This is a genomic window from Pseudoalteromonas sp. SR41-4 (assembly GCF_014163985.1).
In the GTDB taxonomy this organism is placed as follows: Bacteria; Pseudomonadota; Gammaproteobacteria; order Enterobacterales; family Alteromonadaceae; genus Pseudoalteromonas; species Pseudoalteromonas rhizosphaerae.
On sequence record NZ_JACJEI010000012.1, the window covers coordinates 1 to 115,343 of the forward strand.

Annotated in this window: 99 protein-coding genes (1 of these 99 running past the window's edge); 51 read left to right on the forward strand and 48 right to left on the reverse strand. The window is 39.8% G+C overall.

The genetic code is table 11. From position 1 onward, the window contains the following. Nucleotides 1–502: 502 nt before the first annotated feature. The 3 genes from H5180_RS11200 to H5180_RS11210 all read right to left on the reverse strand — a co-directional run bounded on the left by H5180_RS11200 (nt 503) and on the right by H5180_RS11210 (nt 2,523). Nucleotides 503–874, reverse strand: coding sequence for a hypothetical protein (locus tag H5180_RS11200; RefSeq protein WP_182758248.1), 372 nt, complete (start codon nt 872–874; stop codon nt 503–505). Between the two features lie 108 nt (nt 875–982). Further along, the gene (locus H5180_RS11205) at nt 983–1,282 is read right to left on the reverse strand and encodes a hypothetical protein (protein WP_182758249.1); all 300 of its coding nucleotides are present in this window, start codon (nt 1,280–1,282) and stop codon (nt 983–985) included. Between the two features lie 71 nt (nt 1,283–1,353). Continuing rightward, a complete protein-coding gene (locus H5180_RS11210; protein ID WP_182758250.1) occupies nt 1,354–2,523 on the reverse strand; it encodes an acyltransferase family protein in 1,170 nt (389 codons plus the stop codon). Nucleotides 2,524–2,673: 150 nt separating this feature from the next. On the opposite strand from H5180_RS11210, the gene H5180_RS11215 reads away from it, so the two are divergent. Next, the gene (locus H5180_RS11215; protein ID WP_182758251.1) at nt 2,674–3,819 is read left to right on the forward strand and encodes a sensor histidine kinase; all 1,146 of its coding nucleotides are present in this window, start codon (nt 2,674–2,676) and stop codon (nt 3,817–3,819) included. Beyond that, nucleotides 3,797–4,411: a response regulator transcription factor gene (locus H5180_RS11220; protein ID WP_004589566.1), complete on the forward strand. Its 615-nt coding sequence runs from the start codon at nt 3,797–3,799 to the stop codon at nt 4,409–4,411. Before H5180_RS11215 ends, H5180_RS11220 begins: the two co-directional genes overlap by 23 nt. Before the next feature lie 21 nt (nt 4,412–4,432). Here the strand turns inward: H5180_RS11220 and H5180_RS11225 are convergent, their stop codons facing one another. Both H5180_RS11225 and H5180_RS11230 read right to left on the reverse strand, forming a co-directional pair. Beyond that, entirely contained in the window at nt 4,433–4,597 is a 165-nt protein-coding gene (locus H5180_RS11225; RefSeq protein WP_182758289.1) for a hypothetical protein, read from the reverse strand. A 233-nt stretch (nt 4,598–4,830) separates the two neighbouring features. Further along, nucleotides 4,831–5,484, reverse strand: coding sequence for a DUF6058 family natural product biosynthesis protein (locus tag H5180_RS11230; protein ID WP_145236013.1), 654 nt, complete (start codon nt 5,482–5,484; stop codon nt 4,831–4,833). Nucleotides 5,485–5,654: 170 nt separating this feature from the next. Here H5180_RS11230 and dapA point away from each other — a divergent pair, with 170 nt between their 5' ends. Both dapA and H5180_RS11240 read left to right on the forward strand, forming a co-directional pair. Further along, nucleotides 5,655–6,575: a 4-hydroxy-tetrahydrodipicolinate synthase gene (gene dapA, locus H5180_RS11235; RefSeq protein ID WP_182719557.1), complete on the forward strand. Its 921-nt coding sequence runs from the start codon at nt 5,655–5,657 to the stop codon at nt 6,573–6,575. Between the two features lie 197 nt (nt 6,576–6,772). Beyond that, a complete protein-coding gene (locus tag H5180_RS11240) occupies nt 6,773–8,074 on the forward strand; it encodes a DEAD/DEAH box helicase (RefSeq protein ID WP_182758252.1) in 1,302 nt (433 codons plus the stop codon). Nucleotides 8,075–8,146: 72 nt separating this feature from the next. Here the strand turns inward: H5180_RS11240 and H5180_RS11245 are convergent, their stop codons facing one another. Continuing rightward, the gene (locus H5180_RS11245; protein ID WP_182758253.1) at nt 8,147–9,757 is read right to left on the reverse strand and encodes an NAD(P)/FAD-dependent oxidoreductase; all 1,611 of its coding nucleotides are present in this window, start codon (nt 9,755–9,757) and stop codon (nt 8,147–8,149) included. Nucleotides 9,758–9,922: 165 nt separating this feature from the next. On the opposite strand from H5180_RS11245, the gene fdxA reads away from it, so the two are divergent. Both fdxA and H5180_RS11255 read left to right on the forward strand, forming a co-directional pair. After that, the gene (gene fdxA, locus H5180_RS11250; RefSeq protein ID WP_145235999.1) at nt 9,923–10,246 is read left to right on the forward strand and encodes a ferredoxin FdxA; all 324 of its coding nucleotides are present in this window, start codon (nt 9,923–9,925) and stop codon (nt 10,244–10,246) included. Between the two features lie 134 nt (nt 10,247–10,380). Then, nucleotides 10,381–12,612, forward strand: coding sequence for a carbohydrate binding family 9 domain-containing protein (locus H5180_RS11255; RefSeq protein ID WP_182758254.1), 2,232 nt, complete (start codon nt 10,381–10,383; stop codon nt 12,610–12,612). Between the two features lie 50 nt (nt 12,613–12,662). Here H5180_RS11255 and H5180_RS11260 read toward each other — a convergent pair whose 3' ends face one another. From H5180_RS11260 to H5180_RS11280, 5 genes are all read right to left on the reverse strand, one after another. Then, complete coding sequence (locus tag H5180_RS11260; RefSeq protein ID WP_145235993.1) at nt 12,663–13,451, reverse strand: hypothetical protein; 789 nt, start codon at nt 13,449–13,451, stop codon at nt 12,663–12,665. A gap of 62 nt (nt 13,452–13,513) precedes the next feature. Next, entirely contained in the window at nt 13,514–14,050 is a 537-nt protein-coding gene (locus H5180_RS11265; protein WP_145235990.1) for a fused DSP-PTPase phosphatase/NAD kinase-like protein, read from the reverse strand. A 142-nt stretch (nt 14,051–14,192) separates the two neighbouring features. Then, nucleotides 14,193–15,791 (reverse strand): AbgT family transporter, encoded by a 1,599-nt coding sequence (locus H5180_RS11270; RefSeq protein ID WP_182731581.1) that lies wholly within the window; start codon nt 15,789–15,791, stop codon nt 14,193–14,195. 106 nt (nt 15,792–15,897) lie between these two features. Further along, complete coding sequence (locus tag H5180_RS11275; RefSeq protein WP_182758255.1) at nt 15,898–16,200, reverse strand: hypothetical protein; 303 nt, start codon at nt 16,198–16,200, stop codon at nt 15,898–15,900. Between the two features lie 2 nt (nt 16,201–16,202). Continuing rightward, a complete protein-coding gene (locus tag H5180_RS11280) occupies nt 16,203–16,460 on the reverse strand; it encodes a DUF3081 family protein (RefSeq protein WP_149980149.1) in 258 nt (85 codons plus the stop codon). Nucleotides 16,461–16,622: 162 nt separating this feature from the next. Between H5180_RS11280 and H5180_RS11285 the strand changes: the two genes are divergently transcribed. Both H5180_RS11285 and H5180_RS11290 read left to right on the forward strand, forming a co-directional pair. Next, complete coding sequence (locus H5180_RS11285) at nt 16,623–17,522, forward strand: redoxin family protein (protein WP_182758256.1); 900 nt, start codon at nt 16,623–16,625, stop codon at nt 17,520–17,522. 66 nt (nt 17,523–17,588) lie between these two features. Further along, nucleotides 17,589–18,869 (forward strand): flavohemoglobin expression-modulating QEGLA motif protein, encoded by a 1,281-nt coding sequence (locus tag H5180_RS11290; RefSeq protein ID WP_145235968.1) that lies wholly within the window; start codon nt 17,589–17,591, stop codon nt 18,867–18,869. A gap of 147 nt (nt 18,870–19,016) precedes the next feature. Here the strand turns inward: H5180_RS11290 and H5180_RS11295 are convergent, their stop codons facing one another. From H5180_RS11295 to H5180_RS11310, 4 genes are read right to left on the reverse strand one after another with little or no spacing between them, the layout of a single operon-like run. Continuing rightward, nucleotides 19,017–19,820 (reverse strand): DUF1338 domain-containing protein, encoded by an 804-nt coding sequence (locus tag H5180_RS11295; RefSeq protein WP_182758257.1) that lies wholly within the window; start codon nt 19,818–19,820, stop codon nt 19,017–19,019. A gap of 47 nt (nt 19,821–19,867) precedes the next feature. After that, complete coding sequence (astD, locus tag H5180_RS11300; RefSeq protein ID WP_145235960.1) at nt 19,868–21,349, reverse strand: succinylglutamate-semialdehyde dehydrogenase; 1,482 nt, start codon at nt 21,347–21,349, stop codon at nt 19,868–19,870. Between the two features lie 18 nt (nt 21,350–21,367). After that, nucleotides 21,368–22,402, reverse strand: a complete 1,035-nt coding sequence (gene astA, locus H5180_RS11305; RefSeq protein ID WP_182758258.1) for an arginine N-succinyltransferase — start codon at nt 22,400–22,402, stop codon at nt 21,368–21,370. 44 nt (nt 22,403–22,446) lie between these two features. Continuing rightward, nucleotides 22,447–23,652, reverse strand: coding sequence for an aspartate aminotransferase family protein (locus H5180_RS11310; RefSeq protein WP_145235948.1), 1,206 nt, complete (start codon nt 23,650–23,652; stop codon nt 22,447–22,449). Between the two features lie 205 nt (nt 23,653–23,857). Here H5180_RS11310 and H5180_RS11315 point away from each other — a divergent pair, with 205 nt between their 5' ends. Together H5180_RS11315 and H5180_RS11320 are read left to right on the forward strand one after the other, a co-directional pair. Then, nucleotides 23,858–24,286: an Lrp/AsnC family transcriptional regulator gene (locus H5180_RS11315; RefSeq protein WP_145235943.1), complete on the forward strand. Its 429-nt coding sequence runs from the start codon at nt 23,858–23,860 to the stop codon at nt 24,284–24,286. Between the two features lie 211 nt (nt 24,287–24,497). Continuing rightward, complete coding sequence (locus tag H5180_RS11320; RefSeq protein WP_182758259.1) at nt 24,498–25,523, forward strand: GGDEF domain-containing protein; 1,026 nt, start codon at nt 24,498–24,500, stop codon at nt 25,521–25,523. Here H5180_RS11320 and H5180_RS11325 read toward each other — a convergent pair. Both H5180_RS11325 and H5180_RS11330 read right to left on the reverse strand, forming a co-directional pair. Continuing rightward, entirely contained in the window at nt 25,520–26,443 is a 924-nt protein-coding gene (locus H5180_RS11325) for a hypothetical protein (protein ID WP_145235936.1), read from the reverse strand. The genes H5180_RS11320 and H5180_RS11325 overlap by 4 nt on opposite strands. Before the next feature lie 90 nt (nt 26,444–26,533). Next, complete coding sequence (locus tag H5180_RS11330) at nt 26,534–28,447, reverse strand: bifunctional diguanylate cyclase/phosphodiesterase (RefSeq protein ID WP_145235932.1); 1,914 nt, start codon at nt 28,445–28,447, stop codon at nt 26,534–26,536. Nucleotides 28,448–29,092: 645 nt separating this feature from the next. Between H5180_RS11330 and H5180_RS11335 the strand changes: the two genes are divergently transcribed. From H5180_RS11335 to rluF, 10 genes are all read left to right on the forward strand, one after another. Next, nucleotides 29,093–29,392 (forward strand): isoamylase early set domain-containing protein, encoded by a 300-nt coding sequence (locus H5180_RS11335; RefSeq protein ID WP_145235928.1) that lies wholly within the window; start codon nt 29,093–29,095, stop codon nt 29,390–29,392. Nucleotides 29,393–29,402: 10 nt separating this feature from the next. Beyond that, nucleotides 29,403–31,400: a 4-alpha-glucanotransferase gene (gene malQ / locus H5180_RS11340; protein ID WP_182758260.1), complete on the forward strand. Its 1,998-nt coding sequence runs from the start codon at nt 29,403–29,405 to the stop codon at nt 31,398–31,400. Then, complete coding sequence (gene glgB, locus H5180_RS11345; protein WP_182758261.1) at nt 31,401–33,629, forward strand: 1,4-alpha-glucan branching protein GlgB; 2,229 nt, start codon at nt 31,401–31,403, stop codon at nt 33,627–33,629. Beyond that, nucleotides 33,613–35,673: a glycogen debranching protein GlgX gene (gene glgX, locus H5180_RS11350; protein ID WP_145235917.1), complete on the forward strand. Its 2,061-nt coding sequence runs from the start codon at nt 33,613–33,615 to the stop codon at nt 35,671–35,673. Before glgB ends, glgX begins: the two co-directional genes overlap by 17 nt. Continuing rightward, a complete protein-coding gene (locus tag H5180_RS11355; RefSeq protein ID WP_182758262.1) occupies nt 35,663–38,188 on the forward strand; it encodes a glycogen/starch/alpha-glucan phosphorylase in 2,526 nt (841 codons plus the stop codon). Before glgX ends, H5180_RS11355 begins: the two co-directional genes overlap by 11 nt. A gap of 14 nt (nt 38,189–38,202) precedes the next feature. Further along, nucleotides 38,203–39,504, forward strand: coding sequence for a glucose-1-phosphate adenylyltransferase (gene glgC, locus H5180_RS11360; RefSeq protein WP_145235911.1), 1,302 nt, complete (start codon nt 38,203–38,205; stop codon nt 39,502–39,504). Nucleotides 39,505–39,535: 31 nt separating this feature from the next. Next, the gene (locus H5180_RS11365) at nt 39,536–41,083 is read left to right on the forward strand and encodes a glycogen synthase (protein WP_182758263.1); all 1,548 of its coding nucleotides are present in this window, start codon (nt 39,536–39,538) and stop codon (nt 41,081–41,083) included. Nucleotides 41,084–41,201: 118 nt separating this feature from the next. Beyond that, on the forward strand, nt 41,202–42,413 hold the full coding sequence (locus tag H5180_RS11370) for an EAL and HDOD domain-containing protein (protein ID WP_182731590.1): 1,212 nt from the start codon (nt 41,202–41,204) through the stop codon (nt 42,411–42,413). Between the two features lie 16 nt (nt 42,414–42,429). Next, nucleotides 42,430–43,515, forward strand: a complete 1,086-nt coding sequence (locus tag H5180_RS11375; RefSeq protein WP_145235902.1) for a DUF418 domain-containing protein — start codon at nt 42,430–42,432, stop codon at nt 43,513–43,515. A 304-nt stretch (nt 43,516–43,819) separates the two neighbouring features. After that, a complete protein-coding gene (gene rluF / locus H5180_RS11380) occupies nt 43,820–44,743 on the forward strand; it encodes a 23S rRNA pseudouridine(2604) synthase RluF (protein ID WP_145235899.1) in 924 nt (307 codons plus the stop codon). 60 nt (nt 44,744–44,803) lie between these two features. On the opposite strand, the gene H5180_RS11385 is transcribed toward rluF, so the two are convergent. Next, complete coding sequence (locus H5180_RS11385) at nt 44,804–47,866, reverse strand: efflux RND transporter permease subunit (protein ID WP_182758264.1); 3,063 nt, start codon at nt 47,864–47,866, stop codon at nt 44,804–44,806. A 1-nt stretch (nt 47,867) separates the two neighbouring features. Beyond that, nucleotides 47,868–48,950, reverse strand: coding sequence for an efflux RND transporter periplasmic adaptor subunit (locus tag H5180_RS11390; protein WP_145235892.1), 1,083 nt, complete (start codon nt 48,948–48,950; stop codon nt 47,868–47,870). Between the two features lie 122 nt (nt 48,951–49,072). On the opposite strand from H5180_RS11390, the gene H5180_RS11395 reads away from it, so the two are divergent. Beyond that, nucleotides 49,073–49,966, forward strand: coding sequence for a LysR family transcriptional regulator (locus H5180_RS11395; RefSeq protein WP_145235888.1), 894 nt, complete (start codon nt 49,073–49,075; stop codon nt 49,964–49,966). Continuing rightward, the gene (locus H5180_RS11400; RefSeq protein WP_145235885.1) at nt 49,967–50,272 is read left to right on the forward strand and encodes an MGMT family protein; all 306 of its coding nucleotides are present in this window, start codon (nt 49,967–49,969) and stop codon (nt 50,270–50,272) included. A gap of 9 nt (nt 50,273–50,281) precedes the next feature. On the opposite strand, the gene H5180_RS11405 is transcribed toward H5180_RS11400, so the two are convergent. Further along, nucleotides 50,282–50,920, reverse strand: a complete 639-nt coding sequence (locus H5180_RS11405) for a hemolysin III family protein (protein WP_145235882.1) — start codon at nt 50,918–50,920, stop codon at nt 50,282–50,284. Nucleotides 50,921–51,175: 255 nt separating this feature from the next. Here H5180_RS11405 and H5180_RS11410 point away from each other — a divergent pair, with 255 nt between their 5' ends. The 15 genes from H5180_RS11410 (at nt 51,176) to H5180_RS11480 (ending at nt 62,419) form a co-directional block, all read left to right on the forward strand. Then, entirely contained in the window at nt 51,176–51,472 is a 297-nt protein-coding gene (locus tag H5180_RS11410) for a hypothetical protein (RefSeq protein ID WP_182758265.1), read from the forward strand. A 213-nt stretch (nt 51,473–51,685) separates the two neighbouring features. Beyond that, entirely contained in the window at nt 51,686–52,264 is a 579-nt protein-coding gene (locus H5180_RS11415; protein ID WP_145235874.1) for an LON peptidase substrate-binding domain-containing protein, read from the forward strand. A gap of 66 nt (nt 52,265–52,330) precedes the next feature. Next, nucleotides 52,331–52,954: a sigma-70 family RNA polymerase sigma factor gene (locus H5180_RS11420; RefSeq protein WP_145236307.1), complete on the forward strand. Its 624-nt coding sequence runs from the start codon at nt 52,331–52,333 to the stop codon at nt 52,952–52,954. Further along, nucleotides 52,947–53,609: a ChrR family anti-sigma-E factor gene (locus H5180_RS11425; RefSeq protein ID WP_145235871.1), complete on the forward strand. Its 663-nt coding sequence runs from the start codon at nt 52,947–52,949 to the stop codon at nt 53,607–53,609. The genes H5180_RS11420 and H5180_RS11425 overlap by 8 nt, the downstream gene beginning before the upstream one ends. An 8-nt stretch (nt 53,610–53,617) precedes the next feature. Continuing rightward, nucleotides 53,618–54,571: a DUF523 and DUF1722 domain-containing protein gene (locus H5180_RS11430; RefSeq protein ID WP_182758266.1), complete on the forward strand. Its 954-nt coding sequence runs from the start codon at nt 53,618–53,620 to the stop codon at nt 54,569–54,571. Further along, nucleotides 54,571–55,965 carry a deoxyribodipyrimidine photo-lyase gene (phrB, locus tag H5180_RS11435; RefSeq protein WP_182758267.1) on the forward strand — a complete coding sequence of 465 codons (1,395 nt, stop codon included), beginning with the start codon at nt 54,571–54,573 and terminating at the stop codon, nt 55,963–55,965. Before H5180_RS11430 ends, phrB begins: the two co-directional genes overlap by 1 nt. Nucleotide 55,966: 1 nt before the next feature. Further along, nucleotides 55,967–56,395 (forward strand): nuclear transport factor 2 family protein, encoded by a 429-nt coding sequence (locus H5180_RS11440; RefSeq protein ID WP_182734157.1) that lies wholly within the window; start codon nt 55,967–55,969, stop codon nt 56,393–56,395. Then, the gene (locus H5180_RS11445; RefSeq protein WP_169018644.1) at nt 56,395–57,105 is read left to right on the forward strand and encodes an SDR family NAD(P)-dependent oxidoreductase; all 711 of its coding nucleotides are present in this window, start codon (nt 56,395–56,397) and stop codon (nt 57,103–57,105) included. Before H5180_RS11440 ends, H5180_RS11445 begins: the two co-directional genes overlap by 1 nt. Continuing rightward, nucleotides 57,102–58,358, forward strand: a complete 1,257-nt coding sequence (locus tag H5180_RS11450; protein ID WP_182734158.1) for an NAD(P)/FAD-dependent oxidoreductase — start codon at nt 57,102–57,104, stop codon at nt 58,356–58,358. Before H5180_RS11445 ends, H5180_RS11450 begins: the two co-directional genes overlap by 4 nt. After that, on the forward strand, nt 58,351–59,085 hold the full coding sequence (locus H5180_RS11455; RefSeq protein ID WP_145235849.1) for a DUF1365 domain-containing protein: 735 nt from the start codon (nt 58,351–58,353) through the stop codon (nt 59,083–59,085). Before H5180_RS11450 ends, H5180_RS11455 begins: the two co-directional genes overlap by 8 nt. A gap of 26 nt (nt 59,086–59,111) precedes the next feature. Beyond that, nucleotides 59,112–60,374: a cyclopropane-fatty-acyl-phospholipid synthase family protein gene (locus tag H5180_RS11460; RefSeq protein WP_145235846.1), complete on the forward strand. Its 1,263-nt coding sequence runs from the start codon at nt 59,112–59,114 to the stop codon at nt 60,372–60,374. Nucleotides 60,375–60,393: 19 nt separating this feature from the next. Beyond that, on the forward strand, nt 60,394–60,864 hold the full coding sequence (locus H5180_RS11465) for a DUF2878 domain-containing protein (RefSeq protein WP_310736498.1): 471 nt from the start codon (nt 60,394–60,396) through the stop codon (nt 60,862–60,864). A 44-nt stretch (nt 60,865–60,908) separates the two neighbouring features. Next, entirely contained in the window at nt 60,909–61,400 is a 492-nt protein-coding gene (locus tag H5180_RS11470; protein WP_145235840.1) for a chalcone isomerase family protein, read from the forward strand. Between the two features lies 1 nt (nt 61,401). Further along, on the forward strand, nt 61,402–61,935 hold the full coding sequence (locus H5180_RS11475) for a DUF3833 domain-containing protein (RefSeq protein ID WP_182758268.1): 534 nt from the start codon (nt 61,402–61,404) through the stop codon (nt 61,933–61,935). A gap of 208 nt (nt 61,936–62,143) precedes the next feature. Continuing rightward, entirely contained in the window at nt 62,144–62,419 is a 276-nt protein-coding gene (locus H5180_RS11480) for an HU family DNA-binding protein (RefSeq protein WP_145235830.1), read from the forward strand. Between the two features lie 69 nt (nt 62,420–62,488). On the opposite strand, the gene ilvN is transcribed toward H5180_RS11480, so the two are convergent. Both ilvN and H5180_RS11490 read right to left on the reverse strand, forming a co-directional pair. Next, nucleotides 62,489–62,986: an acetolactate synthase small subunit gene (gene ilvN / locus H5180_RS11485; protein ID WP_149980181.1), complete on the reverse strand. Its 498-nt coding sequence runs from the start codon at nt 62,984–62,986 to the stop codon at nt 62,489–62,491. Next, complete coding sequence (locus H5180_RS11490; RefSeq protein ID WP_182758269.1) at nt 62,986–64,710, reverse strand: acetolactate synthase 3 large subunit; 1,725 nt, start codon at nt 64,708–64,710, stop codon at nt 62,986–62,988. Before H5180_RS11490 ends, ilvN begins: the two co-directional genes overlap by 1 nt. Before the next feature lie 541 nt (nt 64,711–65,251). Between H5180_RS11490 and H5180_RS11495 the strand changes: the two genes are divergently transcribed. Further along, nucleotides 65,252–68,284 carry an immune inhibitor A domain-containing protein gene (locus tag H5180_RS11495; protein ID WP_182758270.1) on the forward strand — a complete coding sequence of 1,011 codons (3,033 nt, stop codon included), beginning with the start codon at nt 65,252–65,254 and terminating at the stop codon, nt 68,282–68,284. A gap of 64 nt (nt 68,285–68,348) precedes the next feature. Here H5180_RS11495 and H5180_RS11500 read toward each other — a convergent pair whose 3' ends face one another. From H5180_RS11500 to H5180_RS11525, 6 genes are all read right to left on the reverse strand, one after another. Further along, a complete protein-coding gene (locus tag H5180_RS11500) occupies nt 68,349–69,356 on the reverse strand; it encodes an isocitrate dehydrogenase (protein WP_182718661.1) in 1,008 nt (335 codons plus the stop codon). A 345-nt stretch (nt 69,357–69,701) separates the two neighbouring features. Then, nucleotides 69,702–71,390, reverse strand: a complete 1,689-nt coding sequence (locus H5180_RS11505) for a hypothetical protein (RefSeq protein WP_182758271.1) — start codon at nt 71,388–71,390, stop codon at nt 69,702–69,704. Nucleotides 71,391–71,400: 10 nt separating this feature from the next. Then, nucleotides 71,401–71,784 (reverse strand): DUF3192 domain-containing protein, encoded by a 384-nt coding sequence (locus H5180_RS11510; RefSeq protein WP_145235813.1) that lies wholly within the window; start codon nt 71,782–71,784, stop codon nt 71,401–71,403. Between the two features lie 69 nt (nt 71,785–71,853). Next, a complete protein-coding gene (gene xni, locus H5180_RS11515) occupies nt 71,854–72,627 on the reverse strand; it encodes a flap endonuclease Xni (protein WP_145235810.1) in 774 nt (257 codons plus the stop codon). A 14-nt stretch (nt 72,628–72,641) separates the two neighbouring features. Then, the gene (gene ppnN / locus H5180_RS11520) at nt 72,642–73,985 is read right to left on the reverse strand and encodes a nucleotide 5'-monophosphate nucleosidase PpnN (protein WP_145235807.1); all 1,344 of its coding nucleotides are present in this window, start codon (nt 73,983–73,985) and stop codon (nt 72,642–72,644) included. 41 nt (nt 73,986–74,026) lie between these two features. Further along, nucleotides 74,027–75,562, reverse strand: a complete 1,536-nt coding sequence (locus tag H5180_RS11525) for a diguanylate cyclase (RefSeq protein WP_337119163.1) — start codon at nt 75,560–75,562, stop codon at nt 74,027–74,029. Nucleotides 75,563–75,779: 217 nt separating this feature from the next. On the opposite strand from H5180_RS11525, the gene H5180_RS11530 reads away from it, so the two are divergent. Then, the gene (locus H5180_RS11530; RefSeq protein ID WP_182758272.1) at nt 75,780–77,564 is read left to right on the forward strand and encodes a M61 family metallopeptidase; all 1,785 of its coding nucleotides are present in this window, start codon (nt 75,780–75,782) and stop codon (nt 77,562–77,564) included. A gap of 21 nt (nt 77,565–77,585) precedes the next feature. Here the strand turns inward: H5180_RS11530 and H5180_RS11535 are convergent, their stop codons facing one another. Then, on the reverse strand, nt 77,586–78,386 hold the full coding sequence (locus H5180_RS11535; protein WP_182734168.1) for a glycosyltransferase family 25 protein: 801 nt from the start codon (nt 78,384–78,386) through the stop codon (nt 77,586–77,588). A gap of 217 nt (nt 78,387–78,603) precedes the next feature. Between H5180_RS11535 and H5180_RS11540 the strand changes: the two genes are divergently transcribed. Continuing rightward, entirely contained in the window at nt 78,604–80,763 is a 2,160-nt protein-coding gene (locus tag H5180_RS11540; protein ID WP_182758273.1) for a S46 family peptidase, read from the forward strand. Between the two features lie 150 nt (nt 80,764–80,913). Here H5180_RS11540 and H5180_RS11545 read toward each other — a convergent pair whose 3' ends face one another. After that, entirely contained in the window at nt 80,914–83,331 is a 2,418-nt protein-coding gene (locus H5180_RS11545; RefSeq protein ID WP_182758274.1) for a PAS domain S-box protein, read from the reverse strand. A gap of 495 nt (nt 83,332–83,826) precedes the next feature. Between H5180_RS11545 and H5180_RS11550 the strand changes: the two genes are divergently transcribed. Continuing rightward, nucleotides 83,827–85,098, forward strand: coding sequence for an O-acetylhomoserine aminocarboxypropyltransferase/cysteine synthase family protein (locus H5180_RS11550; RefSeq protein WP_182758275.1), 1,272 nt, complete (start codon nt 83,827–83,829; stop codon nt 85,096–85,098). Nucleotides 85,099–85,249: 151 nt separating this feature from the next. Next, nucleotides 85,250–85,909 (forward strand): NADPH-dependent FMN reductase, encoded by a 660-nt coding sequence (locus H5180_RS11555; protein WP_149980197.1) that lies wholly within the window; start codon nt 85,250–85,252, stop codon nt 85,907–85,909. Between the two features lie 7 nt (nt 85,910–85,916). Here the strand turns inward: H5180_RS11555 and H5180_RS11560 are convergent, their stop codons facing one another. From H5180_RS11560 to hisG, 12 genes are all read right to left on the reverse strand, one after another. Continuing rightward, entirely contained in the window at nt 85,917–86,105 is a 189-nt protein-coding gene (locus H5180_RS11560) for a DUF1289 domain-containing protein (protein WP_149980198.1), read from the reverse strand. A gap of 53 nt (nt 86,106–86,158) precedes the next feature. Further along, nucleotides 86,159–86,671 (reverse strand): hypothetical protein, encoded by a 513-nt coding sequence (locus tag H5180_RS11565; protein ID WP_145235753.1) that lies wholly within the window; start codon nt 86,669–86,671, stop codon nt 86,159–86,161. 185 nt (nt 86,672–86,856) lie between these two features. After that, complete coding sequence (locus tag H5180_RS11570) at nt 86,857–87,594, reverse strand: hypothetical protein (protein WP_182758276.1); 738 nt, start codon at nt 87,592–87,594, stop codon at nt 86,857–86,859. A gap of 170 nt (nt 87,595–87,764) precedes the next feature. Further along, nucleotides 87,765–89,012, reverse strand: coding sequence for an alpha/beta hydrolase-fold protein (locus tag H5180_RS11575; protein WP_145235747.1), 1,248 nt, complete (start codon nt 89,010–89,012; stop codon nt 87,765–87,767). Between the two features lie 272 nt (nt 89,013–89,284). After that, nucleotides 89,285–89,899 carry a bifunctional phosphoribosyl-AMP cyclohydrolase/phosphoribosyl-ATP diphosphatase HisIE gene (gene hisIE, locus H5180_RS11580; RefSeq protein WP_182758277.1) on the reverse strand — a complete coding sequence of 205 codons (615 nt, stop codon included), beginning with the start codon at nt 89,897–89,899 and terminating at the stop codon, nt 89,285–89,287. Then, nucleotides 89,890–90,669, reverse strand: a complete 780-nt coding sequence (hisF, locus tag H5180_RS11585) for an imidazole glycerol phosphate synthase subunit HisF (RefSeq protein ID WP_145235741.1) — start codon at nt 90,667–90,669, stop codon at nt 89,890–89,892. The genes hisIE and hisF overlap by 10 nt, the downstream gene beginning before the upstream one ends. Then, on the reverse strand, nt 90,651–91,385 hold the full coding sequence (locus tag H5180_RS11590; RefSeq protein WP_145235738.1) for a 1-(5-phosphoribosyl)-5-[(5-phosphoribosylamino)methylideneamino] imidazole-4-carboxamide isomerase: 735 nt from the start codon (nt 91,383–91,385) through the stop codon (nt 90,651–90,653). Before H5180_RS11590 ends, hisF begins: the two co-directional genes overlap by 19 nt. A gap of 38 nt (nt 91,386–91,423) precedes the next feature. Then, nucleotides 91,424–92,014 carry an imidazole glycerol phosphate synthase subunit HisH gene (gene hisH / locus H5180_RS11595; protein WP_149980203.1) on the reverse strand — a complete coding sequence of 197 codons (591 nt, stop codon included), beginning with the start codon at nt 92,012–92,014 and terminating at the stop codon, nt 91,424–91,426. After that, nucleotides 92,011–93,072: a bifunctional histidinol-phosphatase/imidazoleglycerol-phosphate dehydratase HisB gene (gene hisB, locus H5180_RS11600; RefSeq protein WP_145235732.1), complete on the reverse strand. Its 1,062-nt coding sequence runs from the start codon at nt 93,070–93,072 to the stop codon at nt 92,011–92,013. The genes hisH and hisB overlap by 4 nt, the downstream gene beginning before the upstream one ends. Further along, entirely contained in the window at nt 93,069–94,154 is a 1,086-nt protein-coding gene (hisC, locus tag H5180_RS11605; RefSeq protein WP_145235729.1) for a histidinol-phosphate transaminase, read from the reverse strand. Before hisC ends, hisB begins: the two co-directional genes overlap by 4 nt. After that, nucleotides 94,144–95,445 carry a histidinol dehydrogenase gene (gene hisD, locus H5180_RS11610; RefSeq protein ID WP_145235726.1) on the reverse strand — a complete coding sequence of 434 codons (1,302 nt, stop codon included), beginning with the start codon at nt 95,443–95,445 and terminating at the stop codon, nt 94,144–94,146. The genes hisC and hisD overlap by 11 nt, the downstream gene beginning before the upstream one ends. Nucleotides 95,446–95,449: 4 nt before the next feature. Then, nucleotides 95,450–96,349 (reverse strand): ATP phosphoribosyltransferase, encoded by a 900-nt coding sequence (hisG, locus tag H5180_RS11615; RefSeq protein ID WP_145235723.1) that lies wholly within the window; start codon nt 96,347–96,349, stop codon nt 95,450–95,452. A gap of 361 nt (nt 96,350–96,710) precedes the next feature. Between hisG and H5180_RS11620 the strand changes: the two genes are divergently transcribed. After that, on the forward strand, nt 96,711–96,944 hold the full coding sequence (locus tag H5180_RS11620; RefSeq protein WP_145235720.1) for a hypothetical protein: 234 nt from the start codon (nt 96,711–96,713) through the stop codon (nt 96,942–96,944). An 87-nt stretch (nt 96,945–97,031) separates the two neighbouring features. On the opposite strand, the gene H5180_RS11625 is transcribed toward H5180_RS11620, so the two are convergent. Then, a complete protein-coding gene (locus tag H5180_RS11625; protein ID WP_145235717.1) occupies nt 97,032–98,312 on the reverse strand; it encodes a sodium:proton antiporter in 1,281 nt (426 codons plus the stop codon). A gap of 585 nt (nt 98,313–98,897) precedes the next feature. Between H5180_RS11625 and H5180_RS11630 the strand changes: the two genes are divergently transcribed. The 5 genes from H5180_RS11630 (at nt 98,898) to H5180_RS11650 (ending at nt 106,187) form a co-directional block, all read left to right on the forward strand. Continuing rightward, on the forward strand, nt 98,898–101,084 hold the full coding sequence (locus H5180_RS11630; RefSeq protein ID WP_182758278.1) for a pre-peptidase C-terminal domain-containing protein: 2,187 nt from the start codon (nt 98,898–98,900) through the stop codon (nt 101,082–101,084). Between the two features lie 90 nt (nt 101,085–101,174). Continuing rightward, entirely contained in the window at nt 101,175–103,043 is a 1,869-nt protein-coding gene (locus H5180_RS11635; protein WP_182758279.1) for a M28 family metallopeptidase, read from the forward strand. A 188-nt stretch (nt 103,044–103,231) separates the two neighbouring features. Beyond that, entirely contained in the window at nt 103,232–105,058 is a 1,827-nt protein-coding gene (locus H5180_RS11640) for an ATP-dependent DNA helicase (protein ID WP_220491309.1), read from the forward strand. 13 nt (nt 105,059–105,071) lie between these two features. Beyond that, nucleotides 105,072–105,782: a tRNA (adenosine(37)-N6)-threonylcarbamoyltransferase complex dimerization subunit type 1 TsaB gene (gene tsaB / locus H5180_RS11645; RefSeq protein ID WP_182732282.1), complete on the forward strand. Its 711-nt coding sequence runs from the start codon at nt 105,072–105,074 to the stop codon at nt 105,780–105,782. 75 nt (nt 105,783–105,857) lie between these two features. Next, the gene (locus H5180_RS11650) at nt 105,858–106,187 is read left to right on the forward strand and encodes a hypothetical protein (RefSeq protein ID WP_149980212.1); all 330 of its coding nucleotides are present in this window, start codon (nt 105,858–105,860) and stop codon (nt 106,185–106,187) included. A gap of 168 nt (nt 106,188–106,355) precedes the next feature. On the opposite strand, the gene H5180_RS11655 is transcribed toward H5180_RS11650, so the two are convergent. Then, a complete protein-coding gene (locus H5180_RS11655; RefSeq protein WP_182758280.1) occupies nt 106,356–107,645 on the reverse strand; it encodes an alkaline phosphatase in 1,290 nt (429 codons plus the stop codon). 100 nt (nt 107,646–107,745) lie between these two features. On the opposite strand from H5180_RS11655, the gene H5180_RS11660 reads away from it, so the two are divergent. The 3 genes from H5180_RS11660 (at nt 107,746) to rnd (ending at nt 111,550) form a co-directional block, all read left to right on the forward strand. Continuing rightward, nucleotides 107,746–108,597 carry an alpha/beta fold hydrolase gene (locus H5180_RS11660; protein WP_145236301.1) on the forward strand — a complete coding sequence of 284 codons (852 nt, stop codon included), beginning with the start codon at nt 107,746–107,748 and terminating at the stop codon, nt 108,595–108,597. Nucleotides 108,598–108,717: 120 nt separating this feature from the next. Then, nucleotides 108,718–110,370 (forward strand): long-chain-fatty-acid--CoA ligase FadD, encoded by a 1,653-nt coding sequence (gene fadD, locus H5180_RS11665; protein ID WP_145235691.1) that lies wholly within the window; start codon nt 108,718–108,720, stop codon nt 110,368–110,370. Between the two features lie 49 nt (nt 110,371–110,419). Next, complete coding sequence (gene rnd, locus H5180_RS11670; RefSeq protein ID WP_182758281.1) at nt 110,420–111,550, forward strand: ribonuclease D; 1,131 nt, start codon at nt 110,420–110,422, stop codon at nt 111,548–111,550. Nucleotides 111,551–111,819: 269 nt separating this feature from the next. Here the strand turns inward: rnd and H5180_RS11675 are convergent, their stop codons facing one another. The 4 genes from H5180_RS11675 to H5180_RS11690 form a co-directional block, all read right to left on the reverse strand. Further along, the gene (locus H5180_RS11675; protein ID WP_145235683.1) at nt 111,820–112,692 is read right to left on the reverse strand and encodes a sugar phosphate isomerase/epimerase; all 873 of its coding nucleotides are present in this window, start codon (nt 112,690–112,692) and stop codon (nt 111,820–111,822) included. A 73-nt stretch (nt 112,693–112,765) separates the two neighbouring features. Further along, on the reverse strand, nt 112,766–113,527 hold the full coding sequence (locus tag H5180_RS11680; protein WP_182758282.1) for a gluconate 2-dehydrogenase subunit 3 family protein: 762 nt from the start codon (nt 113,525–113,527) through the stop codon (nt 112,766–112,768). 1 nt (nt 113,528) lies between these two features. Next, nucleotides 113,529–115,208: a GMC family oxidoreductase gene (locus H5180_RS11685; protein WP_182758283.1), complete on the reverse strand. Its 1,680-nt coding sequence runs from the start codon at nt 115,206–115,208 to the stop codon at nt 113,529–113,531. Nucleotides 115,209–115,210: 2 nt separating this feature from the next. Further along, nucleotides 115,211–115,343, reverse strand: partial view of a DUF1080 domain-containing protein gene (locus tag H5180_RS11690; RefSeq protein ID WP_145235673.1) — the final stretch only. The gene runs 560 nt beyond the window's last position; the window shows 133 of its 693 coding nt (coding positions 561–693); the start codon falls outside the window, past its right edge; the stop codon is at nt 115,211–115,213.

Genomic DNA, 115,343 nt, shown 5'->3' on the forward strand with positions numbered 1-115,343 from the left:
AAATAAAGCGCTAACTGCGTTATAATTTTTTCAAGTAGAACAACTACATGTCAAAATTTACGCCTTGTTATCACTGTATTTATCTGTCGCTATAAATGGTCAGTAACTTAACACGATTGGTATAAAGTTAAGATAGCTTGAGCTTATTTTAATGCACCTTCGCAGCAGAGCGCGACAAAGAACAAAACCAGTACGGTATCACATAGACCATTGCGACAGCGTAGCCCCTTGGACAATAAGCGTGATCTAATGATGGATAATGCGTAAACAATTACAAGCAGCAACAAGTTTTAACGAAAAGAGCAAGGAGTTGTTTGGTGGTTATCTGAGCCATCGAATAAAAACCAGTGAAAATGACGAATAGCTCTATTTTTGATAGGTAGAAAAGTGCCAAAAACGTACCTTCAAGCGTAAATCGTTTCTGCCCCTTTATGAGTTAACGTAAATACTCTATAGGTCGACTTAGAGCGAAGCAGTCAATCAAAAGTTTTGATGTCTGAAGTCAAGATTTGATCCTCGTTGGCTTAGATTTGCCCTCGTTGGCTTTTTCAAAACGAATGGGCACGAGCTTTTGTAATAGTGGCAAAACAAGCAAAGGCTCAGAGCGATTATCAACACAAACAACGGCATTTGCACTACTCAGCGCTCTCACCAATGCATCAACAGGGGTTATATCATCTACAGATTCAATAAAACAATTGTCTTTCTCAAACTCACTGATATCGTCGAAATATGCTTCAGGCGAAAACCAATATAACTCAAGCGACTTAACTACCACGTTATTGTTGTTTGATAGTTTTTTCCCTAAAACGATGAGGGGTTCGGCTTTTTTACCTAAACGGAGCTTAAGCAAAAGCGTTTTTATCAAATCCATGTGCTTACTCTATGCCCAATAAAATAGTGGCATATTTTATCGTGCATTATTAGATACATTAATAAAACAATAGTTACTTTTATGGACTACCAGCGTTTGTGCTTTAAACTATTGGTTAATTAATTTAATCCACTCTATTGGATTCGACACAATGAATTGATATTTATTACCATCTTTTAAAACGATTTCAATTGCATCACGTGTATAAGACAAAATACCCGCAACTTTACCAGTACACTTACTCACTTTTACAATTTCACGCCGTGTAAACATATAAGGTCCTAACCCAAATTGCGCATTAAACGGTGCAAAATGAATATCGGTGTTGGTTAGCCAAAATCTGCCGTCGGCTTTGATTGCCCCTTGTTGAATCGTTGCGATTGTCGACTTGATTGTTTTTGAATGCATAATAGTATCCCTTTATGTAGCTCTTAATGTTTCAGTTTTGCTGCTTTTAAGTCATTACCAAGTGACGACATTTAAGCTGACTGTATTATCTTTCTCTTGGTTTGCCTACCGTTAAGTAGTGCGCCCAACCACGTATTTTTAACTAATAATAAATAACTTATTTGACCTATAAGTAATGTAACAACCACGCTAATTACAAACTTTACTAAAACTGGCAAATTAGTATTAATCAATGGCATCTGAATATAAATCAGCACTGGCGCATGTATTAAATAAATCCAATATGATGCATTTGATATGCTGCGACTGAGCTTACTTTTGTGATTTAAAAAGCGATGCCCAAGTAAAAACGTTATGGCGGTTAACAAAATAATACTCAGTCCTTGTGATAAAACATGCAATACATATAGCTCTCTCGCTGCGGCAAAATAACCCGAAGTTGCGGCAGCAATCACTTCATCTAAGCTTGGTGCGGCTGGTAATAGAGAAAAATAACCAGTCAGTGATATTGCAACACCTAAAATAAGAGGCCATAAGTACTTATGATATGACGAAATGAGCTGTTGTTTTTTATTAAGCCCCACTCCTAAGCAATAAAAACTGCCGTAAAAACCATACGACCACAACTGTGGCGTGAGTTTATCGGGAGCAGGAAATGGAATAGATTGCCCCATCAAAGAAAGCGTTAACACGATGGGAAGTACAACCCACATAAATAAAGGGTGAGCGCTAAGCCCATCGAATTTATTACCTAATAAGTTAGTTGTTTTCAACAACCAATGAATTAAGCAAAACTGATATAAATTCCACAAAAACCATAAGTGCATAGTGCTAACAACAGGCTCTTTAATGACTTGAAACACAGCAAAAATTGGCGGTATTGGATTAGCTATATCGGCCCCAAAACTCAAGGCATGGTAGTAAATAACAAAGCTTAACGGTAAAAATACAATAAAAGGCAGTAATATATGTTGACTGCGATGGCGTAAAAATCGCGCGTTGCTCGATTGACCTATTAATAACGCACTGCAAAACCCTGCAATAATAAAAAATAACGGCATCCGAAATAAGTGCAGCGTATGCGTAATATAATCAAATAGACCATGTTTGCTTGGGTCTGCTGTAAACCAAATATTACCAAAAAACGGACTGTAGGCTAAAGCGGCATGAAATACAATGCCGAGCAATAGCGCGAGGCTGCGTAAATTATCAATGTAATGTAATCGACTGTCTTTATTCATTAATATGCCCAACTAACTTTTATTAATAAAGCATAAATGAATGAAGTTTAATGGCACTAGTCACAAAGCTCATAGCCCGATCTATGACAGATGTCACTGTTTTTACAACGCGAATTCTGCAATAATAGCCAAAAAAATATGGCCGCAGTAATGGAATCAACTATACGACATACAACCGATTGGCATTTTTCAACATTGGCATCGTGGCTTGGGGTGACATCAGCGTGTGCCTATTATGCAAACTCAGAATTAGCACTATATTTGCAAATCATAGTAAGTGGTTCCATTTTAGCCATTTTGCTGTATGTGTTAAAACAGCCCAACAAATTTGTTCACGGCGCAGCGCTTGGCTATTTCTTGCTTATTTTGGCCATGATACAACTGAGTTCAACGTCCTTAGTTTTTATCCACCTAGTGATGTTCACAGCGGTTTTTAGTCCTCATTTTTCGCTTCCAAAAATACTGGCTTGTGTTGTGGCCGCCATGCTGGTGTATGGTTTAACGCATTATTCGCGCTGGGAAAATGGCATTCCTTGGATCACGTTTACAGTTTGGTTCTTCTTTTGTTTGATGAATTGGTTTGTTAGCCGGCGTATTGTCGAAAGTTTAAATACACATTACCAATCCCGCCAAAACTACAAAGAGTTAAAAGCCACCCAACACATGATGGGGGCGATGCATGCAGCGCAAGAACGACAAAATATATCACGCGAGCTCCATGACTCACTCGGCCATAAGCTTACCGCTCTAAGCATTAATTTAGATTTTGCTAAAAGAGCAGCAAATGAAGCCACCGTTGAAACCCTGTCTCTTTGCCACCAACTTAGCCAAGAAGTATTGGCAGAAGTACGCGAAATCGTTTCCACTCAACGCAATGACAAAACGATACTTAAGCAAGCTATTGAGGCCATTTGCGAACTAACACCTAATTTACACTGTGATCTCCAACTAAGTAAGGAGACAGAGCAGCTCCCTCAAGACTACGCCCTGTGTGTATTGCGCTTTACCCAAGAGATGATCAGCAACACCCTTAAACATACCCAAGCAAACCATTTTACTTTGCATGTGAATGTCTCTCACGTTGGCCAACACCCGCTGTTAATTGCAAAAGCGTATCACAATCAACCAGAGACCCATTTACCAAAACAAGGGAACGGATTAGCAGGATTAAATGAACGAATGGCACAATTTGGCGGTGAATTTTCACAACATCTTGAGCAAGAAACACTGATCAATACCATGACATTACCACTAAATTTAGAAGAAAAAAGCCATGATAAAGTGCCTACTAGTTGAAGATCAGACCTTGGTTCGTTTAGGCCTCGCTAATTTACTTAACCTCGATAGCGCCATTGATATAGAAGCCCAAGCTGAAGATGGCTTGCAAGCGGTTGCACTATTAGCTGAGCATAGTTTTGACATTGCTTTACTCGATATGAGAATGCCGAATTTAGATGGGCTCGGCGTGCTGCAAAAAATGCGCGAGAAGGGTGATAAAACCCCCGTGCTGATCATTACCACATTTGAAGATTGTGATGTATTAGTCAAAGCCCTTAATCTAGGTGCTCGTGGGTATGTGCTTAAAAACATTGAACTTGAAGAACTCATTAGTGCTATAAAGCAGGTCGTTGCAGGAGAGCGAGTATTGCAAAGTGCGGTGACTGACTTTTTACTCAAAAAGCAACTAAGCCCTCAGCTCTGCTTAACGGACAAAGAACAAACCGTATTGCAGTGTTTGTCTTTAGGTATGCCAAACAAAGTGATTGCCAAAAAATTAGATAACTCTGAGGGGACTATTCGTAATCATGTGTCACAAATTCTTGCCAAATTAGACGTAAAAGACCGCACTCAGGCCGTTATAAAAGCCATTAATCAAAACCTAATTTAACACGCGAACAACACCAAATTACTATTTTTGATTAGGCTTAAGTGGTGCAATCAACATAAATAAGAGTAAACAAAACCAACTAATAAACAAACAGACGACTATCCATGCGAGCTTTTCTTGGCGTTCCACTTTTTGTGACCTAGCAATGAGTATGATTGGCATCACCCAAATCTTGATTTCAGACATTAAAGATCTTCAGTGTCTGCTCATGGCACCGAACCGCCCGTCGACTCTAACTCATAACTGTCCAAAAACGCGCTAGAGTGGCCATCTGCCTCGCGCTCAAAGTACTCATTCAGTAAGTTTGGTTACAGTACTCTTAAAAATCATCATATTGCGATTACATTTATGCAAAACTGTGATACGGCACTATTGTTTTTCCTAAAACCTAAAACCTTTCCCCTCGCACCTTTTCTTCTTTACTTAACCGACAAATCATATTTAAGCACCAGTGCATCAATATAACGGGCACGAAGGGTATGTTGTTTTTCGTGTTCGGCACCATGACTAAGCGCGCGATTTAATAGTTTTAAAGCAGGGTGTAATTTGCTTCGCTCTGCTTGTGTGAGGTTTGGCTTTGTGCGTAATTCGGTTATATCATCTACAACTAAGCGACCAATATCAACGGCGGCGATTTCTTCAATTAAGCCATTTTGAGTTAGCACACCGTATTTACTGCATAAAAATTGTTGCCATACTTGTTGCAGGTGCTCTTCTAATTCACAACCAAATAGCTCTTCGTTAAATTCAAATCCTTGTTGAGCTAACTTCGTTAAACTTGCACTGTATTGCTGTGCAAAGTAGTTGAAGGCTTGACTGGATGAATCAATTTTTTGCTTGGCTAAGCCTTGTCCCCAGTTAACGCATCCTCGTGGATAGAAGTCGTCGTATTCTTCGCATTCATATAAACCAGAGTAAGAGCTACAACTAAGCTGATTTTTAATACAGTAACTGGGTTTTGGAAATAACCCGTTTTGTTGCCAAATTGCAAGAGTATCTTCATCGATTGCTAAGGCATGACAAAGCTCTTCGCTGTGATAAAAATGGGTTGCTAAAAATCGTGATAAACGCATAAAAGTGCACTCAAGGTTAGAAAATAAATATACTGTTTATTTATACAGCTGTTTATTTTGGACTAAGCACCTCTACAACACAAGTAATTTAATTAATTAGTTATGCAACACTCGGAAAACGCCTGCTTTTATGTTACAACTACGGCAAGTTTTTTTAAGATTAATTTTTTATGCGCACCCTAGAACAAATTAAACAAGCAAGCCTCATCACAGCAATTAAAACGCCTTATTTAGCCAGTGGTGAAATTGACTTAGCCACCTATGATTATTTAGTTGAACAGCAGATCGCCGCCGGTGTTGATGGTATTGTGGTCGGTGGAACCACAGGTGAAGGCCAGTTAATGAACTGGGAAGAGCATTTAATGCTGATTGCGCACAGCGTTAATAAGTATGCAGATAAGTTGGTGATTGTTGGGAACACTGGCAGTAACAATACCCGCGAAGCCGTTAAAGCGACTGAGTATGGCTTTGCCAGCGGTATGGACGCAGCGCTACAAATTAACCCTTATTATGGCCGCACATCGATTGCCGGTGTGATTGAACACTTCAAACGAGTGCTGGCAATTGGTCCTGCGTTTATCTATAACGTAGCAGGGCGTACAGGACAAGATTTAACCCCTGATATAATTGAACCGTTAGCACAACACGAAAATTTTATAGGTGTTAAAGAGTGCGGTGGTAATGAGCGCATTAATCACTATGAGCAACAAGGCATTGCTTGTTGGTCTGGTAATGACGATGAAGCACATGATGCTCGCCATACTTATAAAGCGCATGGCGTGATCTCGGTAACCTCTAATTTAATTCCTGGTTTGTATCGTCAATTAATGGACAGCAAAAGCGACGCGCTGAACGCGTCATTACAACCTTTGATCAGTTGGTTGTTCTGTGAGCCAAATCCAATTGCAATTAATACTGCATTGATGATGACAGGTGCAGTCAAGCCTGTATTTAGATTACCTTATGTGCCATTAAATGAGCAGCAGCAAGTGCAAGGGGTTACGTTGATCAATCAACTTGATGATGTTGCTGTTGTAGGTGGCTCTAAAGCCACACCATTAAATTTAGAAAATACAATTATTCTGCCATAATTTAGTTTGGGCTTTAAAAGATCGCCAACCATTGTTGTTATTGCTTAGCAAAGTATGCTTTGAAAAGGTCAAACACAAAAATGGCTGTAGAAGAGAAAAGGTAATTCTAGTTGGTTTATATATTTAAAAACTAACTGTTTGCCTTAAATTGCTGTATAATTTGCGACCCTTGATAATGTGGCCGCAGGTTATACAGCATGAATTTTAAATCTTTTAGTTTTGCCCCTGAACTTCTTCAGGCGTTAGATGAACTTAACTATCACACCCTTACGCCCATTCAACGTAATGCTATTCCAGCAGTACGTAAAGGCAAAGATGTTTTAGCCAGTGCCCAAACAGGCACCGGTAAGACAGCTGCTTTTGCTTTACCAATTATTCAAAAATTATCTGAAGTTGAATACACAAAAACTAATGCGCCACGTGCCTTAGTGCTAGCACCAACCCGTGAGCTTGCAGAGCAAATTGCCAATAATTTTACTGATTTTGCAAAGTACACCAAGCTTAAAACTGTGAGTTTATTTGGCGGTGTTAGTACGGTAGGTCAAGTTAATGGCTTAAAAGCGGGTGTCGATATCGTAGTCGCAACACCGGGTCGTTTACTGGATCATATTCGTTTAGGTAATCTAAGCCTTGCTGACGTACAACATCTTGTGCTCGATGAAGCTGACCGTATGCTTGATATGGGCTTTATTGGTGATATGCAAACAGTGATCAATGGCTGTGCTGAAGATCGCCAAATTTTGTTGTTCTCTGCAACATTCCCAGCGGCAATTAAACAGTTTGCTAGCAAAGTACTCAAGCAAGCTGAAATTGTCCGTGTTGATCAAACCAACAGCACTGCTGCAACCGTTCATCACGTGGTTTATCCAGTTGAAGAGCGCCGTAAACAAGAGCTGCTTTCTGAATTGATCGGTAAGAAAAACTGGCAGCAAGTGTTAGTGTTCGTCAACATGAAAGAAACGGCTGATGAGCTAGTTAAAGAATTAAACTTAGATGGTATCCCGGCTGCTGTGTGCCATGGTGATAAAACCCAGGGTAACCGTCGTCGTGCATTAAGTGATTTCAAAGCGGGTAAAGTACGTGTGCTTGTGGCTACAGAAGTTGCCGCTCGCGGGATTGATATTGATGACCTACCACGTGTAATTAATATTGACTTACCATGGCTTGCTGAAGATTACGTACACCGTATTGGTCGTACAGGTCGTGCCGGTAAACAAGGTCAAGCAATCTCATTTGTTAGCCGCGAAGAAGAAAACATGTTGTTTGAAATTGAAACCTTAATCGGTCAAAAAATTCAGCGTGAATACTTGCCGGGTTATGAAGTAAGTAACCGTGAAGTACTGATTGATAAAATTGGCAAAAAACCATCGCATTTGCGTCGTAGCCATTCAAATAAACCATCAGGTCAAGCAACTGGTGAAGCGCGAGCTAAAAACCGTTCACGTATCTCAAACGTACGTAAAACCCTCAAAGGTGCCAAACTTTCGTTAAAGAAATAATGGTATAAGTTAAGTCATTAACACCAAAAAGCCTCAATAAATGAGGCTTTTTTGTGAACAGTGAAAAACTACTTAGCTATTTTTCTCAAGCATAGATAACGCTAATGCTTCAGCGGCCTTTATACCGTCAATGCCTGCGGAAAGAATACCACCTGCATAACCCGCACCTTCACCGGCAGGGTATAGGCCTTGGGTATTGATACTTTGCATGCTTTTATCTCGTTTAATGCAAATTGGTGATGAAGTACGGGTTTCAACGCCCGTTAATAAGCCATCGTTTGATGAAAAACCACGAATTTGCTTATTAAATGCAGGAATTGCTTCACGAATGGCATCAATTGCATATTTAGGTAACACATTTGCTAGATCAGTGAGTTTGATACCTGGTGTGTATGAAGGCTTTACATCGCCTAAGTCACTTGAATCTTTACCTTTCAAGAAGTCGCCAATTAACTGTGCCGGTGCATCGTAATTACTACCACCTAGTTCAAAGGCTTGCTCTTCTAGTTTTCGCTGCAGATCAATACCGGCTAATGGATGACCTGGGAAATCTTCTTCAGGAGAAATCCCCACAACAATGGCACTGTTAGCGTTGCGTTCGCTGCGAGAATACTGACTCATGCCATTCGTTACCACGCGACCTTCTTCAGAGGTTGCTGCAACCACAGTACCGCCTGGGCACATACAAAAACTGTAAACAGTACGGCCGCTTTGACAATGGTGAACCAGTTTGTAATCTGCAGAGCCAAGGATCGGGTTACCAGCATTATCACCAAAACGGCATTCATCGATCATAGATTGTTTGTGCTCAATTCTAAAACCAACTGAAAACGGTTTTGCTTCAACGTAAATCCCTTTATCGTATACCATTTTAAATGTATCACGTGCGCTGTGACCTACCGCAAGCACAACATGACGGGTATCAAGTTGTTCACCGGAGGATAATTTCAGTCCTGTTACTTGGCCATCATCAAGTAGGATGTCATCAACGCGGGTGCTAAAACGAATTTCACCGCCGAGCGCTTCAATACTTGCACGCATTTTTTCAATCATCGTAACCAGCTTAAAAGTACCAATATGCGGTTTGCTGACATACATAATTTCTTCTGGTGCGCCCGCAGCTACAAATTCAGTGATCACTTTACGACCATAATGCTTTGGATCTTTAACTTGGCTGTAAAGTTTTCCGTCAGAGAATGTTCCTGCGCCGCCTTCACCAAATTGCACGTTTGACTCGGTATTTAGAGTACGTTTTCGCCAAAAACCGAAAGTGTCTTTGGTACGTTCACGTACTTCTTTACCACGTTCTAAAATAATGGGTTTAAACCCCATTTGCGCCAGTATTAAACCAGCAAACAGTCCACAAGGGCCAAAGCCTATCACCACAGGACGTTCTTGAATTGTTGCTGGTGCTTGAGCAACAAATTTATAGCTGGTGTCAGGGGCTGGTTTTACATGTTGGTCTTTAGCAAACTGAATTAATAATTGCGCTTCATTATCAACCTCAATGTCGAGGGTATAAATAAGTAAAATGGCGGTTTTTTTGCGGGCATCGTAACCACGTTTAAAGACATTAAAGCTATGGAGTTGGCTGTTATCAATGCCAAGTTTAGTTATAATTGCTTGCTTTATGGCATCTTCGCCATGATCAAGTGGCAGCTTAATTTCTGTTAAACGTATCATATTTAGTCTCTGTTAGGTGTCTTAGCAGTCGCTGACGCGAGTTGCTCACAATAGCGGACTATTTTACGTTAATTTAAGCCTCGATGGCAGCGATTATTTATTGTATTTTGGCTGTGGTTGGGTATGATCTCCAGCTGTATTAAGATATGTTAGGCAAACGTTAAAATGGCATTTGTAGTCACTGAAAACTGTATAAAGTGTAAATACACTGACTGTGTAGCAGTGTGTCCAGCAGATGCGTTTTATGAAGGCCCTAATTTCTTGGCGATCAGTCCGATTGATTGTATTGATTGTGGTTTATGTGTTCCAGAATGCCCCGCTGAAGCAATTTATCAAGAAGATGAATTACCTGATTCGCAACAAGAATTCACCGAACTGAATGCCGAACTTGCTCTTATTTGGCCGCGTATCACTGATGTAAAACCAGCCCCTGAAGATGCCGATACCTGGAATGGTGTGGCCGATAAATTAAAGTTAATTGAGACCTAAAATCTCAGCTTTTTGTCTTGATTAGTTAATTAAAATAACATTTTTACAATCAAACTATTAACAAATGTACCTGCGTGAATTACAATTGCTACTTAACTTACTCATCCGAGTAACTGAGTATTAAATGGATGTTTATGCAGTATATAAAATTAATAACGTTACCTGTCTGGGTTTTAGCTTTCGCTTTATGTAGTACGTTTGCACACGCTGAGCAACAACAATTTAGTTTAGCGCACATTGATCAAGGTATTGATCTTGATGGTGAGTTGAGCGAACCGCACTGGCAACAAGCCACTTTAATCCCTTTACGCTATCAAAATGAACCCAACGAAAAAGGCATACCACCTGTAAAAACAGACGCTTATATCTATGAAGATGGCAACTATTTATATCTTGGTTTTGTTGCTTATGATAATGATCCCAGTCAAATACGTGCAGCACTTCGAGATCGCGATACATTATGGTCGGATGATAATGTCGCATTGATGATTGATACTTTTAACGATGAGCGAACAGGTTATGAGTTTTACGTAAATCCACTCGGTGCACAAGGTGATATGCGCATGACCGATACCGATGGCTGGACTGAAGACCCATCGTGGGATGCGATTTGGGACAGTGCAGGGCAAATAACTGACCAAGGTTATACCGTAGAGATGCGCATCCCGTTCACTGCATTGCGTTTTCCTAAAAATAAAGCCGATATGACATGGGGGTTTGCGCTGTGGCGTAATTATCCTCGAGATGTTTTATATCAATTATCCAATGTAGGTTTTGACCGCGACGTGAAATGCAGTTTTTGCCAGTTTGATAAAATAACAGGCTTTAATGCCATGGAGCCGAGCAAAAATATTCAATTAACACCGACCTTGACCGCTCTTCGCAATGATGTGAAAGAGGCTGTACCAGGGGATTGGCAAAATGGTGATATTGAGACTGAAGCTGGACTCGATTTACGTTGGGGGATCAGCCAAGATGCGGTTATTAATGCCACAATTAATCCCGATTTCTCGCAAGTAGAGACCGATAGTTTAGAGTTGGATGTCAATACCACATACTCTATTTATTATGCTGAGAAACGCCCGTTCTTTTTAGATGGTGCATCGTATTTCAAAAGCAGTTTATTTGAGCTTTTATATACTCGTACAATTGCCGAGCCTGAAATTGGCGCCAAAATAACCGGTAAAACAGATGCACATAGTTATGCTTTTATGTATGCCGATGATGAAAATACCAGTCTTTTTTTACCGACTAACCAAGGTTCTGGCTTTGCTAATTTAGCTGAAAAATCAAAGTCAGCGGTTGGCCGATATCAATACGACATTGGCGAGCAGGGCACTATTGGGGTGATGAGCACCCACCGTGAAGCGAATGACTATCACAATACCGTACTGTCGGTAGATGGTAGTTATTGGTTTAATCAAACAGATAGTGTGTTGTATCAAGTTGCTACCTCTGATACTAAAAACTCCGCTTTTTTAACTGATAATTATGGCTTGGAGAAAAATCAATCTGATCAAGCTTATAAGATCGAGTTTGCTCGCGAGAAACGGGATTATAAGCTACTTGCCAGTTACGAAGATATTGGTGAGGATTATCGTACCGATGTTGGCTATCAAGGAAAAGTAGATTATAAAAAAGTGTTACTAGGCGGCGGGCAAACTTGGTACTTAGACGCAAGTGAGATGATAACCGAATATTCTTATAATGTTGATTGGGACAAAACCTGGGCGCAAGATGGTAGCTTGCTTGAAGAAGAGTACGAAGGGTATATTTTTTTAAAAGGCCAATTACAGTCATCCTTAGAGTTTGGTTTGATCCATCGTAATGAGAGCTATAAAGATGATTTTTATAATCAAAATATCGGCTTTATTTATGGTGGTTTTAACCCAAGCAAAGATTTACGTATTACGCTCTATAGTGAGTTTGGTAGTAAAATAGATTACAGTAATGAGCAGTTAGGTGATTTATTTACTCTAGAGCCAGAACTTACCTGGGACATCAATGATCATTGGCAACTACAGCTTGAACACAGTTATAGCCGTTTAGATAACCCACAAGGTGAAAATGTATTTACAGCGAATCTAACCGATTTACGAATTTATTATAAATTTAATATGCGCTCGATGCTGAAACTGATTATACAGTTTGAAGATATCGACCGAAATCAAAATGCTTATTACTTTGCTGTAAATCACATCAACCGAGATTATGGCAGTCAGCTTGTTTACTCATATAAAATTAACGCACAAACATTATTTTACTTGGGTTATTCAGATAAAGGCTATCAAGATGACTCATTAAAAAGTATAGAACGCGATCAACGTACTTTCTTTACTAAATTAAGTTATGCATGGCAGCTTTAAATTACATTTTAAAAAAGCCCTTAGTATTTAACTAAGGGCTTTTTTTATTGCTATAAATTACGAAAATATGCATCAACAAACTGTTGTTGGTTTGGTGCTTTTGGCGCTGTAGTAAATTTGATTAATGAGTCGGTATGACGCAGTTTTAGTTCATTACTAAATTCACAATCAACCTGATTAAATTGTTGTACTTTAGCTTTAAATTTAGCTGATTGTTGGCATTGCTTTGCTAATGAGTTGGCTACTTGTGCACAATATGCGCCAACGGCATAAGTTTGTAAGGTTTTATCATCAAGTGCTTGCCAATTTACTGAGGTGGCTATGTCTTTCTCACACTGTAAATTTAGCTCTTTACTAGCGTCAGTAAGTGCGATTTGTGATTGTTTAATTGCATTATCGCGATCAAACTTAGCTAGTTTTAACTGAATACCTTGCTCAAGTTGGCTTATATATTGTGCATAGGTATCTTCGCTTATTCCTTTTGCTCGCTTATCTTTTAGTTCACTCAAATAAATTGCTTGGCGGCTATTTGGCAAATATAGTGTGTAGCTACAACAGCTATAACCTTGCTCTTTCGTGACGAGTGCTCGCTGTTCCCCGTCAAACGTGTATTTGTAAGCTTGTATACTTCCGTGAGGTTTCAGAGCGGTTAAAAAAACCACTTCGTCAATAGGACTATTTACCCCAACGACTTTGACCAATGCTTGGCTGTTATCAAGGGTATTAATAATAGTCACTTGCTCGCCACTTGATGACTCAAGTACAAGAGGATATTTTTGTAATTCTATCGCGTAGCTACAAGTGCAGAATAAACTGAGTAACAGAAAGATATTTTTCATTGTTAAATCCATTTAAAGTTAAACAAAATAGTTAAACATTTTAACATAGCTAACGTGTTATTTTAATGCTCTTTTATTTTATAGGTTGCTATGGCGTCTCTTACCACAGGTTCAAGACCTTGTAAGCCCCATTGCTTACCTGTTTCAATCGCTTTTTCAATTGGTTGGTTAAGCTCTATTGCGTTATAAAGTGCAATCAGTGCACCAACTCGGTTACCACTTGCACAATGCAGTAATGTTGGGCTCTCAGATGCTTGCGCTAATAATTGCTGCAGCTTTTTTGCATTTTCAATATTGATATCGGCTCTTGATGAAATGGGCAGTGAAAAGTATTGCAGTCCTAAATTGGTCACTAAAGCCTGTTCATCCCAATTATTTTCCCCATCCCCGCGTAAATTAATCACATACTTTATACCTTGCTTTGCAAGCTGCTGAAATTGCTCTTTAGAAGGTTGTCCTGCAGTATAGATGTGTTGTTGCGGGTTCGCATAATTAGTTAATGCAACGGACTTTATATTTACTGATGGGAGTGGCTGCGCATAACTTGTTATGCTGATCAAAGAACATGCTAAAGTGATAATAAAAAATACTATTTTCATAATTTTAGATCTCGTTGAAGTTGCTAGTAATGTGGCAATTGTATAAGTAGTTACTATTATTAAAGCAGATAGTTTAGTTTTTCAAACAGGTTAGAGTTACTCAATAATAATGCCAGCAACAGCTGGCATTATTTATCGGTTATTAAGGTGTGTAATAAATTGGTGAGCCAGGCCCTACTGGCAGACCAAATACAAACACCCACAAATAAAACAGAGCAACCCAACCGACAAAGAAAATCATACTATAAGGCAGCATGGTGGCGACTAAAGTGCCTATTCCCATGTCTTTTTTATATTTAGTGGCAACGGCGAGGATCAAGCCAAAGTAACTCATCATTGGGGTGATCAAGTTCGTGACAGAATCACCAATCCGATAAGCCGCCTGAATGGTCTCTGGCGCATAGCCAATCAACATGAGCATAGGTACAAATATTGGCGCAGTGATTGCCCATTGTGCAGATGAAGAACCTAAGCTTAGATTAACTAATGCACACATTAATATAAATAACACAAATACTTCAGGACCAGTCAGATTGAGGGCTTGTAACATAGCAGCGCCATTTATGGCTAAAATAGTCCCTAAGTTAGTCCATTTAAAGAAGGCAACAAACTGCGCGGCAAAAAATACTAATACAATGTACATGCCCATTGAGCTCATACTTTTGCTCATTGCGTTGATCACGTCTTTATCATTTTTCATGGTGCCTACTACACGGCCATAAACGAAACCTGGTATACCAAAGGTAATAAAAATAAATACCACAATCCCTTTAGAAAAAGGCGAGTGGGCAAATAAGCCTGTTTCAGGATGGCGCAAAATACCATCTGCAGGCACGATTGTCCAAGCAAGTAGTAGTGATACTAACAATAAAGAAAATCCAGCCCATTTTAAGCCTGATTTTTCTTTAGCAGTTAAGCCTTCTATATTATTCTGCGCCAGATCAGCACTGGCATCGTCGGGGTTGTATTTTCCAAGGCGGGGTTCAACAATTTTTTCAGTAACGATGGTGCCTAATACGGCAATCAATAAAACTGAAATCATCATAAAATACCAGTTTGCTTCAGCGCCAACTTGGTAAGTTGGATCAATCATTTGTGCTGCCGGAGTCGTAATACCTGCAAGCAATGGATCAATCGTACCTAACAATAAATTAGCACTGTAACCACCTGATACACCAGCAAAAGCAGCGGCTAAGCCGGCTAAAGGATGACGCCCTAAACTATGGAAGATCATTGCGGCTAAAGGGATTAATACAACATAACCAAGTTCAGATGCGGTATTAGATAATATAGCGGCAAATACCACCATAAAAGTAACTAAGCGTTTTGATGCCCCCATTACCATGCCACGCATTGCAGCAGATAATAGCCCTGAATGTTCGGCAACGCTGACACCTAATAGTGCAACAAGCACAGTGCCTAAAGGGGCAAAACTAGTAAAATTAGTAACAAGACCGGTGACGATACGTTGTAAGCCTTCAGCACTTAATAGACTCACAACTTCGATAACGCCGTCAGCTTCACGACCTGCGGAGCCAATTGGGCGAGGATCAATTGCAGTTAATCCAAACCAATCAGCAATACCACTGAAAACAATAATGGCCACACAAAATAGGGCAAACAAGGTGATTGGGTGGGGTAACATATTCCCCAAAAACTCAACAGAGGCTAAAAATCGGTTAAATAATCCCGATTGTTTTTCTTCACTCGATGAGTCGGCAGTGTCGACGGCTTTTGACATAGCAAGGCTCTTAAAATTTAAAATTTCCGCAATCTATCATTTTTAAGCATTATTATCATCAATAAACGGTGGTTTACCAGATGGGTACGATAAACTGTCAATTAGGCTATAGAATTCCTTTGAAAAGTAATGGATAGCGACGTAATCGCTGGCCAATATAGTCATCCGCTAAGATTTGCTGACAAATATCTTCAATATTATCAGAAGCTTCAAACACCCAGTCGAATCGTTCGATTGCAGTTAAAAACCCTCGCTTCAGGAACCGTTGTTGCCGATACTCCTCAAGATTACCTTTAATTATGGCAAGCTTACTTTCATCGTCGCGTAATTCTTGCACAACCTTGGCTATAAAATCTGTATGTTGGTTGTGCTTGTTAGCTGAGCGAATGCGGGGTTTGCTGTTATACACAATTACACCTCATTGATTATATTTTCCAGCTTTTTAAGGAAGTCATCTTTATGCTTCTCATGTTCATAATCGAGATGATAGGTGTTGTGAAAACCAAATCTGAGCAATACGCCACTGCCTTTAAGATAAATGGTATAACCATCAATATCTGAAAATGCGGTTAATCCTTTATAGTGTTTCCCTTCATTATTTATCTCACCATGTTGGATGATCTGCTCATAGACAGCTAATATTTGTTTTCCTTCGATGTCATTTTTCATCACTACTCCAAAAGTTGCTTTGATAATTAAATTGATACGAAACCTAACTCTATTTAGTTTATACCATGTAATGATAAATGATCGAAAAGTTCACCGATGTCGCAAAATTACAATCTGCTGAGAAAGCGACCATGCTAAGGTGAATTTATTTTAGGGATAACAATGATGAAGTTTAAATATATTAAGCTGTTGTGGGTCTTTTTGTACTTTTCATGCAGTCAACATTTGTTAGCAAATGAGTCAAATTTGGTTTTAAAAAACCAACAGGGTGAACTGTTCGAGCTGAATAAAATCGTTGGCAAAAAGCCTGTGTATTTAAAATTTTGGGCGACTTGGTGTAAACCGTGTATGGAGCAAATGCCACACTTTCAGCAGGCCTATGAACAGTATGGAGATACAATTGATACAATAGCGATTAACATTGATCTAAATGATGATCCTACTGCTGTTGCAGCTGTTAAAAAAGAGTTTAATTTAACCATGCCGATCATGAGTGATCATACCGCAAAAGTTGCTCAGCATTATCAATTTATAGGCACTCCTTTTCATGTATTACTCGATAAAACGGGCAAAGTTATTTTTCAAGGCCATGAAGCAGATAAAGCACTTGATAATACACTGCGATTATTATCACATGACGGCGTGGTGGCAAAGGCCCACTTGTTAGATGAAGGTAATAAGCAAGCTGCGACTGCTTTAGTTATTCCAGAGTTTGGCTTAAAAGCAATATTATATACGGCAACGTGGTGTGATTGGTATTTAGCTGATACTCGCCCGAAGATGGCAACAAACTGTGCCGCAGCTCAAAAGCAAATCAATCTATTAACCAATCAGGGAATTGATACTGAAGCTAGGGTTAGCCAATTATGGACAGATCAAGCAGCTGTTGATGAATATATCGAAAAATTTAAAGTCATACATCCGGTGTACATTGATCACGGTAATGATTTATTTATTGATAATAAAATCAGTAGTGTGCCTACCTTGGTCATTTATAAAAATGGACACATGGTTAATCGTATCAGCGATTTTTCTAGCCCTGTAAATTTGCAAAGTAAGTAATAATTTGCTTTGAAAACGAGCAAATCTAGCCTATCCTCTAGGCTCATTCATCAGTGAGCTTAGAGCATGATAGATAAGGCGTTATTACTTAAAACTCGCGAGTTATCAGATCGATTAATCGCCCTACAAACCCCGATCCGCATCTTAGATGCGATAAATTGGGATAAAAGCATAAAAGAAGAGTTTTTTAGACAAAAATGTCAAAAAAACCCACTGGTTGATAAAGCCTATTATCAGCAACGGGATCTAGGTTTTGTACCTAGCGAGCTACGCCAAGCATTTTCTGATCTAAACCGTAATATCATTAGCCAGCTTGGGCAACTCAATCCTATCGCTCAATATATGAGTAAAATGTGCAGCGAGTACAAAACGGTATTGAGTATGCTTGAATACCGTGGCACTGCTGAATTTCATGATTTATCTGTAGAGTTGTTTGGTCATCCAAAAGATTTATTTCATGCCGGTGAGCCATCGTTATCAGAGCTTGCAAATATGCTTGAGTTACCGCTCAAAAATCTATTAGCGGCCGATATTTTACCTGATGATCCTAAAAATATAGATGCTGATGAAGCCGTTCGGATTCTAGCTGAACAAGTACGTTTAAGCATGCCAGGTATCGATGTTGAAGTGGTCATTAGTGATGGGATCGTCAGTGATGCAGCTGCTGGTGCTAATAATATTAAGCTAAATCAAGATGTAAAGTTTTCTCAACGAGAGCTTGATATTTTAGAAGTACATGAGGGCTGGATCCACGTCGGTACAACGCAAAATGGTTTAGCTCAGCCATACTTAACCTGTTTAAGTAAAGGCACGCCAAGTTCAACAGTGACACAAGAGGGGCTGGCAGTACTAACCGAAATCATCACCCTTAAATCAACACCTCGACGTTTAGCGAAGTTAGTAAATCGTATTCAAGCGGTGACCAAGGTAATTGATGGGGCTGAGTTTGTTGATATATATCGTGATTATGTTGCTCAAGGCTTGAGTAAAGATGAGAGCTATACATTGGCCCAGCGAGTATTTCGTGGCAGTACCGCAACAGGGTTGCCATTTACTAAAGATATCGCTTATATCAAAGGGTTTGTATTGGTTTACAATTTAATTCGGGTTGCGATACAACTTGGCCGCATCGATCAATTACCTTTGCTGTTAGTGGGTAAAATCTCGATTGATGACTTTAGACTAATATCGCAATTACATGATTTAGGTGTAATTGAAGACCCTAAGTTTGTTCCACCACATTTTAAAGATTTACGTGGTTTAGCAACGTGGCTTAGTTTTGGCCGTTTTATTGGTGATTTGTCATTTGAACAGTTAGAAAACGACTATAAACCACTATTTATATAGTGACTCATAATCCTAGTATAAAAACAATAAAAACGCAGTTGTTCATTACAACTGCGTTTTTTCTATCGTACAGCTAAGTACTTTATGAAATCAGCCAGTAAGCACCCAGCTTTAAACACATGCACTTATGATCTGAATCTAGATTAATTAACGTGCATTGGTGCTTTCAAAGATTTTATCGGCCGATGCAGCAACGAAACCGGTATATAGTTCACCATCAGGTTTCGCATAACGCAGGGCAAACTCATAAAAACAACTAGGTACGCTCATCGTCGTGTCACTAAACTCTACGGCAAAGTCATCGGCAAGGGTTGATGATTGCTCAAGTAATACCTCAGGTGAGCCTTTTACTTCACCGCCTGAAATATTAAGGGCAAAACCGGCATCTTTAAGCGCTTGGTTAACGTCTTCAATTTTATCAAATTTGGCAAGTTCATTAATGTTCACGGTGAAATGATTAGCACGGTAACCCCATGCTGACATCCACGCTGCATATTCGCTTTCAGCGAGTAACTGTTTATAAGTTTCAGAGCTTACTTGCCAATGGGTGCCTGAGTATAAGAAGTTTTCTGCGGTTACGGCATCTGCATCTATGCTGGCAACCAGCTCATTAACGATGTTTTGCAGTTGTTCAGAACATTGCTCTACAAGTAATTCAGAAATAAATACTTTTGGTTGCTTTGGATCGCTATGCTCATAATGTTTAGCATACAATTTTTTAGCTTCAAAATGATATTCACCACATTCTTTATAACCGACGGCTAAGAAATGGGCGGCTAACTTTTCCAGACCAATTTTTTCATGATTGAAAGTGCGTAGTGCAATATGGTCGTTGATCACATCATCTTGTTGTGTCGAGCCTAATAGCTCATGAACTTTTACAGCTGACGGTGTTACCGCTAGGTAGTTTTGCCATAAGTTGTCAAAAAGGGCATTTACATCTGTGTGCATTTTTAATTCCTTAATTTAATTTCTGCAGCCGTTAAGCTGCAGACTGATTATTCAATAATTAAGCCCGGCGCAAGGGTACTTGGTAAACTAACGCTTGGTGCTTCAACAGAGGCTACTGGGTATGAGCAGTAATCTGCGGCGTAATAGGCGCTCGCTCTGTGGTTACCACTGGCACCAATACCACCAAATGGCGCGGCACTTGATGCACCGGTAATTGGGCGATTCCAGTTAACAATACCGGCGCGAATATGTTTTAAGAAGTGCTCATAATCTTCACTTGAGTCACTTAAAAGCCCAGCCGATAAACCAAATGAGGTATTGTTCGCTTCCACAATTGCACTGTCAAAGTCGCTATAGCGATAAATTTTAATTAATGGGCCAAAGTGTTCTTCATCTGCGATGCTGGCCACATTTGTTACATCGATAATACCAGGGCTTACAAAACCAGTGCCTGGTTTTAAGTGTTTTAGTTCAACTAAAGGTTCAGCTCCCATATCAATCAATTGTTGCTGAGCGGCGACCATCCCAAGCGCTGCTTTTTCGCTGATCATAGCCCCCATGAAAGGTTGTTCTTCGCTAAAGCTGTCTGCAACTTTAATACTTTTAGTTGCGGTGATCAGCTTTTCTAAAATAGCATTACCATTAGCTGTATTTGCAATAAATACCCGACGGGCGCACGTACAGCGCTGGCCAGAAGTTATAAAGCCGGATTGGATAATATCATGCACGGCAGCATTTACGTCAGCCACATCTTTAACTATGAGCGGGTTATTCCCCCCCATTTCTAGCGCTAAAATTTTACCTGGATGTCCAGCAAACTGCTTATGTAATAAATGACCTGTGTTTGAGCTGCCAGTAAAAAACAACCCATCGGTATCTTGGTGGCTAGCAAGTGCAATACCGGTGTCAACTTCACCCTGAATAAGGTTGATCACCCCAGCTGGCAGGCCTGCTTTTAACCATAACTCAAGTGTGTATTGAGCAACAAGTGGGGTTAGCTCAGATGGTTTAAATACGACGGTATTACCCGCTAAAATTGCCGGTACTATATGACCATTAGGGAGGTGGCCTGGGAAATTATAAGGGCCAAAAATAGCCACTACTCCATGCGGCTTATGACGAATAAAAGCTTTAGCGCCGGGCATTGGATTTTCAGTAGTGCCTGTTCGTTCATTATGAGCTTTTATTGAGATCGCCACTTTGCCTGTCATAGCACCCACTTCGGTGCGTGTTTCCCATAGTGGTTTACCTGTTTCGCGGGCAATGATAGTCGCAAACTCTTCGCTATTTTCTTTTAGCTGGCTGACAAAACGTTCAAGAACCGCAATACGCTCTGTAATTGGGGTATTTGCCCATGTAATGTGTGCCTGACGAGCTGATTTAATGGCTGCGTCTACTTGTTCTTTACTTGCCGCTTTACCTTGCCAAACAATGTCCCCGTTACTTGGGTTTATTGAACAGAAATCATGACCTAAGCCAGTTTGCCATTGGTTATTGATTAGTTGGCTGTTGTGCGTATTAACGCTCATAGAAACTCCTACAGAGGTTTACAGACGGAAAAACCGCGCTGCATCTCCTTGTTTTAATTTAAGTGCTTTTGCAACTTCACTGCTAATAATCAAGGTATGTTTAGCATGATTATAATGTGCATGTTTTGTGAAAGTGGCTCTGAAGTCATTCACGCCTTGATTACAAATAGCTAAGGTGTCGGAACTTTGTTGATTAATATGATCAAGTTCACCTATGGTAATAGGGCATACTTGAGATTCACGGATGCTACGTATATTGCCAAGTTTGGCTTCAACTGTTGGCCCAGCATCAAATAAATCAACGTAACCTCGATGCTCAAAACCTTCTTTTTCAAGCAATTTTAGTGCAGGTTTAGTGTGCTCGTGTACTTTACCAATTACAGCTTGCGCTTTTTTGCTTAACAGGTTGGCGTAAATAGGGTACTTGGGCATTAATTCACTAATAAATACTTTATCGCCTAAGCCGACTAAATGATCGGCTAGTGGGAATTCAATACTGAAAAAATGTTCTTCAAGCCATTGCCAAAATGGAGAATGGCCGTTTTCGTCACTAACGCCACGCATTTCTGCAATGATGGTATCGGCAAAACGCTCACTGTGTTGAGCCATAAACAAAAAGCGTGAACGCGATAAGAAACGTCCTGTTAGCCCTTTGCGGCTATCTTCACGTAAAAATAGTGTGCATATCTCTGAGCAGCCGGTGTAATCATTACACATGCTGAGAATATCAACGGTGTTATATACGTCAAGAGTGCGTGAATGATGAACCGTTTTACCTAAATGATAGTGATACAAAGGAACGTTCATACCGACCGCCGCTTCAATCGCGGTAGTGCCAACGACTTGACCTGTTTCACTGTCTTCTAATACAAATAGGTAGCCCTCGTCTTGAGGCTTATTAATGTTTTTTGCAAAGCTCCTTTCTGCTCGTTCAATTTTCTCTAGCAACAAGGCATCATCAACAGGTAATGATGTAAAACCATGGCCTGACTCTATTGCTATTTGTTTTAGTGAGTCAAAATCATTTGCGGTTATAGGACGTAATACTTGCATTTAAAAGTGCTCCATTAACACCCTAAACAGGGCGTTAAATTAGGTTAACCGTTTACAACGTCTGCTACGGCTTTTTCAAAGCGCACTAGACCTTCTTTAATGTCCTCAAGTGGGATCACCAGCGAAGGCGTAAAACGAATAACATCAGTACCAGCAACTAAGCTCATTAGCCCTTGTTGAGTACTTGCTACTAAGAAGTCGCGAGCGCGCCCTTCAAACTTGCTGTTTAGTACGGCGCCTAATAATAGACCTTTACCGCGTACTTCACTAAATACGTCGTATTTTGCGTTGATCGCTGCAAAACCATCACGGAAAAGCTGTTCACGCTGTTTAACGCCGCTTAGCACTTGTTCGGTATTCACGGTATCAAATGCCGCTTCTGCCACTGCACACGCTAACGGGTTACCGCCATAGGTTGAACCATGCGTGCCCACTTTAAGATGTGCTGCAATATCAGAAGTGGTGATCATCGCACCAATAGGGAAACCGCCACCCAACGCTTTTGCTGTTGTTAAAATATCTGGTGTCACGCCTAATTCTTGGTATGCGTATAGTGAGCCTGTACGGCCTACACCCGTTTGTACTTCGTCAAAAATAAGCAATGCATTGTGTTTATCACACAAAGCACGCACACCTTTGATAAATTCATTATTTGCAGAGATAATGCCGCCTTCACCTTGCAGAGGTTCCATCATTACGGCACAGGTTTTATCGCTGATCAGTGCTTCAAAAGCAGCTAAATCATTGTAGTCACAATGATCAATTGCGGCTGGTTTAGGACCAAAACCGTCAGAATATGCGGTTTGGCCACCCACAGTTACGGTAAAAAAGGTACGACCATGAAAGCCTTTGTTAAATGCGATTATTTGGCTTTTATCAGCACCATGTACATCCAATGCGAAACGACGTGCGAGTTTTAGCGCTGCTTCATTTGCTTCTGCGCCTGAGTTTGCAAAGTAAACTTTGTCTGCAAATGTTGCGTCGGTGATTTTTTTAGCTAATCGAAGTGCTGGCTCATTAGTCATGACATTGGATAAGTGCCAGATTTTTTCGCCTTGCTCTTTTAACGCATTAACAAGGGCTGGGTGACAGTGACCTAAACAGTTGACCGCAATACCGCCAGCAAAGTCGATATATTCTTTATCGTTTTGATCCCAAACACGAGAACCTTGGCCACGCACCGGAATAACCTCTGATGGGTTATAGTTAGGGACCATTACGTCGTTGAATAATTCTCTTGTTACTTGCATTTGTTACACCTAATTCTGGCTTAATATGAAAAAAAACAAATTGCATTTGATGGGTTAATCAAGCCGTTATTACCCTGCAATAATGTGCTTTAATAATTTTTCTTATTTACTACCGCTATTATCTGAGTTCAAAGCTTAAATTTGCAGTGCTATTTTGTGAAAAATGATTAAAATAAAATACAAAATGACGAGGTTAATAATCAATATGATAACTATACAAGACGAAAAGCTACTTTCTATACTTCGCACGAATGCCAGAGCGAGTATTTCTGATCTTGCCAGGGCACTTAACTTATCACGCTCAACGGTACAAAGTAGGATGTTAAAGCTAGAAGAGACTGGAGTGATAAAGGGCTACAGTGTTGACTATGGCGATGCGTACTTAAGTGCCATGGTATCGGCCCATGTATCGATTAAGGTAAAGCAAAAACTAACCACTAAAACTAACCTCGAGCTCAAGCAGATTGATGCCATCTCACAATTGTATGCTATCAGTGGTGAGTTTGATTTAATTGCAGTTGTGCAAGCACAAAATCTAGAAAAACTCAGCCATTTACTCGATGATATTGGTAATTTAGATGGAGTTGAACGTACGACTTCTTCTGTTATTTTAGAAACAAAATTTAAACGCTAAGTTGACGATAAATACAGAATGTCATACTTTCTATTGTGACTAAACAGTATTTACACACTACACTTACGACTAGCACTGGGTTTTCTTACTCGTTAATGTAATTATGAGAGCAAATTTTATTGACGTTTTTGTTTGATTTATATTTTTATAATCTTTTATACGGGTAATTAGTCATAATAAGAATGTTCAGTTATTTGAATAGAGGATCCTTATGGAAGAAAACTTATTAAATTCACTAATTAAAATAACCAAAAACCGTGATGTAGATTCATTGGAATATAGCTTGATCTCGACGATCCAAGAATTTGTTGGTTGTACAGAAATTGTAGTTTATAAGGATTTAGACGTGCAAAGTGATTTAACGATTGAGCGCAGTATATCGTTAAAAGTAATCAATGGTAATCAGTTTGAGTGGGCGCAACGTCAAGTTGTTGATTCACCAGAGCCTGAACTGTTGTCATGTTTGCGCTCAGCTTGCATTATTACTGTACAGTCTGCTGATGGTATCGAGAAACGTTGGTTACCAATATCTTTGCAAGAAAAGCCGATAGGTGCAATTGCTGTTGTTTGCAAAGGTTTAAAAAGCTCGGATCAGGTTTTGCTTAATGCCTTTTGCCGTATTTATGAAAATTATTTATTTATCTTGCATGAGAATGAACGGGATCAACTGACTGGTCTGTTAAATAGGCAAACATTTGATAAAAAAATAAAGCAGCTAATTGAAAAGCAAGTAATTAAACAGCATAAAACGGTTAAAACGGATGATAATCGCAAGCGAAAGCTCAGTTCAACATCTTGGTTAGCAATGCTTGATATTGATCATTTCAAAAAAATTAATGATAGCTTTGGTCATGTTTGTGGTGATGAGGTTTTATTGTTACTTGCACAAAAAATGCGTCACTTCCTGCGTTCAACAGACTTGATTTTTCGCTTTGGTGGTGAGGAATTTGTGATAGTGTTTGAACCTACTAACTTTGAATCTATCGAAAAGAAAATGAATGAGTTTATGGAGATGATCAGAGACACTCATTTTCCATTTGTTGAAAATATGACTGTAAGTATAGGCATGTGTCGTATCAGTCCTTATGATTTCCCTATTACTGTATTGGAAAATGCGGATAAGGCACTTTATTATGCAAAAGAAAATGGTCGCAATAGGCTGTGCTTTTATGAACAGTTAATGGAAAATAACTTAATTAACTCAAACGACAAAAGCACTGATATAGATTTATTTTAATCTGACGCCGTTGGTATTTTCTTAATGATGGTTTTTTTTACTTCATCGAGTTTAATGACATAGGCGTTACCGCCAATTCCTTTAAATTCTTCATCGGTAAATACAATGGTATTTTCATCATAAAATGTAATCGCTTCTTTTTGAGTCACAATACCCAAATCTATCCGCGATACGTCTCCTGAGAAAAACTTATCACCAGTAAAGTTTTCAAATAACCAAATGCTTGTTGAATCTAGTAATACTAACTTTGTACGATCGGGGCTAAGTGCCGCTGAAGTTATCCAACAGAGCTTTTCCATCGTTGTACAAGTTTTAAAGGAATCTATTAACTGCGCATCAAAATTCGCTGCATGATCGCCAACTTTATACAAATTTGTAATCCCATCAAACGGTTCCGTACGGTTTTTAGTAAACAAATATAAGTGGCGGCCAAAGGCTACAAATGCTTCTAGGTCAAAGTTTCGTTTATCTGGAGTGATAGGGCTACCGTCGAGTTCTGGATAAGTGAACTTGATAATTTCAGCTTCGGTGGTATCAGTTTTAATGTCGATGGGATTTTCTATTTTATAAATAGTGAGCCATTTACGTTCTTGATTATTATTACCAAAGTCTCCTAAAAAGAAGTGCCCAAAATCATTCTGAGTCATATCTTCCCAATCAATGTTTTTCGCATTAGTAACCAGTACCTCTTTGGCGATAGAGCCATCTTCGTTGAGACGATAAAGTTTTGCTTCATTACCGCCATCATTTATTGCCCATAAGCGCTTGAATTTATCAAATTCGATCCCCGATATTTCTTTTAGTTTAGGATCAACACTGAGTTTCTTTTTGCTGTATAAGGTATAAATTGACATGCTAGTAAGAATAACACTAACTAAAATTACGATTGAGATTAAGGAAAAGAGACTTTTTTTAAGCATGTAAGATGGGGGATTGGATACTAATTATTAAGTATTATTATCTATTTTTAGCTAGATTTCCATGGTAATAAAATTTTAAATGACAAATCGTTAAGTTTCGAGGTTCCAAACGCCAGTGCCCGTCGCGGCGATATGATTAACATTCCCTTGTAGTACCTTACTGCCAACATTCACAGATGACTGCGGACGACTAACTAAATACCCTTGTACGCTACTAATTCCCATGCGTTTCACTAATTCAAACTGGGCGATTTCTTCAACTCCTTCAGCAACGATTTTAAGCCCAAGCTTAGTACCTAATTCACTGATTGAATTTAATATTTTGTTATATTTCGGGTTTTCATTAGCTTGCGCTATGAATAATCTATCAATCTTGATTACGTCAATAGGTAGATCAGCTAAGGTACTTAATGAGCTAAAACCGGTACCAAAGTCATCTATTGCAATAGTGACGCCTTCTTTACGCAATTTCTCTAATTCATTAATGATAGTGTTGCTAGCGGTGATCAATGTCGATTCAGTGATCTCTAACATCAATGAAGTGGGCGGTAGCCCTGTCTTGGCTAGTTTTTTCATTACCCATTCATGAATTGGGCGATGTTTGAGTTGAATGCCAGAGACATTAACTGAGATTTTAACTTTGCGCATACCAGCATTGTGCCAAGCTGCCATTTGTCGACATGATTCTAGCATTATCCAATCACCAAGCTCTAATATAAGGTTTGATTCTTCTGCAATCGGAATAAACTCCACTGGAGAAATAGCCCCCTCAACAGGATGGTCCCAGCGCACTAACGCTTCGAAGTAATCAATGGCGCAATCTTCAACATGCACAATAGGCTGAAATGATAAATGAAAATTATGACACGCAATGGCTAAACGCAGCTCTTCGAGTAAGTAATGGTAGCGACGCATTTTATTACCCATTTCTGGCGAATAGACTTTAAAAATACCACGCCCATCGGTTTTAGCACGATACATAGCAACATCCGCCATTTGCAACAAAGCATGGGGAGTTGATGCACTTTCAGGATAAACAGCAATACCGACACTGGCACTGATCTTAATTAGTTTATTACCCAGAACAAAGTCCCGCTCTATTTCGTTTAGTACATGCTGTGCCACATCTAAGCTTTTAGAGTTGCAATCAATATTATTAATGAAAATAGAGAACTCATCGCCCCCTAAACGCGCTAAATTTTGCTCTAATAGACTGGTGGGATTGATATCATTAAGCTTATGATGGCGTAATACGCTAGCCAGGCGTTCGGCTACTTGAATCAATACTTCATCACCAAAACTGTGGCCAAAAGAGTCATTCACTTGCTTAAAGCCATCTAAATCAATAAATAACAAGGCACAGTGAATATTTTTTAGTTCAGCACCGTTGAGTTGGCGGTCTAGGTGCTCGATATAAGCATGACGGTCAATCAACAAAGTCAATTTATCTTGGCAAATGCTGGTTTGAGTTTCACGGGCATAATTAGCTACATGGCTGGTTAATGCATTAATTGCTTGGCTTAAACGAGTTACTTCTGTCGCATGCTCAAGTTCAGGAAGTTGAATATTAAATGATTCGATAACTTTTTTTGTTTGTATATTAAGTTGTTCTATCAGCTGTTTTTCACGCTTTATGTTTAATTGTTTACCAAAATACCATGTTAAAAATAAACCTATTAAAATCAGTAGAATAAAGTTTACAGGTGATAAAATAGTGGCATTGATGATGGATGATGCTTGAGCGGTAATAAACTGTGTATCTGTTGCTCTAATTAGTAAGTAATCAGTACCGTCTTTGCTAACTATATAGTGGCCATTTAATATCGGGTTATACCAAGAGGGCATCGTTAGTTGGGTGGTAGCAGTATCAAAAGCGCGAGTGGCAATACTAGATTGTTGCGGATTAATGGTATTGACTTGTTTCGTTAATAAAATATTCATGCTAAAGCAAAAAATAAATATAGCAATAAAGGCAATACTGAGTAAGCGAAAAAGTTTAGTCATTCCATTAAACCATTTTATCCTAATTATATGAATTTGTTATTAGGTATTACACATTTTTTTCAGTATATAGTTTGTAAGACTAACTGACAAAACATTTCTTTAATGACGCCCCTGAATAAGGAATATCTTTTCAGTTAGATGTTATTTTATCAGTATTTTTTGAGCGTTTACTCAATTCAACTATTAAATAAATTCACTTTACCAGTGGTTATTTGTTAACTACTTTAAAGGTCACAATTCAGACAGTGATTAACTTGGTTTAGTTCTTGCTGTCATTAAGATGGTAATCATAAAGTGAGTGTTTTTTGCTTTATTTGCACACATTTGGTGCAATATTTATTTAATCGCACTGTCATAAAGCATAAATATAACTTTGTTTAACTAGAGCGTGTTTATTTTTTGAGTTTACTTTTACCGCAGTATGTTTGGTTTTTATGCTAGACAGAGCACATAGTAGTGTTTTATCTACATAAATTGTGCGATAACGTAGTATACCGATCGAACCTACAGCCTAAAGGTTGAAGATTTTGACTCTGAAAGGTCAACACGCACTAATAATATTTTACAGCCCTGCGTATGTTGAGTAGTTGAACGCACTTCTGTGGCAAGGATTAATTGACCTTAAGGTTTAGTTTGGAGCCCAATATGTTAAGTAAACGATTTTTTAAAACTAAAAACGAAGCTGAAGTAACATTTGAATTTCAGCATCCTCAGGCTGAGCAAGTTCAGTTAGTCGCTGAATTTACTGATTGGCAACCTGTTGCAATGAAGTTTAATAAAAAAGAACAATGTTTTAAGCTCAAGCAGCGATTACCGAACGATCAACAGTTTCATTTTCGGTATTTAGTTAATGGTACTATTTGGGACAATGACCATCATGCCGATGGATACATAGCAAACAGTTTTGGTACAGAAAATAGCATAGTCAATACACAACGTATTTAAGGCGTGGTAAATGGAGTCTCTTTCACAGCTTTTTTATCTACATGGTATTGGCTATGAATACACCAAGTATACTGGTGAACACGTGGTTTTTAGCGATGCAACCCGCAGTGCGGCACTCAGTTGTTGTGGTGTTGATGTTACGGATCACGCCCAAATTTCTCATTTAAATATCAGCTTAGATGCCAATAAATGGCTGCAATTAGTACCCGATTGTAGTTTGGTATGTGCTGAACAACCAGCCGTTAAAGTGCGTATTGATAAGCGTATGTTAGGGCAACAATGTACAGTCTCATTTGCGCAGCTTGATTTGCCCAGCATTACTCACCAATTAGCTGATTTACAATGCAGTGGCGATTATTTGTTTAACGACGTCACTTATTTAGAGCTCATTTTCCCGCTTCCAGCATTGCCTACTGGTTATCATGATGCAAGCATTAACGTTGCAGGTTTAACGGCTGAAACTCAACTGTGGGTGACACCTAAATATAGCTTTCAAGTGACGGATAAAAAACAAAGTGGGCTTTCAATTCAACTTTACAGTTTAAAAAATAATGCAGCACTAGGGATAGGCGATTTTGCCGATTTATTATCTATGACAGAGCAAGCAGCAAGTCATAAACTGGATTATATTTTACTCAATCCACTGCATTTATTATTTTCTGAGCAACCAGAGCGAGCAAGTCCATATAGCCCGAATAATCGTGCATTATTAAATCCACTCTATATATCAATTGATTTATGCGATGACAGCATTAATAACCCCAATATCACTGCGTATTTACAAAGCAACTATGCGAGTGACTTTAAAAAGCGGACTCTGCAGTCGCAGTATATTAATTACAGTGCAGTGAGTGAGTTCAAATACGCAGCCTTTAACTTGCTATACCAGCATTTTTGTATGCATGGGAGTAAGCACCGCAAACAACACTTTAGTGATTTTTGTCAACAACATGGTGCGACACTTGCGACCTTAAAAGTTACTGACAGCGACTTTGCTTACTACTTGCAATGGCAAGCATATGTGCAATTAAAATTATGCCAAACTACCGCCCGAGAGCAGGGAATGAGTATTGGTTTGATCAATGATTTAGCGGTGGGTTGCGCCGGCGATGGTAGCGAATTCCTCAATCAACAATCGTTATTTACCGATTCTGCTTATGTAGGCGCACCGCCTGATCCATGGGCAGAGCATGGCCAGAACTGGGGATTGCCAGCACTGAATCCGATTAAGCTCAGTGATAATAATTTTAGCTACTACCGAGCATTGATCCGTGCAAATATGGAAAACGTCGGTGGTTTGCGTATCGATCATGTTATGGCAATTCGCCGTTTATGGTGGTGTTTCGAGCATCAACAGCAACAAGATGGTTGCTATGTGTATTATCCATTTGAGCATTTATTAGCGGTACTGACAATAGAATCCCATTTGAATCAATGTATTGTCATTGGTGAAGATCTTGGGGTTGTTCCACCAGAGGTGAAAGCTGCACTTGCAGATAAAGCAATATTTTCAAATAGCTTATTCTATTTTGAAAAAGATTATCAAGGTGAATTTTTAGCGGCCCAGTCATTTGCGCCACAATCATTGTTAATGGTTGCAAACCATGATGTACCGCCTTTCTTTGGTTGGTGGCAGGGGCTTGATCTTACTTTGAAATTAAAATATCAATTAATTGATGAACAACAGTTAACTCAACTGCGTGCAGACCGAGATATTGAAAAACAACGACTACTGCGTTTTCTGTCAGGATGTGCAGCACACACCTTGTTTTTAGATAGTACAGCAAGTGATGTTTATCAGGCGCTGACCTTAGGCTTGGCCGCTGCACCAGCGCGGTTATTTACTATCCAGCTCGATGATTTAGATGAGCAAACGTTACCTGTAAACATTCCTGGAACGGATCAAGAATACCCTAATTGGCGTCGGGTATTAACGCATTCAAGTGAACAAATATTCACACGTCACAGTGCATTCCTCAGTGCTATTAATTCCATAAGGACTAATTAAATGAACAGTATTGTTCGTAAAACCGCAAAGTCACAGCACTATGATCAACAAGTTAATGCTTTAAAGCGTGGCTGTTTTAAAGATCCGTTTAGTTTTTTAGGCGTACATGCAATTACTGACACGCACAGTGAAATACGCTGTTATATGCCCGGGGCAACAAAAGTAACGATAAAACTGCCTCAGCAAATGATTGTTAGCACACGCTATGGTGATTCAGATTTATTTATAGCACAGCTTGATAATCAAGATATTTCAGCTTATCAGCTAGTGGTAGATTACAGCGATTGTCAGGTTATTTGTGAAGATGTGTATAGTTTTGATAGCAGCCTAGATGATAGTGCTATGTACTTATTTAATGAAGGCACATTAGAGCACGCATATCGCCATCTTGGTGGCCACTTCATTGATTTTAAAGGTGTTTCAGGTGTACGTTTTAGTGTTTGGGCACCTAATGCTAGCAGTGTTTCAGTTATTGGCGAATTTAATCACTGGCAGCAAAGCCAACACTTTATGCGTTTTAACCCTGCGTCTGGAGTCTGGGACTTATTTATTCCAGAGCTCAGTGAAGGTCAGTGTTATAAGTTTTCTATAACAACTCTCAGTGGCGAAGTGCTCGAAAAGGCTGATCCATTTGCATTTAAAATGCAGCAAGCACCAGGCACTGCTTCAGTACTTCAAACTCGGCCCGCAGCAATTAAACTAACTGATAAAATGCAACGTCAGCGTGTTAAACGCAACGCGATTGATGCACCTATCTCTATCTATGAAGTGCATTTAGGTTCTTGGCAGCGAGAAGAGGGAGATCGTTATTTAACTTATCAAGAATTAGCACAGCGGTTAATTAATTATGTCACTGAACAAGGCTTTTCGCATATCCAACTTATGCCGATCAGTGAATTTCCATTTGATGGTTCTTGGGGGTATCAGCCAGTTGGCTTATTTGCACCAACGAGTCGGTTTGGCGGTTTGGATGATTTTCGTTATTTTGTAGAGCAATGTCACCAAGCTAACATTGGTTTACTCATTGATTGGGTTCCAGGCCACTTCCCAAGTGATCCGCATGGCTTGCATCGTTTTGATGGCACACATTTATTTGAACATGCCGATGTGCGTCAAGGTTTCCATCCAGATTGGAATACCTATATCTACAACTATGATCGCCCAGAGGTCCGCAGCTTTTTAGTTGCTAATGCAATGTATTGGTTAGAAGAATTTGCCATTGATGGATTACGTGTCGATGCTGTTGCCTCAATGCTGTACCTTGATTACAGTCGTGAAGATGGACAGTGGATCCCGAATAAGTTTGGCGGGCGCGAGAATCTTGGTGCTATTGAGTGTTTAAAGCAAGTTAACTTACGTTGTTATGCTAATAACCCCGGCATTATGATGGTGGCTGAAGAGTCAACAGCGTGGCCTGGTGTTACCCGTCAGGTGAATCATGATGGCTTAGGATTTGGCTACAAGTGGAATATGGGCTGGATGAACGACAGCCTTCACTATATGCAACGCGATCCATTATATCGCCAACATCATCATCATGAATTAACTTTTTCGATGGTGTATGCCTATAGTGAAAATTATATTTTACCTTTGAGCCACGATGAAGTGGTGCACGGTAAAGGCTCATTAATTGAAAAAATGCCTGGTGATGATTGGCAAAAATTTGCAAATTTACGCGCGTACTATGCATTTATGTGGGCGCATCCGGGCAAAAAATTACTGTTCATGGGCGGTGAGATTGCCCAGCGTAGCGAGTGGAATCATGATCAATCAATTGATTGGCATTTGCTTGAGCATCTATCGCATCAAGGTGTGCAACGAACTATCGCGCAGCTCAATAAAGTATATCGCGAAGTTCCAGCTTTACATCAGCTAGATACTGAACCGTCAGGTTTTAGCTGGATCGATAATCAAAATGCTCAACAGAGTATTTTTAGTTTTATTCGCTTTGCTAAGAAAGCAAGTAATTACGTGGTTGTGGTAAGTAACCTCACACCAACGGTTTATCATGATTATTGTATTGGTGTGCCAAGCTCAGGTGAATTTGAAGTAATTTTAAATACCGATGATGAACAGTTATTTGGTTCTGGAGTACAAGTGTGTGGGCAATCAGCTAAAACAACTAGTACAGCAACTCCATGCCACGGGCATCAACATAGTATTAAACTCTCACTGCCAGCGCTTGCGACGGTTTATTTAAAAAGGGTGGCTGATGAGTTTATCGATTGAATTAAATAAAGGGCAAACTTTTCCGCTGGGAGCCAGTGTATTAACAAACGGTGTAAATTTTGCCGTTTATGCGCCATTGGCTAAACAGTTGTATGTGTGTTTATTTGATGCCAGTGGTCATACCGAAGTTTTAAAGTTAGCAATGAATAATAATGAAGGGGGGATATGGAGTTTACATATAACCCCACTGGCTATGGGCACTTTATATGGTTATCGCGCAGAAGGTGAATATCAACCTAAAAAAGGATTGTTTTTTAATAGCCAAAAATTGTTAATTGATCCCTATGCAAAAGATTTATTTGGTGAGTTTACCTGGAGTGAACGCCACTATGGGCAAATGCCTAAAGGTACTTTGAGTACGGTAAATAACGCCATTGATATCCCTAAATCTAAAGTCACACAGCTGCAGCCTTATCAAGGTAAAAAACCGGGCCATAGTTGGGGAGAAACGGTTATTTATGAATGTCACGTTAAAGGCGCCACAGCACGACATCCCTCTATTCCAAGTCAGCTACAAGGTACCTATTTGGGCTTGAGCCATCCCAGTTTTATAGAGCATTTACGTACACTTGGCGTAACCACTTTAGAATTGTTACCGGTACATAGTTTTATTAGCGAACAGTTTTTAACCGCCAAAGGCCTGCAAAACTACTGGGGTTACAATACATTAAATTTTTTTACACCAAATAAAGATTACTTAGTAACTGATGAAATTGGTGAATTTCAACAAATGGTTACTAAACTTCATCAAGCGGGTATTGAAGTGATTTTAGATGTGGTTTACAACCACACCGCAGAGGCTGGTAGCGACGGTCCTTTGTTATCTTGGCGCGGCCTAAATAACCCTGGTTATTACCGTAGTGTTAACGATAACCCTGAAGTTTATATCAATGACACTGGGTGTGGTAATACCTTAAATATAGACGACCCATTTAGCTTGAAAATGGTACTCGATAGCTTACGTTATTGGGTAGAAATAATGGGTGTTGATGGTTTTAGGTTTGATTTAGCAACTATTCTTGGACGGACGCCGCATGGCTTTAGCCAAACCCATAGTTTTTTACAAGCAATCAATCAAGATCCAGTGTTAAGCCAAGTGAAATTAATTGCTGAGCCTTGGGACATAGGCCCTGGTGGTTATCAATTGGGAGCATTTCCTGCGCCTTGGCGTGAGTGGAATGATAAATACCGTGATGTTGTTAGGCGCTTTTGGCAAGGGCAGCACAATATGCTGGCTGATCTTGCAAAACGTTTACATGGCTCTTTTGATTTGTTTGATCATAATCACCGTGGGCCATTAAATAGTATTAATTTTATAACCAGTCATGATGGCTTTACTTTAACCGATTTAGTGAGTTACGAACAAAAGCATAACGAAGCAAATGGTGAACAAAACCGCGATGGGCACAGTGCTAATTATTCGTTTAATTGCGGTGTTGAAGGCTTTACTGATGATTTAAAAGTTACCTCCATGCGGTTACAACAACAAAAAAACTTTTTACTTACCTTACTACTTTCCAAAGGGGTGCCTATGCTGTCATCAGGCAGTGAAATGGGGCACTCGCAAGGAGGGAATAACAATGCTTATTGTCAAAATAACCGCACTAGTTGGCTGGCATGGAAAGACTCGCAGCGTAGCCACAGCCTCATTCGTTTTATTGACGATGTATTGACCTTACGAAAGCAACACTGTGTGTTTAAACACAGTGTATTTTTACACGATAGCGATAAGCGATTTAGTGTTGATTGGTATACCGAGCAAAGCCAAGCCATGCAAGAAAGTGACTGGCATGATGGTTCAAAACAGTTTTTGATGTATAGCTTAAAAGATACACAACTAAATACGGCATTACTCATTATTTTGAATGCCAGTAATGTGGCAGTTAAATGTCAATTACCTGCTAATCACGATTTATCGGTATGGCGTTTAGCGCTTAGCAGTGTTGATCAAGCAATGGTTAAAAATACAGAACAGTTTGAGGTTGCTGCACAAAGCAGTTGGGTTTTTACAGCCAATTTAGAGGACGAATGTAATGGCGAATAATGGTGAACAAATGTGTGTTGCTAAAGGTTGGCAAGATGCCCCTTTAATAGATGAAAGTACGCTTGAAGATGATTTATCACGCCATTTCTATTATACCCTTGGGCGCGATAAGGTCGGAAAGTCTCAACTGTATTTGTATAACGCACTAGCGTTGACAATTCGCGATCGATTAGTCGCTCGTTGTCGAGCAACAAAACAGCAAATGCACAGTGAAAAGCGTCGTAAAACGGCTTATATATCACTTGAGTTTTTAATGGGCCGAGCACTAGGTAATGCCATTTTAAATTTAGATTTAGAAGAGCAAGTCAAACTTGCACTTAATAATTATTGCGCTCACATTGAACATGTTGCGCAAGCAGAGCATGACGCTGGGTTAGGTAATGGTGGTTTAGGCCGCTTAGCTGCGTGTTTTCTAGATAGTTGTGCGAGTTTAGCATTACCTGTAACCGGTTATGGTATTCGTTATGAATACGGCATGTTTAACCAGTCAATCGAAAATGGCCATCAAATAGAGCAGCCTGATAATTGGTTACGTGAAGGGCATCCATGGGAGCTGAGCGCACCAGAGCAAGCCAAGCGTGTTAAGTTTTTTGGCCATGTTGAAAGTTATACTGATAAGAACGGACGCATTCATCGACAATGGTTAGACACTGAAGATGTATTAGCTGTCCCTTATGATGTGCCGATCCCTGGCTATAAAAATGACATAGTTAACACCCTCAGACTCTGGAAATCAGAAGCCACTGATGAGTTTGATTTAGGTGAGTTTAACGCCGGTAGTTACTCAGAAGCCGTCGCGCATAAAAACCTTGCCGAACAAATCACCATGGTACTTTATCCTAATGACAGCAGCGAAAATGGTAAAGAGCTACGTTTAAGGCAGCAATACTTTTTATCGTCGGCGAGCTTACAAGATATTGTTGGTCTATGGGTATCACAGCATGGTGAAAAGTTTAGTGATTTTGCTGATTTTCATGTTTTTCAACTTAATGACACCCACCCAAGTATTGCTGTTGCAGAGTTAATGCGATTGCTGATTGATGATTATGACTTGGATTGGGATGCTGCATGGCAGATCACCACAAAAACCATGGCGTATACCAATCATACGTTGCTTCCAGAAGCGCTCGAAAAGTGGTCTGTGTCATTATTTGCGCGTTTATTACCGCGTATTCTTGAAATAATTTATGAAATAAATGCGCGCTTTCTTGCTCAAGTTGCGTTGGCATGGCCGGGTGATGTTGCAAAACAACAAGCGCTGTCTTTAATTGAAGAAGGCTCAGATCCACAAGTAAGAATGGCGTATTTAGCCATTGTTGGCAGTTTTTCTGTTAATGGCGTAGCAGCATTGCACACAGAATTACTTAAAGAAGGTTTGTTTAAAACTTTTTATGAATTGTGGCCTGAAAAATTCAACAATAAAACTAATGGTGTAACGCCAAGGCGGTGGATAGCTCATTGTAACCCTAAACTAACCCAGTTGATTGGTGAAAAAATTGGTCAAGATTGGGTGAGGGATTTTGCGCAAATTAGCCAGCTGCGTCGCTATTATGATGATGTTAAATTCCATAAACAATGGCAAAGCGTCAAACTTGAAAACAAACAACGGCTAGTTGATTTAGTCAAAGCACGTTGTGGTGTTGAATTTGATACTAGCATGCTATTTGATGTGCAAGTTAAACGAATTCATGAGTATAAGCGCCAATTACTGAATGTATTACACATTATTCACCTATATGACCGTATTCGTCGTGGCGATACCGCCAATTTAGTGCCACGCTGTGTATTACTAGGAGGCAAAGCAGCACCGGGGTATTACATGGCTAAGCGCATTATTAAGCTAATTAATAATGTTGCAGATGTGATCAACAAAGATCCACTTGCTCAGCCTTATTTACGGGTGGCATTTTTACCAAATTATAATGTTACAGCAATGGAAACTATTTGCCCCGCAACAGACTTGTCTGAACAAATTTCAACCGCAGGTAAAGAAGCATCTGGTACCGGTAATATGAAGTTTATGATGAATGGTGCGCTGACAATTGGCACATTAGATGGTGCTAACATAGAAATTCGCGATGCAGTAGGAGCTGATAACTTCTTCTTATTCGGCGCACAAGCTGAGCAAATTGAGGGAATAAAACAAAGCTATAACCCATTACATATTATTCATAATACACCTGACTTACTGAATGTTATGCAATTACTTGAAAGTGGGCACTTTAATTTATTCGAACCTGGTTTATTTGACGACATTATTGGTGCAATCAAAAGCCCTCATGATCCTTGGTTGGTTGCCCACGATTTTGATAGTTTTGTACAAGCTCAAAAAGCGGTTGAACACGCTTATCAAGATCAACAGCATTGGACGCAAATGAGTATTTTAAATACTGCGGCCAGTGGTACTTTTTCAAGTGATAGAACGATCAGCCAATACAGTGATGATATTTGGCATTTAGAAGCATTAACAACATCTAGTTCGGCCGACACAGCCATAAGCAATAGCAAAGATTAATACGGAGATAAATTATGCCAAGTTATGCAAATCGCTACATAAGTAGTCTGACACGAGAAACCTACGCACTGATTTTAGCAGGGGGCAGAGGTTCACGCTTACATGAATTAACAAATTGGCGGGCCAAACCGGCGGTTTATTTTGGTGGCAAACATCGTATTATCGATTTCCCGCTATCAAACTGTATTAATTCAGGTATTCGTCGTGTTGGGATTGCAACACAATATAAATCGCACTCGCTGATCCGCCATGTTAACCGTGCATGGGGTCATTTTAAAAAGGAACTGGGTGAATCTGTAGAGATATTACCTGCATCACAGCGTTATGGTGACGAATGGTATTGCGGCACTGCTGATGCGGTGTTTCAAAATATGGATATTATCCGTCATGAGTTACCTAAATATGTAATGATTTTATCTGGCGATCATGTTTACCGTATGGATTACGGTGGCTTATTGGCAAAACATGTAGAAACTGGTGCGGACATGACAGTGTGCTGTATAGAAGTTCCCTGCGAGGAAGCTGCAGAAACATTTGGTGTGATGACGGTAGATGAAGAAAAGCGAGTGCGTCGTTTTGACGAAAAACCGAAAATGCCAAGTTCAATTCCTGGTCGTCCGGGGACTTGCTTAGCATCAATGGGTAATTATGTATTTAATACTGAGTTCTTATTTGAACAACTAAAAAAAGACGCAGAAAACGAAGGTTCAGGCCGTGATTTTGGCCATGATATTATTCCGGCAATTATTGAAGAGCATAATGTATTTGCTTTTCCATTTCGAGAGCCTGGTCATGACGGCCAACCTTATTGGCGCGATGTGGGTACACTGGACTCATTTTGGGAAGCAAACATGGAGCTGGTGATGCCAGAACCACAGCTGGATTTATACGATCCAACTTGGCCTATTTGGACCTACCAAGAACAACTGCCACCCGCTAAGTTTATTTTTGATAATGACGACAGACGTGGCATGGCTGTAGATTCAACCGTATCAGGCGGCTGTATCATTTCAGGCTCGGTGGTTCGTAAATCACTGTTATTTTCTAATGTACATATTCGTTCATACTGTGAAATTGAAGAGTCGGTGATATTACCAGGTGCAATTATTCAACGTAATTGTCGCATTCGTCGTGCTATTATCGACCGCGGTTGTGAAGTGCCTGCGGGTGTTGAAATCGGTTTTGATCGTAAAGTCGACGAGGAAAATGGTTTTAGAGTGTCTAAAAAGGGCATAGTATTAGTGACTCGTGAAATGCTCACAGAACTTTCCAAAAAGCTTGAGCGCCAAGAGCGTGAGAGTAAACAGTTAGCTTAAATATCATACAGTTGTAGGAAGTAAGAAAAAGATGCATGTATTAATGGTTGCGGCCGAAAATGACGCTTTACCAAATGCCAAAGTGGGTGGTGTTGCAGATGTACTACGAGATTGTCCCAAAGCATTAGCGGAGCTTGGCTTAACCGTTGACGTGGTTATTCCAGATTATGGTTTTACCGCGTTAGAGCGTGTGCAATTAGGCACGCTCCATGTGCCCTTTGCAGGATATATTTATGATGTTCAAGTGTCGCAAGTATATGTAGATCAGCAGCAAGTCAGGCAATTAGTAATGTCACATCCGTTATTTAGCCAGCACCATGGCGCTGTATACTGTAATGATGATGGTGACCGACCTTTTGCCACTGATGCCACTAAGTTTGCATTATTTAATGCTGCAGTGTGTGAAGCGCTATTGCAAGGTGTTATCACCCGTCCCGATGTGTTGCATTTGCATGATTGGCACAGTGCGTGTGTGGCGGTATTGTTAAAGTTTGATCATCGGTTTGCATCTTTTTCTTCTTTGCGTAGTATATTTACAGTACACAATATTGCACTGCAAGGGATCCGCCCATTCAAAGGAGATGATTCAAGTTTAGAAGCATGGTTTCCGGCGTTAAGTTATAACGGCGAGGTATTATGCGATCCGCATTATCCTCATTGCTTTAATCCGATGCGCAGCGCTATCAATTTAGTTGATAAGATACATTTAGTATCTCCAAGCTACGCACTAGAAGTATTGCAAGCCAGTGAACCGCATAACGGCTTTTTTGGTGGCGAAGGTTTAGAGCGCGACTTGAATAATGCGATGGCAAACAATAAAGTCGTCGGAATATTAAATGGCTGTGAGTACACTGAGCACAATCAAAATGCGCAGATAAGCAGTACGTTATCACAATTATACTTTGAAATAGAGCAGGCATTGTTTGCTTGGATGGCTAAAGAAGTTAACCTGCAAAGCAGTTACTATATAGCTCATCAGCGGTTACAGCAGTTTATTGAGCAGCCAGTTAAAGGGCCTTTAGTCACCAGTGTTGGACGCCTAACCGATCAAAAAGCTTTGTTACTGCGCCAACCCTACGAAAACCAGCAAGTGCTTGATGCATTGTGTGAAAAGTTAAATGAACAGCAAGGACGTATGATAATTTTAGGTTCCGGTGACACGGCTCTTGAAGATGTCATGACAGCCGCCATGGCGCGTAATAGTAACCTATTGTTTTTAAGGGGTTATGGTAATAACGTTGGCGAATTACTGTATGAGTTAGGAGACTTATTCTTGATGCCAAGCTCCTTTGAACCGTGCGGTATTAGCCAAATGCTAGCTATGCGAGCTGGACAGCCTTGTTTAGTGCACCAAGTTGGTGGCTTAAAGGATACCATTACACATATGGAAAATGGTTTTAGTTTTAGTGGTGACACATTACAAACACAAAGCGAGGCGCTAGTAACGTGCTTTGCTAATACTCTTACTCTGAAACAAGAACAACCTAAACAATGGGTCGAAATTGTCAGCAATGCAAAGGCTGCTCGCTTTACATGGTCCCACGTAGCAAAGGACTATATTAGTAAACTTTATAATTAATACTGCTATTTATCATCTTACTAGCTATAATGGATTGTAATAACATTATGATTTAGTTACTTAGTATTGTTTTTTATTTTGTAACTAACCATCAATAGTCGAGTTTAAGGGTGAAAAAGTGCAAGTATTTGTTGCGCGCCAAGCAATATTCAATCGTCGTCAACATGTAGTTGCCTACGAATTGTTGTTTCGTAATAGTAGTGATAATTATTTTCCGGATATTGAAGAAAGTGTCGCAACGGCGAAACTGATCATGGAAAATCAGCTTAATTTTGGCACTCGACATATTACTTCTGGTAAAAAAGCACTGATAAATATCGGTCCTGATTCTTTAAAAATGGATTTATGTGCATTTTTGCCTTCGCAAGATGTGGTACTTGAGTTGCTCGAAACAATTGAGCCGACTGAAGAAAACTACCAGCTATGTCGTGCGCTGTTTCATAAAAACTTTGTGTTAGCACTTGACGATTTTGTATATGAGCCTAAGTGGGAAAGGTTTTTAAAACTTGTTAAATTAATCAAATTTGATATTCAAATAACACCTTTGCAGCAAATTGAACCGCTTATTCGACGGCTGCAAAAATACAAAAAGCTAAAGTTGCTTGCCGAAAAAGTCGAAACTATTGATGATTTTAAAATAGCTCATAAGATGGGCTTTGATTATTTTCAGGGTTATTTTTTTGCCAAGCCGGTAGTCATTCAACAAAGAGATATTGATATAAACTATGCATTAGCCTTGACCATCTATGCACAAGTTATGAAAGAGCATCCTGATATCAATGCGATTGCGCGATTGTTTCAATTAGATACAGCGTTAGCATTTAAGTTATTAAGATTGATCAACAGCGGTGTGTTTCCTGTCCAAAAAGAAATAGAGTCACTCAAACAGGCTTTAGTTTATTTAGGTCATGATCATATAAAGAAGTTTGTTAGCTTGATTATCACCGCTCACGTTGCACAAACGAAACCTAACGAATTGATCAAAATGTGTATCATTCGGGCCCGATTTTGTGAGCTGATAGCGAAAAAGATAGCGCCTTCGCAAGCGAATAGTGCCTTTTTAACCGGTCTTTTTTCGTTGTTGGATGCAATATTAGATCGCCCAATGGAGCAATTACTCCTTCGTTTACCATTTCCAGAACCAATCAAAGACGCTCTAATGGAAGAAAAAAACACCCTGTATTATATCCTTGCAACAGTAAAAGCGTATGAATCAGGTAGCTGGTGGGCTATGGAGCAAGCAGTTGTATTTATTAACATAAATAGTGATTTACTGCCGAAGTTTTATCGAGATGCGCTAGACTGGTCAAACATACATAAGCACAACTAATAAGTCGAGCCCAATAATGCGTAATCAAAATATGGATGTTATTCGTGGTGTTGCTGTGCTTGGCTTAATGTACATGAATGCCTATTCCTTTGGTTTATTTGAATTTGGTTACGTACCATTACAGTCCCCGCCTTTTTCGGATCATGTTATTCAATGGGTGAGCCTTAGTGTTATTGACGGCCGCTTTCGCAGCTTATTTTGCTTACTCTTTGGTGCTGGCTTATATATTCAGTGGCAGCGTTACCAGCAGGTTGAGCAATTGCAAAAACGCTTAAAAGTATTGGCCGTGTTTGGTTTACTGCATGGCTTTTTGTTGTGGGCTGGTGATATTTTGTTTATCTATGCATGCGCAGGTTGGTTGGTCATACAGTACCTTGATGCGAGTGACGAGATGTTATTAAAACGCGGTTGGCAATTTCTATCATTAGCCGCAGCGATAACTTTTTTGATAGCCTTAATTGACCCCACACTGACTATCTATCGAGATTCAGCCGATTTTTTAGCAAGTTATAATGCTTCACGAGGATCGGCATTAACTATTTTTGTCAATAATAGTGTGATGTTTATCGTGATGCTCATTGCACTTCCGCTGATCACTTTGTGGATGGCTGCAGGATTAATGCTATTCGGTATTTATGGCTATAAAAATAAACTGTTTGAGACTGGTTTAACTAAATTAAGCAAAATCAGAGTTTTGTCAATTGCGCTACTGTTAAGTGCGATTAGGATCAGTTTTGAATATCAATCTAGCTTATTTATTAGTGCATTAAAAGAACCCGTAAGCTGGTTTGCAGCATTATTCACAGCCCTATTAATTATTCATTTTGTGGTAAGGCTGACGACAAAACATGACTTTCACTTTATTGCATTGCAGCGTGCAGGAAGGCTCGCATTAACTTTATATCTAATGCAAACTATTTGCTTGTTAGTGTTGTTTAAAGTTTTTTATCCGCACTGGGTGCTAAGCTTTAATCATTTAGAATATTACGTATTAGTGAGTGGTTTAGTCATTTTTCAACTTAGCTTTAGTGTGATTTATTCGCGTTATTTTAAGCAAGGTCCAATGGAATTTATTTGGCGAAAGTATACAAATGCTGCTTGAGTTGAAGCTACTGTAAATAGTGTGGTAATTTTTTCTCTATCAATGTAGGTTAAAATTAGCGCAAACCTACATACCGTAAAACAGAGCAATCGTTTAAGTATAAACAAACCGATTAGGTGCTTGCTGTGAAAAGGCTAATAGTTGGTTTAACAGCGCTTTATACTGCGTGATTAATTTTAACAAGTGGCTTCTATTGTTTGCAATCTGTGCCTTGTCTAAATCGCTTTTAAATTCAACTGCGCTCGCATCTTAAGGTGGTTTGGGTATACAATATCGGCCTTTAAAATTAATGTGAATTTGGCTCATGACAGACTTAAAACGATTAAATAAATTTATTAGTGACACCGGTTTTTGTTCACGACGCGAAGCGGATAAATATATTGAAGATGGTCGTGTTACTGTCAATGGTATACGACCGGAAATGGGTGTCAAAGTAGCATTGTCTGACACGGTACTGATTGATGGTAAGCCGCTGAAGAAAGTGCCGAAACGGGCGTACATCGCTTACAACAAACCCGTTGGTATAACCTGTACAACTGAGCGTAAAATTCAAAGTAATATCGTCAAAGCGGTTAACTACCCAGATCGTATTTTTCCAATTGGTCGCTTAGATCGGCCATCAGAAGGGTTGATATTTCTGACAAATGAAGGGGATATCGTCAATAAAATTCTTCGTGCTGGCAATAATCATGAAAAAGAATATGTTGTTACAGTCGACAAGCCATTAAATCGTCAGTTTGTGAATAAGATGGCAGGTGGTTTACCAATTTTAGATACAGTCACGAAAAAATGCAAAGTTACACAAACAGGACCGCAACAATTTACTATTGTATTAACGCAAGGTTTGAATCGTCAAATTCGTCGTATGTGCGAGTACTTGGGCTATGAAGTGGTCACCTTAAAACGCGTACGTATTATGAATGTCACGTTAAAAGGCTTAAATGTTGGCCAGTGGCGCCATTTAACTGAGCAAGAAATGGCTGAGATTAATAATTCGATTGCCGACTCGGGCAAAACCGAAGAGTTATCAGTGGATGAGAACAAACAACCTGCGAATATCAGCAAGCCGAAACAAGCACGCACGCCTTACAAAGAAAACGATAAAAAGCGTGATTTTGCTAAGCATGTCAAACAAGGCCGTTTTGATTCTAAAAATGACCAAACTAACGCCAAACCTGCAAGAAGAAATAGCACCACTCGCACAGGCACATTAAGCCTTAAAAAATAAGATCAAATTGTAAAACCAGGAACAACATAAATTGTGCTCCTGGTTTTATTTAAACCTCAGTTATTTTGCTTTTGGCACCTCAATTTTAAATAGCACGGTATAAAGCACCGGCACTACGATTAATGTCAACACGGTTGCAAAGCCTAAACCAAACATAATCGTCACCGCCATTGATTGGAAGAACACATCAAATAATAATGGGATCATTCCTAAAATGGTGGTGATTGCTGCCATCGCAACGGGGCGCACACGGCTTACACCGGAATCAAATACTGCTTGATAAGGCTCTTTGCCTTCACTGAGCTCAAGGTTGATCTGATCTACCAACACAATGCCATTTTTAATCAACATACCACTTAAGCTTAATAACCCAAGTAGCGCCATAAAACTAAATGCGGCGTTCATCACTAGCAAGCCGGCGCTGACACCGATGATTGCTAAAGGTACTGTGGCCCAAATAACCAGTGGTTTTTTTACTGAGTTAAATAGCAACACAGTGACTGCAAACATCGCTAAATAGCCCAAAGGTAACGAGCCAAAAATAGCTTTTTTTGCCTTTGTTGATGATTCAAACTCACCGCCCCATTGTAATTCATAGCCATTAGGGAGTTTAATTGCTTCAATACCTGGCCTGACTCTTGAAAATAGTTTAGCGGGTGTTTCATCGCCTATTACGTCATGATCGGCCATTACTGTAATAGTACGTTTGCGATCGCGGCGCATTATTAGGCTGTCTTCCCACTGTACAACAAACTCATCCACCACTTGAGTAATTGGCACGAATACGCCTAATACTGGGCTGTATATTTGTAGGTCACGGAGGCTTTCAACATTAAGACGCTCTTGTGCAGGTGAGCGGGCAATAATGGGGATCTGTTGAGTACCATCTTTGTAAATGCCGACTTTTTTACCGGAAAAACTGGTTAATAATAGTTGGTCCAAGTCTGTTTTAGCGATACCCAGACGCCGTGCTTTTTGTTCGTTAAGTTGCGGGCGAATGAGTTTTGAGCGTTCACGCCAATCATCACGAATATTATAAGCACCGGCATCTTTTGCTAGCACTTCTTTTGCTTGTTTAGCTAATTGGCGAAGCACTACTGGATCAGCCCCCGAAAAACGCGCTTCTATTTTAGCATCAGTAGAAGGGCCTATTTCCATACGTTTTATTTTAAGCTTGGCATCAAATACATGGTTGTATTCATAGTCGCGAACTTTTGCAATCATCGTCGCCACTGCTTCGCGGTCTTTTACACGGATAATTAATTGACCATAAGCTGGGTATGATTTTTCAGGTGCGTAGGTCAACATAAACCGTGGTGCGCCTTGGCCTATCGTTGATGTTACTTCTTCGACCAGCTCATCTTTTTGTAAGAATGCTTCGAGTTTGGCGACGCCATCTAAAGTGGCATGAATATCAGCCCCTTGTGTATGCCAATAATCTACGTAAAACATTGGCGTGTTAGAAGCTGGAAAAAACGCTTGTTTAATAAACTTAAAGCCAAAAACAGAGCTAGCTAATAAAACGACCATCAACAATAAAGTGGTTTTACGAAAACGCATCGAGGTGCTTAATAAACTTTTATATAGATTAAAGATCACACCTTGATATGGGTCTTCATCATGGCTTTGCTGCTTGAGCTCTGTTTCTTTAAACATTAAGTCAGCAAAGAAAGGAGTTAAGGTGATGGCAGTGATCCAGCTTAATAATAATGAGATAAATAATACCCAAAATAAGCTGCCGGCAAATTCCCCACTAGCGTCAGAGCTTAAGCCAATTGGCGCAAATGCAGTAATAGCAATCACGGTTGCGCCAAGTAAAGGCCACTTTGTTTGCTCCACTATATTAGCCGCTGCTTTTATCTTTGTTTGCCCTCGCTTTAGGTTTATTAAAATACCTTCAGTGACTACGATGGCGTTATCAACCAACATTCCTAATGCAATGATCAGTGCACCTAAAGAGATACGTTGTAAATCAATCGCAAACAGTTTCATGAAAATGAATGTACCTAATACGGTCAGCAATAAAATTGCCCCGATCAGTACGCCACTTTTAAAGCCCATAAAGACAAGCAGGACAACAATAACGATAGCGACAGCTTCGAGTAAGCTGATGATAAAGCCATTGACTGATTTTTCGACTTCAACAGGTTGGTTATAAACGGTATTTATTTCCATGCCATGGGGGCGCTGATATTCAAGCGATGCTAAATGCGCTTTAATGTTATCGCCTATATCCACAACGTTTACACCACTGCTAAACGATACGCCAACGAGCAAGGCTTGCTGCTGGTTAAAACGGATTACATTATTAGGTACTTCGGCGTATTCACGAAACACCGTTGCAACGTCACCGAGGTAAATCAGTTCATTTTCACCTGGTTTTGAGATCAGTAGATTTTCGAGCTCTTTTACGTCTTTGAATTCGCCTGTTGGGTGCAGTCTAATTGATTCATCGCCTACGCGTATTTTACCTGCATTCGATACGGTATTTTGTGATTGCAATAATTGATAAATTCTAGTTGGTGCAATACCAAGCTGCGCCAGCTTACGCGTCGATATTTCAACCATCACCTGTGCTTGTTGTTCACCACTGACGGTCACTTTACCTACGCCGTCAACGAGTACCAGTTCGCGCTTTAAGTAATCAACATAGTTTTTTAGTTCGTCATAAGAGTAACCATCGCCAGTGACGGCATACATTACGCCGTATACGTCGCCAAAATCATCTAAAATGGTACTTGGGTATACACCACTTGGCAGTGATGAAGCGTTATCGTTAATCTTGCGCCGTAGCTCATCCCAAATTTGTCGTAAGTCTTGTTTGCGATAGTTGCTTTTCATTTCAACGGTAATTTGTGATTTCCCTGGAGATGAAATGCTGGTTACGTAATCCACATACGGCAATTGTTGAATTGCATTTTCAATCGGAAAAGTAACTTCATCTTCTACCTGTTGTGGTGAAGCGCCAGGATATAAGGTGATCACCATGGCTTTTTTTATTGTAAATTCAGGGTCCTCAAGCTGACCAAGTCCTAAATAAGATACTACGCCACCGATTAATAGTAATAGCGCGCACATCCAACTGACGACCTTTTGTTTTATGGCAAGTTCAGCAATGCTCATTTTATAAGCCTCGCTCTTTTTGCCACGGACGTACTTGCATGCCTTCTTTAAGGTAGTGAACACCAGCCGCGACCACAGTTTGACCTTGCTCTAAACCAGCAAGCACTTCAATACCACGTCGATGTAATTGGCCAACTTCAACAGCTTGCTTTTTCACCTTGCCAGTCTGTGGATCGTATAGCCAGACATAGCTGTTATTAGTAGGCTGTGTTGGTTCAGAGAACACAGCTTCAACAGGGAGTAAAATATAGTGTGATTGCGAGTGAGTAACTTTACTTAGATCAATATCTACACTGCCGGTCATGCCTGCCAACAGGTTAAAATCTTTAGGCACTGGTAATGAAAATACCACCTTGTAAGTTAATGTGGCTGGATCTGCTTGGGTGTCGAATTCTTTAATCATTAAGGTATATGATTTATTTGGAAAACCGTCAAAAACCACGCTTGGCTGATAGTCAATGTCTTTATCAATACGGGCGATTAGTTTTTCGGGTACTTGAATGATCACATCCATTAAATCACGGGTTTCTAAGCGAAGAATGTTTTGTTTTGCTTGGATATTCTCAAAGTTTTTAACAAACACTTTGGAAACGGTGCCGCTAAAAGGGGCACGTAATTCGCTATTATCTAAGTTGGTTTTTGCAATTTTTAATGCCGACTCAGCTACCTGTTTATTGGCAAGTGCCTGATCAAGTTCGGATTGACTGGTAATTGATTTATTAAATAGTTTTTGTACGCGTTCAAGTTGCGAGTGCGCCAATTCAAAACGTGCTTTTCGCTCATCATATTGCAGTTGAAAATCTTCAGGGTCTAACTTGGCAAGGAGTTGATCTTTTTCAACATGTTGACCCGCCAATGCCGGGAACTCTAATAACTCACCGTTAACTCTAAACGCCAAATAAGAGCCTTGATTTGCCACTACTTCTGCCGGAAAACTGCGTATTGTCTGATCTGAGTTAGTATCAATTTCAAATAGTTTTACTGGACGAATAGCTTGTTCGACGTGAGTGTCGGTATTTGATTCTTTACAGGCGACTAAACTCAGTATTAATGTAGATATAATTAAAACTGGCGACAGTTTCATGGTCTTCTCCGTGGCTATGAAAACATAAATTAGATGCAGCATACGCCGCGAACATATAAAATAAAAATTATTAAATTTTAAAAAGATCATAAATAAAATTTATGATTTTAAGTTGGACCATTATGAACTTAGTGCAGTTAAAAATGCTTGATGCCATTGTTCGCACTCAAAGCTTGTCGCAAGCTGCTTTAGCACTGTATAAATCGCAACCAGCTTTAACGTTAGCTATTAAGAAACTTGAAGCTGAGCTTGGTTTTGAATTGTTAGATCGTAGCCATTATCGATTGCAATTAACTGAAAAGGGTCGTATTTATCATCGCGAAGCAGCATTATTATTAGATGCTCAGGCACATTTAGCACAACTGGCCAGTGAACTTGCACTTGGTAATGAAGCAAATTACAAAATTTGTTATGAGCAGTTATGTCACCAAGCACTGTATAACGATATTATTTGCAATGCTTTTGTTAAACATACCAGCACCGAGTTTAGTGTAACCAGCGGAAAGCGCTTTGTTTCTCTTGAGCAAGTTAATAAAGGACAAGCAGACTTAGGGATTGGTCCGTGGTTTGATTTGTTTCATGCTACAGGCGATTTAGAAAGTTTACCGATTGGCAAGCTCGATATTGGTATTGTTAGTGTGACAGGATTAGTGCCAGATAAAGTAACTTATCAACAATTACAGAACTTTCCTTGTTTAGCGATGTTTGAAAGTGATATGAGTTTTGACTCTGATCGTTTATCGTATTCAAAAGGCTCTACCATGATGAAAATTGATGATATATCAACTTTAAAATCGTTTTTATTATCGGGAGCTGGCTGGGCAATGATGAGTTTAGCGCATTGTCAAAATGAACTTGAAAGTGGTGTATTACAACAAATTAAAATACTAGACAGAGAAAATACGTTTAGCGCACAGATCAGAGTATTCCGACAAAATGCCACTCATCATGGACCCGTGGCAAGAGCCGTGTGGCAAGATTTTAAGCAGTTAAGTAAAACGTTTTTAGGGTCGTAAATGCAAGCCAGTAAAGAAGACAAAATTTATACTGTGATGGCGAATATACCGCCAGGAAAAGTAGCCAGTTATGGACAAGTAGCGGCAATGGCAGGATTGCTAAATAATGCTCGGCTAGTAGGGCGGTTATTAAAGTTAATGCCAAAAGATTCAAGCATACCTTGGCATAGAGTGATCAACAGCCAAGGTAAAATTTCTTTTCCTGAAGGGACAGCGCAGTACCAAAAGCAATATCAATTACTGCAAAGTGAAGGCGTAATTTTTAAAAATGGTCGTGTTAATATGCGTCAATTTCAGTGGGACTAATTAAAAAATTTAACCGACCGTAATAATATAGCGGCTGATTGCAATATAGTGACAAACACAGCCTGCAATCACAAATACATGCCAAAGTGCGTGGCTATATTGACGACTTTTAGCACTATAAAAGAGTGTGCCGAGACTATACAAAATCCCTCCACTGAGTAACCACCATAGTGCGTTTACTGGCACATTTAAATAAAGCGGGTAGACAATTGCAACTGCAAACCAACCCATTAATAAATATGTTGATAAAGACACTTTTTTGTTTTGTTTTTTCACCATTAATTTATAGCACACTCCGCCAAGTGCTAAAGACCATATAAATACCAGCGTTAAAATCGACCAAATTCCGGTTAATGAGAGTACTAAAAAAGGGGTGTAAGTGCCTGCAATCAAAATATAAATAGCACAGTGGTCACATTTTTTATAAAAAGCCCGCGCACCTATGCTGCTACTACTGTGATAAAGCGTAGATGATAAAAACAGCAACAATAAACTACCGCCATAAACAATTGCACTGACCGTTGCTTCAATCGTGTGTGTCTTGCTGATCAGCTCCCACAATACAAACAATGAAAATATAACGCCTGCGCCGTGAGACAGGCTATTAAGTTGCTCTTCTTTTTTAGAATAAGCGGGTTCAACCGACATGACATACTCATCATAAAACATTAATTTGGATTTGAGTGTACAAGTGTACGCTGAAGCTTTCAATGCTTATTTATTGACTATATTTTGGTTTTTTTAACCAACTTGAATGGTTTTAAAATTCACATCATCAAAAGGTTATGCACTTGTGTGATTTAAAGTGCATAAAAAACAATTAGTTAAAATTTATTTCGTGGTTGGCACAACCTTTGATTAAGTAATAGCGACTAACTTAATAACACAATAGGGAATACCATCATGAAAAGCATTATTAAACTATCTGTTGCAGCACTTTTGGTTGTTGGTTCTACACAAGCAAGTGCAAATGACGGTCAATTAGATATTACTCAAACGCTATCAAACAGCATTGCACAATACATTGAAAGTACGAGTAATGAATTACAAAGCAAATTAAAACAGTCATTGTTTAGTGATTCGCAAAAAATGTTAACCGAACTGTTTTCTCAGCAAAGCGAGCAATCAGCTGAAGTAGGTGTAGCTGAAAATACATCACAACTCGTTGCAACTAGCAATGCAGTAAAAGTTGAGGGTTAAGGCAATGAGCAGCGAATTAGGATTATTAGCTTTAATGTTAGCACCCGTTGTAAGCTTGTTAAGTGCGTATGCATCAGTTGAATTGTTACGTAATGTAGGGCAGTGGCTAAACATAGGCTAAGGGGATACCGATAAGTAATAATCAGTAACATTGATCTTGTTTGCTGCAGTGCACGTAACGTAATGCATAGTTAAACTGATGTAGTGAGCCTTATGAAACGTGCAATCTTTCCATTACCTGTATTTATTTTACCAAGTGGGTATACGCGGTTAAGAATTTTCGAACCTCGTTATCTTGATATGGTAAAAGAATCACTTAAAAATGATCATGGATTTGTTCTTTGCCAGTATGATGTTGATAGTCATCTCAACGTTCCTAAGTATGGATGCTTAGTGGATATTATTGACTTTTCACAAGATCAACAAGGGCAATTACTGATTGATGTGGTGGCCAAATCTGTGGTTGAGTTAACTGATGTAACTGAAGATAAGCAGCAGCTACGTTTCGGTCAGCTATCAGCACCTACAATGCCTTTTTGGTTTGAACAACCCCATAATTTAGATCGCGATGATACATATTTAGTAACTGCTTTAGAGCAGTTGTTTGATGTTAATACAGAATTAACCGATTTATATCGCCAGACACACTTTGATGATTTGAACTGGGTTATTGCTAGATGGCTTGAATTATTACCTATTTCAATTGATAAAAAACAACAGCTTGCCTTTAAATCAGACTTTGCGAATATTCACTCTTTCCTTCATACTGTGATTAATAACGAATTTTCCTAATTAATATGATCTTAATTTAGTTGCCCTGCGTATTGAATAAGCAAGAACACTAATGGGAATATTATGATGGTGAGTCAACAACTTTCAACACGTTGTGAACCTAACACAGGTAATTACACTGCCATGCCACAAACGCCAAGCAAAGAACTTGCTGATGCATTATCTGCGGTTGCAGCTAATCGCGATAAACAAGCATTCGCTTATTTATTTGCGTACTTTTCACCAAAAATAAAACGCTTTGGTATCAAGCAATTTAACTCAGAAGCACAAGCGATGGAATTAGTACAAGACACGCTAACTTCCGTGTGGCGAAAAGCACATCTCTATAATAATGATAAAGGCGCTGCTACAACGTGGGTATATACCGTAATGCGAAACGCATCATTTGATATGCTCAGAAAAATGAAAAGTAATAAAGAAGATAATATTAGCGAAGATATTTGGCCGTTAGTTGAGCAACATGATAATGCTGACTATGAATTTAGTGATCATCTTGAAAATCAACAAATAAAAAATTACCTAGATAAATTACCTCAAGCTCAACGCGATGTGGTTAAAGGCGTTTATTTTCAAGATATGTCACAAGAGCAACTTGCAGAACAATTGAACATTCCAATTGGTACCGTGAAGTCACGTTTACGTTTAGCGTTACAAAAATTACGCAATGAAATGGGAGACCGCAATGATTAAACATCACCCAAGCGATGCGCTATTAGCGCAGTATTGTAATGCGTCATTACCGGCAAGTATAAACGTCGCCGTCGCTATTCATCTTGATATGTGTAGTTGCTGTAAAGAAAAAGTGCAACGCATTGAAGCAAACAATGCCGTAGATGTGTTTGGCACTGATGATGAGCATCCTCAAACTACAGATTTAGCTATTGATGAATTATCATTAATTGATGCAATTACAGCAGATGTAACTGCTGATGAGGTATACAAGGTCGCGCCTCAAACTATCCTTGTTAATCAGCAAAATTATCAATTGCCCCGTGCTCTTGCCCGTATTTCACATAGCAAATTTATGCAAATGGGGAAATTATCACGTTCTCGTATCGATCTAGATGATGGTGCGTTACGTTCTAGCTTATTGCACATTGATGCTGGTGGAGAAATCCCTGAACATACTCACACTGGTTTCGAATTGACTTTATTACTTGATGGCGAGTTTAGTGATGAAGAGGGTCAATATGTGCCTGGCGACTTTATGTGGCTCGACGGTCGTCATCAACATACCCCGATCACAGAAAAAGGTTGTTTATGTTACACAGTAGTCAGTAGTGCTCTACACTTTAAGAAGGGACTGAGTAAGTTACTCAATCCAATTGGCAATTTGATTTACTAGGAGTGTATATGCAGCAATCGACTATTCAAATAGGCATAAGTGCATGCCTTGCAGGTGAGAAAGTTCGGTTTGATAGTGGCCATAAAAAATCAAATTTTTGCATGGATGAATTCGCAAAACATGTTGAATATAAACGCTTTTGTCCCGAAGTGGCGGTAGGTCTACCGATCCCAAGACCGACAATTAGACAAGTTAAAGTAGGCACAACTATTAAAGTGTGCCGTCCTGACGGCAGTGGTGATGTTGGCCCACAATTGACAGAATATGGTAAAAAAGTTGCCATAGAGCAGGCTGCACAATTAAGCGGCTTTGTTTTTTGTGCTAAAAGTCCAAGCTGCGGCATGGAACGGATCAAAATATATAATGAAGCAGGCACAGGTAATACATCTGAAGGCGTGGGTTTTTTTGCTGCGCAAATTATGGCTCACAACCCATTGTTACCGTGTGAAGAAAATGGTCGTTTAAATGATATGCACTTGCGTGAAAACTTTGTGATGCGAGTGTTTACTTATAAAAACTGGCAATTGTTGCGTCAACAACCAGCAACCCTGCATAGGTTAACGCAGTTTCATGCGCAATATAAGTATTTGTTAATGGCTCACAATTATCAGGCATATAAAGATCTTGGTAATTTACTGGGCACCTATGTTGGCGATGATTTTGAGCAGCTTGCTGACGATTATATTGCAGGTTTAATGGGAGCGCTGAAAAGACCTGCATCACGCAAAAATAACAGCAATACTTTAATGCACTTACAAGGCTACTTTAAAAAACATTTATCCAAAATTGAAAAAGAAGAGCTACGAGATGCAATTGATGAATATCGCTCAGGTTTAGTGCCGCTGTATGTACCGCTGACACTCTTAAAACATCATTTGAAAGTACATCCAAACGAATACTTAGCAAAGCAAGTTTACTTCAACCCTTATCCTCACGAACTAAAATTACGCTACGGAATTTAATGAACACTGTATTTTGGTTTAGGCGCGATTTGCGCCTTTTTAATAATCATGCCCTTTATCAAGCAATCGACAATGGTTGTAAAGACGCTATATTTTTTATCACTGAGCAACAATGGCAACGCCATGGTGTTGCTTCAATACAAATTGATTTGCTAAAACGAAGGTTAAACTTCTTAGGTCAGTTACTAGCTGATAATGGCATCACCTTGCATATCATTGAAGCAGGTAATTACGCAGGATGTGTGCAGCAGTTAAGCGAGTTCTGCCAGCGACATTCAGTAACACAGTTATTTGCCAATAAAGAATATGAAATTAATGAAGTTGAGCGCGATAACGCATTTTTACATCATGCTGATAAACTTAAAGTATCAGTTACCTTGTTTGATGGTGACGTGGTTGCACCGCCTGGAACGGTACTGAATCAAAGTGGTGAGATGTTTAAGGTGTTCACCCCTTTTAAAAATGCCTGGCTAAAGCAATATCAAGATACTCATTTTTATTTTCAAGCCCCCCCGACAATGTTTAGCCCAATACCTTGGCAAGGTTCAGAGTTACTTACCGGTGACGATTCCTCACATAAGTGGCCAGTTGATGATGCGTCATTAAGTCAAATCTGTGCCCGCTTTATCAGCGATAAATTACTCAGCTATAAAGATCAGCGAGATATTCCAAGTATTAAAGGCACATCAGGCTTAAGTCCGTATTTAGCTTTAGGAATTGTCAGCGTTCAGCAATTAATTGCTCTTGTACAGCAACAATATGTCGATGCTTTAAGTAGCTCTAAAAGCAATTTATTTACTTGGGTCAACGAGTTAGTGTGGCGTGAGTTTTATCGTCATTTAATTGTGGCTTATCCAAAACTTAATAAATATAACAACTTTAATGAGAAATATGACCCAGTAAAGTGGCGAACTGATGAGGCTGATTTTACTGCTTGGTGTGAAGGTAAAACAGGCTACCCGCTTGTTGATGCCGCTATGAGGCAGCTTATTCAAACTGGCTGGATGCATAATCGCTTACGAATGGTGGTTGCCAGTTTTCTTACCAAACACTTGTTAATTGATTGGCGTAAAGGTGAACGTTTCTTTATGCAGCATTTGATCGATGGCGATTTAGCGTCTAACAATGGCGGTTGGCAATGGGCTGCAAGTACCGGCTGCGATGCCCAGCCATACTTTAGAATATTCAACCCGATTACTCAAAGTGAGCGATTTGATCCTGATGGTCATTTTATTCGTAAGTATATACCGGAGTTGGAAAATGTGCCGAATAAGCAAATTCATTTTCCACATGAATATTTAGCGAAAAGCGGCAAAGCAAAAGCGGTTTATTGGCCAGCAATCGTTGATCATAAAACGGCTCGCTTACGAGCGCTTGATGCATTTAAGGTATGATATGAGCAACCACAGAACAGATAAATTTATCGCGATATACCAAAAGCTAAGTAAAGAAAATCTACATTTACTGAGTGATATTTATGCTGCAGATATTCACTTTTCTGATCCATTGCATGAAGTCGATGGTTTAGCTGACTTACATCAATATTTTGCTAAACTTTATAGTAATGTTATTGAATGCACGTTTGATATCAGTGACACTGTTAGTGTAGGCGATAATGCTTTTGTTTACTGGACTATGTATTATCGCCATCCAAAGCTTAGCAATGGCCAGCAAATAGCCGTAGCAGGCCATAGCAAGTTAACATTTACTGGTGACAAAATCAGCCTTCATAAAGACTACTTTGATGCTGGTGCATTACTTTATCGACATATCCCTATTCTCGGTTCAATTATTAAATACATAGATAATAAGGCAGCGGAATAATGATCACGCTTATAACAGGTGCAACATCAGGTATTGGTGAACAACTTGCGAAACTGTATGCGCAAGCCGGGGATACAGTGATCGCTTGTGGGCGTAACCAAGAAAAACTAAACGAACTTGCGCAACTAACGAATATTGAAAGTTGTCAGTTTGACGCTACTGATTTACAAGCAATACGAAGTAGCACTGTTGCTTATACGCAATTTGATCGCGTTATTCTTAATGCTGGCAATTGTGAGTATATCGATGATGCGCATAATTTTGACAGTGCATTGTTTACCCGCGTTGTTACTACTAATTTGCTTTCGATGGGTTATTGTCTTGAGGCTTTACTACCGAGGATAAAGTCCGGTGGTCAGTTGGTGATTGTCAGTTCAAGCGTAACTTATTTACCGTTACCGCGCTCTGAAGCATATGGCGCATCAAAAGCTGGGGTCAGTTACTTAGCAAAAAGTTTAGCCATTGATTTAGCTGATATTGACGTAACCTTAGTGCACCCAGGCTTTGTTAAAACACCGTTGACTCAAAAAAACGATTTTCCAATGCCAATGGCAGTTACTGCAGAAAAAGCGGCAAATTATATTATCAAAGGGGTCGCTAAGCGCCGCAAAGAGGTGCATTTTCCTTATCGTTTCACCCTTATTTTAAAATGTTTACGCATGTTGCCGCTGCCAATTTGGCTCATGCTTGCAAAAGGATTAAGTCGTTGAAAAAAATAGCAATTATAGGTTCTGGAATTGCAGGATTAAGCTGCGCGCATTTGTTGCACAAAAAGTATGATATTACGGTATTTGAAAAAAACAACTACATTGGTGGGCACACCGCAACGATAGATATACAGGTTGATGGTGTTAAGCATGCTATTGATACTGGCTTTATTGTTTTTAATGATCGCACTTACCCTTATTTTGAAAAGCTGTTAAAGCGCATCGGCGTTGAACGACAACCGACAGAAATGAGTTTTAGTGTGCATAATCAGCAAACTGGTTTTGAATACAATGGCCACACTTTTGCCAGTTTGTTTGCTCAAAAGCGCAATATATTTCGTCCGCGCTTTTGGAAGTTACTCAGTGATATTGTGCGTTTTAACACGTTGTGTAAAAAACTATATCATGACAACGACTACCAAAGTGAGCAGATGTTAGGTCAGTTGCTCGACCAACACGGTTTTAATGATTTTTTTCGTTACCATTATATTTTGCCAATGGGCGCGGCTATCTGGTCAACAAGTATTAAAGAAATGAGTAATGTAGGGGTTGAGTTTTTTGTAAAATTCTTTTTCAATCATGGCTTATTAGATATTACTAATCGTCCGCAGTGGTATGTTATTCCCGGTGGTTCAAGGGAATATATCAATCCATTGATCAGTGGTTTTAAAGATAAAATAAAATTGAACACGGATATACAGTCTATTTTTCGCACCCCAGAGCAGGTTTTGATCCGATTGAAAAATGGTACCGTTGAGCAATTTGATAAAGTTATTTTTGCTTGTCATTCTGATCAAGCTCTCGCTTTACTTGAAAACCCAAGCACTGATGAAAAAGCAATTTTATCAGCCATTCCCTACACTGAAAATTCAGTGATTTTGCATACTGACACTGCTTTGCTGCCAAAACGTAAAGCCGCATGGGCCAGTTGGAATTATCTACTTACCGATAATCTTGATAAAGCTGCTGTTGTGACTTATCAAATGAATATTTTGCAAGGCATAACAAGTAAAACGCAATTTTGTGTCACGCTTAATCACCGTGAGGGAATTGATAAAACTAAAATACTCCGAGAATTTACGTATCATCATCCAGTATTCAATAAAACGTCTATTGCTGCTCAGCAACAGAAACAGCTTATTGATGGAGCCAACAACAGTTATTTTTGTGGCGCTTATTGGTATAACGGATTTCACGAAGACGGCGTGAAAAGCGCTGTAGATGTTGCTCGCAAACTTGGGGTTGAATTTGAATAGTGCACTTTTAATCGGTGATGTTCGTCATCACCGATTAGCAATTAAAGCGCATAGCTTTAATTATCAGTTGTACATGATGTGGGTTGATCTTAATGCTCCTCAGCAACTTGATGGTGTTCACCCTTGGCTTGGAACAACAGGCTTTAAAGCACTTAAATTTAAACAATCAGATTATCTTAATCGTGATTTAGATACTCAACAACCAATCAAACAACGAGCAATTGATAAAATTGTCGAGCTGGGGATTACTGCTCCGTTTAGTAATGTTTATATGCTCGGACAGCTGCGCTGTTTTGGGGTGTATTTTAGCCCAGTTAACTTTTTCTTCTATGAAACGGCTGATGGCGATTTTCCCTATATGGTCGCTGAAGTGAGTAATACCCCCTGGAACGAGCGACACTATTACTTGGTTGATTTACACAAGAAAGTGAACTTTAAAAAGGCTTTCTCCGTATCACCATTTATGAATTTAGATATGGATTACCACTGGAAAGTGCGTTTAACAAAGCACAATACTATGATCCATATAGAAAATAAAAAAGATAATACGCTATTATTTACTGCCAGTTTGCGTTTACAACGCCAGTCACTCAGTCGTGCTGCGGTTACTGCGTTACTGAAACGTTTTCCTGCTATGACAATCACTGTGATGAAAGGAATTTACGTACAGGCGTTTAAACTATTTTGTAAGCGAGTGCCTTTTTTAGGTCACTCAGGCAAGAATTGATAAGCTAAAATAATGAAGGTCATGAGATGGAAAAAGTATCCAGTTTAGCTGATAACGCATCAAGTAGCTTGTTAAGTAAGCTGTATAAAAAGTTAGTCATTGGTGCGTTTGATAGCATTGAAGTCGGCGCGATTACCCTAGTTGATGGTAACGACGTTCAACACTTTGGTGATCCTCAAAGTCACTTGCAGGCTAAAGTAGTTGTTAATAATCCGGCAATGTATAAAGCATTTGCGCTCTCTGGCAGTGTCGGAGCTGGCGAAGCTTATATTTTAGGCCAGTGGGAATGTACTAACTTAACTCAGTTGATTGAAATTTTTGCCATTAATCAGGCTCAACTGGACCAATTTGAACGTAAGTTTGCGTTTATTAGTAATCTTTACAATCGAATAAACCACCGTAAAAACAAAAATTCTGAGCAAGGTTCAAAGAAAAACATTGTTGCTCATTACGATTTAGGCAATGAGTTGTATTCATCATTTTTAAGCACTGAAATGCTTTACTCAAGTGCTGTCTACCCATCAAAAGATGCTTCTCTTGAGCAAGCACAAAGCCATAAGCTTGATTTAATCTGCCAACAAGTAGATTTACAACCCGGTGAAACGGTTATTGAAATTGGCACAGGGTGGGGAGCGTTTGCCATTCATGCTGCAACACATTATGACTGCCACGTTACTACTACAACTATTTCTGATGAGCAACATGCGTTTGTGGCAGAAAAAATTACCCAGTTGGGGCTTGAAGATAAGATAACCTTATTGAAACAAGATTATCGTTTACTCGAAGGCAGTTACGATAAGCTCGTGTCAATAGAAATGATAGAAGCGGTTGGTCATGAATACCTACCCAGCTTTTTCAAAAAATGTAATGACTTACTCAAAGACAGTGGTGCAATGCTGATCCAAGCAATTACAATTGCTGATCAACGCTATCAACATTACCTGAAAAATTCTGATTTTATTCAGCAGTATATTTTCCCTGGTGGTTGTTTACCGTGTATTGATGAAATGAATAAGCAAATAAAAAATCAATCAGACATGGTGGTACACAGTATTAGCGATATCGGCGTTCATTATGCAAGAACCTTAGCTGATTGGCGCACACGGTTTATTGCAAGCTGGCCAGAAATCGACAAAGTTAAGTTCGACCAGCGTTTTTATCGATTGTGGTTATTTTACTTAGCTTACTGTGAAGGCGCATTTAGGGCGCGAGTAACCAGTACAGTGCATTTAGTTGCTCGTAAACCGCGTTTTAACCATTCAAGTGATGACATTGCGCTCAGTTATTAATTTTTTGCTGTTTCAAGGAGTGTGGTTTTTAGCATTATTCCTTGAGCAGCGCGCTATTATACCGATTTTATTAATCATCATACTAATGCTATGCCTGTCGCAGCAAAAGCAACAAGATATGCTGTTACTGTGCTATGGCTTAATGATCTCGTTAAGCTTTGAATATTTGATGGTTGAGGTTGGCTTTTTATCTTTTAGTATATCCCCTTTTCCATTGTGGTTTATATTACTTTGGTGTGCCTTACTCTTAACCATCAATACGTCAATGCAATTTTTGCATCGCACGCCTTGGTATTTAGCGATGTTGCTCTGTGCTGTTTTTGCCCCCGCAAGTTATATTGCTGGTGCACGCTTTGGGGCGTTAGAGGTTCATCCTGTAGTTTGGCAATTTTGGCTTATATATGGTTTTGCTTGGTCGCTTATGTTCAATTTTATCAGGATGATAAACACATATAGCAAAAAGTACCTGTTAGTTTCTGAACACAAATGAGCATACAGGTGTAACTATTTAACTTAGAAATTTGGAGTCCGGTAATGATAGCAAGATTAACTAAAGGGCTAATCATTTTAATTGTATTGATATGCAGCCGAAGCTTTGCAGCTGATTTTAAAGTGGTCGGTGAGGCTCGTTTTGAGTATCTATTTTGGGATGTCTATCAGGCGCAGTTAGCAACCCCATCTGGGACCTATCAGTTTGGTAATCACCCCACTAAACTGACATTGACCTATTTACGCGATTTTGCTGCAAAGGACATAATCAAAGCGACAAACGAACAATGGCAGCATTTGGGTAAAAAAGAGATTATTAGTAAATACGATGCACAGTTAGCTGCGCTTTGGCCAGATATCAAAAAAGGTGAATCGCTATCGTTCATTACGGATGAAAATGGTATTGGCACATTTTATTTTAATGGTAAAAAGTTAGGGGCTATAGAGCAAAATGGTTTTGCGGATAACTTCTTAGCTATTTGGCTTGACGCCGATACCTCTGAGCCACAAATGCGAAAACAACTAATAGGGCAATAACATGAAGCGAATTACTACATTATTTTTACTTAGTTGCACATTTTTATTAAGCAGTTGTGCTGCGCCAGATGTTGAGTATTACCAAGGAAGTCAGCCAGAATTTAATTTTAAACATTTTTTTAGTGGCAAATTGAAAGCCTACGGCGTTGTCCAAGATTATAAAGGTGAATTAACCCGTAAGATGGTTGTTGACATGAATGCGAGCTGGGATGGCAATAACGGTGTTATAGAGGAAGATTTTGTTTACGATGACGGTGAAACTCAACGTCGAGTGTGGAACATAACACTCAATGCAGACAATACTTTAACTGGCACTGCAGGTGATGTCATAGGTATCGCGAAAGGGAAAAGTAATGGCAGTGTTTTTCATTGGCAATATACCCTAAAACTACCTTATGGAGATGACACTATTGAAGTTAATTTAGATGATTGGATGTATCTGGTAACACAATCACGCTTGATTAACCGTACAGCTATTGATAAGTTTGGCATTGAGGTTGGGGAAGTAACCTTAGTTATCGAAAAAGTTGATTGATCAACAAATTACCATATTGATTTACTAAATAGTGCTTAAGTTCATTGTTGGTTAATCTTTAAATCAATATTTATTTCGGCAATTATTTAAAATTTACTCATTTTTTAAGAATTTACGTGAAAAAAGCATTTTGCTGTTGCCAATACTTAAAAAATGCATAAAGATAGGTTTTGCGAAGGCAAAATAATAACGAATAGGAATTTAACAAATGAATAAAGCTCAATTAGTTGAAAAAATCGCTACTGATGCAGAAATCTCTAAAGCAGCAGCTACACGCGCACTTGACGCATTCACTGGTGCTGTTACTTCTTCTTTAAAGGAAGGTAATTCAGTTGCACTAGTTGGTTTTGGAACTTTCTCTGTAAAAGAGCGTGCTGCACGTACTGGCCGTAATCCACAAACTGGTGCCGAAATCCAAATTTCAGCTGCAACTATCCCAAGCTTTAAAGCAGGTAAAGGTCTTAAAGATCAAGTTAATCCTTAATCAATTAGATTGGTTAAATAAAAAAGGGCTGATTAGCCCTTTTTTTGTATCTGCTCATTAATCTAAGGTTTAAGCTTTTAGTGCTTTATCACCGCGGCCAATACCTACCGCACCAGAGCGTACAACTTCAATTATGTCAGTCTCATGGCGTAAGGTATCTAAAAACGATTCAATTTTATCTGTGCTACTAACAAGCTGCAATGTGTAGCTGTTGCGACCCATGTCTAAAATAGCACCTTGGAATACATCTACCACCCGTGTTACTGCAGCTCGCTTAGCTTCATCTTGAGCGAATACTTTTACTAATAGCAGCTCACGTTCAATATGCGCCATTTCAGTTAGATCAATAATTTTTAATACATCAACTAATTTATTTACCTGTTTAGTGATTTGCTCAACCACACGGTCATCACCCATGGTAGTGATAGTAATACGTGATAAAGAATGATCGTCTGTTGTGCCAACTGTTAAACTATCAATGTTATAAGCTCGTTGTGAGAATAGGCCAACAATACGCGATAATGACCCTGGTTCATTCTCAAGTAAAATAGATAATATACGACGCATTATGCTTTCACTCCTTTACGTAACCACATTTCATCAACTGCTCCAAGCTTAATTTGCATTGGGTATACATGTTCATTTTCATCAACAAGAATATCTAAAAACACTAAACGGTCAGTGATCGACATGGCTTTATCGATTGCGGGCTGTAGTTCATCAAGAGTATTAACGCGAATACCGACATGGCCATAACTTTCAGCAAGTTTGACGAAATCAGGTAACGATTCCATATACGACGATGAGTGACGACCGCCATAGACCATATCTTGCCATTGACGCACCATACCCAGAGAGCGATTATTCAGTGACACCACTTTTACAGCCAAGTTATATTGTAAACATGTCGAAAGTTCTTGAATGTTCATTTGAATCGAACCATCACCGGTGACACACACTGATTCTTTATCCGGGAACGCAAGTTTCACTCCCATTGCCGCTGGCAGACCAAAGCCCATAGTGCCAAGACCCCCTGAGTTGATCCATTGGCGCGGGTTTTTAAACGGGTAGTACTGCGCCGCAAACATCTGATGCTGACCTACATCAGAGCTTATATAGGCATCACCATTGGTGGCTTTATAAATTGCTTCAATGACGGCCTGAGGTTTTATTTTATCGCCCGCAGTGCTGTAGCTTAAACATTTTTGTTCACGCCAGCTAATGATCTGACGCCACCAATCTTCTTGAGCACTACGATCAATTTTGATTGGACTTTTATCTATGGCTGTTTGTAATTGCTCAAGTACGGTTGATAAACAACCGACGACTGGAATGTGAGCTTTGATCGTCTTTGAAATAGAGGTTGGATCAACATCAACATGAACAATCGTCGCATTGGGACAGAATTTCTTCACGTTATTGGTTACCCTGTCATCAAATCTGGCGCCCAGAGCTAAGATCACATCGGCATTTGCCATCGCCTTATTTGCTTCAAGGCTCCCGTGCATACCTAGCATACCAACGAAATTAGGGTGAACACCGGAAATACCCCCCAATCCCATTAAGGTATTAGTTATTGGTGCATTGAGTGATTCAACCAAATGAGTCAGTTGCTCTGAAGTGTTAGAAATAATAATCCCGCCGCCTGAGTAAATGACCAGTTTTTTAGCTTCTAAAATAGCGGCAACGGCTTTGCGAATTTGCTTTGGGTGGCCTTTGGTATTTGGACTATAGGTTCTCAGCTCTGTGGTTCCTGGAAACTCAAAATCAAATTTAAGTGCAGGGTTTAACATATCTTTTGGCAGTTCTACGACCACAGGACCTGGGCGTCCAGTACTTGCAATATAAAATGCTTTAGCCAAAATTTTAGGAATATCTTTTGCGCTACGACAGTTAAAACTGTGTTTTACGATTGGCCGAGAGCAACCAACAATATCGGTTTCTTGAAATGCATCATCACCAATTAAGTTAGTCGGCACTTGACCGGATAGCACTACCATAGGGATAGAATCCATATAGGCTGTAGCGATCCCCGTTATACAGTTTGTCGCACCTGGACCTGATGTTGCTAATACTACGCCCACTTCACCTGTGGCACGTGCATAACCATCAGCCATATGGGTTGCTGCTTGCTCATGACGAACTAAAATATGCTCAACATCATCTTGCTGAAATAATGCGTCATAAAGATCTAATACTGAGCCACCGGGGTAGCCAAATATATATTTTACCTTCAATGCCTTTAATGCCTGAACAACTAGTTCGGAGCCATTATATTGTTGTGTACTCATCCTCATTCCTCTGTGTGCCAGTTACCGATTGATTATTATCATGAGTAATAATGTGCTATTGCACGCACTCCCCATTTATTCTGTGCAATTACCGTATAATTTAAATGCATAAAAAAACCCCCGCTTAGGGCGGGGGTTTTTAAAAAGCTATTTCACCTTCTAATACATCCCCGCTGGGCTTAAAACTAAGACCAGTACGAGTACAGTGACTAGGTGAAATTGATATTTCATAATGTTATTTTTCTTCTCGGTATTTGTTATGTAAATTTTAATGAGTTATTGCGCCGTAATAGCCAAATACACACTAAGTCTACTAATTCAATAGCCTTATTTTTAAAGGTTTTGCCAGCTAATGTCAACAGCCAAAACGGCAATGTTGCATTAAAATTCCAAATTAATTGTTTTTCTACTTAAAAATTGCTTTAGATCGCATTATTAACCTTGGAAAATAAAGAAATTATGCTTTTTGATTTGTTGGGGTATTCAAGGTGTACCTATAACTGTAATGTAAGTATATAAATTATTAGCTATTATTATCTTTATGAAGTTGTTGATAGGTGATCCTGTGAAATACTCACAATTGTTATGTGCACTGACTTTGGTATTGTTAAGTCAACATAGTGTGGCAATACCACAAAATAGTAGCCCAACTGATATTGGTGTCGTTAATAAAGAGCGAATTTTATATTGGTTAGATAAACGCGGGCAGCTTGACGATAAAATAGCGAATGATAAATTATTATCTGATTATATTGGCCGTGGTGGATCAGTGCATTCACGTCGGCAACTAAACCCTCAAGTTTTAACTCAACAACGAAAAATGGCTCAGCGCTTAGCGAGTGTGTCTTCGCAGTTACCTAATTCGAAAAAAAATACCGTAAAAGTGTTGGCTATATTGGTTGATTTTCCTGACTTACCTCATGATGATAATGGCTTAGCCGCAGCTGACAGCGATATGTACTACTCAAGCTATAGTCAGCAGCATTACCAACAAATGTTATTCGCTACTGATGGTTACTCAGGACCTCAGCAGCAAACTTTGCAAACAGCATATCAATATTATCAGCAAGCCTCAGGGGAAAGCTTAGCATTTACGGGTCAAGTTTATGGCTGGGTAACAGCCGATAATGATGCGAAAAGTTATGGGGCTCGCCAAGGGGGAAATAATGATATTGATGCACCAAGTTTAGTGCATGAAGCGGTAGAAAAAGCCGTAGCCAAATTTAATATTAATTTAGCCGATTATGATTTAACAGATTTGGATGATCGTGATGGTGATGGGATCACCAATGAACCTGATGGCATTATTGACCATGTTATGATTTTCCACTCGAGTATAGGTGAGGAAGCCGGCGGTGGTATATTGGGTACAGATGCAATTTGGTCACATCGTTTTTATGTGTACGATCAAAACAATCAGCCAAGTGCGGTTGAAGGCAGTAGTATTCGTTTATTTGGTTATACTATCAATCCTATCGACGCTGGTATTGGTGTGGTGGTACATGAGTTTGGTCACGACTTAGGTTTGCCTGATGAATATGATTTAACCGGCAGTGCGCTTGGTGAGCCTGTGGCATTATGGTCAGTTATGTCTGGTGGTAGTTGGGCAGGCTCACCTAGCGGTTCACAGCCGGTGATGTTCAGTCCTTATGCACTCGAATATTTACAAAACCGTTATCAAGGAAACTGGCTTAATCAAACAACGATATCGTTAGACGAAATCGATACCAATCAACAGCAAATACTTCGCCATAGTAGTGGGGTATCAACTGAATTAAACCAGTTGAAAATCACCCTGCCAACTAATTTACAGCCGTTTTATCAAGCGGTAGAAGGGCACTTGCAATATTACTCTGGCAGTGGCGATAATGTTTCACAAAGTATGACATTTACAGTTAATATACCTGCAAGTACGCAGCCTACTTATCTTGATTTAAGTGCTTATTACAGCATTGAAGCGCATTATGATTATGCTCAAGTATTAGTAAACGCCCAACCTATTGCGTCGCAATATACCCAAGCGGTTAATCCATTTTATGGAGACATTGGTCCATATATAACAGGGTCTTCAAGTTCAGTAAATGACGCTCAGCAGCCGAATAATTATTTACGGCATCGTTTTGATTTATCAGCTTATGCTGGTCAAACAATTACGCTTAGTTTTAACTATAAAACGGACACTTATACTCATTATTTTGGTCTAGTTGTTGATGATATGACCATTAGCCAAGGTGATACTTTCGTTTGGCAAGATAATGCAGAGCAGTCAACACAAGCACAACTTGATGGCTTTAGCCGAGTGGGGGATCACATCTATACAAAACCACACAATTACTATTTACAGTTACGTAGTTATTTAGGAATTGATAGTGGTTTACAAGTTGAGCAGTATTCACCGGGTTTATTACTTTGGTCTGCTAATGAACAGTATACAGATAATAATACTCCTGAGCATATTGGCGAAGGGTTTATACTGGTTGTTGATGCCGATCAAAATGCCATTGCAAAAGGTAACAGCAGCGTACCTGCAAGTACTACGATTCAGTTAAGAGATGCTGCTTTTAGTCTTTATGATCAGCGCCAGGGTTTAGGCGATACGCAGTTAGCAGCAATCACTGAGTTTAATGATAATAATGATTACAGTTTTGCCACGCAACCGGCCTCTGGTGTAAAAGTTTCACAGTTTGGTTTTAGTTTTTCTATTGTTGAGCAAGCGATTAATAATAGCTCAATTGAATTGAATTTAGGCTATACACCACAGTCTGGGATCAATGTAATTACTAATGATCTCGAAGCGAGTTTTGAAATTAAAGGAATGGCGTTGACCCCAACCGATAGTTTTAACTGGCAGTTTGGGGATGGCCAAAGCAGTGATGAATTGAATCCAAGTCATACATTTGCCGATTATGGTAGTTACACTGTGGGTTTTACTCGTACTAATGAACAAGGGCAGCAGTTTCAAGAATCGATGACTTTTGTGCTTACTGCGCCGCTATCAATTTCCAGTGTGGATACCAATATAGAGAAAGGCAATGTAACTGCAAAAGTCACTGTATCAGGTGGTCAAGCACCTTATGACTATGCATGGCAATTAGGTGATGGCTCAACTGCGAAAGGGCAGAGCATTAACCACCGCTATGAATACAGTGGCGATTATACCTTGAGCGTTATTGTAACTGATGCAAATGGCGCTATGCAGTCTTTTGCAACCCAAGTGTCGCCAGATGTATTACTTACAACACAGGCCAGTTACAGTGCAAAAGATTTGCTGGTTAATTTTAACAGTGATACCAAAGGCGGGTTTAATAATTACACTTACAGCTGGGACTTTGGAGATGGCAATGCTGTAAGCCAACAGGCTAATCCTACACACACTTATAGCCAAGCGGGAAGTTATGTGGTGACACTGACCGTGACTGATACCTCTGAAAATGGCATAAAAAACACCTTACCTGCTAGCAAGCTTACTGTAACAGTGCAAAAACAAGTTGCCAGTTCAGGCTCCAGCGGTGGAAGTCTATTTTGGTTATTGTTACTGCTACCGCTCAGTTTTCGAACAAAGATGCAAGCATAAACTAAGTGACAAAAAAGCCAGTAAATACTGGCTTTTATTATAATGCTAATAATCTAGATTTGGTTTATAAACGGTCGATAACAGCTTGTGTGAAGTCAGTAGTACCGTGACTGCCACCTAAATCGCGAGTGGTACGATCACCCGATTTAATTACGTCAGCTACAGCACTGCGAATACGCTCTGCAGTTTCGCCCATTTCTAAATGCTCTAACATTTGAATAGATGCCAAAATAACAGAGGTTGGATTTGCTAAGTTTTTACCAGCAATATCAGGTGCGCTGCCATGAACTGCTTCAAAGATTGCTGCATCTTCACCGATGTTAGCGCCAGGTGCCATACCTAAGCCGCCTACTAGACCAGCACATAGATCAGATAAAATATCACCAAACAGGTTTGTCGTAACGATAACGTCAAACTCTTCAGGGCTCATTACCAGTTTCATACAGGTTGCATCAACAATCATTTCAGTTGATTCAATTTCAGGATAACGTTCCGCAACTTCACGAGCTACTTTTAAGAATAAACCTGAAGTTGATTTTAAGATGTTAGCTTTGTGAACCGCTGTCACTTTTTTACGGCCTTCACGCACGGCTAGTTCGTAGGCAAAAGTAACAATTTTTTCAGCACCTTCACGGGTGATCATAGACATTGCTTGTGCTTCGTTGCCATCTTCTGATGTCACTTGGCCTAAACCTGAATACATACCTTGCGTATTTTCACGTACCGTGATGATATCAATGTCTTCATAACGTGCTTTGGTGCCAACAAATGATTTTACTGGGCGCACATTGGCGTATAAACCAAACTGCTTTCGTAATGTTACATTGATTGAAGTAAAACCTTCACCAACAGGCGTAGTTAGTGGGCCTTTAAGAGTGATTTTATTACGCGCAATAGTATCAATGGTATCTTGTGGTAATAATTCACCGGTTTTTTCTAAGGCAGCAAGACCTGCATCAACGAATTCATAATCAAAATCGCACCCTGCGGCTGTTAAGATCTCAAGGGCTGAATCAATAATACTCGGACCGATGCCGTCGCCTTTGATCACTGTGATGGTTTGTTTGGCCATGAACTTTTCCTATTACGAGTTAGAAATGCACGTAAATGTGACGCATTATTATACCAATCGACTTAAATATTTAACCATTCTAGCGTGCTAAATAAGGCGCTAACTGCGTTATGAATTTCTCAAGTAGAACAACTACATGTCGAAATTTATGCCTTGTTATCACTCTATTTATCTGTCGCTATAAATGGCTAGTAACTTAACACGATTGGTATTAAGCGATTACTTGTTAGATTATTTACGTGAATGAGTTTGAAAATACAAGCGGCTTTTATAGCAATTTATTCAACTTTTTGCCAGTAAAACCCACGAAAACGCACTAAATTAGTCACTATGTCTAATAAATATTCATACGCTATTGCTTAAACCTAGGCTTGGAAGCTGCGCATAAAAATCCTCGCTGGACTGCCAATCTAAGCGTTTTAATACTTGGTCAAAAGTGTGTGTTTGCCAACTACTTTGTATTGCGTTGGGTTGATACACCTTAATAACGACGAGTTTTATTGCAACCCATAATTGTGCTTCTGCAGATAAGTGTTGTTTTTTTTGCTGCTCAGCATCTAAAAGCGCTTGTGTCCATGGGTTGTCACCAAGCAATTCAAGTAAATAAGCCGATAAATGCCCACTGTCATGAACCGTGACACCAAATAGCCACGCAAAGGGCATACTTACATCACTTTTAGGTGAGTGTTCATACACTGTCTTACGGCTAATTGTGGTGCTACAGTATTCAATCAAATAATTAACGTAACCATAAATAGGCAAAGCGAGGTGCTCGAACTGGTTGTGTTGATCACGACTTACCAGTTGGTTTAATAAACTTATTATTGCCTGTAAACGTAATTGTATATGTTGCATTAATGGATGCGCTTGGTGGCTTACTAATTGCTCAAAGAGCACCCGTTGAATGATTGCTGGCGCATTATATAAGCCGACCATTGATAAACAATGGCGTAAATCTTTGCCTGCTAGCTGCTCTTTATTATAAGGCTTCACTGCTTCACGAAGTAACTCTATTGTCGCTGGATGATTGTTGAGTAATTTAGCAAGGGCACTGTATGAGTATTCCTTTTGTATTTTAACTTGGCTTATCAAGATTAGTAATTGTTGTTTTTCAACGTTTACAATTTCAATAGCGGGAGCTATGTGTTCATTGAACCATACGCTAAACAATAATCGCTTGTCTTTACTTGGGCGTTGTTTTGAATGCGATTCTAGCTTTGCCTTAACACTATACCATTTGGTTTTTTGCTGCTCATGCAACGCAATTAATAAATCCCGTTGCTGGTGGTTTTTACCAATATACGTGAGCTGCTGATCGCTATAATTAACTAAAGAGCCTGGCAGGTAAGGGCCAAAATGACCGATTAATGCTTTTAATGCTTGTTGGGCAAACAGGTTGGGAGTACGGATATAAATATCAGCCACTGCTTTATAGATGTCGATATGATCATTTTGGGTACGATAAGTAATGTTCATCGCAATAATATTTGCTAACGCAACTAACGTCGTTGGTCCATCATAGATCATGATTTTTGGCGTGCTTAGCAAGGCCTGCTTATACTTATTTAAGCGCGCTAAAATACCCGCAATATGATCAGTGGCAATGTTAGCTGATTGCAGTAACTTTACTGCTAGCTGATGACGCGACTGCCATTGCTTTTTTTCTTGTTGGGTAAGAGGTTGGCGCAGGGCCAACTTATTGGTTTGTGTTTGCACACATAAATAGTTAGTTAAACACACACAAATAAGCAATTGGCTGATTTTACTGTCGTAACTTAAACTGCGACAAAATGCGGCGACAATGACACATTGATTGACTACTAAGTTGGTTGTATAACCTTGTGTTTCTGCATATAGAGTAAGTTGGGCTTGCATTGCATTTGGATGTGAATCATAGAGTTTATAATATTGCTCAGCCAGTTGTGTTAACAGCGGATAAATTTGTGGCCACTGACTTCTATTATGATAAAACCTTAATAATTTGTCAGTCTTTTCAAATAGGCTGGCAAGATCTTGTGCGCAGAGTTCATCCATAAATAATCAATTACCCGCGTTGCTCAAATGCATCAAATGCACTTGGTCCCCACAAAATCAATTCGCCATTTTTAAACAGTAAACCAGTACACTCATCCATAGTCGTGATCCCATCTGATTTGATATGTTGAGTACGGTAAAAAATAATTTGCCATACCTCTTCGTTATCACGTTTAGCGAATGTTAGATCTGGACTGCCTAAATACTCTAATACAGTGTTTAAGTTAGTCGGTGTTTCGATACTTAATTTAGCGATATAACGTTTATTGAACGCTTCTCGGTCCTGCCATATCATCGCTTGCGGATCATCTTTATAAAAAGTAATGACCAAAGTAGCGATTAAGGCATATACACCTAAACCTAATATGAGATAGCGAAAAAACTTCTTAAACATTGTGCACTCTTACGCTGAGACTTAAATTCAGTATACGCATAGTTCAAATTCAGTGCTACGTGAATGCGATTAATTGAGTCTTAACTGCTTTAAACTAAAGCCTAAGTTAATATCTGTACGTAAACCAACCAAATGTTTCGAGGTAATATAGTCAGCCATTCCTGTTGCTAACTTTTTACGTACTGCTGCAGAGAGCGTTTCATCCTCTATTGCGAATGTTATATCTGCGTGCTTACTAATAATCTCTTGTGCTGTTTTAGTACCAATTCCCTTAATACCAGGGATATCATTAGTTTTATCACCAGCCATTGCCCAAAAATCAATTAATCGAGCTTGCTCAACACCAAAACGTTGTACGATAGAGTGATGATCTAAATATTCTTTTTTAAAATAATCATAAACATTAATATAATTATTTAAGCTAGGTAGAAACCCTTTATCAGTGGAAACAATTGTACAATACAACTGATTTTGCGCCATTTTATGGGCTAACGTGGCGATAATATCATCAGCTTCATCATTTACTGGGGCAAACACCACAATACCCGTTTGCTCAATTGCCTGTTTAAATTTATCTAATGAATTTTTCAGAGTTTCAGGCATGGGGGCACGGCTGCTTTTATATTGAGCGTAATAATGATAACGCCAGCTTTTATCACCATCAAATACAGCAATAGCATGTGTTGCTTGGGTGATCTTTATAAGTTTTTCACAAGCGTGAGCTACCCGCGCGCAGCAGGTATTTATCATTTGCTCATCACTGCCTTTATTTTGATTACTATCAACTGCATAAATGCGCCTAATTAAATTAAGCGCATCGATTAAAAGTAACTGACCTGACACGAATACATTAACCCTTATGCTTTGACTTCATAACATGGAACATATTGACTGCCTGGGAGCTTCATTCTTCCTTGCTCAACAAATGCTTGCAGCAGTTTATCCATGGCTTTCATTAAAGTCGGCTCACCGCTAATGATAAACCGGCCATGTTGTTTAATGGCTTGAATGCCTTCGTCTTTGACATTACCAGCAACAATACCAGAAAATGCACGGCGTAAATTAGCGGCTAGTAATTGCTTTTCTTGGTCTAAATGTAAATCAAGCCCAGCCATATTGGCATGAGTTGGCGCGAAAGGTTGCTGAAATTCATTTTCAATTTTTAACGTCCAGTTGAAGTAATATGCATCGCCCTGACTCTTGCGGTAATCACGCACATTTGCCATTGCAGATTTGAGTTTGATCCCAACTAATTCTGGGTTATCAATAATAACTTCAAATTTATCAAGCGCCTCTTTACCTAACGTCATTTCAATGAACTGGCATAATTCGCTAAAGTAATTTTCACTTTCTTTCGGCCCAGTTAAAATAACCGGTAACGACTGTTTGGCATTATCAGGGTGAAGTAAAATGCCAAGTAAATACAATAACTCTTCGGCAGTGCCAGCGCCGCCAGGAAAAATAATTATAGCGTGGGCGGTGCGTACAAAGGCTTCAAGGCGTTTTTCAATGTCTGGTAAAATAACTAGTTCATTGACGATCGGATTTGGTGGCTCTGCGGCAATAATACTAGGCTCTGTTAAACCTAAATAACGGTTGTTGGTGTTGCGCTGTTTTGCATGTCCAATGGTTGCGCCTTTCATCGGGCCTTTCATGGCACCGGGGCCACAGCCAGTACAAATATTTAAGCCACGTAAACCAAGCTCGTAGCCTACTTGTTTAGTGTATTTATATTCGTTTTCATTAATTGAATGACCACCCCAGCAGACAATCATACTTGGATCGCTATTTACGCGAAGCGCTGCGGCATTACGCAACATATCAAAAACCATATGTGTAATGGCTTTTTGTTCGGTTAAATCTTTTTCGTATTTTTGACAAATAAATAAAATATCACGTATAACTGAGAAAATATGTTCATGAATTCCGGTGATTATTTCACCATCAACAAAAGCGGTAGTCGGAGGGTTAAGTAGCTCAATTTTTATGCCTCGCTCACGGCTTAGTAAGCGAATATCAAAATCTTGATATTTATTGTAAATCTCTGAGCTTGAGTCAGTATGACTGCCAACATTAAGAACAGCTAGCGCACAGTTTCTAAATAACTTATAGCGTTCACTGTTAGACGATTGTTCTAATAAATCAACTTCGAGCTGCGACAGTAAATCTAACACACCTGTCGGGTTTAACTGTATTAACATAGGCGTTCTCCTTGCTATAAAAAGCACTGGGTCGGTCGTAGTTATTCATTGATACACAAGCGATCACGACCGGTATTTTTTGCTTTGTAGAGGGCATCATCGGCGCGGTCAAAAGCGCCCAATGGGGTATCACCTTTTTTAAACTGAGTGGCACCGATAGAAACCGTTATCTCTACTTGTTTATCTCTGAACTTGAACGGAATTCCTTTCACCGCTCTTCTTAGTTTTTCAAGGGGTCTTTTAGCATGCTCTAAGGGCATACCTGGCATTAATAAAACGAATTCTTCACCGCCGTAGCGAGCAATGAAATCAGATTTTCGGATTGACATTTGCAGTGCTTTAGCAATCACTTGTAACGTTTTATCTCCAGCGCTGTGACCGTATTTGTCGTTGATAGACTTAAAGTGATCAACATCAATCACCACTAAGGTGACATCTGATTCTTGTACTGCAAACAAATGAAACTCGTGATGAAAACGTTCGTCAAATGCAGCTCGATTTGGCAGTTTGGTAAGTCCATCAAGCAAACTTTTAAAACGTTGCTCATGCAGGCGTTTTTTGTATTTAGATAATTTTGTTTCGAGGCTGCCAATACGTTGATTTATTTCTTGGAAACTGCTTAATAGCATTTCACGGTCTTGCTGTTCAAGGCGCTCTTTTTCAATTAAGTCTTCGCTTAACGATTTTAATTCGTTATCAACTAAGGCTTTTAATGATGAGATTGAAGTGGCATTTTGGGTTTGTGCCGTCAGATTATTAATTTTACCTTCAATGCGCTTATTTAATGCTGTAAATTCAGCTCCCATTGCTTCTGAATGTTTACTTGTAGAGACAATCGAGTGATGTAATTCTTCGAGCGTTTGGTTCAATGACACTAAAAAACTTTGTGCTGATTGTCGCTCTTTACTGATATTACTGGCAATGATGCGAATAATATCTATTGCTGAGGTCAATAAATCATCAACTGAATCTGTTTCAGAGATATTATTTTTGATAGTTTTTACTTGATCTGCGGATTCATCTTCAAACACTAGATCATTAGCTAAATTTAATAACTCTTTTGCTAAACTGGGTTGTACAGCACTTTGTTGACCATCTGCGACAGTTAGTTTTACTTGTAATGCTTGATGATAAATAGTCACTAAACGATTAAGTAGCGGAATAAAATCCCGTGTCGATTGCACATTATTCAGTTCATGGTCTAGTAAATGACGCAACGTTCGGCGTGCATCATCCGGTAACCCTTTGGTTTTTTGTAGTAACTTGCCAGCATCGAGCACACTGTTATGAAGTTCACGCTGATGTGTAGCCTGTTGTGCTTCTTGGTTTTTTAGTAGTGTGAGAATCTCGTCTATGAGTGGCGCGAATAACTCAAAATCCACCCCTTTAGCCAGTGCACTACGAAACTTAGCTAAGCGATTATCAAGTTCAATATCCATCCCTTTACAGCTTAACGATAACTTAGCTGCAAAGTGTGTCAATGTGTCTACCTGATGTTTACGTGCATGTTCAACGACCATGCGAGTATCAATGGCTTGTTTAAGTTTTTTGTTTAAAACTTCGAGCTGTTGTGACACTAATAGTTACCGCCATTGATTAAATCTTTCATTGCTGTAAGTTTACAACAAAAATCGCACAAATGTAGTCAGTAAGTCAAAAACTTAGCATTTGTTGATGATTTTTATTCATTGAACCTATCTGCACGTGTATTTATCGCTTTTAATTCACATTTTCTATCATCATTGTTACGCTCAGGCACAATAAAATTAGTTGATATATGAATTAAGAGCCGCAATGAAAAAGTTTTTAGTATTATCGGTATTAGCCGCATTATCTCACTCGGCATGGGCCGATGTTAATTATTCGCTCGCTGTTACTCAACCTGAACATCATTTAGGCAACGTTAGCATAGAATTTCCACAAACGGCACAAGCACATTTAGATGTAAAGTTGCCAGCTTGGCGAACAGGCCGTTACGAAATTTTGAACCTTGCAAACGGTGTGCGTTTTTTCGAAGCAACAGGTGAGAATGGCAAAGCATTAAGATGGGAAAAAATTGATGCTAGTACATGGCGAGTACATTTAGATAAACCAACGGAAGTTAAAATTGATTATCAAGTGTATGCCAATGAGTTAGGTAAACGCGCACGTCATATCGATGATAGTCACGCATTTATAGATGCATCAGGCTTTTTTATGTTTAGTGAATCATTTCGCCAAGAGCCAGTAACGGTCAAGCTAGATGTGCCGAAAGCATGGCGCTCAGTATCAGGTATGGATAGTGCGGGCTCAAAGCATAGTTTTAAAGCCGCAGATTACGATGTATTAGTTGATTCGCCGATTGAAACGGGTATTAATCAACACCACACCTTTGCAGTTGATGGCCGCGATTATGAATTAGTGATTTGGGGAGAGGGCAACTATGATGTTGAGCAAATGCTTATCGATCTGAAAAAATTAGTCGCTACTGGTAATATTATTTGGGATGCTTACCCGTATCAACGTTATGTATTTATGGTACATGCAACCTCAGGAGCAGGTGGCGCCACCGAGCATTTAAACTCAACGATTATCCAACGTCCGCGAGATCGTTTTGGTTCACGTGAAGATTACCTTGCTTTTATTAGCACCGCGGCACATGAATTTATCCATACTTGGAATGTAAAAGCATATAGACCTGAAGGTTTAGTTCCTTACGATTACACGCATATTAATTACGATAAACTATTATGGATAGCTGAAGGCTCAACCAGTTATTTTGAAGATCATTTAATGGTGCGGTCAGGGATTGCCACGACTAATGAATTTTTAAATGTGTTAACGAAAACCGTCAACCGTCATTTATTATCGCCAGGGCGTGAAGTACAAAGTGCCAGCGAAACCAGTTTTGATAAATGGATAAATCAAGGTGGTGACCATGCACGTAACTACAGTACTAATATTTACTCCGAAGGCTCATTGATTTCGATGGCCCTTGATATTGATTTACTTGAGAACAGCCAAGGTAAGCAAAGCTACCGTGATGTTCATCGTGCACTTTATAATCAATATAAAATGCCGCATGGCTTCACTGTTAAAGACGTGAAAACTATTTTAAAACAGTTAACGGGCCGCGATTACAGCCAGTGGTGGGCAAATAATGTTGATGCACCAGCAGATATTGATTTTGACGCACTGTTTAAAAAAGTAGGCTTAATGTTAGAGCGTCCAAAAGATGCAAAAGCCGTTGCCAGTGTTGATGCGATGGCAAAAAATACTGGTGAGTTATTAACTTTAACTCATGTGCGTCGCGATGGCGCTGCATGGCAAGCGGGTTTGACCAGCGATGACAAAATTGTGGCAATTAACAAAAAGCATGTTGGTAAAGATTTAAAATCAAGCTTAGAAACATTTAAAGCAGGGGATAAAGTAACCGTTGATTTTATCCGCCGTGATGCACTGCAAAGCACCACGATAACGCTAGCACAAAGCTTTGATAAAGATAAAAAGCTGGTTGCTGACAAACAGGCAACTGCACAGCAAATGGCATTATTTAAAGCATGGATGGGTGTAGAACACCCAAACCTCGCTAAAAAATAAATACTATTTAATGATTCTAGGTTATGAGTAAAAAGGAGCTGCGGCTCCTTTTTTGTACTTAGGATCATCGGGTAAAGCACGCTTAGTCTTTTTGATAAATGCCGCCGTTGCAAAGTGATTATTTACCGCGCTACTGAGTTGCTGACCTTTACGGGCTAAAAATGATTTTTTTACGCTGGCATTGCTACGCGACTTTATATCACTTACTTGCTCACAATCTTGAGAGACTGGATACGGCAGTAATGAATAGCCTGTTACTTGAGTTTCCCATATATGTTGTAGGTCACAATCAACAGGGCGGGCAAATGTCTTAGTAGCTGCTAATAATTGTTTCGCACCTTGATAACTGATTGCAGAAGCACAACATCCTGTCATCAACTTTTTATGGATCACTAATTTTTGCTCAAACTGCAACGGCACTTGATAGGCGATTTTGCGAGTACGGTTTTGATAAGCTGAGAGTTTTATCAGTTGCCAAGTGAGCGGTAATTGTTCAATATTTTTAATTGCACTATTAATACTCGTATCTAAGATAAAGTCATCTTCGAGCACAATTGCGTAATCAAGTTTTCTATCGACAATGGTTTGCCATGCTTTGCGATGGCTCAAGTAACAGCCAATCTGCCCAGCACTGAGCGGGTAATGGTATTTTTGTTTGTTGAGGCTAGGACTGTAATTAATTTCTTTTTGCGCTTGTGAAAGCATGGCGCCATCAATTGCATCTATACGCTCAAAACTTAGCCCATGTGCAGCTAATTGTCGCTGGCTGTTTGCTAATCGCTCCGTTGAACGAGCGAGGTTGATCAAAAAAATAGCAGTCATAATTAGGCCGTGCATTATTAATAATATTTAAATCCTAGCTATTGAAAATGACCAAATGATTGCATTGTTGTGTTGTTTTTATTGCCAATAGAGCTCGAAGAAGTATTTGTTTTCAGTATTTTGTTACACAATAGTGCAGCTATTTTGTCGCAGAAATATTGACCTTGCTAAGGCTGCACGCGTAACCTGTTATAGAAACAATAAAAAGGATAAAAAAATGCGTTTAAAACCACTCATAGCATCACTTGCTATTGTAGTATCGGGCACAACATTTGCTGATGAAGGCATGTGGCAACCACACCAACTTCCTGATCTAGAATCAATTCTAAAAGCCAAAGGACTAGAAATTGACGCAAAATCGATTTCTAAATTAACCGAGTTCCCAATGAATGCTGTGATAAGCCTTGGTGGCTGTACCGCATCCTTCGTATCGCCAAAAGGGCTGGTGGTTACCAATCATCACTGTGCTTATGGTTCGATTCAATATAACTCAACACCAGAGAACAATATTTTAGAAAACGGTTTTTTAGCAACAACACCGGCTGAAGACTTACCAGCGGCACCCGGCTCTAGAGTGTATGTAACTGAAACAGTTACCGATGTGACCAAAAAAGTAATAAAAGGCACTGAAAAACTCAGCGCAAAAGCGCGCTACGACGCGCTAGAAAAAAATGAAAAAGCGTTAGTGTCAGCATGTGAAGCTGACGACAATTATCGCTGTAATGTGTATTCATTCCACGGTGGTTTAGAGTTTTATTTGATCAAATCACTAGAAATTAAAGATGTACGCTTAGCATATGCGCCTGCTATGGGCGTAGGTAAGTATGGTGGCGATATCGATAACTGGATGTGGCCGCGCCATACCGGCGACTTTTCATTTTATCGTGCATATGTAGGTAAAGACGGCAAACCGGCTGAATTTAGCGAAGACAATGTACCTTATGTGCCTGATTCATATCTAAGTGTCAGCGCCAAAGGAGTCCAAGATGGCGACTTTGTTATGGTAGCAGGCTATCCTGGGCGCACTAACCGTTACCGCATTGCTGCTGAAGTTGATTATGTATTTAATACCAGCTATCCAAAATCACGCGAGCATAATTCAAAATATGTCGCTTTGATTGAAGAAAATTCAGAAGATGGCAGCAAAGCGCGCATCGCCTACGAAAGTACTATAGCGGGCTACAATAACTATATTAAAAACTACGGTTCAATGATCGAAAGCTTTAATAAAGGCACGATGTATGAACGTAAAAAGCAATTTGAACAAGATCTAACCGCGTGGATAAACAGTGACCGTAAGCGTAAAAAACAATACGGTAAAGTGTTAAATGAATTGTCGGCGTTAGTGGCTCAATCGCAACAGCACAATGAGCGTGATCGTATGCTTGGCTATGTGCACCGCTCACAAATGATCAGTACCGCACGTAGCTTATATCGCCTAGCTTATGAGCAACAAAAACCTGATAGCGAACGTGAATCTGGCTATCAAGAACGCGATTTACCACGCTTTGAAGCCGGTTTAAAGCGCATGAGTCGCCGTTTTGATGCAAACGTTGATAAAGCCATTTTATTACATTTTTTAGAGCTGTATGCCGCGTTACCTAAAGAAGAGCGTTTTGCAGAAGTAGATAAAGTTTTTGAATTAGAAAATGGCTTTGATAAAACCAAGCACAGTGCACTATTAGCAAAAATGTATGCTAATTCAACGCTAGATAATGAAGACGTTCGTATCGCGTTATCTACGCAATCATTTGCTGAACTTGAACAAAGCCAAGATGCATTTATGCAATACGCGAAGGCCATCTTTGCCGTAATGAAAGCTGAAGAAGACAAAGACAAAGCACTTGCCGGTAAACTACAAGCGGCGCGTCCACAGTTAATGAGTGCTATCATAGCGTTTAATGAAGCACAAAATAAACCTGTGTATGCAGATGCGAATAGCACATTACGTGTAACGTATGGCACTGTTGGAGGCTATTCACCGCAAGACGGTTTGATAGCAACACCGTTTACATCACTTGAAGGGCTACTTGCAAAAAACACCGATGTTGATCCATTTAACGCGCCTGAAAAACTACAACAGCAAATCAAGGCTAAAATATTTGGTGATTACACCGGTGGCATGAATACCGTACCAGTTAACTTTTTATCAAACGTAGACACGACTGGAGGTAACTCAGGTTCACCAACACTTAACGGTAAAGCCGAACTGGTAGGCTTACTGTTTGATGGTGTGTACGAAAGTATTATTGGCGATTGGGATTATAACCCAGCACTTAATCGTTCAATCCACGTTGATTCACGTTACATGCTGTGGGTGATGGATAAAGTAGATAACGCACAAAACCTATTAGACGAAATGAAAATCGTAAAATAAGTAATGAGTAAAATAGTAGGGCGCTTACCATAACGGTAAGCGCCTTTTTTAATAAGTATAATTTGTAATGACTTATGTCTACTTTTTGCTATGAGCGGAAGTTGATTTGCCGAAGCCGAACTGGCAATAAAGCACAAACAAAGCAAGTACTTACTTTATAAATGAGCTCAGAACACCGTATAGGGTAGCAATATCAATTGGTTTTGCTATATGTGCATCAAATCCTTGGCTTAAATAATCAGCAACGTCATCAATCATTACATTTGCGGTTAGTGCAATTATCGGTATATGCTTATTGAAATTAATGATATTTTTCATTGCTTCAACACCATCCATTTCAGGCATTTGTATATCCATAAGTATCAAATCAAAGTCCTTTTCTTTAGCTGCTTCTACTGCCTGTTTACCGTTATCTACAATAGTTAATGATGCATTAGTGCCTTCGAGCATTGACTGAATGACAATTTGATTGATTTCGTTATCCTCAGCAATCAGTATTTTCTTTCCCCTCAACGGCGGCGGAGTCATAGATTTTTGTACGAAAGAGCTGACACTCTTATTGGTTATAGTTAATGGTAATATGACTCTTATAGTGGTGCCTCTACCCACATTGCTTTTTACATCGATAGTGCCTCTCATCATAAGAATAAGACTGAGGGTAATCGACATACCCAGCCCAGTTCCACCAAATTTACGTGTTGTTGAGTTGTCTGCCTGTGAAAAACGATCAAATATACGAGCTTGAGCTTCCTCACTCATTCCAACTCCTGTATCAGCCACTTCAAGACTAATAGCCTGCTTTTCTTGGTAAAGAGTTTCGCTCAAGTGAATGTTTACGCTACCCTTTTCAGTAAACTTAACAGCATTCGACACAAGATTGAGTAATATTTGCTTAACACGGACAATGTCTCCTAACCAGTGATCATTAAAATTTTCATCAATATTACTGACAAGTTTAATACCCTTATTACTGACTATGCTGTCCACTTCAAATTTCACAGATTTAATTATATCGCTAATCGAGAAAGGCTCTTGCTCTAGGCTTAGTTTATTGCTCTCTATCTTTGAGTAATCCAAAATATCGTTGATAATGGTTAACAGCGATTTAGAAGACGATACTGCATTTTTAAGCATTACTTTGGACTTGGCATCGAGATACTCAGTATTGACCATCTGCAGTCCGCCTAAAATTGCATTCATGGGCGTACGTATCTCATGGCTCATATTTGACAAAAATTCACTTTTCGTTTGGGTTGCCTGCTCAGCTTTTTGCTTAGCTACTTCTAGCTCATTTATCGCATTTATTTTATCTGTAATGTCGTAATTTACACCGATGACTTTTAGAGCGTTGCCATCATTATCTCTAATAACTTCTGCGCTAGCTTTGATTGTTCTTACCTGCCCGTTTGGATGTACTACTCTAAACTCTGGATTAAAAGCACCTAAACCTGATACGGCATCCTCTAATTGTTTGTTAGACTCTTCCATATCATCAGGGTGAAGACTATGAGTCCAAGCTTCATAAGCACCAGAAAAAAAATTCTCTGTAATGCCATACAGCTTGTACATCCATTCATCCCAGATTAATTCTCCCGAAATGACATCCCACTCCCACACACCAATTTGAGCTGATTCATTTGCCAATTTCATTCTCAGAGAACTGGTTTCAGCTTGGTTTTTTGCTATTTGTAATTCGGTTTCTATCTGTTTCTGATGGGAAGTATCTTGGATGACAGAGCAAATCAGCTCATCGCCATTTGCACTCTTAATTATAACGCCCGACAATTGTACGGGGTATTCATAACCCTTTTTATGAATATATTCTTTATAGTAAGGTCCGTAACGGCCTGTTTCTGAGAGGGATTTTAGTTGTTCTTTTTCTTGTTCTTCGTACTTTTTTGGTGTCAACTTCCAATAGTCCATTTGATTTAGTTCGTCTTTGTCATAACCACTAAAACGACTCAGTTCCTTGTTAACATACTCAAATAAACCATTATCTAACCTATTAATTGCAATGCCTACCGGCGCTAAGCTAAAAAACTGTTCAAATTTTTCTTTTTCCTCATTGAAAGCGTAGCTAATTCGTTCTATGTCTGTTGAAGCACTATGCAATTTGTTTTGCGTCTCAACTAATTCACTAATATCTCTACCTATGGCTAAAATAAAAGCATCACCATCCACATTTAATACAGTCAGAGATACAAGGCATGGAAAAGATGAGCCGTCTAATCGAGAGTGAACCCACTGAAACAGCTGTGGCCCTTTAGTCAGAGTATTTTCAATGTGTTCTGCGGCTATTTCCTCTGAACGTCTGCCACATGGTTGATACTCAGGTGAGATATCAGAAGGCTTTAAATTAATAAAGTTGTCTTTACTTTCGACGCCGTGCATATTGATTGCAGCTTGATTACATTCTGTGAATTTACCAGATTTCAGGTCGATTATTGATAGTGCGTCCCCAGATACTTCAAACAACTTCTTATACTTTATATTTTCAGCTCTAGCGTTTGCAAGCTGAACTTTAAGCTGGTCAATCTCCGCTTCGAGATCGTTTGTGGGATTACTCATAAGAACTCACTGTTAATTGTGTTTTTTCTTTTCCTATATATAACAATAGCTATAGTCCATTTTTTGTAAAAACAGAAGTTTTAAATAGAGAGTATTGAGTGGCTATTTCCTTATAGCACCGTTTGACGAGAATCAATGTTTTTTCAAATAGCGACAAACTACGAGAAGATAATTATAGTTGCCTGTAATGATGAGTAAAAAATACAACAGATTATTGTTCTTTTTATTTTTTATAGCTGAAAAGTCCAGAGGACGATCTGGAGTTAAGATACGTTCAATCAGTCTATGCACGCTTCACAGCCTAAACCATAATAAACAGCTATGTCCACTTTCTTAAGAACAGCAGGTGTTCGTTTAAGGTGGAACAAACTAACATAATTCTCTTAGCAGAATTTAACTTAAATCTAATTACTTCAACATCCTTTAATATATTTCATGTGCACTTTATAACCAATAAATGCTAGCTTAGTGGCAAATTAATTGAAGGAAATAATTATGAAACTTGAGTCTTTAGCGCTGCATCACGGTTATGAATCTGAACCTACAACTAAATCGGCGGCGGTGCCGATTTACAATACATCATCGTATACGTTTGATAATACTCAGCATGGTGCTGATTTATTTGATTTAAAAGTACCCGGGAATATTTATACTCGTATTATGAACCCGACTAATGCGGTGCTTGAACAGCGTATTGCGGCCATGGAAGGGGGCATTGGTGCGCTTGCTGTGGCCTCTGGTATGGCGGCCATCACTTACGCAATTCAATGTTTGTGTGAAGTGGGCACTAATATTGTCAGTACCAGCCAAGTGTATGGTGGTACTTATAACTTATTTGCCCATAGTCTACCTCGCCAAGGTATTGAAGCGCGGATGATTAAAGCGGATGACTTTGCCGGTTTTGAAAACGCGATTGATGAGAATACCCGTGCGGTTTTTTGTGAGTCGATTGGTAACCCTGCAGGGAATATTGTTGATATCGCTCGATTAGCTAAAATAGCCCATAGCAAAGGCGTGCCGCTGATTGTAGATAACACAGTGGCAACGCCCTATTTATGCCGGCCATTTGAGTTGGGTGCCGATATTGTGGTGCATTCGCTTACTAAATATATTAACGGTCATGGTACTGCTATAGGCGGCATGATTGTTGATTCGGGTAAGTTTGACTGGAAAGCCAATGCCACTCGTTTTGCGATGATGAATGAGCCTGATCCGTCGTATCATAATGTGGTTTATACCGATGCTTTTGCTGAAGCGGCGTTTATTGGTCGCTGCCGCGTTGTTCCACTTAGAAATACCGGTGCGGCACTTGCGCCTAAAAACGCCTCTGACATTTTAATTGGTCTTGAAACTTTAGGGCTAAGAATGCAGCGCCACTGTGAAAACGCGCAACAGCTTGCTGAATACCTAGATAATCACCCTAAGGTGCTTTGGGTTAATTACGCGGGGTTAGCGTCAAGTCCCTATAACGCAATGAGTAAAACAACCACTAGTGGCAAAGCGTCTGGTATTTTAAGCTTTGGGATAGCGGGTGGCCTTGAAGCTGGCACTCGCTTTATTGATGCGCTGAATATGATTTTACGTTTAGTAAATATCGGTGATGCAAAGTCATTGGCTTGCCACCCAGCATCAACCACGCATCGACAATTAAATGATGAAGAATTGGCGAACGCAGGGGTTAGCCGCGATTTAATTCGTTTATCAGTGGGTATTGAAAACATCGACGATATCATTGCTGATGTAAGCCAAGCGCTCGATAAAGCTTAGTAATGTTAGCTACAGGGGTAAAGCGTGATCCACATTAATGTTTAAACATGCATTTTATGTTTTGCTTGTAAGGTAGGTTTTATTTATGACCTACCGCACAAATTTACGTTTATATTCGTATATTGATTTAAATAAAATGGAGTGCCTGTACATGAAACTATTAATTTTTTTAGGTTCAGTTCGAAAAAGTTCGCCACCTAAGCCGGCACGTCTCGGTGAAAGAGTTGCCAAGGCATGCCAACGCTGTTTGCTTGAGCAATACAGTGACCACGATATTGAACTGATAGATCCGCTAGACTACGATCTGGACCCTATATTTAAACCGCACTTTGCTTATTCACAAGCCGAGGTGCCTAAAAAACTCGATGACCTAGCGGAAAAAATTAAAGCCAGCGATGGTTTTATTATGGTCAGCCCTGAGTACAATCATTCAATGAGTCCAGCATTGGCTAATCTATTAAACCATTTTGGTAGCTCTTTATTTGCTTACAAACCCAGCGTTATTGTTACGTATTCTGCGGGGCAGTGGGGTGGCGTTCGTGCCGCTGTTGGGATGCGCAGTTTTTTAAGTGAACTTGGGTGTTTGCCGGTGTCGGCTATGATCCATGTGCCAAAAGCGCAAGATGTATTTATTGAAAGTGGTGAAACAAACAAAGAGGCAGAGCAAGCATCATGGCGCGAATATTTTTCGCGGTCGTTTAATCAGTTACTGTGGTGGGCTGAGGCAGCAAGTAAGCAACGTGAGCAGCTTGACCCTAAGCAATTAATTAAAGACTTTAAACGCGACCCGTCGCAACGCAATGCACCTTAATAATAAGCTATGGGGTATTAGCATCCTCTCTTGGAGTATCTAAAATAGCTTGTTTCTCTTGGTCTGATAAAATGATCCAGTCAAATATTTCGTCGCTAGTTCGGCCGCAGCCGCTGCAATAGCCTTTGAGACGGTGGCATTTCCCAATGCAGTCGGTTTTTAATAGCGATGAACTTTTTTGGGGTGTTGAATTCATAAATCCTTAGCCAAGTAGGTCAACATTTGCTGACCTGTTTTATGGTTTTAATGCTATTTATTTGCTACCGATTTACCTACTTCAAATGAGGTAGACCAAGGCGTTGAGCGAGATAATGTTTTTCCGGTATGAATTGAAATAGCTGGGTTTTTTTCATCAAGTACAAAGGTAGTGCGTAATGAATCAGCAGATTCTTTTTGTTGTTCGTGCCAGTTATTTTGCGCTAAACAAGCTCGGGTGAAGTCAACAGCCTTTTGATGAATGGCCACCGCTTGCGTTTGTTCTTGGTAATTATCTTGGCAACGATAAGTCACTGTATCGGCATCCAAAGCACTGATTTGGCATGCTTCACCAACGAGATTGTATTTAGCGGTCCAGGTTTCTGCGTACTTTGTATTTACGCGGGTGCGCTTTAACACTTCAAAACGTGAGTCGTAGGCGGCTAATAAACCATTGATTTTTTCACAAGGCGTGAGGTTATCAATACTTGCTTTTTGCTCTGTTGTTAAGCTGCTACAACCCGATAAAATAAGGCCTGTTAATAATACCGATAAATACTTTTTCATAGTGGACTATCCTTTTGTGATAGCTAATCCTTCGAAGTTGCTTAAAGGATACCTAAGGGCTTGAAAAAATGCCATTAAAGACGTGAAAATAAAATCATTGCATGACTTATATCAAACGTTTTTAGCGTAATATTTCAAAATTATTTGCCTCAAAACTAAGTATTACTTTAAGCAAACGCGGCCACTTATAGATTTTGAACAGGTACATTTTTTATTGTTACGCTACCTGAACCATCAGCAAGTAAAGTAAAACTGCCTGCTTTGTTAACATAAATGCCACCAGAGCCATCGGTTACTGTGACTTTACCGACAATGTTTTGCACATCGATATTACCCGACCCATCATGAATAATTACATCACCTTGAGTGTTTGCCAGTTCAATACTGCCCGAGCCGTCATGGATGTTTACACTGTCAGTAATATTGCTCGCAGTGATTGCACCTGAGCCATCTTCAATGGTTAATTGACCCGAAATATTATTGATTATAATTGCGCCAGAACCATCATGAATGCTAGTTTCAGCTGCATTTTCAATCGAGATCTCGCCTGATCCATCGGTAATATCAAGCAAGAATGTTGCTGGTAGCGACACCGTTAGATCTATGCGCGTATGATCTTCACTGTGGTTATCACAATTATTCGCAGTTAATTTTGCTGAGTTGCCACTTTTATCTAAAGTAAGGCAGTAGTTGTCATGCGCTTCATATTGATAAATTTCAGCCTTTACCGTCACAGTGTCGGTATTACTGCCTACTATATGTAAAAAGCCCGAACCTGCTTCAACGTTTAATGCTGATAGTGATTGAGCATCAAGGGTAAGCTTTTTTGTGTCTTGTAGTGTCATCTCGTTATTCCAAGCCAAAGCTTGAGTTGATAGCAGTACAGTGCCAATCAGAGTCAATCGTGTGAATGCGTTAATCATTATTATTCCCTTTCATTTTTGTGGTGTTTTTAGTTTAGTCGTATAGAGCGACTAAAAAGGTTTAAAGAGGGGGAATTTTTTTTAGTCGCTAAGAATAATAAGACAATAATAAATGTTTTTGTAAACCCAACCTACTGTTATTATATGATTTTTAGGATGATTCATTTCTTCTAATGTATTTTCGCTTCCAGAATATTAAGTTGCCATTGGTTTACATTTTGCTCCTTGGCCAACTCGAGTGCTTTTTGGTAGTACTTTTTCGTTTTTTCTGGGTCTTTTAATTGGCTATAGGTGGAGGCAATGGCCTTTAAGTAATCGATTGAATGACTAAATTCGCTCTCTGATTTTTTTAGTATGGCTAGTGCAGCACTGGGGCTTTCATAGTGCTCAACAAAAGATGCGTATTTAATTAGCAAGGTTTGTTTAGATACAGGAGATTGTTTTATAGCTTTGGCTATAAATTGAGGTAATGCTTCTGCTTTTTTTTGGCGATAATGTTGACGAATAACGATGTGAAATACGGATGCTGGGATGGGTTGTTTTATCTTCAGCTCTTTTTGAATAGTTAGGTAATAGTCAATAGTCGCGGAGGGAGTATTTTGTTCCAGTATTCTTTCAGGTACATGCCAGCCTTTGAATATGTGTTTTAAGCTATCTCTTAGGGCTATTAGTATCACAGAGCCGTGATTTTCATCTGGGTAATGCTGGAAGTGCCAATTTAAGTTAGGAATGGGTTTGGCATCTAACTCGTGGATAAAGTCATACTGGTGCATTTGCATTTCGTCACCTAATGATAAATATAATGACACTGGTGAATGTTGGGTTTTACCTAAAAGCTTATTTGCTTGGCTAACTATTGCATTATCTGAAACCCAAACAGAAGGACTTACCGCGACATAATTATTAAATGACTCAGGAGCATTGAGTAGACTGTTGAGTACAAAAAGCCCACCTACAGAATGGCCAACAAGGGTACTATGTTCAGCTGTTCTATAGTGGCTGTCTATGTACGGTTGTACTTCATTATTTAGGTAGTTAAGAAAAATATCTGCTGCACCCGCGTTACCTTTTCCCGGAGAGTTTGAGTTGTTTGGGGTCATATACTCGCGATATTTTTCGGTGCCATTGTCGGCAATAGCTACCAGAATAACGTTCGGGATCAATTCACTTTTATTGGATAGCATATCCAACATGCCTGACACTCCATGAAAGTTAAAATCGCCGTCTAGTAAATAGATAACAGGGTAGGTGCTGGAAGTATTACTTTGGTAGTTCTCGGGCAATAAAATTTGCAGGGTACGTTTTTCTTGCAAGATAGTTGAGTCGAGTGTGATTCGCTGACTCGTATCGAATTGCGCACCAAAGCCAAGAAATGGAACCAAAAGAAAAGCGATATGGATAAATTTTATGTAAGGCATATAGTTAAGCTTAATTGTATGAAGGATTGAAAAACAGAAAAATTCCTGCGGTATAAGAAGTTGCCGCGCAATATTTTATTGAATTTGATTGAGTCGCAACCTCCAATAGCGAATTTACAAATAATTTATACTATAGCAAAGTTATTCTATTATAGATAATGATCCTCAGCACTAAAACCGGACACGGCACTAAGCAATGTTTTTGAGTTCATTCCTTAACTATATTTAAAAAGCGCTAAGTATAACTCAGCGCTTAATTAGTATTTTAATAGTTACTTATGTCTTCCTTGCAAACACGCTACTACGTCTTGTAGCTCTAGACCTTGGCGCTGTAGCAATACGATTAAGTGATATATCAAATCAGCGGATTCATTGGTTAGCTCTTCGTTATCATGTTTCATTGCAGCTAAAGCGACCTCAACGCCTTCTTCACCCACTTTTTGACAACTGCGGCTTAAATCTTTAGCAAACAAAGAGGCGGTGTAGCTTTTATCAGGGTCGTCGTTTTTACGCGATACAATCACTTGCTCAAGCTGCGCTAAGAAGCTTAGGCTTGGTTTTGCAGCATCACCAAAACAACTTTGTGTGCCTAAGTGACAAGTTGGACCAAGCGGGTTAGCCAGCACTAAAATAGAGTCATAGTCGCAATCAGTATGGACAGACACTACTTCTAAGTAATTCTCAGAGGTTTCGCCTTTGGTCCATAAACGATTTTTTGAACGCGAGTAAAACGTCACTTTTTGCTTTTCAAAGGTGACTTCCAGCGATTCTTGATTCATAAAGCCTTGCATTAAAATAACCCCAGTACGGGCATCTTGCACGATGGCAGGGATCAATTCGCTTTTAGCAAAATCAACTTGGGTAAGGTTTTGTTTGGTTAGTTGCATAGTCGCGCCGCCACTTGGTTATCTATTAAATATTGTTTTAATTCGCCGATGTTGATCACATTTTTGTGAAATACGCTGGCTGCCAGTGCGCCATCAACGTGGCTTTGTTTAAATACATCGACAAAATCTTGCATGGTGCCAGCACCACCTGAGGCGATAAGTGGAATATCACACAAAGCACGCATTTTAGACAGCTGCTGGTTATCGTAGCCATTGCGTACGCCATCTTGGTTCATGCAGTTGAGTACGATTTCGCCTGCGCCTAAGTCTTGCACGCGTTTTACCCATTCTTCGGTTTTATAACGGGTGCGGCTTGACGCATTAGGATCGCCAGTAAGCTGATACACTAAATATTTGCCAGTTACTTCATCGTAAAAGCTATCAATGCCGACAACGACACATTGTTTACCAAACTCATCATGTAGTTCTTTGATAAGCTCAGGACGGGCAATAGCAGGGCTGTTTATACTGATTTTATCAGCGCCGCGTTCTAATACGCGTGCTGCATCAGCCACTGATTTAATACCACCTGCAACACAAAATGGAATATCAATATGACGTGCTATGCTCTCTACCCAGTTTACATCGAGAAGGCGTTTTTCAACACTGGCGCTAATTTCATAAAATACCAGTTCGTCAGCACCAGCTTCGCTATACGCTTTAGCCATTGTTAATATGTCGCCAACCACTTCGTGGCCTTTAAATTTAACGCCTTTGACTACTTGGCCGTCTTTAACGTCTAAACACGGGATTATGCGTTTTGATAACATGCCAACGCCTCCTCTACATTAAATGCGCCATCAAGCAGTGACTTACCTAAAATAACACCGCCTACACCAAGCTCTTTGAGCTTTTTAATGTCATCAAGCGAGCTTACACCCCCAGATGCTTGTACTTTAATATTGCTGTTGTGTTTTATTAAGTCTTCATATAATGCAAACGAAGGACCAGTCATGGTGCCGTCTTTACTGATGTCCGTGCATAGAAAATCAATTACACCCAGTGCTACATAAAAATCGACTAATTCAAATAAGCCGAATTCTGATTCACTTAACCAACCGTGGGTGGCAGGTGCCCAGCCATTGTCGGTTTTATTAACGTCGAGGGCGATAACAAAGTGCTTGGCACCAAATTTTTCAATCCAGCTTTTTACTTCATCACGTTTTTCAACCGCCATAGAGCCAATTACTACTTGGTTAGCACCGGCTTTAAGCCAGTCGCTTACGTCTTGTTCTGTCCGAATACCGCCACCAATTTGATACGGTACGTTAAGTGCTTTGGTGGCTGCTTGAATGTGTTGCCATTGTTTTTTATTAGGATCGCGTGCGCCTTCTAAATCAACAAGGTGTAATTTACCTGCGCCGCTTTGTGCGTACTCTTGTAAGCGCGCACCAAGCTCAAACGGGTAAAACTGTGCGGTATCGTATTTACCTTGATATAAGCGCACAATTTGATTTTGTAATACATCTAATGCTGGAATAATCACTTGAATTCTCTTTATTAATTTGTGTTGATACGCTTTATTTATAGCTGCCAGTCTAAAAAGTTCTGCAATAACTGAGTGCCGACTTTAGCGCTACGTTCAGGGTGAAATTGCATACCCGCGTAGTTATCGTTGGCAACAATCGCTGAGAAGGTTTGCCCGTATTCGCCACTAACCAATGTTGCATCATTCACGGTATGAGCAAAACTATGCACAAAATATACTTGCTTGTTTGCATCAAGGCCTTTGGTTAAAGCATGTTCACGATTAACGGTGAGGTTATTCCAACCCATGTGCGGAGACGTTAAACTACCCACATCAAGTGCTTTAACGTGCCCAGGTATTTTGCCAAGGCATTGCACATTACCTTCTTCAGTGCTTTCGCACAGTAACTGCATGCCTAAACAAATTCCCATCAGAGGGCGTTGGTATTCATTGATTGCCTGTTGCCAACCGCCTTCTACCAAGCGCTTCATAGCAACAGATGCATGGCCAACACCTGGTAAAATGGCGCGTTCAAAGTTTTTAAGTTGCTCTGGCGAGGTGATCACTTCTGGCGTTTGCCCTAAGCGCTCAAAAGCAAAGCGTACAGAGTTTATGTTGGCACAACCGGTGTTAATTATGGCAATCATAAACACCCCTTAGAGCTTGCTGTTTGTTGGCTGGCGTCAGCGGCAATGGCCATACGTAAAGCGCGAGAAAACGCTTTAAATAAACCTTCAACTTGGTGATGACAGTTACCGTCGCTAACCGACAATATTAAGCTGATCGCTGCATTGTCGCTTAAGCTTTTGAAAAAGTGTTCAACCATTTGTACGTCTAAATCACCGGCTTTTTCACGGCTAAAGTTAGCGTTTAATACAAACGAAGCACGACCTGACAAGTCAATTTGTGCCTCTGCTTTGCATTCATCCATCGGTAGGGCAAAACCATAGCGAGCAATTTGTGATTTAGTACCAAGGGCTTGTTTAAGCGCTAAACCAAGGGCAATGCCGATATCTTCAACAAGGTGGTGCTCGTCAATGTGCAAGTCGCCGCTGGCTTGAATATCAAGGCCAATATTGGCATGGGTGCGAATTTGATCAAGCATGTGATCAAAAAAGCCTAGGCCAGTGCTGATCTCGCCATTTTTACTTTGATCTAAATTGAGTTTTACATCAATTTGCGTTTCTTTAGTGTTGCGAGTCACGCGGCCTTGTCGATCAGCGGTGGTAAGTTTAGTGACAATTGCATTCCAATCACCGTCATACAAAATACCTTCACAACACAAGTTTTGTGCAAGGCCAATATCTGTTTGGCGATCGCCAATCACAAATGAGCGTGCTAAGTCGACTTTACCTGAGCGCATTAACTCGGTAAGCAACCCTGTTTTTGGCTTACGACAATCACAATTTTGCTCATTAAAGTGTGGGCAAATTAATACGTCGTCAAATTTAATGCCTTGGCTTGATAAAATAGCCATCATCTTATCTTGGGCAATATCAAAATCAGCCGTTGGAAAGCTGTCAGTGCCTAAGCCATCTTGGTTTGACACCATCACTAAACGATAGCCTGCGCCTTGTAATTGCAAAAGAGCAGGGATCACGTTTGGTAAAAACGCTAACTTTTCAAGACTGTCTACTTGCTTGTCGGTGATTGGCTCTTCAATAATAGTGCCATCACGGTCGATAAATAAATACGGGTTGCTCATGATACTTCCTGCTCTTTAAAAGTGGCTGATTGGCTTAGGCCATCTAACCATATTTTTACTTGTTCTAGTTCTTGCTCACTGCCGATTGAAATACGTAGCCAATCGTTTTCGCCGTATAAAGTAAAAGCACGCATAACTAAGCCTTGCTCAAGTGCGATATTAAAGCTGTTTTTATCGGCGAGCTTTAGAGTGACAAAGTTTCCTTCGCCACTGAGCACTTGTAATACGGCAGGGGAGGCTTCGAGCCACTGCTTTAGCTTTGCCCTTAGTGCATTTAAAATACTTACTTGGCGACGCATTGAAGTAATGGCATCTGGGCTGAGTGCATTTGCAGCAATGCTTGCCACTACCGTTGATACTGGATACGGTGCAATCACTTTACGGATTGGCGCTAGTACTGACGATTGGGCAAGAGTAAAGCCTGTACGCAGGCCTGCTAACGCAAATGCTTTAGAGAGCGTTCTAAGTACTACTATGTTGGCAAATTCGTTGATGAGTTTGCTTGCACTTTGCTCTGGGCAAAATTCAATATAAGCTTCATCCACAACGACCAGAGCTTTATCGGCAAGTGCTGTTGCAATAGCCTTTATTTTTTCAAGCGGTGTTAAGCTGCCTGTTGGGTTATTTGGATTACAAATAAACACTAATTTGCTATTACCAACAGCGTTGATTATTTGATCAACAGTACCATCGAGTAATAATGCTTGGCTTAAGCCATTTATTGCTACGTTGTGGGTGTCGGCGGTGACTTTGTACATGCCGTACGTAGGTAAAAATAAAGCAACCGAATCTTGCTCTGGTTGGCAATAGGTGCGTACCAGTAGCTCAATACCTTCATCCGCACCACGGGTCATAAGTACTTGTTCAGCAGTGAGTCCTGCGTAATCAGCATAGCGGTTAATAACATTCATAGGCTGCGGATCAGGGTAGCGATTTAAATCATTAATGCTGATATCGATACTTTTAACATACGGGCTTTCATTTGCATTAAGCCACGTTGTGCCGGTTAGTTTCTCACTTTTTGCCGAGCTATATGCTGCTAATGCATCAATATTGGCCGGTAATAAAGGATTATTGCTCATTGTTCATCGCCTCTAAACGCACCTTAACGGCATTTGCGTGGGCATCAAGTCCTTCTGCATCAGCCAATGGTAAAATTGCTTTTGATAAGTTTTTTAAACCATTTTGAGTAATGGTTTGTACGGTATAAGTGCGAAAAAAATCAAGTAAGTTTAAGCTTGAATAAGTGGCACTGTAGCCATAGGTTGGTAATACGTGATTAGTACCAGAGGCATAATCACCAGCAGATTCTGGCGTGTAGTCACCCACAAATACAGATCCTGCATTTTTAACTTTGTTTAAATACGGGTTGGCATCAGCCAGTTGCAGTATTAAGTGTTCAGGGCCGTATTGTGCTGATACAGCAAATGCTTGCTCGATTGAATCAACCAAAATAAGCGATGAATTAGCCAATGCTTTTGCGGCAATATCTTGACGCGATAGTTTAGCTAATTGGCGTTCAATGGCTTGCTCGGTGCGGGCAATCATACGTTCACTGTTACACAGTAAAATTACTTGCGAATCAGCGCCGTGCTCAGCTTGAGATAATAAATCAGCGGCAATAAATTCAGGGTTTGCGCGCTCATCGGCAATCACTAACACCTCAGACGGGCCCGCAGGCATATCGATCGCCATGCCTGGTATGGTCTGAGCTACTAGTTGTTTAGCCATAGTCACAAAGCTGTTACCCGGGCCAAAAATTTTATTCACCTTGGGCACTGAGTCTGTACCATAAGCCATTGCGGCGATTGCACCTGCGCCGCCACTTTCTACGATTGTTTTGATACCGCATAGTTTAGCCGCATATAAAATTGCTGGGTTTATCGGTAAATCACCTTGCACCGGTGTTGCTAACACTACGGTTGTCGCTCCACTTAGCTGCGCCAGTACACCTTGCATGATCACTGATGAAGGCAATGGCGCACTGCCACCTGGCACATATATTCCAACGGCTTCAATGGCTTGGTATTTTAGTTCACATAACACACCGGGCTGAGTCGACAATTTAATATCTTTGGGTAGCTGTGCTTGGTGAAAACGTTTTACATTAGCGTAGGCCGTGTCTATCGCGTATTTAAGCTCAGCGCTTAACTGCTGCTCAGCGACATTGATCTCACTTTGCGGCACTAATAAGCGCGGATTTTCGCGGTTATCATATTGCTTAGCCATGTCGAGTAAGGCTGTGTCGCCTTGCTCTTTTACGCTTGCCATAATAGCTTGGCAAATAGCTTCTACTTCCACACTTGCACTAACAGCAGGGCGCATTAGCGCCGCTGCTTGTGCATCTTTGGAAACCTCATTCCAGCGCAACATTGACTTACTCCATCATTTTTTCAATTGGCATAACGAGGATAGAGTTGGCGCCTAGCGCTTTTAATTGCTCCATTGTTTCCCAAAATAATGTTTCACTGCTCACCATGTGCAGGGCTACGTACTCATCAGAGCCAGCAAGAGCTAATACCGTTGGTTGGCCAGAGCCTGGTAAAATATCGCAAATTTCATCCAGTTTATCTTTTGGCGCGTGCAGCATGATGTATTTGCTTTCTTTGGCTTGTCTCACGCCGCGTAAGCGTGGCATAAGTTTGTTGATAAGTGCTAGTTTGTCAGCATCTTGTAAGTCTTTATTTTGGATAAGGCAGGCGTTTGATTCTAAAATAGTATCGCCTTGCATAAGGCCGTTGGCTTCAAGTGTGGCACCGGTAGATACTAAATCACAAATTGCATCTGCAAGTCCTGCACGTGGTGCGACTTCTACAGAGCCAGTCAGCATTACTGTGCTGGCGTTTATGCCTTCACGCTTTAAGTATTGAGTTAAGATTTCAGGGTAGGTGGTAGCAATGCGTTTGCCTTCAAACCAGCTTTTATCTTGCTTGCCAAGTTCTGACGGCCATGCAAGTGCAAGGCGACAGTAGCCAAAATCAAGTTTAGACAATTTAGTTACTTCACTTGGTACGCCTTGGCGCTGGCGCTCAGCTTGTACTTCAACGAGTACGTTTTCGCCTACTATGCCTAAATCACACACGCCGTCCATTACCAGACCGGGTATATCGTCATCGCGCACACGTAGTACGTCAATCGGCATATTGGTCGAGTGGGCAATCAAACGTTGCTCACGCAAGTTAAGTTTAACACCTAGCTGTTTTAGTAAGTCTTGGCAATCTTTAGAAAGGCGGCCACCTTTTTGGATGGCGATACGTAGACGGTTGCTATTACTCATTATTCATTTTTCCTTTAATTTAAAAACTAAAAACCCCGAGGGAACCTCAGGGCGAAAAATGAATCATTGTATGTTGACTCGCCAGAGGTTCCTTTTAGGAATAACCTCTCAGCGAAAGACCTGACAGGTTATTCCGGTGAATGGTGGTGATGATGTACTGTTGTCAGGTTTAAGCGCATTATAATATATCCTAAATAACTTTCGTTTTATCATTGCTTCATGTAAACAAAAGTGTTTAATCTGTTTAAGTAAATTTCACATATAGAAAAACACATTTGTGGGGAAGCTGGCAAGTTTTTTTTGCATAAATTAAAGAATAAGCTATAACGGCCGATGATAAGAGTAACCAAAGGAGGAACGTATGGATATTATGATCCCTTATTTAGGGCAGATCACTCGTTTGCAACTTGAGTCGAAAGGCGCTTTTCATATTGCGGGGCTAAAAGATTCGAACGCGCAGCGAATTGAACGTGAAAAGCGGCAAAAACGTCAGTTGGAGCGCAATGAACTACTGCCTAAAGAAAAGCTTGAAACAGCTAAGAAAGAGCGCAAAACAGACGAGGAAGACGAAACCCATTTAGACACATGGGCGTAATATTTATAGGATCTTATGCATAGGAAATGCATAACTAATTCTAGCACCGTAAGCATTAGCTCGCGGCGCCAGAAGTAAGTTTAAATGTTAGTTTTGTTGTTTGGCACTAATGCTACTGTGAATTAACGGCGAAATAGTGAGCCCTTGCACAATAATCGAAAATATCACCACAACGTAGGTAACAATAACAAGCAGGTTATGTAAATCAGAGCCGCCCACAAATACTTGATCACGAGGAATTGCCGCAGCCATTGCTAAAGCAAGGCCACCGCGCAGGCCGCCCCAGGTTAAAATTTTAACTGAGTGTTTGTCGTATTTTCTAAATTTCTTAAATACCACAAACGGTGCGCCAACACTGATAAAGCGAGCAAGTAATACTACAGGCACCATTAGTAGTCCTAAACCAATTTCAGCTAGGCTGATGGGCATAGTGACAATTAGCATACCGATAATCAAAAACAACAACGCATTTAAAAAGCTATCGGTGGCGTGCCAAAAGTCTTTTACGTAGCGAGTGTCTTCAGGCCCGGTGCGCTCTGTCGCTTTAGTACGGGTTATATTACCTAACAATATACCGCTAGTTACCATCGCCAGTGCGCCAGATATTTCCCATATATTGGCAGCGGCGAATCCTGCTGTCGGTATAGTTAAGGTTAGTAACAAGCGAATATTTACATCACGACTGTTGATGATCAGATAATGACCCACTAACGCAATCACTAAACCAAATGCAATCCCTCCCAGTGCGTCGACAAAGAATAGCTCTGCAATGCCTGCTGCACTGGCTTCAGTGTCGAGAAAAGCCACGGCAAAAATAGTGGTAAAAATAACTAAACCAATACCGTCATTAAATAATGATTCACCTTCAACTTGCACAGAAATGCCTTCAGGGGCACGCATTTGTTTAATAATTGCAAGCACTGCAATTGGATCGGTTGGACTTATTAATGCACCAAACAATAAACAATAGATAAAAGGCACCGCAAAGCCTAACGCGGCAAATAAGTAAAAGCTTAAAAAGCCAATGATAAAGGTGGAGGCTAAGGTCGAAAATAACACCAGTACGGTAATTTCAAAACGTTGTTTTTTGAGTGCCGCAAGGTTAATTTCTAGTGCGCCTGCAAACAGTAAAAAGCCGAGCATGCCTTTGAGTAATAATTGATTAAAATCGATACTTGAGACTATTTGTGTAATCTCCAGTGCGGTTGAATCGCCCAATAATTTTACCGCGAGTATTAATAACAATGAAATCACTACTGAGCCAGTTGTTATGGCAATAGTGGTTTGCATTTTGAGGATATACTGGTTAGCAAATGCGATAAAAATCGCTAATGCAGATAAAAAACAAATGAGGTACCAAGCATTCATTGTTTGACCTTAAATAATATATTGGAATGAGCAAAAGGGAATGTACTTTCGCGCGGGTATGTTACTCCTGAGACTTTGAAATGTCACCGCGACAATGCTGATAATTACACTTTTAAGAGGCGTTTTTGCTACTCACGTAGCAACAACGAAATTAATTGATGGTTTTGTTTGAGACTTTATCGACATTACTGCTTTTAAACCGCAATAGCTTCTTTGCTAATCGTCAATATTTGCAGTTTGCTATCTACATATATAGCTCTGTTGTCAATCAACATAATCACTGCAGTTATAGGTCTGAGCAGAAATGACATTTAATACATTACCAATAATAAAGACAAATGAAATGCAAGTAAATGTTAATTTTATGTATCCATATATTTACATTCACTGGGTTTCTTTTGTTTTTTAATTAACAGTTTAAGGTTAAGTTATTGTTTTAGAGTGTTTCAGCTTTCGCACTTGTTAATTTTTTGTTTAATTTTCAATTTCAGTAAAAACAGTCTAGGCTGAATCTGAATCGGGAACGGGTAGTGCCGGTTTAATACAAAAATATTAAATAAATAACAATTTAAATGGAGCGTAAACGTGAATTTATCTAAAATCACATTAGCAACTTTTGCTGCTTTTGCGGTAACGCAAGTATCAAGTGCAGTAGCTGCAAATAAACAATATCTGAATGAGCAAGCAGCCCTAACTACAGCTTTGCAAAATAGTGCGTCATCGGTACTTATGGCAAGCCCAATCCAGTTAGTTGGTTTGGATGCAGGTAATGAGTTAGTCGTATTAAAAGAAGTAAAAAGTAATAATGGTGATACGACTCGGCGTTATCAACAACAGTATCAAGGATTACCAGTCATTGGTGATACTGTGAGTTTAACGTTTGATAATAATGGCCAATTAAAACGCGCTCATGGTGCTGCTGTATATGATATTAGTAGCGATATAAGCTCAGTGATGCCAAAACTCAGTAAAAAAATGGCTATTACACAGGGGTTAAAAAACTCCCCCGCAGCGGCTAAATCAGTAAGCCTTAAAAAACACAATGAACAATCGCGTTTAGCGATTTGGCTTGATGCGCAACATTTCGCACATTTAGTGTATGAAGTATCGTATGTTACTTATGGTGCTAATCCTTCTCGACCTTATCAGATAATTGATGCGAATTCTGGTGAGGTTTTGCATAGCTTTGATAACCTTCAACATGCCAATGCTACAGGCCCTGGTGGAAATTTAAAAACAGGAAAGTACATTTACGGAACTGATTTTAGTAGTTTAGATGTGTCGCAATCAGGCAACACTTGCACCATGAATAACGCAAATGTTAAAACCATTAATTTAAATGGTGGCACCAGTGGCTCTTCAGCGTATTCCTTTACTTGCCCCGAAAACACCTTTAAGGAAATAAATGGCGCTTATTCGCCATTAAATGACGCGCACTACTTTGGTAATGTCATTTTTAATATGTATAACGACTGGATTGGTTCTCCTCCGCTGTCTTTTCAATTGCAAATGCGTGTTCATTACGGCAGTAATTATGAAAATGCTTTTTGGGACGGATCAGCAATGACTTTTGGTGATGGTCAAAATACCTTTTATCCATTAGTTAGTTTAGATGTTTCTGCTCATGAAGTTAGCCATGGTTTTACTGAGCAAAATTCAGGGCTTGTATACAGTGGGAAATCGGGCGGCTTGAATGAAGCGTTTTCTGATATGGCTGGTGAAGCTGCCGAGTTTTATATGCTAGGCACTAATGATTGGTTAGTTGGCCAAGAAATTTTCAAAGGCAATGGTGCATTGCGTTACATGAATAACCCGACCCAAGATGGTAGTTCAATTGATAACCAATCGAGTTATTATTCTGGGATGGATGTACATTACAGCTCCGGTGTATTTAATAAAGCATTCTATAACTTAGCAACTAAAGCTGGTTGGGATACTAGAAAAGCTTTTGAGGTTATGGCGCGTGCAAACCAATTATATTGGACCGCTAGTACCAATTGGGACTTGGCAGGGAATGGCGTAATGGATGCGGCATGTGATTTAGATTACAGCCCAGGTGATGTACAAAGCGCACTTGCGGCAGTGGGTGTAACGTCAAATTTAAGCCCTGGCAGTAGTTGTGGAGGAGTAGAGCCACCAATTGACGAGCCACTTAGCAATGGCGTGCCACGCACTGGGATCAGTGGTACAGAAAAACAGCAACTGTTCTTTACCTTAGAAGTACCAGCTAATGCCACTAATTTGCAGTTTAATACGGTAGGTGGCAGTGGTGATGCGGACTTGTATGTAAAATTTGCGCAAAGACCAACACTAAATAGTTTTGACTGTAACAGCACGACTTCAACCAGCATTGAAAGCTGTGCTATCAGCAATGTTCAAGCAGGTACTTACTATGTAATGGTTGAAGCCTGGAACCAAATATCGGGCGTTTCACTCACGGGGAGTTTTGATGGCGGTGATACGGGTAGTACACCAATAAACCGTACTGAAACCAATGTAAGTGTTAGCTCAGGTGGTTGGACTCGTTTTAGTCAAGAACTAAGCGCAGGTTATTCAACATTGAATGTCGCTATAGCGGGTGGTTCTGGTGATGCAGACTTGTATGTTAATTTTGGTTCGCCATCATCAACATCGTCTTATCAATGTCGACCATATAAAAATGGTAACAACGAAAGTTGCGAAATTACTGCTCCACAAGCGGGCACTTGGTATATTGATTTACAAGGCTACAGCGCGGCAAGTGGCGTAACGTTAACAATAACGGCTAACTAATCCCTCACCTAAGGGAGCATTCGCTCCCTTTTTTCCCCTTATATTTTCAGAGTCTGAATTTGGGTAAACACAGAAAAAAAGGAAACTGTTATGAATATCTTTGCACCAAGCGTCCTGCTTGGCACTGTGTCATTATTGGTAAGTCAGCTGGTAATAGCACAAGAGCCTGACAGTATTTGGGTAAGTATTGACCCTGTAGCAGCTAAACATTACAAATTAAACCAAACAGCTCATAAACACAGTACAGAGCTCCTCGCTCCACAAGCATCCAGCTTATCTTCTGTTGATTTTATGCGTATTAAACAGGCTGAAGTGGCTAATTTAAGTGAATTTATGCACGACAATTACCATCGTTGCGGTGGCTTTGTAGCACATGAATCATTGCTTGAGGCGCAGCTTTATACTGAGCAATTAGCTAAAGTACAGAATCAGTCAATCAACAGTTTGGCTATTAACTACACAATAGATAATGCGCAAACGGTACAGACACTGATCAATAACATTAGTCCTAATGATCTAACCCTTACCGTTAATTCGTTGAGTGCTTTTAATAATCGCTATTACTCAGTACAAAGTGGAGTTGATGCATCTCAATGGTTAAAAGATTATTGGCAACAGTTAGCGAGCAACCGCGCTGATATTAGTGTTGATTACTTTAGCCATAGTTGGTCGCAATCATCTGTAATTGTGACTATTCAAGGCAGAGAAAAAGCGGATGAAATAGTAATTGTTGGCGGTCATTTAGATTCAATTAATCAATCAAATCCTAGTAATGGTAGAGCGCCCGGTGCGGATGATAATGCCTCCGGTATTGCGGTCTTGTCAGAAGTGCTTCGGGCAATCGTAGATAATAACTATCAACCACAAAGAACAATCCAAATTATTGGTTTTGCAGCTGAAGAAGTAGGGCTGCGAGGTTCAAAAGCGATTGCAACGGCGTATAAATCACAGGGCAAAAATGTGGTAGGTATGGTGCAATTTGATATGACCGGTAATCATGGCAGTAGCGATGATATTGTGATGATGACAGATTATACTAACAGCGGCCAAAATCAGTTTTTGGGACAATTGATCGACACTTATTTACCCACCCTAAGTTATGGTTTTGATCAGTGTGGATATGGCTGTTCAGATCATGCTTCGTGGTATCAGCAGGGCTTTGCCGCCTCAATGCCATTTGAGTCGCGCATGGCTGATATTAACCCGCTAATCCATACTGCAAACGACAGTAATTTTGATGCTGATCATGCGAGTAAATTTGCCAAACTTGCGGTGAGCTACTTAGCTGAACTGGCTAAAAATGCCGGCTATGAAGTACCACCCACTGACAATGAACTGGAAAATGGTGCCACAGTGTCTGGAATTAATGCGCTTGCTAAAGAGCAAGTTTTTTATACCTTAGCAGTCCCTGCAGGAAGTAGTAATTTAAACTTTACTACAGCAGGTGGCAGTGGCGATGCTGATCTATACGTTAAGTTTGGCGCACCGCCTACTTTACAAGACTTTGACTGTAACAGCACTAATTCAAGCAGTAATGAAGCATGCGCTATTAGTAATATACAATCAGGTACATATCATGTCATGGTTGAAGCATGGAGCGCTATTACCGGTGTTTCCTTAACGGGTAGTTATGATGGTGACAATAATGTACCGACACCGATTAATCGTACCGAGACGAATGTCAGTGTGGCAACAGGAGGTTGGACTCGCTTTAGTCAAAATATCAGTGCGGGTTACGCGTCGTTAAATATTTCTATTTTAGGTGGTAGCGGGGATGCTGATCTGTATGTGAATTTCGGTTCGCCGTCATCAACGTCAACATATCAATGTCGACCTTATAAAAATGGTAATAATGAAAGCTGTACTATTAGCAATCCCCAAGCTGGTGCTTGGTATATTGATTTACAAGGTTATACTGCGGCAAGTGGTATTACTTTAACGATCAACGCACAACAATAACAATAGCAAAGGGGCATTGCTCCTTTGCTATTTGCTTTGCGTATTCACTTGCCCTTGGGGCTATGCTTACGTAAAATCCCGCTATTATTTTTAGCAAAGCGATCGTTATTATCAAACAGCTTTTTAGTGCAGCAGGTCCGTTAGCGCAATCTTTAGATGGTTATACGCCTCGCCAACCGCAGATCGATATGGCGGTTGCGGTGAGTGATGCATTAAAAAACCGCTCGCAATTAGTGGTTGAAGCGGGCACTGGTACAGGTAAAACCTACGCTTATTTAGCCCCCGCGCTAAAGTCCAAAGGTAAAACAATAATTTCAACCGGTACGAAAGCGCTGCAAGAACAATTATATCACCGTGATTTACCACAATTAGTCAAAGCGCTTAGTGCGAGTAAAAAAACCGCGCTGCTAAAAGGGCGCAGTAACTATCTATGTACTTATCGGCTTAATCAGCATGTTGCCCATGTACCGACCGATGATTCTGATGTGATGCATCAATTGGCCATGGTGGCTAAATTTGCCAGTGAAACGCACACCGGTGATCTGGCTGATTGTATTGGTATCGAAGAAGATGCCAAAGTATTACCTTATGTAAGCTCCACTGCAGATAACTGCTTAGGTAAAGAGTGTCCTGATTTTCAAGATTGCTATATTCGCAAAGCCCGCTTAAAAGCGATGGATGCCGATATAGTAGTGGTTAACCATCATTTGTTTTTTGCAGACATGGCGGTAAAAGATACCGGCTTTGCTGAACTCATTCCCACAGCTGATGCATATATATTTGATGAAGCACACCAATTAAGTGAAATTGCCAGTGATTACTTTGGTGAGAGTATCAGCACTAAAAAGCTGGTGGACTTAATTAATGATTTACGAGCAATTTATCGCTCTGACATTCCGGATATGCTGCAACTTGGTAAAACCTTAAATAAGCTTGAAACCAGTGTTGCAGACTTGCGCTTACAATTTGGCTTAGATGGTAGCCGAGGTGATTGGCGACAAATGCTGGCAAGTAAAGAAATTTGCGCCGCGTTACATAGGGTGATCAGCGATTTAGACTTTTTGTATCAAGTACTCAAACATTGTTTAGACCGTAGCGATAAAATAGAACACCCATTTGAGCGTACCTTAGCTTTTAAAGGGCAATTAGAGCGGGTATTTGATATAAGCCAAACAGGTAACAGTTATTGGTATGAAACAACACGCCGCTATTTAACCGTACATATAACTCCGCTTAACGTATCAGTTAAATTTGCGCAAATGATGGCAGACACGGGGGCTGGCTTTGTATTCACCTCAGCGACTCTATCTGTCGATAATGCACTTGATCATTTTAACGCAAGCCTTGGCCTTAAGCCTGCCAAAAGTATGATGGTTGATAGTCCGTTTGATTATTATCAGCAAGCCTTATTATGTTTACCGCGTTATTTACCTGAAACACATGCAGCGAATATGCCTCATGCGATTGTTAAGCTTACCCTCGATTTAATTAAAGCAGCAAAAGGGCGCTGCTTTGTATTGTTTACCAGCTATCGGATGATGCATTTAGTCGCCGAAGGGCTAAGTACTCAGATTGATTATCCTATTTATATGCAAGGGCAAATGTCTAAACGTATTATTTTAGAAAAATTTACCCGCCATGGTAATGCCGTATTATTAGGTACTGCGTCGTTTTGGGAAGGAGTTGATGTCAGGGGTAGCACACTCAGTTGTGTTATTATTGATAAGTTACCCTTTGCAGCACCCGATGATCCACTGCTCCAAGCTAAAATGCAAGATGCGCAATTACAAGGACATGATCCCTTTGCTTATATTCAATTGCCACAAGCGGTGATTGCACTAAAACAAGGCGTTGGACGACTGATCCGCGATAGTAAGGATAAAGGGGTGTTGGTGATTTGCGATAACCGTTTAGTGACACGCCAATACGGCCAAGTCTTTTTAAAAAGCTTGCCGCCGATGCGCCGCACACGTAGCCTTCAAGTGGCCAGTGAATTTTTAGAACACATTAACTAGAGAAATAATTACCATGAATAACGCAATCAGTACTAGTGATATTAATCTATTAGCATTTGACGCTTCTACCGAAGCATTGTCTTTAGTGCTCAATTATAATGGTCAGTTATTTCACCATTTTGAAGTATGCCCGCAACAGCATAGTCAAAAAATCTTACCGTTGGTTGATCAGTTGTTAGCTAAGGCAAATTGCCGTTTAACTGATTTAGATGTTATTGGTTTTGGCCAAGGCCCAGGTAGTTTCACTGGCGTGCGTATTAGTGTCGCCATCGCGCAAGGCTTAGCTTATGCATGTAAACTGCCACTAGTTGGTGTGTCAACGCTGCAAATGATGGCGCAGCAAGCTTATCAACAAACCGGTGAAAAAAGTGTATTTAGTGCTATTGATGCGCGTATGGGAGAAATATATTTTGCCCATTACAGAATCAGTGATAATGGTGTGATGACCTTACAAGGTGACGAACAAGTATTAAAACCCGCATTATTATCTCTTGCAGACGAACCAGGGATTGCAGTGGGCACTGGCTGGCAAACATACCCTGAGGCACTGGCAGATAACCCACAAATTGCTATCAATAACGACATCATATTACCTGATGCCGGTTTTATGTTGGCTACAATTAGCGATGATTTCAGTGCGCAACGTACGGTCAGTGCTGCGCAAGCTCAACCTAAATATGTACGTGATACAGTAACCTGGAAAAAATTACCTGGACGCGAATAAACTGATTAATAAAGCAACTTGCAAGGTTATTAAATTTGGCACATAATTTAAAAACCTAAGTAACGAGACGCAACTTTGAATCTACCTATTGGCTCAGGGTTTTACTCGGGAGACATACCCGGTAAAATTACCTCAAGACAGATCAACACTAATAAACCTCAGGGGTTATTGGAGCAATCTGCTGCTGATAATAAACAGTCTGCGGAGTTTGTTAAATCAAGCCAAGCAGGTATTGCGCTGGCTGATAAGTTACAAAGTGACACTGCCCAACCTAGTTACCGACAAACGATTTATGACCAACCGACAGCCAAAGTAAGTCGTGCTATTTCAACCTACACCGAGTTTGCTAATTTAGAACGCCGAGCTGAAGTACAAAACTTAATTGGTGTGGACATCTACGCTTAACAATTAGACAGTAATTTAACTATGTGTTGATGTGCCAGTATTTGGCAAAAGTTTACCTCCAGCTGTGATTAAAAAAGCCCAGATACATTATGACTGGGCTTTTTATAATTAACCTTTAATGTTGCAGTTAGCCTCTACCCTCAGGAAAAGCAACATGCCAGTTAAACGTTACTGCTGTTCAATAAAGCCGATCAGTTTATCGGCAATATCAGTATTGTTTTGTGAGCCGATAAATTTATCAGCACCTTTACCATAGGCAAATACTTGTACATCAATAGCAGTGTGACCGCCAGTAGTCCAACCGGTGAAGCTGGCTCTACTGATAATATCTTTAATGGCAAGATTAAGTGGTTTATCGCCTAGTTTTTTTGCCTGTTCAAGCTTGATCTGGTTTTCGGGAGTGTATTCTATATTCGTGTTAGCAGTCCAAATAGCTTTTAAATCATCAGACTCTGACATTAATTTAGTTAATTTAACGGCTGTGGCTTTCACGCCTTTTACTACCTCGGTTTCCCATTTATATTGACCATGCGCACCTAATGTTAAACCACCTGTTGAGTGATCTGCGGTGATCACCAATAAGGTATCCGGGTTTTTATCAACGTACGCTTTTGCTTGCTCGATTGATTTAGCAAAATCATCCATTTCCGCCATTGCACAGGCAATATCATTGGCATGGCCACACCAATCAATTTGGCTGCCTTCGATCATCACGAAAAAGCCACTTTTGTTATTTTCATTAAGTAACTCAAGCGCTTTATTGGTCATTTGTGCTAAGCGTGTTGGGTTATTATCTAACGCAAAGTCAAGCGCAACTGGAGCAAATAATCCCAGCGCAGGAATTTGCTTAATATCTTTTAACGCACTAAAGTCATCACTGTATTGATAGCCCGCTTGCTTAAATTCTGCAACTAAATTACGGTCTTCGCGGATGTAATATTTAGTACCGCCACCGAGCATTAAATCAACGGGAAGTTTTCCGGCAATTTTATTATCAATGTAATCATTGGCAATTTCATCGTAGTTACGACGAGATTCATTATGTGCAGCGAAGCTTGCAGGCGTGGCATGATTGATTTGTGAGGTTGCAACTAATGCGGTGATCATGCCTTTTTGTTTAGCAATTTCGAGCATTGTTTTTACCGGTTTTTTATCGGTATCAACTGCAATTGCACCATTATAGCTTTTATGGCCTGAGCTCAAAGCAGTTGCGCCAGCAGCACTGTCAGTTACATAAGTATGGTCGTCAGGGTAAGTATGTGCCATGCCTTTAAGGATTGTATCAAACACCGTGCCTTCTATTTCTTTGGTAGACGGATCATCTTTAAAGTAGCGATATGCTGTAGTATAAGCGGGGCCCATGCCATCACCAATCATATAAATTATGTTTTTTGGTGCTTGCTCTGCGTATGCACTTGCTGAGCATAATAATGCCAAGAGGCTTATTTGTTTCTTCATCTTTGTACCCTGTTTATTATGTAGTGCCATTGTATACGCAATGTAGTATAAATAAATGTCTTTTACGTTAAACAAACTAAAAACAAAGGGGAATTACGCAGTGCATCCATTTTCAGTTCAAAGTGGCGCATTAACACTTCATGGCCTAACATTTGGGCAAGGAAAAGAGGTTGTCATTGCATTACATGGTTGGCTTGATAATTGTCATAGTTTTTTACCCATGTTAGAACATAACACCTTAACTGCAACTTGGTATTGTGTAGACTTTCCTGGACATGGTTTATCAGATTGGCGTGGAAGCGATGCACACTATTATTTCATTGATTACATTGATGATATTTATAACTTAATCGAGCAACTTGGGGTTAATAAAGTACACTTGGTTGGTCATTCTATGGGCGCAATGGCCGCTGGTCTTTTTGCCAGCTGTTTTCCTGATAAAGTAAATACGGTCACTATGATAGAAGGACTGGGAGTTGTCACAACACCCAGTAAAAAAGTGGTCGAGCAGCTTAGAAATGCAATTTTGAATCGACGTCGTGTAAATAAAAAAGCACCCCGACAGTACGAGTCAAAACAAATAATACACCAAGCACGGGCGGTACAAAGTGACTTACCTTTGGATTTAATAGCACTTTTGATGGACAGAAATATACGAGAAACTGAACAAGGATGGCTGCTAAGAACTGATCCAAAGCTTAAAAATCATTCAGGTTTTAGATTTGATGAGCAACAATGCATAGCGGTAATAAGCGAAATAAATGTGCCGTGCCAATTAATTCTAGGCAGTGAAGGGTATCAATTTATTAGTGATAATTTAAATAAATATGCTAATTATTACAAAAGCTTAATAGTAAATGAAGTTGAAGGTGGCCACCACTGTCATATGCAAAGCCCTGAGCAGTGTTTACAGCAGATTCATGCCTTTATGCTGCAAACTGGTGCATGTTAATTGTATATTTGCACAAAATGTGGGAATATTTGCGAATTAGAGTGATTGCTCAATTGTGAAATTGCCTTACTTAGTTTAAGGTTTAATAAAAATAAATTATAAATAGAACAGGAGCTAAGAGTGGACAAAATTTGGCTGAAGCGCTACCCAGAGGGTATGCCTGAAACAATCGATCCTGAGCACTACAACTCGTTGTTAGAAGTGTTTGAAAAAAGCTTCACTGACTACAAAGACTTGCCTGCTTTTACCAATATGGGTAAAACATTGAGCTATGATGAAATAGACCAAGCAACAAAACGTGTTGCTGTGTATATTCAAAAAGAGCTGGGATTGAAAAAAGGCGATAAAGTGGCTGTAATGATGCCAAATTTATTACAAACACCTGTTTCAATACTCGGTATTTTACGTGCCGGTTGTGTCGTAGTTAACGTTAATCCGCTTTACACTGTACGTGAGCTTGAACATCAATTAAATGATTCAGAAACATCAGCGATTTTTATACTGGCTAACTTTGCAGACACGCTTGAAAAAGCATTGCCGCACACTAAAGTAAAACACATCGTAGTTACCCAAGTGGGTGATATGGTGGGTGGCTTTAAAAAGCACTTGGTTAACTTTGTTGTTAAGCATATTAAAAAAATGGTGCCAAGCTATTCATTGCCTAACCCCATTAAGTTTGAAGCCTTACTTGCAGCGAACGAAAAAGATTACATTAAACCTGAAGTGTGTTTATCTGATATTGCTTTTTTACAATATACCGGTGGCACAACGGGTGTCTCTAAAGGTGCAATGCTGACCCATGGCAATATGGTAGGTAACTTAGAGCAGGTTTCTGGTTGCTTAGATCAAGTGTTAGAACGTGGCAAAGAAGTTGTTGTCACTGCTTTACCGCTTTATCATATCTTTGCACTAACAGCGAACTGCTTAACGTTTATGAAGTATGGTGGATTAAATTTATTGATCACTAATCCGCGTGATATGAAAGGCTTTGTGAAAGAATTAGGCCAACATAAATTCACCGCGATCACGGGTGTAAATACATTATTTAATGGTTTGTTGAACACACCGGGTTTTGCCGAGCTTGATTTTTCAAGTTTGAAAATGTCCCTTGGTGGTGGTATGGCTGTACAGCGACCTGTTGCTGAAAAATGGCAAAAGATCACCAGTAGCAAATTAATGGAAGGGTATGGTTTAACTGAGTGTTCGCCATTAGTTACTGTCAGTCCTTATGATCTAGATTCATACAATGGTTCGATTGGTTTACCTGCACCTAATACTGAGATCAAGTTGATGTTAGATAATGGTGAAGAAGCAGCCAAAGGTGAGCCGGGCGAATTATGGGTTAAAGGTCCACAAGTGATGGTTGGTTATTATAATCGTCCTGATGCAACGGCTGAGTGTTTGCAAGATGGTTGGTTTGCCACAGGGGATATAGCCACTTATGACGATGAAGGATTCTTTTATATTGTTGACCGTAAAAAAGATATGATCATCGTATCTGGCTTTAATGTGTTCCCAAATGAGATCGAAGAAGTGATTGCAATGCATGAAGGTGTTTTAGAAGCAGCAGCAATTGGTATCCCTCATGATGTTAGCGGCGAACAAGTTAAAGTTTTTATTGTTAAAAAAGACCCATCTTTGACTGAAAAAGATATAATAAAACACTGTCGTGATAATTTAACTAATTACAAGGTCCCTAAACTGGTTGAGTTTAGGGATGAATTGCCAAAAACAAACGTTGGCAAAATACTCAGACGAGCCTTGAAAGATTAGCAAGCTAAAAAAGCCGACATATGTCGGCTTTTTTATTGTAGGAGATTAAGTGCAATATCAATTGATCCAAACCCAAAATCAATTAAATGAGTTTGTAGAGCAGATCCGTAACAAACCCACCTTAGCAATTGATACAGAATTTATGCGTCGCCGTACTTTGTATCCTGAAGTTGCCCTTATTCAAGTTTATGACGGCGAACATTTAGCATTAATCGATCCGCTAGCCGAGCTATCATTGTTTGATTTTTGGCAGATTCTACGTGATCCTGCGGTGTTAAAAGTCTTGCATTCACCGTCGGAAGATATTGAAGTATTTCAAAAATACGCCGGCTTCGTACCAGCTCCCTTATTTGATAGCCAATTTGCCTTGCAATTATTAGGCAATGGCAACTGCATGGGCTTTGCTCATATGGTAAAAAATTTACTCGATATTGAAATCGACAAAAGCGAATCACGGACCAATTGGTTACAGCGTCCGCTAACAATTAAACAACTCGATTACGCTGCAGCTGATGTATTTCATTTATTACCGTGCTTTAAAATTATTATTGAACAAATCAACGACGCTGGTTTCTTTGATATTGTGATCAATGAAAGTGAGTTGATTGCACAAAAACGGGCTTATCAAACACCGGATGAACATCTGTATCGAGACATTAAAAATGCTTGGCAATTAAAACCTGCGGATCTTGCTGTATTAAGAGAGCTTGCGGCTTGGCGTCGTAACAAAGCGATACGCAAAAATTTAGCGCTTAACTTTGTATTAAAAGAGCATTGCTTGGTTGAATTGGCAAAACGCAAACCAACGAGTTTAACTGCAATGCGTAATGTCCCAGAAGTCGATAGCATCGAAGTTAACCGCTCGGGCGTTGAAATCTTAAAGTGTATTGAAAAAGCTAAAGTGATCCCTGTTGCAGATTTTCCTGAGCCACTAAGACGACTTATTGACTTTCCAAGTTATAAAAAAGTAGCCAAAGAAATTAAACAAAAAATCACTGCAGTTGCTAAAAAACAGGGCATTCCAGAAGATGTATTTGCATCTAAAAAGCAAATCAACCAGTTGATCAGTTGGAATTGGAAGTTAACCAGCGCTGAGCGTGAACAGACTCCAAAGCCCGATTTACTTAACTCATGGCGTTATGAATACTTAAAAGACACACTGAAAGAGTGGGATGTATAATTATTAAGAGTTCATAGGGACTAAGATAGTTAATGTACTATTGTTAGTCCCTACTGTTTGTGTCAGAGGGTGTAATACCAATCGACTTAAATATTTAACCATTCTAGCGAGCTAAATAAAGCGCTAACTGCGTTATAATTTTTTCAATTAGAACAATTACATGGCAAAATTTATGCCTTGTTATCACTGTATTTATCTGTCGCTATAAATGGTCAGTAACTTAACACGATTGGTATAATAAGTTATTTTATCAATGATGTAGGTTTACTTTATTCGCCCATTTTAGCGAGGATCTTATCTAAATTAACTTTAGATTTAGCCACGCTTTGCATTGGTGTTAACCCATTCGGGTATTCTTCTTGCTCTACGACTAGCCACTGAGTGGCGCCATCAACAATCAATGTTTCTATTATTTTTTGCCATGGATAATCATTTTCACCTAATATAGGACTTAAGCCATCGTTAGGATGGGTGCGAACTTTTAAGTGGGTTGCCAGGGTTCGTCCTGGGTATTTTTTAATGAAATATTCAGGATCTTTTCCTGCATAATGTACCCAACCTATATCAAGCTGCAGTGGCAGGGTATATGGCGTATTACTGGCAATAGCGTCCCAGTATGTCGCGTTTTGGAATTGATTAAACTCCTTATTATGGTTGTGAAAACCGATGTGCATAGCATAGCGCTGAGCGATTTCATTAACCTGAGTGAGTTGTTCGGTCAGAGAGGTGATTCCTTGTGGCTGCCAAGCTCTTTCATCCCAAGGTACAAATAAAATCGAAACACCAAGGGTTTTATAAAACAATAATGTGTCTGCTAAGGTGTCATCCGTTAAGGAATCAAAGCCGATATGTGCGCTACTAGCGACTAAATTTAGTTTCGCGAGTTTGTCCTTCAGTGCACTTGGATTGTTCTTATAAGGCCCAAAGTCACCTGCAAATTCCACACCTTGAAAGCCCATATCAGCAATAGATGAAAGGGTGCCATCAAAATCCGCTTTTAAGGCATCTTTAACAGACCAAAGCTGAACACTAACGGGGAGTAGTTGTTTGCTTGTTTTTGCATAGATAGACAGCGAGTTTAAAACACAAAAAATAAACAGAATTGAAATAACATAATTAAATAATGATTTGATTTTGAACATAAAAAACACCTAGGAGGAAAAGCAGGGAATTGCTCCCTGCTTAGGGCTGGGCTAGCTAAAAAATAACTTAGCGTTAACTGGCAACTGAATCTTGATAAGCATACTCGGTCAAACCCAGTTCAGCTAAAACGCTATCTAAATGGGCTTTTGCTTCGTCAGTAGGTCCTGGGTAATCGCCTGCAATAGGCACATTGCCTAAATAGCCAATATCTTTACAACCTTGCGGTGTACAAAAGTAGGCACCAAGTACAAGGTTTTTAAAGCGTAAAAAAGCATTACCAATGCGTTGAAACTGCGCAGGGGTTTCATCATCAAAATAAGCAATATCATTTAAGATGGCTGTTTGTTGCTCTTTTTTCAATGCGACAAATGGTGCTTTATAACGCAGCACAGCCTCATCATCGATCCATGCTAATCCGTGTAAAATAGTAACGCGGTCTTTTTGTTGACCGTTATAAGGTGAGCTTACCCACTCATCAATCACACTCGGTACATTTACCTCAGTTGCACTTGGGTTGTTACCTTCGCTAGGCACGATATAATCGGCTAACACCGCAACTAAATTTAATTGTGCTTGAGTTAATGTCAATGGCCAAGGTGATTGTGGTGGCATAACCATATTGGGATCAGTGCCATAACCTTTAGCTGTTATAGGTTGTAAATCTAAGTCAGGCCAATGTCCTTTATCACTAATTTTCTCTTCTAACGCTTTACTACACCCTGCTGAAAGTAATACGGCGGAACCTGCGGCTAATAAACCAAGCCACTTTAACGATTCACGACGTGTCATGCCGGAAATATATTTGTATGAGTCAACACGATCTTCATTATGCATGTTACAGCGCTCCTTGTTCTATTTGTTTGGCTATCCAGGTTGAATTACGCATTGCCAATGTCATGATGGTTAATGTGCAATTTTTATGTGGATTAGAGGCAAATACCCCTGCATCCATCACAAATAAGTTGTCGCAATCCCATGTTTGGCCCCATTGATTGGTCACTGAATCCTTTGCTGAGCTACCCATGCGAGTGGTGCCTACTTCATGAATGATCTCGCCACCTTTTGAAATTGCTTTTTCAGCAGCAGGTAATTTGCCCACAGTAGCTCCTAGATTTTCAAGGATCTGTTTCGCTGTTTTTAAGCCGTGCTCAATTTGTTTTAGCTCACGATCTGACCATTTGAAATGAAATTTCGAAACCGGAATGCCCCATTTATCTTTAACATTTTCATCAATTTCCATGTAGGTATCATCGTTGGGGAGCATTTCTCCGCGCAGCGCAAAGCCAACATAAGATCCATAGGCATCACGAACTTGTTGTTTTAGTTCAATACCATAACCACGTTTATCGCCAGAGACTCCAGAGCCAGGTTGATTAAAACCGCTACTGATCTCAAAGTGATAACCACGAGGAAAATCAAGCTCACCTTTGGCATGTGCTTTGTGTCCCCACCAAGGAATAAATAAATGGTTCCCAGTGTGGCCATCTTCGTTATAACGTGGGCGACCTTTTAATGCTGGAACTTGCGCACCAAGCCAAGCACCGGTTGAATCCATTAAGTTACGACCTACTTGGCCACTTGAGTTAGCTAAACCTTTGGGATGCTTGGCGTGTTTTGAATTTAGCAAAATACGTGCGGATTCGCAGGCACTAGCGGCAAGGATCACGATATCTGCTGTTAGTGTTTTTTCAGCTACGGTTTGCTTATCTATATAAGTAATACCCGTTACTTTACCGTCATCATTAACAGCCACTGATTTAACCATTGCATCAGTAATTATTTCTAAATTCCCAGTTGCTTTTGCCATAGGTAATAATGAGGTTGTAGTTTGAAACGCCGCGCCGATTGAGCAACCATGGCCACAAGGTGTTGCATAAAAGCATGCCATACGATCATCTTTTGGCCGAGTTAATACTGCTCTGTGCATAGGCACGGCTGCGATACCCAGTTTTTTCGCACTGGCAGCAATAAGTAACTCAGGAATTCGCGGCGTTGGTGGTGGCTGTAATACCCCAGGTGCAGATGGCGGCATATCATCAAGGCCGGTATTGGTGCCGCAAATACCCACTAGTTCTTCCGTTTTATCGTACCATGGTGCGATATCATCATAAGTGAAAGGCCAATCTGCGCCGTTGCCATCTTGGCTCTTACCTTTAAAATCATGTTCACTAAAGCGTAATGAGTAACGTCCCCAGTGATTAGTTCTTCCACCTAGCATGCGCGCACGCCACCAGTAAAAATCAGTGCCTTTGGCGTTAGTGTAAGGCTCATCAGGAACTTGCCAGCCACCATCGACGGTTGCATCGTAAAAGCCAAAGTTTTTGTCTTTATTTCCTGCGCCCATTAAAGGAGCTTCACTGTTACGGCGAAACATTGGGCTTTCTTTTTTTGGATCGTAATCACGCCCCGCTTCAAGTAATAATACTTTATGGCCTAGTTTAGTTAAGGTATAAGCGGCCATTGCGCCACCTGCGCCGGAGCCAACAACCAGTACTTTATGATCAAATGTAGACATGCTTATAGTTCCTTAATTTTTATATTTTTAAACCACACTTTGTCACCATGGTCTTGAAGACCTATATGTCCTTGCTCTGCCGCAGCAAAGTTACTCCAAGTAGCAAATTTGCTATTTGCGACAAGGGTATTCCAT

Coding starts and splice junctions, on each gene's coding strand:
- H5180_RS11505 (WP_182758271.1), bottom strand. CDS start 71,390: ATGGATGAACTCTGCGCACAAGATCTTGCCAGCCTATTTGAAAAGACT.
- glgC (WP_145235911.1), top strand. CDS start 38,203: ATGCCAAGTTATGCAAATCGCTACATAAGTAGTCTGACACGAGAAACC.
- H5180_RS11540 (WP_182758273.1), top strand. CDS start 78,604: ATGCGTTTAAAACCACTCATAGCATCACTTGCTATTGTAGTATCGGGC.
- H5180_RS11375 (WP_145235902.1), top strand. CDS start 42,430: ATGCGTAATCAAAATATGGATGTTATTCGTGGTGTTGCTGTGCTTGGC.
- H5180_RS11330 (WP_145235932.1), bottom strand. CDS start 28,447: ATGACTAAACTTTTTCGCTTACTCAGTATTGCCTTTATTGCTATATTT.
- H5180_RS11200 (WP_182758248.1), bottom strand. CDS start 874: ATGGATTTGATAAAAACGCTTTTGCTTAAGCTCCGTTTAGGTAAAAAA.
- H5180_RS11685 (WP_182758283.1), bottom strand. CDS start 115,208: ATGTCTACATTTGATCATAAAGTACTGGTTGTTGGCTCCGGCGCAGGT.
- H5180_RS11325 (WP_145235936.1), bottom strand. CDS start 26,443: ATGCTTAAAAAAAGTCTCTTTTCCTTAATCTCAATCGTAATTTTAGTT.
- H5180_RS11640 (WP_220491309.1), top strand. CDS start 103,232: ATGGCGGTTGCGGTGAGTGATGCATTAAAAAACCGCTCGCAATTAGTG.
- H5180_RS11295 (WP_182758257.1), bottom strand. CDS start 19,820: ATGCACACAGATGTAAATGCCCTTTTTGACAACTTATGGCAAAACTAC.
- H5180_RS11260 (WP_145235993.1), bottom strand. CDS start 13,451: ATGAAAAATATCTTTCTGTTACTCAGTTTATTCTGCACTTGTAGCTAC.
- H5180_RS11210 (WP_182758250.1), bottom strand. CDS start 2,523: ATGAATAAAGACAGTCGATTACATTACATTGATAATTTACGCAGCCTC.
- hisH (WP_149980203.1), bottom strand. CDS start 92,014: ATGATTGCCATAATTAACACCGGTTGTGCCAACATAAACTCTGTACGC.
- rluF (WP_145235899.1), top strand. CDS start 43,820: ATGACAGACTTAAAACGATTAAATAAATTTATTAGTGACACCGGTTTT.
- H5180_RS11495 (WP_182758270.1), top strand. CDS start 65,252: ATGAAGTTGTTGATAGGTGATCCTGTGAAATACTCACAATTGTTATGT.
- H5180_RS11565 (WP_145235753.1), bottom strand. CDS start 86,671: ATGAAAAAGTATTTATCGGTATTATTAACAGGCCTTATTTTATCGGGT.
- glgX (WP_145235917.1), top strand. CDS start 33,613: ATGAGTTTATCGATTGAATTAAATAAAGGGCAAACTTTTCCGCTGGGA.
- H5180_RS11205 (WP_182758249.1), bottom strand. CDS start 1,282: ATGCATTCAAAAACAATCAAGTCGACAATCGCAACGATTCAACAAGGG.
- H5180_RS11550 (WP_182758275.1), top strand. CDS start 83,827: ATGAAACTTGAGTCTTTAGCGCTGCATCACGGTTATGAATCTGAACCT.
- H5180_RS11240 (WP_182758252.1), top strand. CDS start 6,773: ATGAATTTTAAATCTTTTAGTTTTGCCCCTGAACTTCTTCAGGCGTTA.
- H5180_RS11420 (WP_145236307.1), top strand. CDS start 52,331: ATGGTGAGTCAACAACTTTCAACACGTTGTGAACCTAACACAGGTAAT.
- H5180_RS11215 (WP_182758251.1), top strand. CDS start 2,674: ATGGAATCAACTATACGACATACAACCGATTGGCATTTTTCAACATTG.
- astD (WP_145235960.1), bottom strand. CDS start 21,349: ATGAGCGTTAATACGCACAACAGCCAACTAATCAATAACCAATGGCAA.
- H5180_RS11425 (WP_145235871.1), top strand. CDS start 52,947: ATGATTAAACATCACCCAAGCGATGCGCTATTAGCGCAGTATTGTAAT.
- astA (WP_182758258.1), bottom strand. CDS start 22,402: ATGCAAGTATTACGTCCTATAACCGCAAATGATTTTGACTCACTAAAA.
- H5180_RS11470 (WP_145235840.1), top strand. CDS start 60,909: ATGATAGCAAGATTAACTAAAGGGCTAATCATTTTAATTGTATTGATA.
- malQ (WP_182758260.1), top strand. CDS start 29,403: ATGGAGTCTCTTTCACAGCTTTTTTATCTACATGGTATTGGCTATGAA.
- H5180_RS11570 (WP_182758276.1), bottom strand. CDS start 87,594: ATGATTAACGCATTCACACGATTGACTCTGATTGGCACTGTACTGCTA.
- hisC (WP_145235729.1), bottom strand. CDS start 94,154: ATGAGCAATAATCCTTTATTACCGGCCAATATTGATGCATTAGCAGCA.
- H5180_RS11385 (WP_182758264.1), bottom strand. CDS start 47,866: ATGAGCATTGCTGAACTTGCCATAAAACAAAAGGTCGTCAGTTGGATG.
- dapA (WP_182719557.1), top strand. CDS start 5,655: ATGCGCACCCTAGAACAAATTAAACAAGCAAGCCTCATCACAGCAATT.
- H5180_RS11410 (WP_182758265.1), top strand. CDS start 51,176: ATGAAAAGCATTATTAAACTATCTGTTGCAGCACTTTTGGTTGTTGGT.
- H5180_RS11265 (WP_145235990.1), bottom strand. CDS start 14,050: ATGAAAATAGTATTTTTTATTATCACTTTAGCATGTTCTTTGATCAGC.
- H5180_RS11545 (WP_182758274.1), bottom strand. CDS start 83,331: ATGAGTAATCCCACAAACGATCTCGAAGCGGAGATTGACCAGCTTAAA.
- H5180_RS11270 (WP_182731581.1), bottom strand. CDS start 15,791: ATGTCAAAAGCCGTCGACACTGCCGACTCATCGAGTGAAGAAAAACAA.
- H5180_RS11440 (WP_182734157.1), top strand. CDS start 55,967: ATGAGCAACCACAGAACAGATAAATTTATCGCGATATACCAAAAGCTA.
- H5180_RS11530 (WP_182758272.1), top strand. CDS start 75,780: ATGAAAAAGTTTTTAGTATTATCGGTATTAGCCGCATTATCTCACTCG.
- H5180_RS11655 (WP_182758280.1), bottom strand. CDS start 107,645: ATGAAGAAACAAATAAGCCTCTTGGCATTATTATGCTCAGCAAGTGCA.
- H5180_RS11445 (WP_169018644.1), top strand. CDS start 56,395: ATGATCACGCTTATAACAGGTGCAACATCAGGTATTGGTGAACAACTT.
- H5180_RS11430 (WP_182758266.1), top strand. CDS start 53,618: ATGCAGCAATCGACTATTCAAATAGGCATAAGTGCATGCCTTGCAGGT.
- ilvN (WP_149980181.1), bottom strand. CDS start 62,986: ATGCGTCGTATATTATCTATTTTACTTGAGAATGAACCAGGGTCATTA.
- H5180_RS11395 (WP_145235888.1), top strand. CDS start 49,073: ATGAACTTAGTGCAGTTAAAAATGCTTGATGCCATTGTTCGCACTCAA.
- H5180_RS11400 (WP_145235885.1), top strand. CDS start 49,967: ATGCAAGCCAGTAAAGAAGACAAAATTTATACTGTGATGGCGAATATA.
- H5180_RS11310 (WP_145235948.1), bottom strand. CDS start 23,652: ATGCAAGTAACAAGAGAATTATTCAACGACGTAATGGTCCCTAACTAT.
- H5180_RS11625 (WP_145235717.1), bottom strand. CDS start 98,312: ATGAATGCTTGGTACCTCATTTGTTTTTTATCTGCATTAGCGATTTTT.
- H5180_RS11535 (WP_182734168.1), bottom strand. CDS start 78,386: ATGACTGCTATTTTTTTGATCAACCTCGCTCGTTCAACGGAGCGATTA.
- H5180_RS11635 (WP_182758279.1), top strand. CDS start 101,175: ATGAATATCTTTGCACCAAGCGTCCTGCTTGGCACTGTGTCATTATTG.
- H5180_RS11255 (WP_182758254.1), top strand. CDS start 10,381: ATGCAGTATATAAAATTAATAACGTTACCTGTCTGGGTTTTAGCTTTC.
- glgB (WP_182758261.1), top strand. CDS start 31,401: ATGAACAGTATTGTTCGTAAAACCGCAAAGTCACAGCACTATGATCAA.
- H5180_RS11285 (WP_182758256.1), top strand. CDS start 16,623: ATGATGAAGTTTAAATATATTAAGCTGTTGTGGGTCTTTTTGTACTTT.
- H5180_RS11575 (WP_145235747.1), bottom strand. CDS start 89,012: ATGCCTTACATAAAATTTATCCATATCGCTTTTCTTTTGGTTCCATTT.
- H5180_RS11490 (WP_182758269.1), bottom strand. CDS start 64,710: ATGAGTACACAACAATATAATGGCTCCGAACTAGTTGTTCAGGCATTA.
- H5180_RS11480 (WP_145235830.1), top strand. CDS start 62,144: ATGAATAAAGCTCAATTAGTTGAAAAAATCGCTACTGATGCAGAAATC.
- hisG (WP_145235723.1), bottom strand. CDS start 96,349: ATGAGTAATAGCAACCGTCTACGTATCGCCATCCAAAAAGGTGGCCGC.
- H5180_RS11280 (WP_149980149.1), bottom strand. CDS start 16,460: ATGAAAAATGACATCGAAGGAAAACAAATATTAGCTGTCTATGAGCAG.
- H5180_RS11510 (WP_145235813.1), bottom strand. CDS start 71,784: ATGTTTAAGAAGTTTTTTCGCTATCTCATATTAGGTTTAGGTGTATAT.
- H5180_RS11405 (WP_145235882.1), bottom strand. CDS start 50,920: ATGTCGGTTGAACCCGCTTATTCTAAAAAAGAAGAGCAACTTAATAGC.
- fdxA (WP_145235999.1), top strand. CDS start 9,923: ATGGCATTTGTAGTCACTGAAAACTGTATAAAGTGTAAATACACTGAC.
- H5180_RS11620 (WP_145235720.1), top strand. CDS start 96,711: ATGGATATTATGATCCCTTATTTAGGGCAGATCACTCGTTTGCAACTT.
- H5180_RS11390 (WP_145235892.1), bottom strand. CDS start 48,950: ATGAAACTGTCGCCAGTTTTAATTATATCTACATTAATACTGAGTTTA.
- H5180_RS11225 (WP_182758289.1), bottom strand. CDS start 4,597: ATGTCTGAAATCAAGATTTGGGTGATGCCAATCATACTCATTGCTAGG.
- hisB (WP_145235732.1), bottom strand. CDS start 93,072: ATGAGCAACCCGTATTTATTTATCGACCGTGATGGCACTATTATTGAA.
- H5180_RS11290 (WP_145235968.1), top strand. CDS start 17,589: ATGATAGATAAGGCGTTATTACTTAAAACTCGCGAGTTATCAGATCGA.
- hisF (WP_145235741.1), bottom strand. CDS start 90,669: ATGTTATCAAAACGCATAATCCCGTGTTTAGACGTTAAAGACGGCCAA.
- H5180_RS11500 (WP_182718661.1), bottom strand. CDS start 69,356: ATGGCCAAACAAACCATCACAGTGATCAAAGGCGACGGCATCGGTCCG.
- H5180_RS11560 (WP_149980198.1), bottom strand. CDS start 86,105: ATGAATTCAACACCCCAAAAAAGTTCATCGCTATTAAAAACCGACTGC.
- hisD (WP_145235726.1), bottom strand. CDS start 95,445: ATGTTGCGCTGGAATGAGGTTTCCAAAGATGCACAAGCAGCGGCGCTA.
- hisIE (WP_182758277.1), bottom strand. CDS start 89,899: ATGCAACTAACCAAACAAAACCTTACCCAAGTTGATTTTGCTAAAAGC.
- H5180_RS11460 (WP_145235846.1), top strand. CDS start 59,112: ATGGAAAAAGTATCCAGTTTAGCTGATAACGCATCAAGTAGCTTGTTA.
- H5180_RS11220 (WP_004589566.1), top strand. CDS start 3,797: ATGATAAAGTGCCTACTAGTTGAAGATCAGACCTTGGTTCGTTTAGGC.
- ppnN (WP_145235807.1), bottom strand. CDS start 73,985: ATGTTAATACAGTTAAACCCGACAGGTGTGTTAGATTTACTGTCGCAG.
- tsaB (WP_182732282.1), top strand. CDS start 105,072: ATGAATAACGCAATCAGTACTAGTGATATTAATCTATTAGCATTTGAC.
- H5180_RS11675 (WP_145235683.1), bottom strand. CDS start 112,692: ATGTTCAAAATCAAATCATTATTTAATTATGTTATTTCAATTCTGTTT.
- H5180_RS11555 (WP_149980197.1), top strand. CDS start 85,250: ATGAAACTATTAATTTTTTTAGGTTCAGTTCGAAAAAGTTCGCCACCT.
- H5180_RS11365 (WP_182758263.1), top strand. CDS start 39,536: ATGCATGTATTAATGGTTGCGGCCGAAAATGACGCTTTACCAAATGCC.
- H5180_RS11335 (WP_145235928.1), top strand. CDS start 29,093: ATGTTAAGTAAACGATTTTTTAAAACTAAAAACGAAGCTGAAGTAACA.
- H5180_RS11355 (WP_182758262.1), top strand. CDS start 35,663: ATGGCGAATAATGGTGAACAAATGTGTGTTGCTAAAGGTTGGCAAGAT.
- phrB (WP_182758267.1), top strand. CDS start 54,571: ATGAACACTGTATTTTGGTTTAGGCGCGATTTGCGCCTTTTTAATAAT.
- H5180_RS11320 (WP_182758259.1), top strand. CDS start 24,498: ATGGAAGAAAACTTATTAAATTCACTAATTAAAATAACCAAAAACCGT.
- H5180_RS11475 (WP_182758268.1), top strand. CDS start 61,402: ATGAAGCGAATTACTACATTATTTTTACTTAGTTGCACATTTTTATTA.
- H5180_RS11315 (WP_145235943.1), top strand. CDS start 23,858: ATGATAACTATACAAGACGAAAAGCTACTTTCTATACTTCGCACGAAT.
- H5180_RS11245 (WP_182758253.1), bottom strand. CDS start 9,757: ATGATACGTTTAACAGAAATTAAGCTGCCACTTGATCATGGCGAAGAT.
- H5180_RS11680 (WP_182758282.1), bottom strand. CDS start 113,527: ATGCATAATGAAGATCGTGTTGACTCATACAAATATATTTCCGGCATG.
- H5180_RS11415 (WP_145235874.1), top strand. CDS start 51,686: ATGAAACGTGCAATCTTTCCATTACCTGTATTTATTTTACCAAGTGGG.
- H5180_RS11230 (WP_145236013.1), bottom strand. CDS start 5,484: ATGCGTTTATCACGATTTTTAGCAACCCATTTTTATCACAGCGAAGAG.